Origin of the sequence: Curtobacterium sp. 260, from assembly GCF_030803485.1 — a bacterium.
Lineage (GTDB): Bacteria > Actinomycetota > Actinomycetes > Actinomycetales > Microbacteriaceae > Curtobacterium.
Genome location: NZ_JAURUY010000012.1, coordinates 1 through 96,073, shown reverse-complemented (window position 1 = coordinate 96,073; position 96,073 = coordinate 1). Strand labels below are relative to the sequence as shown.

General features: G+C 72.1%; 90 protein-coding genes and 1 riboswitch. Of the genes, 55 read left to right on the top strand and 35 right to left on the bottom strand.

Annotated elements, in window-relative coordinates; translation table 11 throughout:
• Window positions 1-202 precede the first annotated feature (202 nt).
• Window positions 203-1,147, bottom strand: coding sequence for a type I pantothenate kinase (gene coaA / locus J2X59_RS13235; RefSeq protein ID WP_066656980.1), 945 nt, complete (start codon window positions 1,145-1,147; stop codon window positions 203-205).
• A gap of 123 nt (window positions 1,148-1,270) precedes the next feature.
• Window positions 1,271-1,756 carry a glutathione peroxidase gene (locus tag J2X59_RS13230; RefSeq protein ID WP_209685286.1) on the bottom strand — a complete coding sequence of 162 codons (486 nt, stop codon included), beginning with the start codon at window positions 1,754-1,756 and terminating at the stop codon, window positions 1,271-1,273.
• Window positions 1,757-1,826: 70 nt separating this feature from the next.
• On the opposite strand from J2X59_RS13230, the gene glmS reads away from it, so the two are divergent.
• The 5 genes from glmS to tsaE are packed head-to-tail and all read left to right on the top strand — an operon-like array spanning window position 1,827 to window position 6,824.
• The gene (gene glmS / locus J2X59_RS13225; RefSeq protein ID WP_326496988.1) at window positions 1,827-3,674 is read left to right on the top strand and encodes a glutamine--fructose-6-phosphate transaminase (isomerizing); all 1,848 of its coding nucleotides are present in this window, start codon (window positions 1,827-1,829) and stop codon (window positions 3,672-3,674) included.
• 9 nt (window positions 3,675-3,683) lie between these two features.
• Window positions 3,684-4,058 (top strand): holo-ACP synthase, encoded by a 375-nt coding sequence (locus J2X59_RS13220; protein WP_209685290.1) that lies wholly within the window; start codon window positions 3,684-3,686, stop codon window positions 4,056-4,058.
• Entirely contained in the window at window positions 4,055-5,158 is a 1,104-nt protein-coding gene (gene alr / locus J2X59_RS13215; protein ID WP_326496987.1) for an alanine racemase, read from the top strand. Before J2X59_RS13220 ends, alr (J2X59_RS13215) begins: the two co-directional genes overlap by 4 nt.
• Window positions 5,155-6,315 (top strand): alanine racemase, encoded by a 1,161-nt coding sequence (gene alr / locus J2X59_RS13210; RefSeq protein WP_326496986.1) that lies wholly within the window; start codon window positions 5,155-5,157, stop codon window positions 6,313-6,315. The genes alr (J2X59_RS13215) and alr (J2X59_RS13210) overlap by 4 nt, the downstream gene beginning before the upstream one ends.
• Entirely contained in the window at window positions 6,312-6,824 is a 513-nt protein-coding gene (gene tsaE, locus J2X59_RS13205) for a tRNA (adenosine(37)-N6)-threonylcarbamoyltransferase complex ATPase subunit type 1 TsaE (protein ID WP_326496985.1), read from the top strand. Before alr (J2X59_RS13210) ends, tsaE begins: the two co-directional genes overlap by 4 nt.
• A gap of 12 nt (window positions 6,825-6,836) precedes the next feature.
• On the opposite strand, the gene J2X59_RS13200 is transcribed toward tsaE, so the two are convergent.
• Entirely contained in the window at window positions 6,837-7,016 is a 180-nt protein-coding gene (locus J2X59_RS13200) for a hypothetical protein (protein ID WP_326496984.1), read from the bottom strand.
• Between the two features lie 81 nt (window positions 7,017-7,097).
• Between J2X59_RS13200 and tsaB the strand changes: the two genes are divergently transcribed.
• The 4 genes from tsaB (at window position 7,098) to J2X59_RS13180 (ending at window position 10,153) form a co-directional block, all read left to right on the top strand.
• Entirely contained in the window at window positions 7,098-7,721 is a 624-nt protein-coding gene (tsaB, locus tag J2X59_RS13195) for a tRNA (adenosine(37)-N6)-threonylcarbamoyltransferase complex dimerization subunit type 1 TsaB (RefSeq protein WP_251160913.1), read from the top strand.
• A complete protein-coding gene (gene rimI / locus J2X59_RS13190; RefSeq protein ID WP_326496983.1) occupies window positions 7,718-8,260 on the top strand; it encodes a ribosomal protein S18-alanine N-acetyltransferase in 543 nt (180 codons plus the stop codon). Before tsaB ends, rimI begins: the two co-directional genes overlap by 4 nt.
• Entirely contained in the window at window positions 8,247-9,302 is a 1,056-nt protein-coding gene (gene tsaD / locus J2X59_RS13185; RefSeq protein WP_326496982.1) for a tRNA (adenosine(37)-N6)-threonylcarbamoyltransferase complex transferase subunit TsaD, read from the top strand. The genes rimI and tsaD overlap by 14 nt, the downstream gene beginning before the upstream one ends.
• Window positions 9,303-9,406: 104 nt before the next feature.
• On the top strand, window positions 9,407-10,153 hold the full coding sequence (locus J2X59_RS13180; RefSeq protein ID WP_326496981.1) for a DUF4190 domain-containing protein: 747 nt from the start codon (window positions 9,407-9,409) through the stop codon (window positions 10,151-10,153).
• Window positions 10,154-10,328: 175 nt separating this feature from the next.
• Here the strand turns inward: J2X59_RS13180 and J2X59_RS13175 are convergent, their stop codons facing one another.
• Entirely contained in the window at window positions 10,329-11,546 is a 1,218-nt protein-coding gene (locus J2X59_RS13175) for a class I SAM-dependent methyltransferase (RefSeq protein ID WP_326496980.1), read from the bottom strand.
• A 160-nt stretch (window positions 11,547-11,706) separates the two neighbouring features.
• On the opposite strand from J2X59_RS13175, the gene groES reads away from it, so the two are divergent.
• On the top strand, window positions 11,707-12,003 hold the full coding sequence (gene groES, locus J2X59_RS13170; protein ID WP_056121496.1) for a co-chaperone GroES: 297 nt from the start codon (window positions 11,707-11,709) through the stop codon (window positions 12,001-12,003).
• Window positions 12,004-12,164: 161 nt separating this feature from the next.
• Window positions 12,165-13,127 (top strand): EamA family transporter RarD, encoded by a 963-nt coding sequence (gene rarD / locus J2X59_RS13165; protein WP_326496979.1) that lies wholly within the window; start codon window positions 12,165-12,167, stop codon window positions 13,125-13,127.
• 190 nt (window positions 13,128-13,317) lie between these two features.
• Here the strand turns inward: rarD and J2X59_RS13160 are convergent, their stop codons facing one another.
• On the bottom strand, window positions 13,318-14,652 hold the full coding sequence (locus J2X59_RS13160; RefSeq protein ID WP_066656937.1) for an ABC transporter substrate-binding protein: 1,335 nt from the start codon (window positions 14,650-14,652) through the stop codon (window positions 13,318-13,320).
• A gap of 334 nt (window positions 14,653-14,986) precedes the next feature.
• On the opposite strand from J2X59_RS13160, the gene J2X59_RS13155 reads away from it, so the two are divergent.
• Window positions 14,987-15,805 (top strand): SDR family oxidoreductase, encoded by an 819-nt coding sequence (locus J2X59_RS13155; protein ID WP_326496978.1) that lies wholly within the window; start codon window positions 14,987-14,989, stop codon window positions 15,803-15,805.
• Between the two features lie 107 nt (window positions 15,806-15,912).
• Here J2X59_RS13155 and J2X59_RS13150 read toward each other — a convergent pair whose 3' ends face one another.
• Window positions 15,913-16,785, bottom strand: coding sequence for a hypothetical protein (locus J2X59_RS13150; RefSeq protein WP_326496977.1), 873 nt, complete (start codon window positions 16,783-16,785; stop codon window positions 15,913-15,915).
• A 156-nt stretch (window positions 16,786-16,941) separates the two neighbouring features.
• On the bottom strand, window positions 16,942-18,444 hold the full coding sequence (gene guaB, locus J2X59_RS13145) for an IMP dehydrogenase (protein WP_066656935.1): 1,503 nt from the start codon (window positions 18,442-18,444) through the stop codon (window positions 16,942-16,944).
• A gap of 318 nt (window positions 18,445-18,762) precedes the next feature.
• On the opposite strand from guaB, the gene J2X59_RS13140 reads away from it, so the two are divergent.
• The 7 genes from J2X59_RS13140 (at window position 18,763) to J2X59_RS13110 (ending at window position 26,821) form a co-directional block, all read left to right on the top strand.
• The gene (locus J2X59_RS13140) at window positions 18,763-20,193 is read left to right on the top strand and encodes a branched-chain amino acid ABC transporter permease (protein ID WP_235426391.1); all 1,431 of its coding nucleotides are present in this window, start codon (window positions 18,763-18,765) and stop codon (window positions 20,191-20,193) included.
• 12 nt (window positions 20,194-20,205) lie between these two features.
• The gene (locus tag J2X59_RS13135; RefSeq protein ID WP_066656933.1) at window positions 20,206-21,192 is read left to right on the top strand and encodes a branched-chain amino acid ABC transporter permease; all 987 of its coding nucleotides are present in this window, start codon (window positions 20,206-20,208) and stop codon (window positions 21,190-21,192) included.
• The gene (locus J2X59_RS13130; protein WP_066656931.1) at window positions 21,185-22,114 is read left to right on the top strand and encodes an ABC transporter ATP-binding protein; all 930 of its coding nucleotides are present in this window, start codon (window positions 21,185-21,187) and stop codon (window positions 22,112-22,114) included. Before J2X59_RS13135 ends, J2X59_RS13130 begins: the two co-directional genes overlap by 8 nt.
• Complete coding sequence (locus J2X59_RS13125; RefSeq protein WP_326496976.1) at window positions 22,111-22,944, top strand: ABC transporter ATP-binding protein; 834 nt, start codon at window positions 22,111-22,113, stop codon at window positions 22,942-22,944. Before J2X59_RS13130 ends, J2X59_RS13125 begins: the two co-directional genes overlap by 4 nt.
• Window positions 22,945-23,363: 419 nt before the next feature.
• Window positions 23,364-23,549: a hypothetical protein gene (locus J2X59_RS13120; protein ID WP_144411388.1), complete on the top strand. Its 186-nt coding sequence runs from the start codon at window positions 23,364-23,366 to the stop codon at window positions 23,547-23,549.
• Window positions 23,550-23,680: 131 nt separating this feature from the next.
• On the top strand, window positions 23,681-24,802 hold the full coding sequence (locus J2X59_RS13115; protein ID WP_066656924.1) for a GuaB3 family IMP dehydrogenase-related protein: 1,122 nt from the start codon (window positions 23,681-23,683) through the stop codon (window positions 24,800-24,802).
• Between the two features lie 258 nt (window positions 24,803-25,060).
• Window positions 25,061-26,821: a glycerol-3-phosphate dehydrogenase/oxidase gene (locus J2X59_RS13110; RefSeq protein ID WP_251155282.1), complete on the top strand. Its 1,761-nt coding sequence runs from the start codon at window positions 25,061-25,063 to the stop codon at window positions 26,819-26,821.
• A gap of 98 nt (window positions 26,822-26,919) precedes the next feature.
• On the opposite strand, the gene J2X59_RS13105 is transcribed toward J2X59_RS13110, so the two are convergent.
• Entirely contained in the window at window positions 26,920-27,441 is a 522-nt protein-coding gene (locus J2X59_RS13105) for a hypothetical protein (protein WP_326496975.1), read from the bottom strand.
• A gap of 112 nt (window positions 27,442-27,553) precedes the next feature.
• On the opposite strand from J2X59_RS13105, the gene J2X59_RS13100 reads away from it, so the two are divergent.
• Genes J2X59_RS13100 through guaA form a run of 5 tightly spaced genes read left to right on the top strand, consistent with a single transcriptional unit; the run spans window position 27,554 to window position 32,460 of the window.
• Window positions 27,554-28,084, top strand: a complete 531-nt coding sequence (locus J2X59_RS13100; RefSeq protein WP_058728934.1) for a cation:proton antiporter regulatory subunit — start codon at window positions 27,554-27,556, stop codon at window positions 28,082-28,084.
• Window positions 28,085-28,087: 3 nt separating this feature from the next.
• Window positions 28,088-29,611, top strand: a complete 1,524-nt coding sequence (locus tag J2X59_RS13095; RefSeq protein ID WP_326496974.1) for a cation:proton antiporter — start codon at window positions 28,088-28,090, stop codon at window positions 29,609-29,611.
• Between the two features lie 5 nt (window positions 29,612-29,616).
• Window positions 29,617-30,426 carry an SURF1 family cytochrome oxidase biogenesis protein gene (locus J2X59_RS13090; protein WP_326496973.1) on the top strand — a complete coding sequence of 270 codons (810 nt, stop codon included), beginning with the start codon at window positions 29,617-29,619 and terminating at the stop codon, window positions 30,424-30,426.
• A 10-nt stretch (window positions 30,427-30,436) separates the two neighbouring features.
• Entirely contained in the window at window positions 30,437-30,883 is a 447-nt protein-coding gene (locus J2X59_RS13085; protein WP_066656914.1) for a DUF3817 domain-containing protein, read from the top strand.
• Window positions 30,880-32,460: a glutamine-hydrolyzing GMP synthase gene (gene guaA, locus J2X59_RS13080; RefSeq protein WP_326496972.1), complete on the top strand. Its 1,581-nt coding sequence runs from the start codon at window positions 30,880-30,882 to the stop codon at window positions 32,458-32,460. Before J2X59_RS13085 ends, guaA begins: the two co-directional genes overlap by 4 nt.
• A gap of 220 nt (window positions 32,461-32,680) precedes the next feature.
• On the opposite strand, the gene J2X59_RS13075 is transcribed toward guaA, so the two are convergent.
• Entirely contained in the window at window positions 32,681-33,550 is an 870-nt protein-coding gene (locus tag J2X59_RS13075) for a Bax inhibitor-1/YccA family protein (protein ID WP_209685315.1), read from the bottom strand.
• A gap of 113 nt (window positions 33,551-33,663) precedes the next feature.
• A complete protein-coding gene (locus tag J2X59_RS13070) occupies window positions 33,664-34,650 on the bottom strand; it encodes a DUF817 domain-containing protein (RefSeq protein ID WP_326496971.1) in 987 nt (328 codons plus the stop codon).
• Window positions 34,651-34,763: 113 nt separating this feature from the next.
• Here J2X59_RS13070 and J2X59_RS13065 point away from each other — a divergent pair, with 113 nt between their 5' ends.
• Window positions 34,764-35,777 (top strand): glycerophosphodiester phosphodiesterase family protein, encoded by a 1,014-nt coding sequence (locus J2X59_RS13065; RefSeq protein WP_326496970.1) that lies wholly within the window; start codon window positions 34,764-34,766, stop codon window positions 35,775-35,777.
• Here the strand turns inward: J2X59_RS13065 and J2X59_RS13060 are convergent.
• Complete coding sequence (locus J2X59_RS13060; RefSeq protein ID WP_326496969.1) at window positions 35,751-36,284, bottom strand: hypothetical protein; 534 nt, start codon at window positions 36,282-36,284, stop codon at window positions 35,751-35,753. The genes J2X59_RS13065 and J2X59_RS13060 overlap by 27 nt on opposite strands.
• A 119-nt stretch (window positions 36,285-36,403) precedes the next feature.
• Here J2X59_RS13060 and J2X59_RS13055 point away from each other — a divergent pair, with 119 nt between their 5' ends.
• A complete protein-coding gene (locus J2X59_RS13055) occupies window positions 36,404-38,869 on the top strand; it encodes an ATP-dependent helicase (RefSeq protein ID WP_326496968.1) in 2,466 nt (821 codons plus the stop codon).
• A gap of 21 nt (window positions 38,870-38,890) precedes the next feature.
• Here the strand turns inward: J2X59_RS13055 and J2X59_RS13050 are convergent, their stop codons facing one another.
• The 9 genes from J2X59_RS13050 to J2X59_RS13010 form a co-directional block, all read right to left on the bottom strand.
• Window positions 38,891-39,382 carry a GNAT family N-acetyltransferase gene (locus tag J2X59_RS13050; RefSeq protein ID WP_326496967.1) on the bottom strand — a complete coding sequence of 164 codons (492 nt, stop codon included), beginning with the start codon at window positions 39,380-39,382 and terminating at the stop codon, window positions 38,891-38,893.
• Between the two features lie 256 nt (window positions 39,383-39,638).
• Window positions 39,639-40,274, bottom strand: coding sequence for a pyridoxal 5'-phosphate synthase (locus tag J2X59_RS13045; protein WP_326496966.1), 636 nt, complete (start codon window positions 40,272-40,274; stop codon window positions 39,639-39,641).
• A gap of 18 nt (window positions 40,275-40,292) precedes the next feature.
• Window positions 40,293-40,946 carry an NUDIX hydrolase gene (locus J2X59_RS13040; RefSeq protein ID WP_209685328.1) on the bottom strand — a complete coding sequence of 218 codons (654 nt, stop codon included), beginning with the start codon at window positions 40,944-40,946 and terminating at the stop codon, window positions 40,293-40,295.
• Window positions 40,943-42,496 carry a nicotinate phosphoribosyltransferase gene (locus tag J2X59_RS13035; protein ID WP_326496965.1) on the bottom strand — a complete coding sequence of 518 codons (1,554 nt, stop codon included), beginning with the start codon at window positions 42,494-42,496 and terminating at the stop codon, window positions 40,943-40,945. Before J2X59_RS13035 ends, J2X59_RS13040 begins: the two co-directional genes overlap by 4 nt.
• Entirely contained in the window at window positions 42,493-43,323 is an 831-nt protein-coding gene (locus J2X59_RS13030) for a ribose-phosphate pyrophosphokinase (RefSeq protein ID WP_326496964.1), read from the bottom strand. Before J2X59_RS13030 ends, J2X59_RS13035 begins: the two co-directional genes overlap by 4 nt.
• 49 nt (window positions 43,324-43,372) lie before the next feature.
• Window positions 43,373-44,194, bottom strand: coding sequence for an oxygenase MpaB family protein (locus J2X59_RS13025; protein ID WP_326496963.1), 822 nt, complete (start codon window positions 44,192-44,194; stop codon window positions 43,373-43,375).
• Between the two features lie 56 nt (window positions 44,195-44,250).
• Window positions 44,251-44,613 carry a hypothetical protein gene (locus tag J2X59_RS13020; protein ID WP_326496962.1) on the bottom strand — a complete coding sequence of 121 codons (363 nt, stop codon included), beginning with the start codon at window positions 44,611-44,613 and terminating at the stop codon, window positions 44,251-44,253.
• A 50-nt stretch (window positions 44,614-44,663) separates the two neighbouring features.
• A complete protein-coding gene (locus J2X59_RS13015; RefSeq protein ID WP_066656863.1) occupies window positions 44,664-44,957 on the bottom strand; it encodes a hypothetical protein in 294 nt (97 codons plus the stop codon).
• Between the two features lie 270 nt (window positions 44,958-45,227).
• On the bottom strand, window positions 45,228-46,859 hold the full coding sequence (locus J2X59_RS13010; protein WP_066656860.1) for a RecQ family ATP-dependent DNA helicase: 1,632 nt from the start codon (window positions 46,857-46,859) through the stop codon (window positions 45,228-45,230).
• A gap of 294 nt (window positions 46,860-47,153) precedes the next feature.
• Here J2X59_RS13010 and sucC point away from each other — a divergent pair, with 294 nt between their 5' ends.
• From sucC to J2X59_RS12970, 8 genes are all read left to right on the top strand, one after another.
• Window positions 47,154-48,323, top strand: a complete 1,170-nt coding sequence (gene sucC, locus J2X59_RS13005; RefSeq protein WP_066656857.1) for an ADP-forming succinate--CoA ligase subunit beta — start codon at window positions 47,154-47,156, stop codon at window positions 48,321-48,323.
• A gap of 14 nt (window positions 48,324-48,337) precedes the next feature.
• The gene (sucD, locus tag J2X59_RS13000) at window positions 48,338-49,231 is read left to right on the top strand and encodes a succinate--CoA ligase subunit alpha (protein WP_066656854.1); all 894 of its coding nucleotides are present in this window, start codon (window positions 48,338-48,340) and stop codon (window positions 49,229-49,231) included.
• A 140-nt stretch (window positions 49,232-49,371) separates the two neighbouring features.
• On the top strand, window positions 49,372-51,498 hold the full coding sequence (locus tag J2X59_RS12995) for a cell division protein PerM (protein ID WP_326496961.1): 2,127 nt from the start codon (window positions 49,372-49,374) through the stop codon (window positions 51,496-51,498).
• A gap of 31 nt (window positions 51,499-51,529) precedes the next feature.
• Window positions 51,530-52,123: a phosphoribosylglycinamide formyltransferase gene (gene purN, locus J2X59_RS12990; RefSeq protein ID WP_251155224.1), complete on the top strand. Its 594-nt coding sequence runs from the start codon at window positions 51,530-51,532 to the stop codon at window positions 52,121-52,123.
• Complete coding sequence (gene purH, locus J2X59_RS12985) at window positions 52,120-53,778, top strand: bifunctional phosphoribosylaminoimidazolecarboxamide formyltransferase/IMP cyclohydrolase (RefSeq protein WP_326496960.1); 1,659 nt, start codon at window positions 52,120-52,122, stop codon at window positions 53,776-53,778. Before purN ends, purH begins: the two co-directional genes overlap by 4 nt.
• A gap of 597 nt (window positions 53,779-54,375) precedes the next feature.
• On the top strand, window positions 54,376-56,199 hold the full coding sequence (locus J2X59_RS12980; protein WP_251155226.1) for an ABC transporter ATP-binding protein: 1,824 nt from the start codon (window positions 54,376-54,378) through the stop codon (window positions 56,197-56,199).
• The gene (locus J2X59_RS12975; protein ID WP_245172345.1) at window positions 56,196-58,118 is read left to right on the top strand and encodes an ABC transporter ATP-binding protein; all 1,923 of its coding nucleotides are present in this window, start codon (window positions 56,196-56,198) and stop codon (window positions 58,116-58,118) included. The genes J2X59_RS12980 and J2X59_RS12975 overlap by 4 nt, the downstream gene beginning before the upstream one ends.
• Window positions 58,119-58,149: 31 nt before the next feature.
• On the top strand, window positions 58,150-58,572 hold the full coding sequence (locus tag J2X59_RS12970; protein ID WP_066656841.1) for a DUF805 domain-containing protein: 423 nt from the start codon (window positions 58,150-58,152) through the stop codon (window positions 58,570-58,572).
• A gap of 4 nt (window positions 58,573-58,576) precedes the next feature.
• On the opposite strand, the gene J2X59_RS12965 is transcribed toward J2X59_RS12970, so the two are convergent.
• Both J2X59_RS12965 and J2X59_RS12960 read right to left on the bottom strand, forming a co-directional pair.
• Complete coding sequence (locus J2X59_RS12965) at window positions 58,577-58,957, bottom strand: MGMT family protein (protein ID WP_326496959.1); 381 nt, start codon at window positions 58,955-58,957, stop codon at window positions 58,577-58,579.
• 6 nt (window positions 58,958-58,963) lie between these two features.
• The gene (locus J2X59_RS12960) at window positions 58,964-59,419 is read right to left on the bottom strand and encodes a GNAT family N-acetyltransferase (protein WP_066656837.1); all 456 of its coding nucleotides are present in this window, start codon (window positions 59,417-59,419) and stop codon (window positions 58,964-58,966) included.
• A 98-nt stretch (window positions 59,420-59,517) separates the two neighbouring features.
• Here J2X59_RS12960 and J2X59_RS12955 point away from each other — a divergent pair, with 98 nt between their 5' ends.
• Window positions 59,518-60,768 carry an ROK family transcriptional regulator gene (locus J2X59_RS12955; protein WP_066656834.1) on the top strand — a complete coding sequence of 417 codons (1,251 nt, stop codon included), beginning with the start codon at window positions 59,518-59,520 and terminating at the stop codon, window positions 60,766-60,768.
• Window positions 60,769-60,933: 165 nt separating this feature from the next.
• On the opposite strand, the gene J2X59_RS12950 is transcribed toward J2X59_RS12955, so the two are convergent.
• Window positions 60,934-61,362, bottom strand: a complete 429-nt coding sequence (locus tag J2X59_RS12950; RefSeq protein ID WP_209685343.1) for a hypothetical protein — start codon at window positions 61,360-61,362, stop codon at window positions 60,934-60,936.
• A 160-nt stretch (window positions 61,363-61,522) separates the two neighbouring features.
• Between J2X59_RS12950 and J2X59_RS12945 the strand changes: the two genes are divergently transcribed.
• From J2X59_RS12945 to J2X59_RS12905, 9 genes are all read left to right on the top strand, one after another.
• A complete protein-coding gene (locus tag J2X59_RS12945; RefSeq protein WP_326496958.1) occupies window positions 61,523-64,051 on the top strand; it encodes a lamin tail domain-containing protein in 2,529 nt (842 codons plus the stop codon).
• A gap of 116 nt (window positions 64,052-64,167) precedes the next feature.
• Window positions 64,168-65,010, top strand: coding sequence for a PhzF family phenazine biosynthesis protein (locus J2X59_RS12940; protein ID WP_326496957.1), 843 nt, complete (start codon window positions 64,168-64,170; stop codon window positions 65,008-65,010).
• 249 nt (window positions 65,011-65,259) lie between these two features.
• A complete protein-coding gene (locus J2X59_RS12935) occupies window positions 65,260-66,624 on the top strand; it encodes an extracellular solute-binding protein (protein WP_326496956.1) in 1,365 nt (454 codons plus the stop codon).
• A gap of 103 nt (window positions 66,625-66,727) precedes the next feature.
• Entirely contained in the window at window positions 66,728-67,678 is a 951-nt protein-coding gene (locus J2X59_RS12930) for a carbohydrate ABC transporter permease (RefSeq protein WP_081985112.1), read from the top strand.
• Between the two features lie 2 nt (window positions 67,679-67,680).
• Window positions 67,681-68,577 carry a carbohydrate ABC transporter permease gene (locus J2X59_RS12925; RefSeq protein ID WP_442781436.1) on the top strand — a complete coding sequence of 299 codons (897 nt, stop codon included), beginning with the start codon at window positions 67,681-67,683 and terminating at the stop codon, window positions 68,575-68,577.
• 61 nt (window positions 68,578-68,638) lie between these two features.
• Window positions 68,639-71,767 (top strand): alpha-mannosidase, encoded by a 3,129-nt coding sequence (locus J2X59_RS12920; protein WP_326496955.1) that lies wholly within the window; start codon window positions 68,639-68,641, stop codon window positions 71,765-71,767.
• A 390-nt stretch (window positions 71,768-72,157) separates the two neighbouring features.
• A complete protein-coding gene (locus J2X59_RS12915; RefSeq protein ID WP_326496954.1) occupies window positions 72,158-73,123 on the top strand; it encodes a hypothetical protein in 966 nt (321 codons plus the stop codon).
• 70 nt (window positions 73,124-73,193) lie between these two features.
• Window positions 73,194-73,934 carry a histidine phosphatase family protein gene (locus tag J2X59_RS12910; protein WP_326496953.1) on the top strand — a complete coding sequence of 247 codons (741 nt, stop codon included), beginning with the start codon at window positions 73,194-73,196 and terminating at the stop codon, window positions 73,932-73,934.
• A complete protein-coding gene (locus J2X59_RS12905) occupies window positions 73,924-74,808 on the top strand; it encodes an NAD(P)H-hydrate dehydratase (RefSeq protein ID WP_326496952.1) in 885 nt (294 codons plus the stop codon). Before J2X59_RS12910 ends, J2X59_RS12905 begins: the two co-directional genes overlap by 11 nt.
• 179 nt (window positions 74,809-74,987) lie before the next feature.
• Here J2X59_RS12905 and J2X59_RS12900 read toward each other — a convergent pair whose 3' ends face one another.
• The gene (locus J2X59_RS12900) at window positions 74,988-75,425 is read right to left on the bottom strand and encodes a YdeI/OmpD-associated family protein (RefSeq protein ID WP_271826393.1); all 438 of its coding nucleotides are present in this window, start codon (window positions 75,423-75,425) and stop codon (window positions 74,988-74,990) included.
• Between the two features lie 295 nt (window positions 75,426-75,720).
• Here J2X59_RS12900 and J2X59_RS12895 point away from each other — a divergent pair, with 295 nt between their 5' ends.
• The 4 genes from J2X59_RS12895 to J2X59_RS12880 are packed head-to-tail and all read left to right on the top strand — an operon-like array spanning window position 75,721 to window position 79,884.
• Window positions 75,721-76,860 (top strand): ABC transporter substrate-binding protein, encoded by a 1,140-nt coding sequence (locus J2X59_RS12895; protein WP_326496951.1) that lies wholly within the window; start codon window positions 75,721-75,723, stop codon window positions 76,858-76,860.
• 5 nt (window positions 76,861-76,865) lie between these two features.
• A complete protein-coding gene (locus tag J2X59_RS12890; RefSeq protein WP_326496950.1) occupies window positions 76,866-77,945 on the top strand; it encodes an ABC transporter permease in 1,080 nt (359 codons plus the stop codon).
• 23 nt (window positions 77,946-77,968) lie between these two features.
• The gene (locus tag J2X59_RS12885) at window positions 77,969-78,817 is read left to right on the top strand and encodes an ABC transporter permease (protein ID WP_307810447.1); all 849 of its coding nucleotides are present in this window, start codon (window positions 77,969-77,971) and stop codon (window positions 78,815-78,817) included.
• Window positions 78,814-79,884, top strand: coding sequence for an ABC transporter ATP-binding protein (locus J2X59_RS12880; RefSeq protein ID WP_251155236.1), 1,071 nt, complete (start codon window positions 78,814-78,816; stop codon window positions 79,882-79,884). Before J2X59_RS12885 ends, J2X59_RS12880 begins: the two co-directional genes overlap by 4 nt.
• 169 nt (window positions 79,885-80,053) lie before the next feature.
• On the opposite strand, the gene J2X59_RS12875 is transcribed toward J2X59_RS12880, so the two are convergent.
• Window positions 80,054-80,533 carry an NUDIX hydrolase gene (locus J2X59_RS12875; RefSeq protein ID WP_066656787.1) on the bottom strand — a complete coding sequence of 160 codons (480 nt, stop codon included), beginning with the start codon at window positions 80,531-80,533 and terminating at the stop codon, window positions 80,054-80,056.
• 58 nt (window positions 80,534-80,591) lie between these two features.
• Here J2X59_RS12875 and nagB point away from each other — a divergent pair, with 58 nt between their 5' ends.
• The gene (nagB, locus tag J2X59_RS12870) at window positions 80,592-81,377 is read left to right on the top strand and encodes a glucosamine-6-phosphate deaminase (RefSeq protein ID WP_326496949.1); all 786 of its coding nucleotides are present in this window, start codon (window positions 80,592-80,594) and stop codon (window positions 81,375-81,377) included.
• A 16-nt stretch (window positions 81,378-81,393) separates the two neighbouring features.
• On the opposite strand, the gene J2X59_RS12865 is transcribed toward nagB, so the two are convergent.
• A complete protein-coding gene (locus J2X59_RS12865; protein WP_326496948.1) occupies window positions 81,394-82,563 on the bottom strand; it encodes a MalY/PatB family protein in 1,170 nt (389 codons plus the stop codon).
• Between the two features lie 31 nt (window positions 82,564-82,594).
• Window positions 82,595-83,533, bottom strand: coding sequence for an SDR family oxidoreductase (locus J2X59_RS12860; RefSeq protein ID WP_326496947.1), 939 nt, complete (start codon window positions 83,531-83,533; stop codon window positions 82,595-82,597).
• A 122-nt stretch (window positions 83,534-83,655) separates the two neighbouring features.
• Here J2X59_RS12860 and J2X59_RS12855 point away from each other — a divergent pair, with 122 nt between their 5' ends.
• The 3 genes from J2X59_RS12855 (at window position 83,656) to J2X59_RS12845 (ending at window position 86,667) form a co-directional block, all read left to right on the top strand.
• On the top strand, window positions 83,656-84,483 hold the full coding sequence (locus tag J2X59_RS12855) for a helix-turn-helix transcriptional regulator (RefSeq protein ID WP_209685366.1): 828 nt from the start codon (window positions 83,656-83,658) through the stop codon (window positions 84,481-84,483).
• Window positions 84,484-84,537: 54 nt separating this feature from the next.
• Window positions 84,538-85,038: a hypothetical protein gene (locus J2X59_RS12850; protein ID WP_326496946.1), complete on the top strand. Its 501-nt coding sequence runs from the start codon at window positions 84,538-84,540 to the stop codon at window positions 85,036-85,038.
• An 84-nt stretch (window positions 85,039-85,122) separates the two neighbouring features.
• Window positions 85,123-86,667: an alpha-L-fucosidase gene (locus J2X59_RS12845; protein WP_326496945.1), complete on the top strand. Its 1,545-nt coding sequence runs from the start codon at window positions 85,123-85,125 to the stop codon at window positions 86,665-86,667.
• A 27-nt stretch (window positions 86,668-86,694) separates the two neighbouring features.
• Here J2X59_RS12845 and J2X59_RS12840 read toward each other — a convergent pair whose 3' ends face one another.
• The 8 genes from J2X59_RS12840 to clpS form a co-directional block, all read right to left on the bottom strand.
• On the bottom strand, window positions 86,695-87,096 hold the full coding sequence (locus tag J2X59_RS12840) for a VOC family protein (RefSeq protein ID WP_326496944.1): 402 nt from the start codon (window positions 87,094-87,096) through the stop codon (window positions 86,695-86,697).
• 31 nt (window positions 87,097-87,127) lie between these two features.
• Window positions 87,128-88,288 (bottom strand): N-acetylglucosamine-6-phosphate deacetylase, encoded by a 1,161-nt coding sequence (gene nagA, locus J2X59_RS12835; protein WP_442781437.1) that lies wholly within the window; start codon window positions 88,286-88,288, stop codon window positions 87,128-87,130.
• A gap of 68 nt (window positions 88,289-88,356) precedes the next feature.
• Entirely contained in the window at window positions 88,357-88,770 is a 414-nt protein-coding gene (locus tag J2X59_RS12830; RefSeq protein WP_066656768.1) for a YrdB family protein, read from the bottom strand.
• Between the two features lie 7 nt (window positions 88,771-88,777).
• Window positions 88,778-89,638 carry a formyltetrahydrofolate deformylase gene (gene purU, locus J2X59_RS12825; protein WP_400340691.1) on the bottom strand — a complete coding sequence of 287 codons (861 nt, stop codon included), beginning with the start codon at window positions 89,636-89,638 and terminating at the stop codon, window positions 88,778-88,780.
• A 382-nt stretch (window positions 89,639-90,020) separates the two neighbouring features.
• A complete protein-coding gene (locus tag J2X59_RS12820; RefSeq protein ID WP_326496989.1) occupies window positions 90,021-91,334 on the bottom strand; it encodes an MFS transporter in 1,314 nt (437 codons plus the stop codon).
• Window positions 91,335-91,455: 121 nt separating this feature from the next.
• On the bottom strand, window positions 91,456-91,875 hold the full coding sequence (locus J2X59_RS12815; protein WP_209685378.1) for a MarR family winged helix-turn-helix transcriptional regulator: 420 nt from the start codon (window positions 91,873-91,875) through the stop codon (window positions 91,456-91,458).
• 202 nt (window positions 91,876-92,077) lie between these two features.
• Window positions 92,078-92,551 (bottom strand): DUF2017 family protein, encoded by a 474-nt coding sequence (locus J2X59_RS12810; protein WP_326496942.1) that lies wholly within the window; start codon window positions 92,549-92,551, stop codon window positions 92,078-92,080.
• Window positions 92,548-92,847 carry an ATP-dependent Clp protease adapter ClpS gene (gene clpS, locus J2X59_RS12805; protein WP_066656757.1) on the bottom strand — a complete coding sequence of 100 codons (300 nt, stop codon included), beginning with the start codon at window positions 92,845-92,847 and terminating at the stop codon, window positions 92,548-92,550. The genes J2X59_RS12810 and clpS overlap by 4 nt, the downstream gene beginning before the upstream one ends.
• A gap of 64 nt (window positions 92,848-92,911) precedes the next feature.
• Window positions 92,912-92,997, top strand: a riboswitch (ZMP/ZTP riboswitch).
• A gap of 51 nt (window positions 92,998-93,048) precedes the next feature.
• Here clpS and glyA point away from each other — a divergent pair.
• The 3 genes from glyA to J2X59_RS12790 all read left to right on the top strand — a co-directional run bounded on the left by glyA (window position 93,049) and on the right by J2X59_RS12790 (window position 95,861).
• Window positions 93,049-94,338, top strand: coding sequence for a serine hydroxymethyltransferase (gene glyA / locus J2X59_RS12800; RefSeq protein WP_374109584.1), 1,290 nt, complete (start codon window positions 93,049-93,051; stop codon window positions 94,336-94,338).
• Window positions 94,335-95,258, top strand: a complete 924-nt coding sequence (locus J2X59_RS12795; RefSeq protein WP_326496941.1) for a tetrahydrofolate dehydrogenase/cyclohydrolase catalytic domain-containing protein — start codon at window positions 94,335-94,337, stop codon at window positions 95,256-95,258. Before glyA ends, J2X59_RS12795 begins: the two co-directional genes overlap by 4 nt.
• Before the next feature lie 153 nt (window positions 95,259-95,411).
• Entirely contained in the window at window positions 95,412-95,861 is a 450-nt protein-coding gene (locus J2X59_RS12790; protein WP_066656753.1) for a hypothetical protein, read from the top strand.
• The last annotated feature ends 212 nt before the right edge of the window (window positions 95,862-96,073 follow it).

The following is a 96,073-nucleotide window of genomic DNA, read 5'->3' as shown; positions in this document are numbered from 1 at the left end:
GGTCCGCGGGGCGGGGGGGCGCGCGGCGCGGCCCCCGCCGCGCCCGCGCCCCCCCCCCCCCCCCCCCGCCGCCCCCCCCCCCCCCCCGCGGCGCCCCCCCCCCCCCCCCCCCCCGCCCCCCCCCCCCGCTTCCGGTTGTTCGCGAGCAGGTCGCGCCGCGGAACGACAGAGGCGGCACGGCGGCCTCGCCCACCGCCCCGCGTCAGATCTTGCGGAGCAGCACCGAGTTGACCTTGTGGTTCGCGCCCTTCTTGAGCACGAGCGTCGCCCGGGAGCGCGTGGGCAGCACGTTCTCGAGCAGGTTCGGCTCGTTGATCGCCCGCCAGACCTCGGTCGCGGTCCGGACCGCGTCCTCGCGCGACAGCGAGGCGAAGCGGTGGAAGAACGAGTCCGGGCTCGAGAACGCCTCCTCCTGCAGGGCGAGGAACCGGTCGACGTACCAGGACTCGATGTCCTTGGTCTTGGCGTCGACGTAGATCGTGAAGTCGAACAGGTCGGACAGCGCGAGCCGCCCGTGCACCGGCGGCGCGAGCACGTTGAGGCCCTCGACGATGAGGACGTCCGGCTGCCGCACGACGATCTCGGCGTCGGGGACGATGTCGTAGACGAGGTGCGAGTAGAACGGCGCACGCACCTCGGCCGCCCCGCTCTTCACCTGGCTGACGAACCGCAGCAGCGCGCGACGGTCGTACGACTCCGGGAAGCCCTTGCGGTCCATGATGCCGCGGCGCTCGAGCTCGGCGTTCGGGTACAGGAAGCCGTCGGTGGTCACGAGTTCGACCCGCGGGGTGTCCGGCCAGCGCTTCGTCAGCTCGCGGAGCAGGCGCGCGACGGTCGACTTGCCGACCGCCACCGACCCGGCGACACCGATCACGAAGGGCGTCCGGCCGGCCCGCTCACCGAGGAAGCGGCTCGTCTCGGCGTGCAGGTCCCTGGCGCCAGCCGCGTACAGCGTCAGCAGGCGGGAGAGCGGCAGGTAGACCTCCTGGACCTCCTGCATGTCGAGCCGGTCGCCGAGGCCGCGCAGCTGCACGATCTCGGTCTCGGTGAGCGACAGGTGCTCCTTCGGTGCGAGCTGGGACCACTCGTCGCGCGGGATCTCCACGAACGGGGTCGGGTGCGCGACGGTGGCTTCCGTGATCGGCATGGGCACGAGCGTACAGACGGGAGGTGCGGCGGACGTGCGTGGACCGGCTGCGGTGATCCGCGCCTCCCGTCCGGTACCCGGTGCGTGTCCACGGGACGCGACCCGTCGTGCGGACGGTGACCGTCAGGCGGGCAGGGCCGCCTCGATGGCGGCGACGACCTCGGGGGCGTCCGGCTTCGTGGTCGGACGGAAGCGTGTGACGGAGCCGTCGGGGGCGACGAGGAACTTCTCGAAGTTCCAGCTCACCCGGCCGGCCTTGCCGGAGGCGTCGGGCGTCTCCTTGAGCGCTTGGTAGAGCGGGTGAGCGCCCCTGCCGTTCACCTTCACCTTCTCGGACATCGGGAAGGTCACACCCCAGGTGGTGGAGCAGTACTCGTCGATCGCCTCCGACGAGCCGAGTTCCTGCAGGAACTGGTTGCTCGGGAAACCGAGGACCGTGAAGCCGCGGTCGCCGTAGGTCTTCTGCAGGGCCTCGAGCTGCTCGTACTGCGGGGCGAGTCCGCAGCGCGAGGCCACGTTCACGACGAGGACGGCCCGGTCCGAGAACTGCGCGAAGGTGGTGTGCTCCCCGTGCAGCGTGGTGATCTCGATGTCGTCGAAGCGTCCCATGTCCCGAACGGTATCCCCACTCCTGCCCACTTGCAGGGTTGATCTCCAGCCAGACCGTAGGATCGTGCGCATGTGTGGAATCGTGGGCTACGTCGGCAGCAAGAGCAGCCAGGAGGTCCTCCTCGGTGGTCTCCGTCGTCTCGAGTACCGCGGCTACGACTCGGCGGGCATCGCCGTCGTCGACCGGCCGGGTGACCTCGTCTCGGCGAAGAAGGCCGGCAAGCTGCAGGCCCTGGTCGAGGAGCTCGAGTCGCACCCGATCGCCGACGGTGCCACCGGCATCGGGCACACCCGCTGGGCGACCCACGGCGGCCCGACCGACGGCAACGCCCACCCGCACCTGGCGGACGGCGGCAAGCTCGCGCTCATCCACAACGGCATCATCGAGAACTTCTCCGAGCTGAAGCAGGAGCTCGTCGCCGAGGGCGTGGAGTTCACCAGCGAGACCGACTCCGAGGTCGCCGCGCACCTCGTCGGTCGTGCGTTCCGCGAGACCGGGGACCTGACCGCTGCCGTGCAGCAGGTCGTGCAGCGGCTCGAGGGTGCCTTCACGATCCTCGTCGTGCACGCCGACCAGCCGGGCGTCGTCGTCGGTGCGCGCCGCAACTCGCCGCTCGTCGTGGGCCTCGGTGACGGCGAGAACTTCATGGGCTCCGACGTCGCGGCCTTCGTCGCCTACACGCAGCGTGCCCTCGCGATCGGCCAGGACGAGATCGCGACGATCCGTCCCGACGGCGTCGAGGTCGTGCACTTCGACGGCTCGCCGGCGACCCCCGAGGAGTTCGAGGTCAGCTGGGACGCCTCCGCCGCGGACAAGGGCGGCTGGAGCTCCTTCATGGCCAAGGAGATCAGCGAGGAGCCCGAGGCCGTCGCCAAGACGATCCTCGGTCGCGTGCACGACGGTGCCGTGACGCTGACCGACCTCGACCCGATCGCCGACCGGCTGCAGCAGGTCGACCGTGTCATCGTGATCGCGTGCGGCACGGCGGCGTACGCCGGCATCCTCGGCAAGTACGCCATCGAGCAGTGGGCACGCGTCCCCGTCGAGGTCGAGCTCGCCCACGAGTTCCGCTACCGCGACCCGGTGCTGAGCGACCGCACCCTCGTCGTCTCGATCAGCCAGTCGGGCGAGACCATGGACACGCTCATGGCCGTCAAGTACGCCCGCGAGCAGGGTGCGCAGGTGCTCTCGATCTGCAACACGCAGGGCGCCACCATCCCGCGCGAGTCCGACGCGGTGATCTACACGCACGCCGGCCCCGAGGTCGCCGTCGCGTCGACCAAGGCCTTCATCGCCCAGGGCGTCGCGCTGTACCTGCTCGGGCTGCACCTGGCCACGCTCAAGGGCACGCTCACGGCCGAGCAGATCGCCGAGCAGGTCAGCGAGCTCGAGGGCCTCGCACCGAAGCTCCAGCAGACCATCGACGACGCGTCCGGTGTCGCCGAGCTGGCGAAGTGGATGGCGGACACCCGGAGCGTGCTGTTCCTCGGCCGCCACGTCGGGTACCCGATCGCGCTCGAGGGGGCCCTCAAGCTCAAGGAGCTCGCGTACATCCACGCAGAGGGCTTCGCCGCCGGCGAGCTCAAGCACGGCCCGATCGCACTCATCGAGCCGGGGCAGATCGTCTTCGTGATCGTCCCGTCGCCGCGCGACCCGCGCTCGCTGCACCCGAAGGTGGTCTCGAACATCCAGGAGATCCGCGCCCGCGGTGCCCGGGTGATCGCCATCGCCGAGGAAGGCGACGCCGCCGTGCTGCCCTTCGCGGACGAAGTCCTGCGGATCCCGCTCGCCACGCCGCTGTTCGAGCCGCTGCTGGCCGTCGCGCCGCTGCACATGTTCGGCATGGAGCTCGCCGCCGCCAAGGGGCTCGACGTCGACCAGCCGCGCAACCTGGCGAAGTCGGTCACCGTCGAGTAGGCCCGCGTCGTGATCATCGGCATCGGGGTCGACGTCGTCGACACGGAGCGGTTCCGGGGTGTGCTCGAACGCACCCCGGCGCTCCGGACGCGGCTGTTCACCCCGGCCGAGCAGCTGCGCGACGGGGAGCCCCGACCGGTGTCGTCGCTCGCGGCCCGGTTCGCGGCGAAGGAAGCCCTCATCAAGGCGTTCGGGTCCAGTGCCGGGCTCAGCTGGCAGGACCTCGAGGTCGTGTCGGACGACCAGCGGAACCCGTCGCTCACGCTGCACGAGGGCGCTCGTCGGGTGGCGGCGGACCGGGGTGTGACGGACGTCCACCTGTCGCTGTCGCACGACGGCGGGATCGCGACGGCGTTCGTCGTCATCGAAGGAGGGGGCGCATGAGCGCGTTCACGGGGATCACGGTCGACCGCGAGGCCCTCATCGCGAACTACGCCACGGTGTCCGAGCAGGTGGCGCCGGCGGGTGTCATCGCGGTCGTCAAGGCGAACGCGTACGGGCACGGTGCGGTCGACGCCGCACGGGCGTTCGTCGACGCCGGTGCCGAGTGGCTCGGGGTCGCCGACGTCGAGGAGGGCATCGCGCTCCGCCGCGCCGGCATCGACGAGGGCGTCCGGATCCTGGCGTGGCTGCACGCCCCGGACGAGGACTTCCGGCGCGCCGCGCAGTACGACGTCACCCCGGCGGTGTCGAGCGTGTCCCAGCTCGCGGCCGCGGCCGACTCCGAGGTGCCCGCGGTGCACATCTGCGTCGACACCGGGCTGAGCCGGAACGGCGCGGTCGAGTCCGAGTGGGCCGAGCTCTTCGACACCGCCGGGCGGATCGCCCGGTCCGGCGGGCGCACCCGCGTCGAGGGCCTCATGTCGCACCTGTCGAACGCGTCCCGTGCCGACGACCTCGACCAGGACGCCGCACTCCAGCGGGCGCTCGACGGCCTGGCGGCGAACGGCATCGTGCCGGAGATCGTGCACCTCGCCGCGAGCGCCGCGGGCATCGCGGTGCCGGAGACGCGCCACGACGCCGCACGGGTCGGGCTCGCGCTCTACGGGCTCAGCCCCTTCGCCGACCGCACCTCGGCCGACCTCGGGCTCCGCCCGGCGATGCGCGTGACCGCCGCGGTGCTGCGGACCGTCCCGGTGGCCGCGGGCGACGGCGTCAGCTACGGCTACACCTGGCGTGCAGCGACGGACACCCGGCTCGCGGTGATCGGGCTCGGGTACGCCGACGGCTTCGACCGCGACCTCGGCAACCGGGTGTCGGTGCGCATCGGTGACCGGGAGTTCCCCGTCGTCGGCCGCGTCGCGATGAACGCCATGCACATCGACATCGGCGACGCCGATGTCCGGGTGGGCGACGAGGTCGTGCTCTGGGGCGACCCGGCGGACGGCGACCCCGCGGTCGAGGACTGGGCGGCGGCGATCGACACCATCAACTACGAGGTGGTCGCCAGGGTCGGCCGCAGCGTGGAACGGAGGACGACGTGAACGCCCCCCTTCGTCGGGCCCGGATCGACCTCGACGCCTACCGGTCGAACCTCGACCTCGTGCGCGAGTGGATGCACCCGGTCGAGGTCATGGCGATCATGAAGGCCGACGCCTACGGGCACGGTCTCGAGCCGATCGCGCTCGCGGCCGTCGACGCCGGCATCCGCTGGATCGGCGTGCTGACCGTGCCGGCCGCGCTGCGCCTCCGGGCGATCGGCGTCGGCGAGGACGTGCACCTGTTCACCTGGCAGCACGACCCGGCGCTCGACTTCCGCGACGCCGTCGACTCGGCGATCGACCTCGGCGTCTCGAACGTCGCCGAGCTGCAGCGGGTCGTCGACGCCGTCGACCAGCGCCCGGCACGGGTTCACCTCGGCGTCGACTCCGGCTTGCACCGCGACGGCGCGACCGCGGACGCCTGGCCGGAGCTGGTGGCACTCGCGATCGACGCGCAGCGCGCCGGCCGGATCGAGGTCGTCGCGGCGTACACGCACCTCGCGGAGTCGTCGGACGAGGACGACAGCGCCGCGGTCGCCGTGTTCGACCGGGCCGTCGAGACCGCGGAGGACCTCGGGCTCGACCTGCCGATGGAGCACGTCGCGGCCTCGCTCGCCGGGCTCGAGCGGAAGGAGTTCCGCAAGGACATGGTGCGGATGGGCGCGAACCTGCTCGGCATCCCGGGTGCCGAGGGCGTGTCCGCCGCCGACCTCGGGCTCGAGCCGGTGATGACGCTCACGGCCTCGGTCGCGAAGACGAAGCGGGTCCCGGTCGACACCGGCGTCTCCTACGACTACACGTACCGCACCACGTCGGAGACCACCCTGGCGCTCGTGCCCGTGGGCTACGCGGACGGGGTGCCGCGTCGTGCGCAGGGCCGCGTCGAGGTGACGATCGGCGGGAAGCGGTACCCGGTCGCCGGTCGCGTCGCGATGGACCAGTTCCTGGTCGACGTCGGCGACGACGAGGTCCGCGTCGGCGACGAGGTCGTGCTGTTCGGCACGGGGGAGCACGGCGAGATGACCGTCCTCGAGTGGGGCGAGGCGCTCGGCACCATCGGGGAAGAGGTGACCTGCCGGATCGGGGCCCGCGTCCCGCGCGAGGTCGTCGGGCACCAGGTCGAGGGCCGGGTCGGCGACTACCTGCGGGAGCAGCCGTGACGGACGCCCGGGTGCTGCTCGACACGACGGTGTCGACGACCGACGAGATGGGTGTGCTCGGTGCGCGGCTCGCACGTGTCCTGCGTGCTGGCGACCTCGTCGTGCTGACCGGGCCGCTCGGTGCGGGCAAGACGACGCTCACGCGTGGCCTCGGGGCCGCGCTCGGCGCGCGGGGGCAGGTGTCGAGCCCCACCTTCGTCCTCGCCCGGACCCACCCGACGACGACCGGCCCGGACCTGGTCCACGTCGACGCCTACCGGTTGAGCGACCCCGTGGAGCTCGACGACCTCGACCTCGACTGGGACGCCTCGGTCGTGGTGGTCGAGTGGGGCCGGGGCTTCGTCGACGGCATCGCGGACAGCATCCTCGACGTGGAGATCGTCCGTGCGACGGGAGCGGACGCGCCCGACGGCGACGTCGACGACCTCGATCCCGACGACGTGCCCGACGAACCCCGACGGGTGATCGTCACCGCGACCGGGCCGCGCTGGGCGGACGTCACGCTCTGACGGATCGCCGGGTCAGCGCGGCCGCACGGAGCTGGTCGGGTCGACGAAGAAGTCGGCGTAGGCCGGGTCGTCGACCGGCAACCACCCGAGTCGGGCGTGCACGAGTGCGTCGACGTCAGCGGGCGGCAGCAGGCCCCGACGGCGCCACTGCTCGGGATCGCGGTGCGCTGCCGTGCGCGGTGTCCAGGGCATCGGTGACCTCCCTCGTGCTGGTGGAACATCACCGGACACTACGCCACCGTCCGCCGTCCCGATCGCGCCTACGATGGACGCGTGCTCCTCGCCATCGACACGTCCGCCGGCACCTCGGTCGCCGTCGTCGACCCGGCCAGCGGTCGTGTGCTCGCCGAGCGCAGCACCGACGACTCCCGCCGGCACGCCGAGGTGATCGGCCCGTTCCTCGCCGAGGTGCTCGCCGAGGCCGGCGTCACCGGTGCCGACGTCACCGGGGTGGTCGCCGGCACGGGCCCCGGCCCCTTCACCGGCCTGCGCGTCGGGATCGCCGCCGCGCGCACCTTCGCCGCCGCCCGCGGCGTCCCCCTCCTCCCGCTCGTCAGCCACGACGCGATCGCGGCCGACCTGCAGCGGCACCCCGTCGTCGTCCTGACGGACGCGCGCCGCCGCGAGGTCTACTGGAGCGCCCACGACGAGACCGGCACGCGGGTCGCCGGTCCCGGACTCGCGAAGCCGGCGGACCTGGACGAGGCGATCCGCGCCTCCCGTCCGGAGGCCGTCGACTGGCCCCGCGAGACCGTCACGACCGTCCCGGCCGGGAGGCTCGGGTCGCTGGCAGCTGATCGGCTCGCCTCCGGCGCGCCCTTCGCCGACGACACCCCCCTCTACCTGCGTGACCCCGACGTCACCGTGCCGGGGGCCCCGAAGCGGGTCGTCCGGTGACCGGACTCCCCGCCGGCCTGCGGCTGCGCCGCGCGGTCCCGCAGGACCTCGACGACGTCATGTTCCTCGAGCACACGTCGTTCCCGACGGACGCCTGGACCTCGTCGCAGATGGCGGGGGAGCTGTGGTCCCCGCACGGGTACTACGTCGTGGTCGAGACGACCGAGGACGGCGCCCCGACGGTCGTCGGCTACGCCGGGCTGTCCTCGCTCGCGGGCAACCCCGTCGCCGACGTGCAGACCATCGCGGTCGCTGCCGAGCAGCGGGGCCGGGGCATCGGGAAGGTGCTCTTCACGGAGCTCCTCGACGAGGCCCGACGGCGTGACGTGCACGAGGTGTTCCTCGAGGTGCGCGCCGACAACCCCGTGGCGCAGGCGATGTACACCGCTGCCGGGTTCGAGCGCATCGCCGTGCGGCCCCGCTACTACCAGCCCGACGGTGTCGACGCGTGGGTGATGCGGGCGGAGCTCCCCGTCACCCCCGGTGCGTCCACCGGCGTCGGACCGATCGGACAGGAGACCCTCGGTGAGCGCGACTGACCCCCTGGTGCTCGGCATCGAGACGAGCTGTGACGAGACCGGCGTGGGCATCGTCCGCGGGACCACCCTGCTCGCCAACGTCATCGCGTCGAGCATGGACGAGCACGCCCGCTACGGCGGCGTCGTGCCCGAGGTGGCCGCACGGGCGCACCTCGAGGCCATGACCCCGACCCTGCACGAGGCCCTCGACCGCGCGGGTGTCACGCTCGACGAGCTCGACGCCGTGGCCGTGACCGCCGGTCCGGGGCTCGCCGGTGCCCTGATGGTCGGGGTGGGCGCGGCCAAGGCACTGGCGGTCGCGACGGGCAAGCCGCTGTACGGCGTGAACCACCTGGTCGGGCACGTCGGTGCGGACGTCCTGCGTGCGGACGGCAGCGCGATCGAGCTGCCGACCGTGGCGCTGCTCGTGTCCGGCGGCCACACGTCGCTGCTGCTCGTGCGGGACCTGGTCGGCGACGTCGAACTGCTCGGCGAGACGATCGACGACGCGGCCGGCGAGGCGTTCGACAAGGTCGCACGCCTGCTCGGACTGCCCTACCCGGGCGGGCCGCAGATCGACCGGGCGGCAGCGGAGGGCGACCCGACCGCGATCCGGTTCCCGCGCGGCCTGACGCTGCCGAAGGACATGGCGCAGCACCGGTACGACTTCTCGTTCTCCGGGCTGAAGACCGCCGTCGCGCGGTGGGTCGAGAAGTGCCGGGACGAGGGCCGCGAGGTCCCCGTCGCCGACGTCGCGGCGTCGTTCCGCGAGGCCGTCGTCGACGTGCTCCTCACGAAGGCGCTCGCCGCGTGCCGGGACACCGGTGTCGACCGCCTGCTGCTCGGGGGCGGGGTCGTCGCGAACGCACGGCTGCGTGCCGTCGCCGAGGAACGCTGCGCTGCCGCCGGGGTCGCGCTGCGGATCCCACCGTTCGACCTCTGCACCGACAACGGGGCCATGATCGCCGCGGTCGGTGCGCGCCTGGTGGCAGAGGGGCACGCGCCGAGCGACCTCGGCATCGCGGCGGACTCCACGCTGCCGGTGACGACCGTCCAGGTCTGAGTCGCGCGGCCGGGTGGCGCACGCCGACGCCTGAACCGGCTCCCGGCCCGTGTGGGAGGATGCTCAGCAGGCACCGACCGACCGGGTGCCGGGAGGGGTGGACGGTGTCCGATCAGAACCAGTGGCCGAAGCCGGGCGAGTCGAGCGGGGGAGACGACGGCCGGCAGCAGCAGGACGGGCAGTCGGGCAGCCAGCAGCCCGCGAACCCCTCCGCGCAGCCGGCGCAGGGCACCCCGTACGGCCAGGGCCAGCAGTCGTCGGGCGCCCCGTACGGTCAGGGCCAGCAGCCGTCGGGCAACCCGTACGCACCGCAGTCCCAGCAGGGCAACCCGTACGCGCAGCAGTCGCAGCAGGGCAACCCGTACGCGCAGCAGTCGCAGCAGGGCAACCCGTACGCGCAGCAGTCGCAGCAGGGCAACCCGTACGCGCAGCAGTCGCACCAGGGCAACCCGTACGCGGCCTCGAGCCCCCAGCAGAACCCCTACGCGCCGCAGCAGGGCGGGAACCCCTACGCGTCGCCGTACGCCACGAGCGGGTACCAGCCGTACGCCCAGCGCCCGAAGACGAACACCCTGGCGATCCTGTCGATCGTGTTCGCGTTCGCCGGGGTCGTCATCTGGCCGATCGTGATCCTCACGAGCCCCGCCGGCGCGATCATGGGGCACATCGCCCTCGGGAAGATCAAGCAGACGGGTGAGGGTGGCCGCGGACTGGCCCTCGCCGGGGTCATCGGCGGGTGGGTGCTGACCGGGCTCTACGTGCTCTTCGCGGTGATCTTCATCATCGCGATCGCGTCGAGCCACTCGTCCTCCGACCCGTACGGCTACGACTCGGGCGCCTTCATCCGCTGACCCGCGCCGAGCTGCACGGCTCCGTTCCGCGAGATCGACAGACCCCCGCCGATGTTCGGCGGGGGTCTGTCGCTGCCGCGGACGTGATCACGACAGCGACAGCGACAGCGAAAGCGAGAGCGAGAGCGACAGCGAGAGCGCCTCGCGCCGACCGCCCGCGCAGCCTCGCGCCCCGCTACCGCCCCGCGGCCGAGCCGGCCACGTCGGTGAGGCGCTCGCACAGGAGCGCGGTGTGCCGTCCCTCCAGACGGGTGAGCACGAGCGTCACCGACCGCCGCCCCCGCAGCCGCAACCGCTTCCGGAACTGCGCCGGGTCGACGTCGACGCCGCGCTTCTTGATCTCGACGGTGCCGACGTCCTCCGCCGCCAGGCGTGCCGACAGTTGCTTCACGTCGAGGGGCATCGTGTCCAGCACCCGGAACCCCTGCGCGAACGGCGTCGTCACGGCACGGTCCGACGTGACGTACGCGATGCCCTCGGAGAGCATCCGCCCGTCGATCGACCGCGCCAGGTCACCGATCAACCGCGCACGGATGACGGCGCCGTCCGGCTCGTACAGGTAGGCGCCGACGGGACCGACCTCGACGTCCTCGGCGTCCGCCGGGCCGGTGAGCTCGGCGATGCCGTGACCGCCGATGACGGTGGCCGCGCGCCGGACGCCGTCACGGGCGAGGGGCCCGGACCACAGGACGAGCTCGACGACCTCGCGGTCGACGGACACCCACTGGGCCTCGAGCGTGTCCGGGATCAGGTCGCGGTCGATGCCCGGGCCGAGCTTCACGCCCGTCGGGGTCGTCGTCGCGGCGGCGAACACGGTGTCGAGCGACGGCGACCAGTCGTCCGGGTCGGCCAGGCGCCTCGTGTTCGCGTGCCCGGCCGTGCGTCGCGCGGGGTCCATCCAGACGCCGTCGACCCGGGACAGGTCGAAGGCGGCCGCGTCGCCGAGCTCGACCCGGGCGTTCGGCCAGAGCGCGAGGTTGTGCGTCGCGACCGCCGCGGTCACCTCGTCGCGGTCGACGGCGGTGACGTCGAGGTCGAGCGCGGCCATCGCCATGGCGTCGCCACCGATCCCGCAGCCGAGGTCCGCGACCCGGGTCAGTCCGGCGGCGGCGAAGCGACCGGCGTGCTGCGCGGCGACCTGCAGTCGGGTGGCCTGTTCGAGGCCGGCCTCGGTGAAGAGCATCCGCGCGGCGAAGTCCCCGAACTTCGCGCGGGCCTTCTGGCGGAGCTTCGCCTGGGTCAGCACGGCTGCCACGAGCCCCGGGTCGTGTCCCTCGCCACGGAGCCGGGAGACCACCCGGACGATCTCGCCCCCGTCCGAGACGCCGGGGGTACGGTCGAGCAGGGCCATCCCCTCGGGGGTCAGCAGCTGGGCGAGGTCGGCGGCTTCCACCCGTCGATCCTCCCAGGTCGCCGGGGAGGCCCGACACGTGCTGGCACTCGGATTGACCGAGTGCCAGACTGTCCCTAGAGTTGTGGTTGGCACTCTCCTGTGCGTAGTGCCAACCGGTTCCCATCTGTACCGAGTCAGTACCGAGAAAGAAGAGGTCACCGTGGCCGTCACCATCAAGCCGCTCGAGGATCGCATCGTCATCCGCCAGGTCGAGGCGGAGCAGACCACCGCTTCCGGTCTCGTCATCCCGGACACCGCGAAGGAGAAGCCCCAGGAGGGCGAGGTCGTCGCAGTGGGTCCGGGTCGCATCGACGACAACGGCAACCGCGTGCCGCTCGACGTCGCCGTCGGCGACAAGGTCATCTACTCGAAGTACGGCGGCACCGAGGTCAAGTACTCCGGCGAGGACCTGCTCGTCCTCTCGGCGCGCGACGTCCTCGCGGTCATCGAGCACTGAGACCAGCAGCTCTCGTCACGAACGCCCCGTCCGGCTCGCAGCCGGCGGGGCGTTCGTGCGTCCGGGCGCGTGTCGCTGCGGCGCTCCCGGCCCGTCCCGGTGGTCGGCCTGGAGGCGCGCTGTCCGCCCGCAGCGTCCGCGCCCCTTCCTAGGATGGTTCCGTGAGTGAAGCGACCCCGGCTCGTCCGGCACGCAGCGAGGCATCCGTCGGCGTCGTGCAGGCGATCGTCGCGTACGGACTCTGGGGACTGATGCCCCTGCTCTTCGCCGCGATGGCCCCCGCCGGCGCGTTCGAGATCGTCGCCTGGCGGATCGTCTTCGGCCTGGTCTTCTGCGCGGTGGCGATCGCCGTCACCCGGTCGTGGCTCCGCACCCGCTCCCTGCTCGCCCAGCGCCGGGTGATGCTCGTGATGGGACTCGCGGCCGTGCTCATCCTGGTGAACTGGACCGTGTACGTCGCCGCGACGACGACGGGCCACACGGTCGAGGCGGCGCTCGGGTACTTCATCAACCCGCTCGTCACGATCGCCCTCGGCGTGGTCGTGCTCCGCGAGCGCCTGCGTGCGGCGCAGTGGGTGGCCGTCGGCATCAGCGTCGTCGCGGTCGTCGTCATCGCGGTCGGCTACGGGCAGGTGCCGTGGGTCTCGCTCGCGCTGGCGTTCTCGTTCGGGTGCTACGGCCTGGTGAAGAAGCGGGTCGGAGGCACCGTCGACGCGCTGAGCGGCCTGACGATCGAGACCGTCTGGCTGGTCCCGATCGCCGTGGGGGCGCTCGTCGTGCTCGGCGTCACGGGTCTCGGCGGCGGGGTGACGTTCACGAGCGAGGGGTGGCCGCACGTCCTCGTCACGGTGCTCACCGGGCCCGCGACCGCGGTGCCGCTGCTGCTCTTCGCGTCGTCCGCCCGGCGGGTGTCCCTGTCGACGCTCGGCCTGACGCAGTACCTCGCGCCGGTGATGCAGCTCCTGGTCGGGGTGGTCGTGCAGCACGAGGCGATGCCGCCCGCGCGGTGGATCGGCTTCGGGATCGTCTGGGTCGCGCTCGTGGTCCTGACGGTCGACAGCTTCGTGGCGGCCCGGGCCGCGCGGCGGCGGACGCTCGCCCCTGCGGCGGCCGAGCCGGCCTGACGGGCGCGAGCCGCGCCTCCCGTCCGCCCCCCGGTGCCCGCGCGCGGTTCGGAGCGCTGTGCCGAGGCTCGGCCATGCGGACAGTTCCGCAGCCCCGCGCCCGCGGATCTGTCCGCGGACGCGAGTCTCGCGGGGACGACGTCGGCCCCGGACCTGCATGAGGTCCGGGGCCGACGTCGCGTGCTGCGTGTTACTTCGAGACCGAGCCCTGGATGGCGGTCTGGTACACGGGCTTGTTGTCGCCGTCGAACTTGTAGATGCCGATGTAGGCGCTCGACGGGTCGTTCTTGCTGTCGAACGGACCGATGCCGGACGGGCCGGTGTACTGGATGTCCTCACCCTTGTCGAGCAGGTCCTTGCACGCCTTGAACGTCTCGCACTTCGTGCCGCCGTCCGCACCGGACACCGCGGCCATGTTGGCCTGGATGGTGCCCGAGTCGGTGCCCTTGCCCTTCACCGCGGCCAGCGCAGCGAGGGTCGTGGCGTCGTAGGACTCGGCAGCGTACGAGTAGTCAGCCAGCTCCTTGCCCGAGGACTGCTTGTAGAAGTCCGACAGGCGCTGCTTCAGCTCGTCCTTCGGGCTGGCGCCGGGGATGGTGCCCTGCGCGCCCTCGAGGGTGCCCGGGTCGAAGTCCTTCGAGTAGTCCGCGGTGTTGCCGTCGGACATGTAGATCTTCGACATGTCGGCGTTCTGCGACTTGAGCTCCGGGATGATCGACTTCGTCTCGTCGAAGGCGAGCACCACGATGGCGTCCGGCTTCGCGGCGAGCGCAGCGGTGACCTCGGACGAGAACGTCGTCTGTCCGGGCGGGAACTCCTGACCCTTGCCCTTGCCGCCGTAGACGACCTGGCCGCCCGAGTCCTCGATCGCCTGCTGCACGGTGTCGCGGAGACCCGTGCCGTAGGTGTCGTTGAAGACCAGGAACGCGACCTTGGCGTTGCCGTCACCCGTGACGAGCTGGCCGAGGGCCGAGCCCTGCACCGAGTCCGGCGGCGCGGTCCGGTAGTAGTGCGACGAGTACCCGGACAGGTCGGTCGCGGTGTTCGCCGGCGAGATCTGCACGATGCAGTTGCTCGTCAGCTGGTCGATGACGTTGAGCGTGACGCTCGACGACTCGGCGCCGATGACGACCGGCACCTTGGCGTTGACGAGCTTCGTCGCGGCCGAGCTCGACACGGTCATGTCGTTGCTGTCGCCCGAGTCGGTCGCGGGGTCGATGCTGACGTCCTTGTCGAGCACGCCACCGGCCGAGTTGATGTCCTCGACCGCGAGGCCGACGCCGGACTCGGCGGGCGGGTTGAGGTACGACAGGGTGCCCGTCAGCGGGAGGATCGTGCCGATCTTCAGCGCGTCGGTACCGGGGGTGTCGGGGGCCTTGCAGCTCGCCGCCGGGTCCTTCTTCGCACCGCCGGCGGAGGCGGAGGAAGTGGTCTCGGCGCTGCCGCTGGTGGAACACGCGGCGAGGAGGAGCGCTGCCGCTCCCGCCACTGCCAGTGCCGTGGTGGCACGGGTGGTTCTGGTCATCCGTGGAGCCCTTTCTCTGCGCGGAGGCCCAACCGCATCGGGTCGAGCGCGGTCTCCTCCACGTGGGTTGCCGAGAAAACTAGGGCCGAAGTGTTTCGCGTGTGTGTCCGAGATCATCACCTGGACGTTTCGTTACACACCCGTGACGAAACTGAGGAGGCGCACGGGAACCCCTGATGAGGAGTCCGTCCGGACGGTCTTCGCACTCGCCGAGGCCCGTGCGGACCGTTCGGGATCGGCTGGAGCGCTCCCGCGCGGGGCTCGTCGGCGGCGTTCTGTGCAGGGGGCGCGGACCCGGGGGAGCACTGCGGCGGTCGCGCGTACGGTCCGGCCCATGAGCGACGCAGCTTCCACCACCACCTTCCGTCCCACGCGCGCGATCGTCACCGGCGCCGAGTCCGGCATCGGCAAGGCCACCGCGGTGGCGCTCGCTGCCGCCGGCATGGACGTCGGCATCACCTACCTGTCCGAGCCCGAGCGCGCCGAGGAGACCGCCGCCGAGGTCCGACAGGCGGGACGGCAGGCCTTCGTCGAGCAGATCGACGTGACGCAGCTCGACCAGGCGGGCGCCGTGATCGACCGCCTCGTGGCGCAGCTCGGCGGTGTGGACGTGATCGTCGCCGATGCGGGCACGGGCGACAACGCGCCGTTCCTGGACATCACGCTCGAGCAGTGGCGGCACACCGTCGCCACCGACCTCGACGGGGCGTTCGTCACGATCCAGGCAGCAGCGCGGCACATGGTCGGACAGGGCACCGGCGGGCGGATCATCGGCATCACGAGCGTCCACGAGCACCAGCCCCGGTACGGGTCGAGCGCGTACGACGCAGCGAAGCACGGGCTCGGTGGGCTCCTGAAGACGATCGCGATCGAGCTCGCTCCGTCCGGGATCACGGCCAACGCCGTCGCGCCGGGCGAGATCGCGACCCGGATGACCGGTTCCGAGGACGAGGACCCGCACACGATCTCCCGGCCGGGGGTCCCGCTCGGCCGGCCGGGCAACGCGTGGGAGATCGCAGCCGCGGTGGCGTTCCTGGCCAGCCCCGCGTCGTCGTACATCACGGGGGTGTCCCTGCCCGTCGACGGCGGCATGCTCCAGATGGGCCCCCACGGCGGCAGCCACATCACCTCCGACGACTGGCGGAGCGCGTAGGGCGGCGGGGGCGGCGGCGGCTCTCCGCGAAACGCAACCTCGGCGTCTGCTCGCAGCGCTGTGCCGCTGCGAGCAGCCGTCGAGGTTGCGTCTTGCGGGGACAGCCGTCATGCGCCGGTCGGGAGGCCCGCGGTGCGCAACACGATCTGCAGGCGTCCCGGGGTGCGCACCTCCGACCACCCCCCCCACCGCACGACGCGACGGACCTCCGGTCGGAGCAGGAGTACCTGCTCGCGGGCCTTCTCACGGCGGACGGCGTCCGGGCCGTCGTACTTCTCGAGACCGTCGAACTCGCCGACGATCCCGGCGCGCGGCCACCAGAAGTCGACCCGGAACCGGCCGAACGCCTGCTGCAGGACGGGCGGTGGGAAGCCGTCCTCGTCCAGCCGGACCCGGTTGACCGATTCGCCCGGCGACTCGGCACGGGGATCGGCGAACCGCAGCGCTCGCCGCGCCTTGGTCATGCCCCGCGGCGTCGGCCACGCAGCGAACGCCCGGCGGATCTCGTCGGCCTCGAGCAGGTGTTCACGCAGCACGTGGTCGAGCACCGCGACCCCGTGCTCGTAGGAGGTGCTCCGCACGACGTCGACGACCGTCCGCAGCGGAGTGGTCACGCGGCGCCCGTCCACGTCCGTCACCTCGTCGTCCTCGAGCGCGGCTGCGTGCCGGACGACCCGACGCCCCGAGTGCGTCGTCCCGAGCAGGGGATCGGTGGCGTGGACCCGCCGGTCCGGACGGTCGACGTCGGGGAGCCCCCAGAGCAGCGCTGCCGAGCGGTGCGAGAGCACGCGCCACTCGCCCACCGTCGTGATGACGGCCTCGAGTTCGACCCGCTGCCGTTCGGGCACGGTGGCTGCTCGCCAGCCCCGGGCGTCGACCGCGACGCCGTGGGTGACCCGGACGAGTTCACCGTGCCGGACGGCCTGCTGTGCGGCACGGTCGTCGGACGTCAGGAGGACGAGGGGCAGTGGCTCGTGCATGCGCCCGAGCCTCGACGAGCACAGGCGGGATCGAGCGCCGTCGTCCGGATCTGTGGACAACCCCTCCGCGAAACGCAACGTCGGCGGCCCCTCGCAGCGGTGTAGCGCTGCGACGAACCGCCGACGTTGCGTCTTGCGGAAGGGAGGAGACCGGGGTCAGCCGCGGTAGTTCGGGGCCTCGACGACCATCTTGATGTCGTGCGGGTGGGACTCCTTGAGCCCGGCCGCGGTGATGCGGACGAACTTGCCGCGGGCCTTGAGCTCCGGCACCGTGCGGCCACCGACGTAGAACATCGACTGCCGCAGTCCGCCGACGAGCTGGTAGACGGCGTTCGCCACCGAGCCGCGGTAGGGGACCTGGCCCTCGATGCCCTCGGGGATGAGCTTCTCGTCCGAGGGGACGTCGGCCTGGAAGTAGCGGTCCTTCGAGTACGAGGTCTTCTCGCCGCGGGTCTGCAGTGCGCCGAGGGAGCCCATCCCGCGGTACGCCTTGTACTGCTTGCCGCCGACGAAGACGAGCTCGCCCGGGCTCTCGTCGGTGCCCGCGAGGAGCGACCCGAGCATGACGGTGTCAGCGCCGGCGACCAGGGCCTTCGCGATGTCGCCCGAGTACTGCAGACCGCCGTCGGCGATGACCGGCACGCCGGCCTCACGCGCGGCGAGCGACGCCTCGTACACGGCGGTGACCTGCGGGACGCCGACGCCGGCGACCACGCGGGTGGTGCAGATCGAGCCCGGCCCGACGCCGACCTTGACGGCGTCGACGCCGGCGTCGATGAGCGCCTGCGCGCCCTGTCGGGTCGCCACGTTGCCGCCGATGACGTCGATGCCGGCGAACGACGGGTCGGCCTTCAGGCGGCGGACCATGTCGAGCACGCCCTCGCTCTCGCCGTTGGCGGTGTCGACGACGAGCACGTCCACGCCCGCGTCGCGCAGGGCCTCGGCGCGCTGCCAGGCGTCGCCGAAGAAGCCGATCGCGGCGCCGACGCGCAGGCGGCCCTCGTCGTCCTTCGTGGCGTCCGGGTACTTCTCGCTCTTGTCGAAGTCCTTGACGGTGATGAGGCCGCGGAGCTTGCCGTCGGCGTCGACGAGCGGGAGCTTCTCGATCTTGTGCTGCGCGAAGATCGCGACGGCGTCCTCGGGGTCGATGCCCTCGGGCGCGGTGATGAGGGGCGCCTTGGTCATGACGTCGCGGACGAGGGTGGTCGCCGTCTCGAACGGTGCGACGAAGCGCATGTCACGGTTCGTGATGATGCCGACGAGGGTGCCGTCCGACTCGACGACCGGCAGCCCGGAGACGCGGAACTGCCCGCAGACGGCGTCGACCTCGGCCACGGTCGCGTCCGGGGTCGTCGTCACGGGGTTGGTGATCATGCCGGACTCGGACCGCTTGACCTTGTCGACGTACGCCGCCTGGTCCGCGATGGACATGTTGCGGTGGAGGATTCCGATGCCGCCCTGACGGGCCATCGCGATCGCCATGCGCGCCTCGGTCACGGTGTCCATCGCCGCCGACAGCAGCGGGACGTGCACGTCGATGCGCTTCGTGAGCCGGGACGTCGTGGACGCCTCGCTCGGGATGACGTCGGTGTGCCCGGGCAGGAGCATGACGTCGTCGTACGTGAGTCCGATGAATCCGAACGGATCCGGCTGGTCCATGGTTCCCCTTCGTGGGCGAGGTGAAGTGGTGGCACCGGGGCGCGTCGTCGGGTTCCCGATGGGCCATGGTAACGCGCGCGACACTCCCGCCATTCCGTCGTCCCCCGACCGTCCGGGCTCGGCGGGCGCCGCGCGCGGACCGACAGCGGTCCGACGACCCGTTCCTGAGAGTCCTGTACCGGCTGGACGGGCGGATTTCCGCCGATCGACGGGGTCTCGGTCACGAATGCAGCACGATTTGTGCAGGAGACGTGCTGGAAACACGGGGGACACAAAAAATCCCTATGGTCCTCGACTATCCGAACGAGAGGCTCATCCGTGGGTTCCATCACTCCGCCGGGGTCAGCGCTCATGCGCCGATTCCGCCGTGGGGCACCAGGTCGCAACCGCCTGGTCCTCGCCGCAGTACTCTTCCTCGCTTTCCTCGCCACCTTCGCGGTCGACTGGGCAGTGTCGCCCGCAGCCGACGCGGCGACGAGCAGTCCCTCCGCCAGCAGCAGCCCGAGCACCGGCGCACCGGCGAGCTCCGGCCCCTGCACGGTCAGCCCCACGAACGGCTGCATCCGGGGCACCATCCTCGACTCCGAGCGGAAGCCCGCGACCGGGGTCGACGTCGACGTCGCCGGGGCCGGCGGGTTCGCGCAGACGGCGACCACCGACGACACCGGTCGCTGGTCGGTGTCCGTGACCACGGCGGGGCAGTACACCGTCAGCGTCGACCAGGACTCGCTGCCGAAGGGGCAGTACCTGACGAACGCCGCCGACGCCGAGCGCAAGGTGAACGCCACGCTCAACGCCAACGTCGGCCAGATCTTCCAGCTGTCCGACCAGCAGGGCGCCACCACCAGCGACGACACGAGCAGCGTCAGCGCCGCACGCGCCTGGCAGCAGCTCGCGTCGGGCATCCGGCTCGGGCTCCTCATCGCCCTCGCGTCGGTCGGCCTGTCGCTCATCTACGGCACCACCGGCCTGTCGAGCTTCTCGCACGGTGAGCAGGTGACCCTCGGTGGTCTCCTCGCCTACGTCTTCGCGAACCAGCTCGGCTGGAACATCTGGGTGACCGGCATCGTCGTCACGCTGCTCTGTGCGGCGACCGGGTACCTGCAGGACGCCGCGATCTGGAGGCCACTGCGCCGCCGTCGGATCAGCCTCACCCAGCTCATGATCGTCACGATCGGTCTGTCGATCGCCGCGCAGTACGCCTTCCAGTACTTCTTCGGCGCCTCGACCGTCCGCATCCAGCAGGGCAACCCCGAGACGGTGACCTTCGCCGGCCTCACGCTGACCGTGCAGTCCTACGTCGCGATGGGCATCGCGCTCGTCGTCCTCGTCGGCACCGGCCTGTTCCTGGCCAAGACCCGCTTCGGCCGTGCCACCCGCGCGGTGTCGGACAACCCGGCGCTCGCCGCGGCGTCCGGCATCGACGTCGACCGCGTCATCCGCTTCGTGTGGACGCTCGCAGCCGGCCTCGCGGGCCTGTCCGGCGTGATGCTCGGCCTGGTGCTCAACGGCGTGAACTGGCAGACCGGCCTCCAGCTGCTGCTGCTCATGTTCGCGTCCGTCACGCTCGGCGGTCTCGGCACCGCGTACGGCGCCCTCGTCGGCTCGATGATCATCGGCATCGTCGTCGAGCTCACGAACCTCGTGCTGCCGGGTGACTTCAAGTACGCCACGGCCCTCGTGATCCTCATCCTCATCCTGCTGTTCCGGCCGCAGGGCATCTTCGGTCGCGCCGAGCGCATCGGCTAAGGGAGCACCGACATGGACTACATCCTGAACCTGCTGTCCTCGCTGACGCAGGAGGCCCTCGCCCCCACCACGGCGGCGTTCGCCCTGGCCGCGATCGGCCTCAACGTGCACTTCGGTCTGACCGGACTGATCAACATGGGCCAGGCGGCGTTCCTGCTGCTCGGCGCCTACGGCTTCGCGATCTCGATCACGAACGGCCTGCCCTTCGTCATGGCGGTGCTCGTCGCCCTGGCGGTCGCGATCGTGTTCGCGGTCATCCTCGGCATCCCGACCCTGCGGTTGCGCGGCGACTACCTGGCGATCGTGACGATCTCCGGCGCCGAGATCATCCGCATGGTCGGACGCTCCAGCCTGCTGACGAACACCACCGGCGGCTCGAACGGCATCGCCGGGTCGAGCTACCGCGACCCGTTCAACGCCCTCAGCCCGCTGCCCGACGGCACCACGAGCATCCTGTGGTTCACGTACTCGAACAACGGCGTCAACGGCTGGTGGATCCGCATCGCGGCCTGGGGCCTCGTGGCGCTCTTCACCCTCGTGCTCTTCCTGCTCATGCGCAGCCCGTGGGGTCGCGTCGTGAAGGCCATCCGCGAGGACGAGGACGCCGTGCGGTCCCTCGGCAAGAACGTCTACTCGTACAAGATGCAGGCGCTCGTGTTCGGCGGCGCGCTCGGTGCGCTCGCCGGGGTGATCTACGTGCTGCCGAGTTCCGTGCAGCCGGACGCGATGGGCCGTTCCATGACGTTCTTCATCTGGACCGCGCTGATCCTCGGCGGTGCCGCGACCGTGTTCGGTCCGGTGCTCGGGGCGATCCTGTTCTTCGTCGTGCGGCTCTTCGTCCGCACCCTCGCCGGGGACTTCATCCCCGACTCGATCATGAACGCGCAGCAGGCGGAGCAGTTCTCCTACGTGCTCGTCGGCGTCGCGCTCATGCTCCTCATCGTGTTCCGGCCACAGGGACTCCTGGGCAACAAGAAGGAGCTGTCGTTCAGTGTCTGAGACCTACACCCACACGAAGTCCGACCCGATCCTGACGGTCGACGGCGTCACCCGGCACTTCGGCGGCATGACCGCGGTCGACGTCGACCACCTCGAGGTGCAGCGCGGCACCATCACCGCCCTGATCGGCCCGAACGGTGCCGGCAAGACGACGTTCTTCAACCTGCTGACCGGCTTCGACAAGCCGAGCCCCGGCGCGACGACCCGCTTCAACGGCGACACGCTGCAGAAGACGAGCGCGACGCACATCGCCAACAAGGGCATGGTCCGCACGTTCCAGCTCACGAAGGCGCTGAGTCGCCTCACCGTGATGCAGAACATGCTGCTCGGCGCCCGCGACCAGCCGGGCGAGAACTTCTTCGTCGGCCTCGTCCCGGCGCTGTGGCGGAAGCGCGAGCGCGAGATCACCGCCAAGGCCGAGGACCTGCTCGCCCGCTTCAAGCTCCTCGAGAAGCAGGACGACTACGCCGGTTCCCTGTCGGGCGGGCAGCGGAAGCTCCTCGAGATGGCCCGCGCGCTGATGTCCGACCCGACGATGATCATGCTCGACGAGCCGATGGCGGGCGTGAACCCCGCGCTCACCCAGTCGCTGCTCGGACACATCCAGTCGCTGCGCGACGACGGCATGACCGTGCTCTTCGTGGAGCACGACATGCACATGGTCCGGCACATCTCCGACTGGGTGGTCGTGATGGCCGAGGGCAAGGTCGTCGCCGAGGGGCCGGCCGACACGGTGATGGACGACCGTGCCGTCATCGACGCGTACCTCGGTGCGCACCACGACACCGACCTGGGCGACGACTCGCTCCTCACCGAGGAGACCTACGAGGAGCTGGCCGACGAGGTGGCCGAAGAGGAAGCAGCGGACGACCACCCGAAGGCGGACGACCGCAAGCAGGACGAGCAGGAGGCGACCCGATGACCGACGCAACGAACGCAGCTGACGCGGGCCGCGCCTCCAGTCCGACGACGGGTGCGACGAGCGCGGCGAGCGCAACCGCGACGATCGACCGCGGCGAGCCCGTCCTCACCGCGAAGAACCTCGTCGCGGGGTACCTGCCGGGCGTCAACATCCTCAACGGCTGCGACCTCGACTGCTACCCGGGTGAGCTCATCGGCATCATCGGCCCGAACGGTGCCGGCAAGTCGACGCTCCTCAAGGCACTGTTCGGCCTGGTGTCGATCCGCGAGGGCTCGGTCTCCCTGCAGGGCGAGGACATCACGAACCTCAAGGCGAACAAGCTCGTCCAGGCCGGCGTCGGCTTCGTCCCGCAGACGAACAACGTGTTCCCCTCGCTCTCGATCGAGGAGAACCTGCAGATGGGCCTGTACCTGCGCCCGAAGAAGTTCGCCGAGCGGCTCGAGGTCATCTACGACCTGTTCCCGGTCCTCGGACAGCGGCGGACGCAGCGGGCGGGCTCGCTGTCGGGAGGTGAGCGGCAGTCGGTCGCGATGGCCCGCGCGCTGATGATGGACCCGAAGGTGCTGCTGCTCGACGAGCCCTCCGCGGGCCTGTCGCCGGTGCGCCAGGACGAGACGTTCATCCGCACGCGCCGGATCAACAAGGCCGGGGTGTCGATCATCATGGTCGAGCAGAACGCGCGACGCTGTCTGCAGATCTGCGATCGTGGGTACGTGCTCGACCAGGGGAGGAACGCGTACTCGGGCACCGGGCGTGAGCTCGCCGACGACCCGAAGGTCATCGAGCTCTACCTGGGGACGCTCGCCAAGGACGTCGACTCCGCTCGCTGAGCGGGGTCGACCCGCGGGTACTGCTGTGGGGGTGGTACCCGCACCCCGACGGGGCCGCGCAGGCTGCTGATGCGCCGCGCGGCCCCGTCCTCACGTCCCGGGCGTCGTCAGGCCTGGGGCGGCGTCGCGGTCGTCGCGGACGTGGCGGTCGTCGTGGTCGTCGCGGTCGTCGCGCCGAGACGCCGGCGTGTCAGCGAGACGCCGCGGACACACCGAGACGCCGCCGGATCCGGGTGCGTCTCGCGTCGACCGAGGCGTCTCGCGTCTCGCGTCGGCGCCGGCGTCCGGCGTCTCGCGTCGACGCCGGCGTCTCGCCGCCGCCACCTGCGTCCGGCCCGGCCGGGAGGCGCGACCCACCCCCGCCCCGCCGGCTCGGCCCGAGCACGCCGGCTCCCCGTCCGTCGGCTAGCGTGACGCACGTGCGGACCCCCGGCCCCCTCGTGCTCGACGCCCTCGTCTGGGTCGTCTTCGCCGTGCTCTTCGTCGGCGCCGCACTACTGGTGAAGGTCGCCGCCGCCCTGCTCGCGGTGCTCGTCGTGCTCGCGCTCCTGCTCGGCCTGGTCCTCCGGGCCCTGCGGAAGCGACGGACACGACCGCGACGCTGAGCAGCACCAGCACCAGCACCAGCACCAGCACCAGCGCCAGCACCTGCAGCCGCACCGTGCCCCACCGGTACGGCGTCGCCCTGCACCGTCCACCCGTCCCACTCCGGGACCCCGCCCGCTAGGCTTGCCCGGTGACTGAAGTCGAGATCGGTGCAGGCAAGCGCGGCCGTCGGGCGTACGCGTTCGACGACATCGCGGTGGTCCCCTCGCGGCGCACCCGCGACCCGCACGACGTGAGCGTGCAGTGGTCGATCGACGCGTTCACCTTCGCGTCGCCGATCCTCTCGGCGCCGATGGACTCGGTGTCCTCGCCGGCGACGGTCATCCAGATGGGCGAGCTCGGGATCCTGGGCGTGCTCGACCTCGAGGGCCTGTGGACCCGGTACGAGGACCCGACGCCGTACTACGAGGAGATCAAGACCCTCACGGACGGCAACGTCACGAAGCGCATGCAGGAGATCTACTCCGAGCCGGTCAAGGCCGAGCTGATCACCGCGCGCCTGGCCGAGATCCGTGCCGCCGGGGTGCCGGTCGCCGGTTCGCTCAGCCCGCAGCGCACGCAGGAGTTCTCGCAGACGGTCGTCGACGCCGGTGTCGACCTGTTCGTCATCCGCGGCACGACGGTCTCGGCGGAGCACGTCTCCCAGAACCAGGAGCCGCTCAACCTCAAGAAGTTCATCTACGAGCTCGACGTGCCGGTCATCGTGGGCGGTGCCTCGACGTACACGTCGGCGCTGCACCTCATGCGCACCGGTGCCGCGGGCGTGCTCGTCGGCTTCGGCGGCGGGGCGGCCTCGACGACCCGCGCCGCCCTCGGCATCCACGCACCGATGGCGACCGCGGTGGCCGACGTCGCCGGTGCCCGACGCGACTACATGGACGAGTCCGGCGGCCGCTACGTGCACGTCATCGCGGACGGCGGGCTCGACACCGCCGGCGACATCGTCAAGGCGATCGCCGTCGGCGCCGACGCCGTCATGCTCGGCACCGCACTGGCCCGCGCGACCGAGGCCCCGGGTGGTGGCTTCCACTGGGGTGCCGAGGCACACCACGCCGAGCTGCCCCGCGGTCGTCGGGTCGAGGTCGGGCAGATCGCCCCGCTCGAGAACGTGCTGAACGGGCCGACGCCGTCGTGGGACGGCCGCGCGAACCTGGTCGGTGCGCTGCGTCGGTCGATGGCCACCACCGGATACTCCGACGTCAAGGAGTTCCAGCGAGTAGAAGTGGTCGTGGCGCCGTACCACCAGCAGTGACGGTGGCACCCGTGCTCCCGCACAGGTGACGCCTCGGCGCTCCCGTGCGCGGAGGCCGGCTCCGTGCGCGCAACCCGCACGGAGGCGACGATGGCCAAGCCAGCCAGCAGCACCACGCAGACCAGCACGGACGCGACGAGCGCAGGTGCCGAGAGCACCGTCGAGGACGCCCGGCGTGCCACGGCACCGAGCGCGAGCGTCGGCTTCGACCCGGCGGCCAAGCTCGGTCCGGAGGAGCGCGCCGCCGCGATCGAGGCGATGAAGACCCGGGAGCTCGACGTCCTGGTGGTCGGCGGCGGCATCGTCGGCGGTGGCAGCGCGCTCGACGCCGTCACCCGCGGCCTGAGCGTCGGCATCGTCGAGGCCCGCGACTGGGGCTCGGGGACGTCGAGCCGCTCGTCGAAGCTCGTGCACGGCGGCATCCGCTACCTCGAGCAGCTGAACTTCGCGCTCGTCCGCGAGGCCCTGATCGAACGCGGCCTGCTGCTGCAGCGCATCGCCCCGCACCTGGTGAAGCCCGTGCGGTTCCTCTACCCGCTCAACCACCGCGTGTGGGAGCGCTTCTACATCGGCATCGGCATGGCGATGTACGACGTGTTCAGCTGGTCCGGCGGTCGTCCGCCCGGGGTCCCGCACCACCGGCACCTCAGCCGCAAGCAGGTCCTCAAGAACATGCCCGGCCTGAAGAAGGACGCCTTCGTCGGAGGCATGACCTACTACGACGCCCAGGTCGACGACGCCCGCTACGTCGCGTCGCTCGTGCGCACCGCAGCGTCGTACGGCGCGCACGCTGCGAGCCGGGTCCGCATCGAGGGGTTCATCAAGGTCGGGGAGCGGGTGGTCGGGGCGCACGCGCACGACATCCAGACGGGCGAGAAGTTCGACATCCGGGCGAAGCAGGTCGTGAACGCGACAGGCGTCTGGACCGACGACACCCAGGCGATGGTCGGCACCCGCGGGCAGTTCAAGGTGCGGGCGTCGAAGGGCGTGCACCTCGTGATCCCGCGCGACCGCTTCCAGTCGAACACCGGCATGATCCTCCGCACCGAGAAGAGCGTGCTGTTCGTCATCCCGTGGGGCCGGCACTGGCTCGTCGGCACGACGGACACCGACTGGAACCTCGACAAGGCCCACCCGGCGGCGACCGCGGCGGACATCGACTACATCCTCGAGCACGTGAACAAGGTCCTCGCGGTGCCGCTCACCCGCGAGGACGTCGAGGGCGTCTACGCCGGCCTCCGACCGCTGCTGGCGGGCGAGTCGGACCAGACGTCGCAGCTCAGCCGTGAGCACGTCGTCGCGCACACCGCCCCGGGCCTGGTCGTGGTCGCGGGCGGCAAGTGGACGACCTACCGCGTGATGGGCAAGGACGCCATCGACGAGGCGGTCGCGGCGATGGACGGCAAGATCCCGGCGTCGACGACCGAGGACATCCCGTTGGTCGGTGCCGAGGGCTACCCGGCCGCCTGGAACCGTCGCGGGCGCACCGCGCGGCAGTTCGGCGTGCACAAGGTCCGGATCGAGCACCTGCTCAACCGGTACGGAACCCAGGCCACCGAGGTGCTGCAGCTCGTCGAGCAGGACCCGTCGCTCGCCGAGCCGCTGCCGCAGGCGGACGACTACATCGGCGCCGAGGTCGTCTACGCGGCCTCGCACGAGGGCGCCCTGCACCTGGAGGACGTCCTCGCTCGCCGCACCCGCATCTCGATCGAGGCGTGGGACCGCGGAGAAGAGGCGGCCCCGGTCGCCGCGAAGCTCATGGCCGGCGTGCTCGGGTGGGACCAGGAGACGACCGAGCACGAGGTGTCGAACTACCTGAAGCGCGTCGCCGCCGAGCGCGAGTCGCAGCGGCAGCCCGACGACGAGTCGGCCGACCGGGTGCGCCTCGAGGCGCCGGACATCGCGTTCGGCTTCGACGAGGACGACGTGGTGGTCGGCGGCGGCCGGTCGAGCGGTGCCGACGGCGCGAAGGCGACGGACGAGCAGGTCGAGGGCGAGAAGACGAGCGAACCGCGGTAGGTCACCGACGGGAGGCGCGTGGCGGCCCCGCCATGCGCCTCCCGGCCGTCACGTCCCGCCTCTTCCGCGGGACGCGACCTCGGCGGTTCCGCGCAGCGCTACTCCGCTGCGAGCTGTCGCCGACGTTGCGTGTTGCGGGTGCGGGTCCGGACGGCGGTGCCGACGAGGACGACCGGGATCGCGATGACCGCCGCCGTGCTCGTCAGGTACAGCACGCCGGACCAGATCGTGTGCGCGGCGCCGTCGGTCGGCCACGAGTCCGCGACGTCCATGCCGAGCCAGAAGCCCGACTGGAACGTCGCGAGTGCGCCCGCAGCGAGGACGCCGAGGTGCAGCACCGCGATCGTCGTCGCCGGCAGCCGCGACGCGAGTCCGACGACCGCTGCGGTGAGCGCCAGCCCCACACCGATCCCTGCGACCACGAGCACACCGACGACGTCCTGCGCCACGTCGTTGCCCACGTCCACCCGGGCGTAGATCTGCGCGAGCGAGCGCCCCGGTACCGCGCCGAGCGGATCCAGCACGAGTGCGTTCACAGCCAGTAGCGCCGCGTAGGCCGCGACGACCACCACCCCGACGACGGCGACGACGATGCGGGCACGGCCCCCGGTGTTCCCCATGCGGCGAGGCTAGCGACGGGTCGGACCGGCACGCGTCCACCGACCGGATGACCCGTGGAATGGGCCGCCGCACCCGGTGGTTATCATCGGGGTACTCACCAAGGGAGCCATCATGGTCGACGTCCATCGCGTCAAACTCCCCGGAGTCGGCGTGCTGCACAGCTTCTACACCGACGACGGTGGCAAGTGCGGTGTCATCACGCACCGGTCGGGGCACTCCGACCTCATCTCGTTCGCCGACGTCTCCGACGGCGCGGACAAGTCGGAGAAGGTCTCGCTCCGCCTGAGCGAGGACGAGGCGCACACCCTCGCCGAACTGCTCGGCGGTACCCGGATCACCGAGGGCCTCGACAAGCTCGACGAGATCCCCGGCCTGTCGATCGACTGGTTCAGCGTCGACTACGAGGACGCCATCGCCGGCAAGCCCCTCGGCGACCTGCACGACTCGGGCTTCATCGGCCTGACCGTCGTCGCCGTGGTCCGCGGCGACAGCGCCAACCCCGCTCCCTCGCCGGACTTCGTCGTGTTCCCCGGTGACACCATCGTCGTCGCCGGCGCTCCCGAGAAGGTCGCCAAGGCGTTCTCCTTCTACCGCAGCGGACAGCTGGCGGCGGCTGCCGCCGAGGCGCCGCCCGGGAGCTGACCCGTGCACCTCGGCGGCGAACTGCTCACCATCGGTGTGCTCTTCGTCATCGCCTACGTGCTCGGGCGCCTGGGCAAGACGATCGGTCTGCCCGCCATCCCGATCTACATGGTGGTCGGGCTCATCGCGAGCCCGCACACCCCGTGGATCGGCCTCAACGTCGAGTCGCACACGATCGAGCTCATCGCGACCTTCGGGCTCATCCTCCTGCTCTTCAACCTCGGGCTGGAGTTCGACCAGGAGGAGTTCTACGGCAACGCCGGGAAGCTCCTGGTCTCCGGCGGCACGTACGTCGCCATCAACATGGGCGTCGGGTTCGCCTTCGGGTTCTCGCTCGGCTGGGGCACGCGAGAGGCCCTGATCATCGCGGGCATGACGGCCACGTCGTCGAGCGCGATCGTCACGAAGCTGCTCATCGAGCTGCGGCGCCTGGCGAACGACGAGACCCCGATGATCCTGGGCGTCACCGTCATCGAGGACGTCTTCATCGCCATCTACCTGGCGATCGTCTCCGTGGTGCTCTCCGGCGACACGAACCTCTGGGCCGTGGTCGGCAAGCTCGCGCTCGCGTTCGGCTTCCTCATCGTCATGTTCACGCTCGCCCGGTTCGCCGGCAAGTGGGTGTCGAAGATCTTCGCCACCCGCGACGACGAGCTGTTCACGGTGTTGTTCTTCGGGCTCGCGGTGATGTTCGGCGGCATCGGTGACCTGCTCGGCGTGACCGACGCCATCGGTGCGTTCGTGATCGGCCTGCTCTGCGGTGCGACCCGGTACCGCGACCGCATCGAGCAGCTGGCGCTCCCGATGCGCGACGTGTTCGCGGCGTTCTTCTTCGTGAACTTCGGCCTCGGACTCGACCTGTCGACCTTCGGCGAGGTGCTCTGGCCCGTCCTCGGCGCGATCGGCATGACCATCGTGCTGAACGCCGTCGCCGGACAGCTCGTCGCCCGCATGAACGGCTTCAACGTCCAGCAGGGGATCAACACCGCGGTGATCCTGGTCAACCGCGGCGAGTTCGCGCTGATCCTCGCGACGCTGTCGGCTGCCGCCGGCCTGGAGGCGCGGATCACCGCCTTCGCGGGCCTCTACGTCCTCGTGATGGCCGTCCTGGGTCCGCTGCTCGCCGTCAACTCGGACCGGATCGGCCGCCTCGTGGTGCGTCCCGCCCGGGTGGCGCGGCTGCGCCAGCGCCTGCGCGACCGGCTCGGCCGCGGCGCGGGCCGATCGGGAACGGACGGCGCTGCCGGCGCTGCCGGTGTCGGGATCCCGGCCGGACCGGCCCTCGACGAGGTGATCGACACCGCCGCCGAGGCCGGCGTCGCCGACCAGGACGCGGCGGCCGCCGCGCGTCGTGCCGAGCGGGACCGCCAGTTCGCCGAGGAGTTCGCCCTCGTGGAGGCTGCGGGCAGGGAAGAGCGCGAGAATGGGTCACCGGAGCCGACGACGAGCGAACCCGTGACGTCGCCGGTGGACGTCCCTGCCGAGCGCCCGAAGCGCCCGGTCCGCCAGCGCGATCCGGAGTACTGATACAGATGTGGGCCGTAGCCCGACGACCGAGGTGGATCGCACTGCTCCTGCTGGCGCTCGTGCTCGCCGGGACCTTCGCGGGTCTCGGCAAGTGGCAGCTCGAGCGGAGCATCGCGAACGGCAAGCCCCTGCCGGCGACGACCGAGACCCGCAAGGCCCTCGATGACGTCACCGAGCCCGGCCGTGCGGCGTCGGAGTCCATCGCCGGGCAGCGCGTCTCCGTCACGGGCACGTTCGTCGCGGGTGACACGACGATCCTGACCGGGCGGTCCGGCGGCGGCACCTACCAGGCCATCGGACACCTCGTCGACACCGAGACCGGTGCGAGCCTGCCGGTCGTCATCGGCTGGTCCGACCAACGGCGACAGGCCGAGGCGGGGGGCGAGCGCCTCACCGACGGCCAGGAGCTCACGGTGCAGGGGCGCTACTACCCGGCAGAGTCCCCGGACCAGGACGCCTACAGCAAGGGTGAGTACTCGGCCGTGGCCCCGGCCCGGTTCGTGAACACCTGGAAGGCCTTCGACGACCGGATGTACATCGGGTACGTCGTCGCCGACGGCACCACCGCGAAGGCCGCCGACCTCGGCACCATCGCCGACCGTGCTCCGACGCGCGAGGTCCGCTTCGACTGGCTCAACCTCTTCTACGCGATCGAGTGGGTCGTGTTCGCCGGGTTCGCCGTGTTCCTCTGGTACCGGTTCGTGAAGGACGCCTGGGAGCGCGAGCAGGAGGACGCCCGCGAGGCCGCAGCCGCGGACACCGACGCCGCCGGGAGCCCGGGGGAGCCCGCCGAGCCCGCCCGGTCGCACCGGTAGGATCGACCCCATGGCCCTGACCGTCCGCACGCGTGACATCCCGAAGATCCCGGGCGCGGTGAAGTGGTACCGCGTCTCCGCGTACATCACCGGTGTGCTGCTGCTCGCACTCGTGATCGAGGTCGTCATCAAGTACACGCCGCTGCAGCTCGAGATGCAGCTCGGCAACGGCCCGTTCTTCGTGCCGAACGGCACCGCGGGCGAAGCACCCGGCACGTTCAACCTGTCGATCGCGATCCTCATCGCGCACGGCTGGCTCTACGTGCTGTACCTGTTCACGGACTTCCGCCTGTGGAGCATCATGCGCTGGAGGCCGTCGCGCTTCCTGCTCATCGCCCTCGGCGGCATCATCCCGTTCATGTCCTTCGTGGTGGAGCACCGCATGCAGCAGAAGGCCATGGACACCTACCACGAGCTGACCGCTGCCCAGCAGCGTGAGAAGGAGGCCGCTCGGTGAGCGAGACCGAACAGCGCCCCGTCCTGGTCGTCGACTTCGGCGCGCAGTACGCCCAGCTGATCGCACGGCGCGTGCGTGAGGCGAACGTCTACAGCGAGATCGTCCCGCACTCGATCACGGCGGACGAGGTCCGCGAGAAGGACCCGGCGGCCATCGTGCTCTCCGGTGGTCCGTCGTCCGTGTACGAGGACGGTGCGCCGTCGCTCGACGGCGAGATCCTCGACCTCGGCGTGCCCGTGCTCGGCATCTGCTACGGCTTCCAGGCCATGGCGAAGTCGCTCGGCGGCGAGGTCGCGCACACCGGCCTCCGCGAGTACGGCGCCACCGACGTGACCGTGTCGGGCACCGACAGCGTGCTGCTCGGTGACCAGCCCGAGTCCCAGGTCACGTGGATGTCGCACGGCGACTCCGTGGCGAAGGCCCCAGAGGGCTTCGCGGTCCTCGCGTCGAGCGCCTCGACCCCGGTCGCCGCGTTCGCCTCCGACGAGCGCAAGCTCTACGGCGTGCAGTGGCACCCCGAGGTGAAGCACTCCGCGTACGGCCAGGCCGTGCTCGAGAACTTCCTGCACCGCGCCGCGGGGCTGCCGGGTGACTGGAACTCGGCGAACGTCATCGAGGAGCAGGTCGAGCGGATCCGCGCACAGGTGGGCTCTGCACGGGTCATCGCCGGGCTCTCGGGCGGTGTCGACTCCGCCGTCGCCGCGGCCCTGGTGCACAAGGCCGTCGGCGACCAGCTCACCTGCGTCTTCGTGGACCATGGGCTCCTGCGCGCCGACGAGCGCAAGCAGGTGGAGGAGGACTACGTCGCTTCGACCGGTGTCCGCCTGATCACGGTCGACGCCGAGCAGCAGTTCCTCGACGCCCTCGCCGGCGTCAGCGACCCCGAGCAGAAGCGCAAGATCATCGGGCGCGAGTTCATCCGCACGTTCGAGGCGGCGGCCGAGGCCCTCGTGCTCGAGGCGCGCGGCGACGACGACGCCGGAGAGGTCAAGTTCCTCGTCCAGGGCACGCTCTACCCCGACGTGGTCGAGTCCGGCGGCGGATCCGGTACCGCGAACATCAAGTCGCACCACAACGTCGGGGGCCTGCCCGAGGACATGACGTTCGAGCTCGTCGAGCCGCTGCGCACCCTGTTCAAGGACGAGGTGCGAGCCGTCGGTCGCGAGCTCGGGCTGCCCGAGGTCATCGTCGGCCGCCAGCCGTTCCCCGGCCCCGGGCTCGGCATCCGCATCGTCGGCGAGGTCACGAAGGACCGCCTCGAGCTGCTCCGGGCCGCGGACAAGATCGCGCGCGAGGAGCTCACCGCGGCCGGCCTCGACGAGGAGATCTGGCAGTGCCCGGTCGTCCTGCTCGCCGACGTCCGCTCCGTGGGCGTCCAGGGTGACGGTCGTACCTACGGCCACCCGATCGTGCTCCGTCCGGTCTCGTCGGAGGACGCCATGACCGCCGACTGGACGCGCCTGCCGTACGACACCCTCGCGAAGATCTCGAACCGCATCACGAACGAGGTCCCCGACGTGAACCGCGTCGTGCTCGACGTCACGTCGAAGCCGCCGGGGACGATCGAGTGGGAGTGACTGCTCCCTGACGCCCCGAGGGCCCGGTACGCACTGCGTGCCGGGCCCTCGCCGCGTCTCCGTGCCGCCAGCGGACGTTCCGGTCGCACGACATGCCGCTCGTGCGAGAGGTGAGCGGCATGTCATGCGACGAGAACATGTCGGGACGGGCTCCGACCTCCCGACACACGACGAAGGGCCCCGGCGTGTGCCGGGGCCCCTCGTGTCGATCAGGTGCGAGCTACTCGCGGTTGCTCGCCAGGATCGCGAGGATGCGCAGGATCTCGATGTACAGCCACACCAGGGTGACGATGAGACCGAACGCCGCGGTCCAGGCGTAGATGCGGGGAGCGCCGCGCTGGACGCCGGTCTTGATCTGGTCGAAGTCGAGCACCAGCGAGTACGCCGCCATGAGCACCACGAAGATGCCGATGATGACGCCCAGCGGGATGCCGAAGATCTCGAAGCTCCGGAGACCGAACGCGGAGTTCGTCACGCCGGTCCACATGAGCACGAGGTTCACGAGCGAGAAGACCAGGTAGCCGACCATCGCGACGAGGAAGAACCGGGTCGCCTTCGGCGTCGCACGCACCTTGCCGGACGTGAAGAGCAGCAGCGTGACCGCGAAGACACCGAGGGTGCCGAACACGGCCTGCGTGACGATGCCGTCGAACTGGCTGTTGAACATCGCCGAGATGCCGCCGACGAACAGGCCCTCGAAGAACGCGTACGCCAGGACGAGCCCCGGCGACGGCTTCTTCTTGAACGTGTTGACGAGCGCGAGCACGAACCCGACGATCGCGCCGACGATCCAGACGATCGGCGGCAGGTTCCAGCCGGCGACGGCGCCGACGAGGAGCACGCCGAACGCGAGCAGCGTCTTGACGATGGTGTCCTCGTACGACATGCGGTCGGTGTCGACCGGGCTCGCCGTCGGGCGGTCGTACATGTACTGCAGCTGCTCGGGCGTCATGCCGCCCTGCTGCGGGTACTGTCCCTGCTGTGGGGTGCGTCCCCAGCCCGCCTGCTGCTGACCAGCGCCGGCGCCCCAGGCGCCACGGCCCTGGTCGTTGAAGGCGGGGGACTGGTCGAAACCGGGCTTGAAGGCCATGGTGTCCTCTTCCTCGGAGATTTACGTCCTCTCAGCCTAGGGGCGCCCCGTCGCGGAAGGCTGAGGATTCGCGGCGAGCGGAAGCAGGACCCGGTGGTCCCGACACCGGGAGCCTACGGTCGCGGTCTGCGTGGCTGCCCCGAGCTCGTCGTGAACCGGCCGACCGCCGGACGGGCGCCTGCGGGGCGGTGGCGGGCCGTGCCTCCCGGCCGGTCGGTGCCCGCACGCCGTCGGTCGGCGACCGCCGGAGCCGACCGGACCTGCGGGTACAGCCACGAGACCAGCGCGACCGAGACGACCATGAGCAGCAGCCAGGCGACGACCTTCGTCGGCGCGACCGGCTGCCACGCTCCCGCCTGCGCCGGGTAGGACCAGGCGCCGGCCCAGGTCGCGACGTTCTCGGCCAGCCAGATGAACAGCGCGACGAGGGCCATCGCGAGCAGGACCGGCATCCGCAGCGTCGCGCGGTGCACGCGGACGTGCATCGTGGTGCGTGCGAACAGGGCCACGACCAGGGCGAGCAGCACGTACCGCGCGTCCCACACGAAGTGGTGCCCGAAGAAGTTCGCGTAGATGCCCGCCGCGACGAGCACGAGCGACCACTGCCGCGGGTACCGGTCGAAGCGCAGGTCGAACAGCCGCACGACCCGGACCATGTACGACCCGACCGCGCCGTACATGAACCCGGAGAAGAGCGGCACGCCCGCCACCACGAGCCAGCCGTCGCCCGCGTACTCCCACGAGCCGACGTGGGTCTTGAAGACCTCCATCACCGTGCCGACCACGTGGAAGACCATCATCACCCGGAGCTCCCGGACCGTCTCGAGGCCGAACACGAGCATCGCGACCTGGATCGCCGCCGCGGACATCGTGAGGACGTCGTTCCGGGCCCCGGGCGGCACGGTCAGGTGCACCACGACCATCGTCGCGAGGAGCAGCACCCCGAACGTGCACGCCCACGCCTGCTTCGCGCCGAACACCAGGAACTCGGTCAGGGCGAGACGGCCCGGGCGGTGCGGCTGGTGCCCGGCGTCGAGCAGGCGGCGGGCCGCGCGGTCGATGCGGGCCTCGACGGCGGTGGAGAGGTGTCGGACGGTCACGGAGCGACCCTCCGCGGGCGGCCTGGGAACGAGGGGCGACGGCTGAACGGATGTGTCCACAGGCACACCGTGAGGACACCTGCGGGCAGGGTCGAGCGGCTACGGTTCGGCGCATGACCCGTGTGATCGCCCACCGTGGTGCCTCCGGCCACCGACCGGAGCACTCCCGGAGTGCCTACGAACTGGCCGTCGGCCTCGGTGCCGACGCGATCGAGCCGGACCTCGTGCCGACGAAGGACGGCGTGCTCGTGCTGCGGCACGAGAACGAGGTGTCCGGCACGACGGACGTCGCCGACCACCCCGAGTTCGCACACCTGCGGACGACGAAGACCGTCGACGGCCAGAGCGTGACGGGCTGGTTCACCGAGGACTTCACGTGGGACGAGCTGCGGACGCTCCGGGTCCGGGAGCGCCTTCCCCGGCTGCGTCCGGCCTCGGCCGCGCACGACGGCGAGGACGGCGTCCTGCGACTCGAGGACCTGCTCGCGATCCTCGACGCGGCGCCCCGACCGGTCGGGCTCGTCGCCGAGGTCAAGCACGCGCACTTCTTCGAGCAGGCCCGCTTCCCGATGGCGCAGCTGCTCGACGACACGCTCGGGGACGCCGGGTGGCGCGGCGACGACCGGCTGACGATCGAGTCGTTCGAGAAGACGGTGCTCCGTCAGCTCGGCGCACGGGGGACGGGTGGTCGGCTCGTGTACCTCCAGGAGGCCCGTGGCAGTGCCGCGGACGAGGTCGCCGCCCACGGATCGGCGGCTCCCTCGTGGGCGTCGGAGCGCACGGACGCCGCGCTGGCCGGGTTCGCCGCGGAGTTCCACGGCGTCAGCGTCGACCTGAAGACCCTGATGGCGGGGGTCGACAGCGTCGCGGTCGACGACCCGCGCCCGGTCCGGAGCGTCATCGTCGAGCGCGCGCACGCTGCGGGGCTCGCCGTCTACACGTGGACGCTCCGGCCGGAGAACCGGTTCCTGCCGGCGCCACTGCGGCGCGGGGGCGACGTTGCAGCGCACGGCGACTGGGAGCGGTGGTTCACCTCGGTCGTGCGGACCGGGGTGGACGGGGTGTTCGCGGACCACCCGGACCTGGCGGTGCGGGCGCGGTCACTCGTCGAGAGCGCCACCGACTGACCCGTCAGCTCCCCGCGTCCGCACGCCGCGGAGTCGTCGCCGCCGCACCGCCGCGGTCGCGCGGGCGGTCCGCCAGGTGGCGATCGCCGCAGCGGCCGCAGCCGAGACCGAGATGAGCAGGCGGAAGGCCGGGAGGGGTGCCCACGCGTGGGACCAGTACGTCTCGAGCACCCAGACGCAGAGCGCAGCCAGGCCGCCGGCGAGCAGTGCGTGCGCGACGACGTGCACGCCGCGGTGGGCGGAGATCCGGGCGAGCGCCCACCCGAGTGCGTACGTGCAGGGGAGCGCCACGACGCCGCCCCCGATCGTCACGAGCCCCGCGACGACGGCGAGGAGGACGATCGTGAGGGCGAGAGCGGGCGGGCCCTCGGGTCTCCCGATGCCACCGTCGGCGAGGAAGGACCAGCCGGCCCCGACCGTGATCGTCACGGGGGTCGTGACGAACGACATCCAGACCCAGCTCCGCTCGACGAGCTCGACGGCGTCACCTGCGGTCCACGTCCTCATGCCCGACAGCCTGTCCGCCGTCGGACCCGATCCCGGTCCTGGTGCGTCGCAGTGTGTCCCGCGGCCCACGGACCGCAGCCGCTGCGCCTGTCGGAGGGCGCGCCTAGACTGATCCGGTCATGACGATCGTGCTCGACCCCTTCGACCAGTCCCCCGAGCCGGGCGCGGGCAACCGCCCCGGCGGGTACGACGACCCCTTCACCGCGGGTCTCAACCCCCAGCAGAAGGAAGCCGTCGAGTACCGCGGCGAGTCCCTGCTCATCGTGGCCGGTGCCGGATCGGGCAAGACGAGCGTGCTCACCCGCCGCATCGCCCTGCTGCTGGCGAACCGCGAGGCCTGGCCGTCGCAGATCCTCGCCATCACGTTCACGAACAAGGCCGCCGCCGAGATGCGCGAGCGCGTGCAGGCACTGGTCGGGCAGGCCGCCGAGGGCATGTGGATCTCGACGTTCCACTCGGCGTGCGTACGGATCCTCCGGCGCGAGGCCGAGCGCTTCGGGTTCCCGCAGTCGTTCACGATCTACGACTCCGCGGACTCCCGCGCCCTCCTCAAGCGGATCATCAAGGAGCTCGAGGCGGACTCCCTCGGGCTGACCGTCGGCGCCGCGGCGTCGAAGATCTCGAAGCTCAAGAACGAGCTGCAGGACGTCGACACCTACGCCCGGAACATCAACGTGAACGACCCGCAGGAGGTCATGTTCACCGAGGTGTTCCGGCGCTACACGAACGAGCTCCGCCGGGCGAACGCCTTCGACTTCGACGACCTGATCGGGCAGACCGTCTTCCTGTTCCGCGCGTTCCCCGAGGTCGCCGCGCTCTACCAGCGCCGCTTCCGGTTCGTCCTGGTCGACGAGTACCAGGACACCAACCACGCGCAGTACGCCCTGATCCGCGAGCTCACCCGCCCGGTGCCCGTCGAGCAGGTCGACAAGCTCGAGGACACCGGACAGCACGTCGCCCGGATGCGCGAGGCCGACGGGTCGATCGCCCCGGCATCGCTCACCGTCGTCGGTGACTCGGACCAGTCGATCTACGCCTTCCGCGGAGCAGACATCCGGAACATCGTCGAGTTCGAGCGGGACTTCCCGAACTCGAAGGTGATCCTGCTCGAGCAGAACTACCGGTCGACGCAGACGATCCTCGACGCTGCGAACGCCGTCATCGCGAACAACTTCGACCGCCAGGCGAAGAACCTGTTCACCGACGTCGGGGCCGGCGACAAGATCGTCGGCTTCACCGGGTACACCGGCCACGACGAGGCGCAGTTCGTCGCCGACGAGATCCAGCGCCTGCACGACGAGGGCACGTCGTACCGGGACATGGCCGTGTTCTACCGGACCAACTCGCAGACGCGTGCGCTCGAGGAGATCTTCATCCGCTCGGCGATCCCGTACCGGGTGCTCGGCGGCACGAAGTTCTACGAGCGTGCCGAGATCAAGGACGCCATGGCGTACCTGATCACCGTCGCCAACCCGGCCGATCCGCTGTCGCTCCGGCGCATCCTCAACGTGCCCAAGCGCGGCATCGGTGCCGTGACGGAGACGGCACTGCAGCGCTACGCCGACGAGCACGAGACCTCGATGCGCGACGCCCTGCGGCACGCCGACGAGCTCGGGTTCGGGCCGAAGGTGCGGACCGCGATCACGTCGTTCGCAGCGCTGCTCGACGACGTCGCTTCGCGCGCCGCGACCCAGCCGGTGGTCGACACGCTCACGCAGCTGCTCGACGGCTCCGGGCTGCTCGAGAACCTGCGGAAGTCGCCCGACGCGCAGGACGCGGCGCGTGCGGACAACATCGACGAGCTCGTGGCGGTGACGCGGGAGTTCCAGAAGAACAACCCCGAGGGCACCCTGTCCGACTTCCTGACCGAGGTCTCCCTGGTCGCAGCGGCCGACGAGCTCGACGACTCGTCCGGCACCGTGTCGCTCATGACGCTGCACACGGCGAAGGGCCTGGAGTACGACGCGGTGTTCCTCACCGGCGTCGAGGAGGACCTGCTGCCGCACCGGATGTCCGCGAACGAGCCGGGCGGCCCCGCCGAGGAACGCCGGCTCTTCTACGTCGGCATCACCCGAGCGAAGAAGTCGCTCTTCCTGTCGCTGGCGATGACCCGCGCGCAGTTCGGCGACGTCAACGTGGCGATGCCGTCCCGCTTCCTGCAGGAGATCCCCGAGGGCCTGATCGAGTGGAAGCAGTCGCCCGGCATGGCGAACAGCCGCGGGGGGACCGAGCCCCGCGCGCTGAACGCCCGTCGCGGTGGCGGTCCGGGTGGTTCCGGCGGTGCCGGCGGGGGCGGCGGTGGCTACCGCGGCGGTGGCGGCTTCGGCGGCGGTTCCTACGACCGTGCGGCCGCGGCGGCGAAGACCCGTCCGAAGACCGAGTGGGCGAACCGGGTGTCCGGGCAGGTCCGGGACAACGGTGACATGGAACTCGTCGCCGGCGACCGCATCAAGCACGTCGACTTCGGCGAGGGCACGGTGTCCGCGGTGACCGGGCAGGGCGCGAAGCGCATCGCCGAGATCGCCTTCGACGCCGCGGGTCGCAAGAAGCTGCTCATCAAGATCGCGCCGATCGAGAAGCTCTGACGGCAGCGGGCGCGGCGGTGCTCAGCGCACCATCCGGACCGCATCGAGCCCGTGCGGGCCGATCGGTTCGTGCTTGACGGTGCCGTCCCGCTCGAAGCCGTTCCGCCGGTAGAAGGCTTCGGCACGCTGGTTGCCGTCAGCGACCCAGAGGAACGCGGGCGCGGTGCCGATCGCGGCCTCGAGCAACGCCTGTCCGACGCCCGCTCCGTGCTGCGCGGCGAGGACGTAGATGCCCTCGAGCTCGCGGTCCCGTGGGGCCTCGCCGCGACCGGGTCCCGCGGACGCCCAGCCGACGATCGCGTCGCCGACGGTGGCGACGAGCACGTCGACACCGGGCACGGCGATGATCCCGCGCCACCGTGCCGCGCGGGCATCGACGTCGAGGGCCGCGAGGAACTCCGCCGGCAGGAGGTGGGCGTAGGCCTCGCGCCACGCCTGCACGTGCACGGCGGCGATCGCGTCGGCATCCCGCACCTCGGCCGGTCGGACGGTGAGCGCGTGCGTGGTCCCCATCCGACGACGGTACCGCTGGCCCTGCCGTCGGCGTCGAACCACGTTCCCGACGTCGAACCAGCACCGGCGGCTGGTTCGATGTCGGGATCCTGGTTCGACGTGCCGCTGCACTACGCGGAGCACGTCGCGCCGTGGGGTTCCGTGGCGCGAGGTGCTCCCGGTTGTGCGGGGCGCCGTCGGCCCCGCGGCCCCGCTCGCAGCGGCGACCGCACCGGCGTCGCGCCCGCAGCGTCCCAGCCGCGCCGACCCTCCCGCGCTACGGCTGCAGCCGCGCCACGTCCCAGCCGTCGCCGGCGCGGACGTACTGCAGCCGCCGGTGCATCCGGTCGCGGCTGCCCTGCCAGAACTCCACCACGTCGGGCTCGAGCCGCCATGCCACCCAGCCCTCGGGGCGCGGCACGTCGTCGTCGCTCTCGTCGAGCAGCACGTTCGCGTCGTCGATCAGGTCCTGCAGCGTGCGCGGTTCGAGCACGTCCGACTGGTCGGCGATCGCGGTGGCGGCGCGTGACTTCGGCGAGCGGTCGACGAACAGCGCGTCGGACTCCTCGTCGGACAGCTGCACGGCCCGGCCCTCGAAGCGCAGCTGCTGCATGCTCTCGCGCCAGTACACCTGCAGCGCCGCGTGCGGGTTGTCCGCGAGCTGCCGTCCCTTCGGGCTCAGGGTCGAGGTGCCGAACACCAACCCGCGGTCGTCGAGCCGCTTCACGTCGACGGTGCGGGCGGACACCCGCCCGTCGGCACCGGCGGTCGCGAGGGTCATCGACATCGGCTCGGACACCTCGCGCTCCGCGGCGCCGTCGAGCCAGGCTCGGGCGACGTCGAACGGGGACGCGGGAGGCGCGTCGAACTCGGGCAGGTGCAGGGAGTCGTCACCGGAGAGCGAACTGGACATGCCCCCACCCAACCGTGCTCAGTCGGTCCACGTCCAGGTCGCCGGGGGACGACCGCCCCGGCCGGTGGACGTCGGGGAGGCATCGGCTCGGACGAGCGCGGGGTTCGTCCGGAGTGCACGGTTGAGGTTGCCGGCATCCGGGGCGGTCCCGTGGAGCGCCGCGTGGAGTACTGCCGCCGCACTCGTCGGGAAGACGTCACCGAGCAGGGCGCGTGTCATCGGGACGTCCCGCCAGAGCCGGGTGCGCACCTGGTCGAGGGCGGCCCGCACGATCGTGTCGTGGTCGAACGGGAGGCCCAGGTCGCCCCCGTCGGTCGACCTCCACACCACGGGCCCGCCGTCCACCGCCGGTGCCACGACCGCCGCGAACGCGATGCTGATCGCGGTCTCCCGCGGGTCGCGGGACGGGCCGTCGAACGCACCGACCTGTGCGAGGTGCCGCACCGCCCCGGTGCCGATGGCGGCCTTGGTGCGCAGGGCGCGCCGTGCACCGTCGGCGAGGCGTTCCGCAGCGTCCAGGAGCACGCCGGGCAGTGCCTCCCGACCGGCGTACGGGTCGTACGCCCGGCGCGCGGTGGCGACCCGCAGACCCTCCGTCACCGTGAACGACACCGGGACGACGTCGATCGCGATGAGCGGCTGGTCGCGGGTCGCCGTGTGGGCGTCGGTCACACCGACGCCCGGCGGGCCGCGCGGGCGGCGCGTTCGGTGCGGAGCGTCTCGCGCACGTCGGCGAACGACTGGTGCACCCGGAAGCGGCCGTCGACCCAGACGGGCTGGAGCAGGCTGGTCGCCTCGTCCTCGGCGGTGGCCTCGTCGGTCTGGCGGATCTCGCCGGTGTCGTCGCGGTGCAGGGCGATTCGGCCCTTCGCGCTCTTCTTGCCGCTGCCGGTCTTCGGGTCCTTCTGGATGTCGACCGGCTGCCCGTCGACGAGGGCCCACGTGGCCTTCACGGCGCTGCCGAGGTTGTCGCGCGTCATGTACTGGTACGTGTACGACCCGATGCCGAGCACGACGTTGTCGCTCGCGTAGCCCTTCGCGGCGAGGCGCTCGTAGATGCGACGGGCACGGTCGAGCGTGATGCTGTCGCCGTAGATGACGCCGATGTGCTGGTCGAGCACCTTGAAGCCCCGCTCGTTGACGGTGTGCCCGAACAGCTCGTCGAGGAGCTCGACGACGCCCTTCTCCTCGTGGCTGCGCGACGGGTCGGTCAGCGCTGCCTGGTCGACGCCGTGCACGGTGCCGGTGACGATGTCGACCGGGTCGCCGGAGTCCGGGCGGATGACGAGCTTGCCGTCGCGGGCCGTGATGCGGTCCTTGAGCTGCGGGAGCGTCTCGGTGATCACCTTGAACAGGTCGAAGCCGTCACTCACCGCCGAGACGATGCCGGTCGGGTAGACGTCGAGGATCTGCGCGAACGTCTCGAGCTCGCCGTCGGCGCCGCGGACGCACATCACGCTGTGCTCGGTGGCGGGGACGCTGGCCGCCACCCAGCCGTTGTCGCCCGGGTAGTAGCGGTCGATGAAGTCGAGCGACGGCATCGAGTCGGTACCGAGGAACGACAGCAGGTGTCCGGCACCGCCCGCGGCGGCGGACTCGATGCTCGTCTGCCCGCGGAACGAGAAGTCGTGGGCGGCGAAGTCGATGCTCGCCGGGTCGGCGCCGGTGCGCTCGGCCCACTCCTCCATGAGGTCGCGGTACTCGAGCGCCTTCGTCGCGACGGTCGAGGGGTGCCAGATCGACGCCGACAGGGCGGTCTCGATGTAGTTCGGCAGCCAGAAGAAGTCGTCGAGGGTGTTCTCGACCGTCAGCGTCGCGACGCCGATCGGGGCGAGGGTGCCCTCGGGGAGCGCCCGGATGTCGAGCGGGAGGTACCCGAGGCGGTGCAGGGCGCGGACGTGGTCGACACCGATGTGGTTCGGGCCGAAGTAGCCCTGCAGCGCCTGCTCGAACAACCGCGCGACCTCGTCCTCGTCGGCGGCGAAGAACGGCGCCCACGCCTCGACCAGGTACCGCTGCACGAACGCCTGCAGCCCGAAGACCACCGCGTGGGTCGACTCGGGCATGTGCGCGTTCGAGCGGTTCGTCCAGTTGATCAGGATCCGGGTCGTGCCCTCGGGGTAGACCTGCCGGTGCGAGTGCTTGTACCCGTCGACCGCCAGCAGCGGGGCGATCGGACTCGCGGTGGTGGTGCGGGGCTCGAGGCCCGTCGTGGTCGTCATCGGATCTCCTTCGTGAGGTACGGGCTGAGCGGGACGGTGCGGAGGCCCGGGACGTCCTGCTGTGCGGGGTAGCTGTCGGTGGTGACGATCTCGCCGAAGTGCTCGGCGAGCTGCGGGGCCCGTCCGGAGAAGACGCCGTGCGAGACCCAGAGGCCCAGGCGCTCCGCAGGCAGGCCGGTCGAGCCGGCGAGGCCCGCGAAGGTGCCGCCGCCGTCGCAGATGTCGTCGACGACGAGCAGCCGACCGGTCTCGGGGAGCGGCTCGCACGAGAACCCGTCGAGCTTGCCGGTGTCCGGGTTGCGGTGCTTCTCGGCGCGGAACATGGGGAGTCCGGCTGCCTCGGCGACGAGCGCCGCCCGGGCGACCGCGCCCTTGTCCGGGGCGATGATGCCGCTGTAGTCGGACCCGGCGAGGACGGCGTCGTGCACGACCCGCTCGCTCGGCACCACGGTGAGGCGCTCGACCAGCCCGACGATCACGGGCGAGTGGGGGTCGAAGGCGATCACCCGGTCGATGGCGAAGCCGTTCAGGACGTCCGCGTAGACCTTCGCGCCGAAGGGGAGTCCGCGGTCCTGCCGCGCTCCGGGCAGGTACGGAACGAGCGCCACCGAGCGTGCCCCGCGCTGTCGGACCGCGTCCGCCCACATGCCGAGCATCACCAGGTCGTCGCCGCCGGTGCCGCGCAGGGTCGCGATCTCGGTGGTCGCCCCCGCGTCGGCGTCGTCCCGGACCTTGACGTGTGCCTCGCCCGCGGGGAACCGCATCGTGGAGAACGTCGGTGTCGTCGGTGTGCCCTGGGCGTCCCAGGTGCTGAGTTCGACTGCCATGGTCCGACCGTACCACTGTTCTTGTCGCCATGACAAGAACTTGTCGGGATCAGTGGGCGTACCGCGCGGCGATCCGGTGCATGGCCCGCAGCAGCAGCGGCCCCGGGAGTCGGAGCGCCCACCCCGGCACGAGGCTCCGCACGCGCCGGACGAGCGCGACGGTCCGCCGGAAGCGCCGCTGCTCGCGCGGCCCCCAGGCGAAGCCGTACGCGGTCCGCAGGGCCTCCGGCAGCATGCCGACGGTGACGATCCGGACGAGTGGCATCGCGGTGCGGACCCACAGCGGTGCGAAGCGGGGGTGCAGGAGGTCGCGCACGATCCCACGCGCGTCGTCGGTGACGTGCAGGGCGGGCAGGGCCGCACCCCAGTACACGTCGAAGGAGGCGACCGAGGCGAACCAACCGTCGGCGGGCACGCGCAGGGACGTCGCGATCGGGGCGTAGGCCGCCAGGACACGCTCGGCGTCGTCGGCCGACAGGGGGTCGCCGAACAGCTCGTGTGCCCGTCGTGCGGAGTCGAACAGCGTCGCCGCCACCCACCGCTGCCGGTCGACGTCGTCGGCGCCCTCGACCGGTCGGTGCGCCCGGTCCACGAACGCGGTCGCCACGGCAGCGTCGGTCTCGGTCCCGATCACGACGGCGTAGACGAACATCAGGGTGTGGGCCAACCGCTGCTGCGGTCGACGGGCGAAGTCGGAGTGCCGTCGGACCCCGGCTGCGACGACCGGGTCCGCGATCTGCAGCAGGATGGCGCGGCCACCGGCCGCGACGGGCGTGCTGTCCGCGAGCCACCGACGCAGCTCGCGGTCGGCGACGTGACCGTGTGCCGGACGGGAGGCCCGTGGTCCGCCCGTCGCACCGCGTCCGTCCACCGACCGGTCGCCGTGGCCGGCGGGGCGGGGGTGGGACGAGCCTCCCGGCCGTCGCGTCACGGGCGTGTCCCGCTCCGCCGTGCCCGCGGGAGCGGCGCGGTGTCGAGGAACAGGGCTGCGGCCAGCGCCACCGCGCCGCCGATCAGCGCGCCGACCAGCCACGCGACGCTCACGAGCGTGCCGCCCGCGGCCGCCAGCAGTGTCACGACCAGCCAGATGGCCGGCAGGGGCCACCGGTGCGCCGTCGCGCCGGTGACCAGGGCGAGCACGACACCCGCGACGAGCAGCGGGAGCCAGGCGATCCCGCCGGCGCGGGCGCCCGAGTGCGCCGCCGCGGCGACGAGCAGCAGGGACGCCAGCGAGAGGAGCCGGGCCAGCGCGGGCGTCGCACGGACACGGTCGCGGACGCCACGGAGCACGGCCCGATCGTACTGGGCCGTGCTCCGTGGGGGTCGTGCGGGTGTCGTGCTCAGAGCGGCTTCGTGCCGAGGTCGCCGCCGAGGTCCGGACGCTCGGTGTCGTCGTCGTGCTCCCACAGGTCGGGCGAGCCCTCGCGCGGAGCGCCACCGGTGGGGCCGTCGTCGGTTCCGTCGCCCGGCTGGGGCTCGACGGTCTCGCCGGCGACGGCGTCGTTCGTGACGGTCTCGAGGGACTCCTCGGACTCGTCGACCTCGTACGGACCCACGTGCTCGCGGTCCAGGTCGTCGGTACGGCGCTCCTGGGCGTCGAAGTCGTCGACGGGGCTGATGCCGGGGTCGCTCATGGTGCAGTCCTTCCGTGGGAGGGTCGGGCTCCGGAGCGGGTCGCCGGGGCCGTCGGGCCTTCCTGTGTACGCCGTCCGCCTGACCGGTCGTCCGGTCTGTGGTCGTCCGGTCTGCGCACCCCTCGTCCGGTTTCGCGTCCCGTTCACCTCGGCGTCACCTGCGGTCCACGATCGCGGGTCACACTCGCCGTGCTCGGGGGAGTGGAGCGCGGTCGCCGACGGGTGGTCGAGCGACCGCGCCTTCCCCACCCCGGGTCCGACGCCGGCGCGTCAGACGCGCTCGAGCAGGTGCCGTTCCTCGACGTCGGCCAGCCCGAGGGTCTTGTACCCCGCGGACTCGAAGAACACCGTCAACCGGTCGTCCTCCGTGCTCATCACCGTCCCTCGGCCCCACTGCGCGTGCTCGACGGGCGACTCCGGGGGCCAGGCGTCGTCGTTCGCACCGTCGGCACCGTGGGCGTCCGCGTCCTGGGCGGTCCCGGCCGTGCACGTGTCGCAGTTGCCGCACGGCTCGGCGAGCTCGTCACCGAAGTACCCGAGCAGGAACTGCCGGCGGCAGCCCGAGGTCTCGGCGAACCGGCGCATCATCGCGATGCGCGACTCCTCGATCTCCTCGCGCTCCTTCGCCTGCGCCTTCGCGAGCCCCGCTGCCGCCTCGGCGTCGCGGGGGCCGTCCGGTCGACGGGTGAGACCGTCCTCACCGTCGTCGAGCGCGCCCGCGTCGACGAGGGCGTTGGCGGCGCGGCCCGCGGTGCGAGCGGCGAGCCCGGAGCGTTCGGCGAGCTCGGAACGGGCCACCGAGCCCTCGGCGGGGACGGCGTCGAACACGGCACGGAGGGTGGCCGGGCGCGGCGACCCGGACGCGAAGAAGCGTCGGAGGCCGAGGTCCTCGGCGCGGTAGTGCATCGTGGCGAGGCCGACGTCGCCGTCGCGGCCGGCACGGCCCACCTCCTGGTAGTAGGCGTCGACCGACTCGGGGACGTCGGCGTGCACGACGAAGCGCACGTCCGGCTTGTCGATCCCCATGCCGAACGCGCTGGTGGCGACGACGACGTCGAGCTCGCCGTCGAGGAACTCGTGGTGGACCCGCTCGCGGTCCCGCACGCGGAGGCCCGCGTGGTACGCCTTCGCCCGGCGACCACTCTCCACGAGTTCGTCCGCGTACACCAGGGTCTCGGCGCGGGTGGCGACGTAGACGATGCCGACCCCCTCGAGTCCGACGACCTGCTCCACGACCGCCTCGCGCTTCGACTCGTCGTCGGCGTGCCGGGCGACCTCGAAGCGCAGGTTCGGCCGGTCGAAGCCGGTGGCGACGACCAGCGGGTCCCGCATGCCGAGCCGCTCGACGATCTCGGCGCGGACGGGCGTCGACCCGGTCGCGGTCATCGCGAGCACCGGCGGGCGCCCGAGGCGCTCCACGACCTCGCCGAGCACCAGGTAGTCCGGGCGGAAGTCGTGCCCCCAGCTCGACACGCAGTGCGCCTCGTCGACGGTGACGAGCGCGACGCCGGCGTCGCGCAGCCGCTCGACGACCTCGTCCTTCGCCAGTTGCTCGGGGGCCAGGAACACGTACCGGGCCTCGCCGGACGCCACGGCGTCCCACGCGTCCTCGAGCTGCCGGCTGCCCCTGGTGGCGTTGATCGTGACGGCTCGGGGCGCGTCCGGGTGGTCCTCGATGCCGACGACCTGGTCCTCCTGCAGGGCCACGAGGGGCGAGACGACGACGACCGGGCCGTCCAGGGCGAGCGCGGCGACCTGGTAGATCGCGGACTTCCCCGAGCCGGTGGGCATGAGCGCCAGGGCGTCGCGACCGTCGAGGACGGCGTCGACGACCTGTTCCTGCTCGGGGTGGAGGTCCCAGCCGAAGACGTCGGCGGCGCGGGTACGGAGTTCCTTCTGCACCCGTCGACCGTGCCCCGTACCGCCTGGCCGACCATCCGGCGACTGCGTCCCCCGGCCACCGGGGGGCGCGAGGGAGGTGACGGGGGTGGGGCGTGCCTCCCGACCGGCGTTCCTCGGTGCCGACGCATCCCGCGGCCGAGCGGGCGACCGGTGTCCGGACGGACGTGCTCTCCGTCCATGTGGCGGCGCTAGGGTGGTCGCGGCCGTCGTCTCGACATCGAGCGACCCTCGACGTTGAGTGCGCGACCCGATGACCGATGCCGATCGCACGAACCGTGCGGGAAGAAGAACAGCGTGGATCTTTTCGAGTACCAGGCCAGGGACCTCTTCGAGTCCTACGGCGTCCCTGTGCTGCAGGGCATCACCGCCGACACCCCGGAAGAGGCGAGGGCGGCCGCCGAGCGGATCGGCGGCGTGGTCGTCGTCAAGGCGCAGGTGAAGGTCGGCGGTCGCGGCAAGGCCGGCGGCGTCAAGGTCGCGAAGACCCCGGACGAGGCGTACGAGCACGCCGAGGCGATCCTCGGCCTCGACATCAAGGGCCACACCGTGCAGCGCGTGATGGTCGCCCAGGGTGCGGACATCGCCGAGGAGTTCTACTTCTCGGTGCTGCTCGACCGGGCGAACCGCTCGTACCTGTCGCTCGTCAGCGTCGAGGGCGGCATGGAGATCGAGCAGCTCGCGGTCGAGAAGCCCGAGGCGCTCGCGCGCGTCGAGGTGAACCCGCTCACGGGCATCAACAAGGAAGCCGCGCTCGACATCGCGCGCCAGGCGAACTTCCCGTCCGAGCTCCAGGACCAGGTCGCGGACGTCTTCGTGAAGCTCTACGACGTGTTCGCCGGCGAGGACGCCACCCTCGTCGAGGTGAACCCGCTGGTCCGCACCGGCGACGGGCAGATCCTCGCCCTCGACGGCAAGGTGTCGCTCGACGACAACGCCGACTTCCGCCACGAGGGTCACGCGCAGCTCGAGGACACCGCGAGCGAGGATCCGCTCGAGGCCAAGGCGAAGCAGCACGGCCTGAACTACGTGAAGCTCGACGGCGAGGTCGGCGTCATCGGCAACGGCGCAGGGCTCGTCATGTCGACGCTCGACGTCGTCGCGTACGCCGGTGAGCGCCACGGTGGCGTGAAGCCCGCGAACTTCCTCGACATCGGCGGTGGCGCCTCGGCCGAGGTCATGGCGAACGGCCTCGACGTCATCCTCGGCGACCCGCAGGTGAAGAGCGTGTTCGTGAACGTCTTCGGCGGCATCACCGCCTGCGACGCCGTCGCGAACGGCATCGTCGCCGCACTCGGCATCCTCGGCGACTCGGCGACCAAGCCGCTCGTCGTGCGCCTGGACGGCAACAACGTGGACGAGGGTCGCCGGATCCTGGCGGAGGCGGCGCACCCGCTCGTCACCGTCGCCGAGACCATGGACGATGCGGCCGAGCAGGCCGCCGAGCTCGCCGCGGCCGCGGCGTAAGGAGCACCAGAGCAATGTCGATCTTCCTCAACAAGGACTCGAAGGTCATCGTCCAGGGCATCACCGGCGGCGAGGGCACGAAGCACACCGCGCTCATGCTCAAGGCCGGCACCCAGGTCGTCGGCGGCGTGAACGCCCGCAAGGCCGGCACCACCGTCACGCACGGCGACGTCGAGCTGCCCGTGTTCGGTTCGGTGCGCGAGGCCGTCGACACCACCGGTGCCGACGTCTCGATCGTCTTCGTCCCGCCGGCGTTCGCGAAGGACGCGGTCATGGAGGCCATCGACGCCGAGGTCCCGCTCGTCGTCGTCATCACCGAGGGCATCCCCGTGCAGGACTCCGCGGAGTTCTGGGCGCACGCGAAGGCGCTGGGCGGGAAGACCCGGATCATCGGCCCGAACTGCCCCGGCATCATCACCCCGGGGGAGTCGCTCGTCGGCATCACCCCGGCGACGATCACCGGCAAGGGCCCGATCGGTCTCGTGTCGAAGTCCGGCACCCTGACCTACCAGATGATGTACGAGCTGCGTGACCTGGGCTTCTCGACCGCCATCGGCATCGGCGGCGACCCGGTCATCGGCACGACGCACATCGACGCGCTCGCCGCGTTCGAGGCCGACCCGGAGACGACGGCGATCGTCATGATCGGCGAGATCGGCGGCGACGCCGAGGAGCGCGCGGCCGACTACATCAAGGCGCACGTCACGAAGCCGGTCGTCGGCTACGTCGCGGGCTTCACCGCGCCCGAGGGCAAGACCATGGGCCACGCCGGTGCGATCGTCTCCGGTTCCGCCGGGACCGCCGAGGCGAAGAAGCAGGCGCTCGAGGCCGCCGGCGTCAAGGTCGGCAAGACGCCGTCCGAGACGGCCGCGCTGCTGCGCGAGGTGGTCGCCGCCGCGACGGCGTAGCGGTCCGCACGACCCGACGGACGGGAGGCACGGTGCCGGTGGGCACCGTGCCTCCCGTCCTGCTGTGGACGGTCGGCCAGTCTCCACAGGTGCCGCGCGGCTCGCTCGGTGACCGCGGGACGGCACGTACCCTGACCACGATGAACCGCCTGGGAACCGCACTGCTGGCCGCCGTCGAGGCGATCGTGACGGTCGGCGTCGGCGTCGGGATCGCCCTCGTGCCGCTGACGCTGCTCTGGGGCTTCGAGTACGGGCTGCAGGTCGACTGGGACGTCTTCTGGAAGGCCGCGGGCAGCGTCTGGCTCGTCGGACACGGCGTCGACGTGACCTTCCGGCTCGGCAGCGACGTCGCCGGCGCCTCCGGGGTCGAGGGAGCCGCCGACCCGATCCACGTCACGCTCGCGGCCCTCGGCTTCGCGGTCGTGACCGCCTGGCTCGGTGGGCGCGCCGGACGGCGGTTCGCCGAGACGGAGCACCGCGCGACCGGGCTCCTGGTCGGCACCGCCGCCGTCGCACTGCTCGGGCTCGCGGTCGCGCTGTCGTCCACCTCGGCAGCGACGGACCCCGTGGTCTGGCAGGCCGTCGTGCTGCCCGCGCTCTGGTTCGCGGTGCCCGCCCTGGTGACGAGCGAGGTGTGCCGGGTCCGTCGTGGTCTGCCGGCCGATCCGCTGACACGGCGGGTGCTCGACCAGGTCGACCGGATCCCCGCGCTCTGGCGCACCGTCGCCGGCTTCGCGCTCCGCGCCGGCACCGCGGTGACCGCCGTCGTGGTCGCCGCCGCGGGCGTCGTCGTCGCGTTCCTGCTCGTCACCTCGTTCGCCGAGGTCATCGCGCTGTACGAGCGTTCCCACGCCGGCGTGGTCGGGGGGATCGCGCTCACCGTCGGACAGCTCGCGTTCCTGCCCGACTTCGTGGGGTGGGCGGTCGCGTGGCTGGTCGGACCGGGCTTCGCGATCGGCACCGGGTCGAGCGTCTCGCCCGTCGGCACGTCGCTCGGGCCGATCCCCGGTGTCCCCGTCTTCGGCGCGCTGCCGGCGTCCGGGCACACCTTCGGGCTGCTCGGGGTGCTGGTGTCCGTCGTCGCCGGGTTCGTGGTCGGCGGCCTCATGCGCCCCGCGCTCGTCCGGGCACTGGGCGACGACGACTCCCCGCTCCGTCGGGCGCTCGCCGGTGTCGCCACCGGTGTCGTGGCCGGCGTGCTGACCGGGGTCGCGACGGGCCTGACCGCGGGCTCGCTCGGCCCCGGGCGGCTCGCCGAGGCCGGGCCGGACGGGCTGCTCGTCGGACTGCTGGCGGCGCTCGAGGTCGGGCTCCCCGCCGCGGTCGCGCTGGCCGTCGGGAGCGACCTGGTGCGCCTGCCCGAGCGGCCGTGGGGCCGTGAGCGCTGGGTCGAGGCCGAGGGCGACGCTGCTGCCGACGCCGCTGCCGACGACGCCCGGGCCGGCTCGCTCGTCGCCGCGCTGGACGAGGCCGGAGCGGGGCGTGCGAGTGCGACGCACCGGTTCACGGTGCACGAGGCGCACGAGTCCGCGACGCACGCGGGCCCGTCGTCGGTGACGGGGGCACGCCCCGGGGACGACCAGCCGACCGAGACGATCGCGGACGACGAGCACGCCGCCGCCCCCGCCACCGCCGAGGGCAGATCTGCGCTCTCGTCCGTGCAGGACCACCGTGCCGTGCCGGACCGTGGAGCCGAGCCGGAGCCCGAGCGCCCCGACGGGGGCGACCGTGCGCACGAGCACGAGCACGAGCACGAGCGCGAGCACGCGGCGCCGTCCGCTGTCTCGGGTCGCGCGGTCGTCGAGGAACCCGACGACGTCCCGCTGCCCGACTGGGCCCGCACCGACGCGGTCGCCGCGGAACGGGTCACCCCGAGCCCGGCCACGCCCCCGGCGCGGAGCGGCATCAGCGGCCTGCGCGACCGACTCCGTGGTGCGGCCGGTGACGTCCGCGCCCGTGCCAGCGAGCAGCTCGACCGGGTCGGCGGCGCAGCAGGGCACCACCAGACGCACCACCAGACCGAGCGGTCCGGGCGCGACGAGACGCTGCCGCACGCCCCGGGCACGGAACAGCAGCCGGCGTTCCCGTGGAGCACCGAGGAGTTCGTGGCCGGACGCGACGACGTCGACCAGACCGCGGGCGCCGAGGAGACCCCCGGCACGGGGCGGTCGACCGGCGCCGGGCAGGACCCGCCCCGGTGGGACCAGACCGACCAGATCGCCGAGGACGAGCTGCCCTGGTGGCGCCGTCCGAAGCACGACGCGTAGCGCTCGCCGCGCCGCCGCTAGGCTGGTCCCCGTGCTCGAACTGGTCGTCCTGATCTCCGGTACCGGCTCGAACCTCCGAGCCCTGCTCGAGGCGACGACCGACGCCGAGTACCCCGCCCGCGTGGTCGCGATCGGGGCGGACCGCGATGCCGAGGGCCTGGCGTTGGGCGAGGAGTTCGGGGTCCCGACCTTCTCGGTGCCGTTCTCCCGCTTCGCCTCGCGCGACGAGTGGGGCGCCGAGCTCGCCGCCCAGATCCGGCCGTGGTCGCCGGACCTCCTCGTGCTCTCCGGCCTGATGCGCCTGCTCCCGCACGCCGTCGTGTCCGAGTTCGCCCCCGCGATCATCAACACCCACCCCGCGTACCTGCCCGAGTTCCCCGGCGCACACGGCGTCCGTGACGCCCTGGCGGCCGGCGTCGAGCAGACGGGTGCCAGCGTGATCCAGGTCGACGACGGCGTGGACACCGGCCCGATCCTGGCGCAGGAGCGGATCCCGGTGCTGCCGGACGACTCCGAGTCGACGCTGCACGACCGCATCAAGCCGGTCGAGCGCCGCCTGCTCATCCAGACCATCCTCGACATCGCCAACGGCACCACCGACCTGAAGGGCACCCCGAGCGCATGAGCGTGCACGCCGCCGACCCCAGCCTCTACCGCCACCGCGACGTCGTCCCCGTGCGGCGCGCGCTCATCTCGGTGAGCGACAAGTCCGGCCTGCTCGAACTCGCCGGCGCCCTGGCCGACGCGGGCGTGGAGCTCGTCTCGACGGGCAGCACGGCGCAGACGATCCGCGACGCCGGGTACGCCGTCACCGACGTGTCGAGCGTGACCGGGTTCCCGGAGTCGCTCGACGGCCGCGTCAAGACCCTGCACCCGGCCGTGCACGCGGGGCTCCTCGCCGACCTGCGCCTCGAGTCGCACGAGCAGCAGCTCGCCGAGCTCGGCATCGCGCCGTTCGAGCTCGTCGTCGTCAACCTGTACCCGTTCGTCGAGACCGTCGCCTCGGGTGCCGAGGCCGCGACCGTGGTGGAGAACGTCGACATCGGCGGACCGGCGATGGTCCGCGCCTCGGCGAAGAACCACCCGAACGTCGCGATCGTCGTGTCGCCGTCGTCCTACGCCGAAGTCGTCGAGGCCGTCCGCGCCGGCGGCACCACGCTCGAACTCCGGAAGCGCCTCGCCGCGCAGGCCTTCGCCCACACGGCCTCCTACGACGCCGCCGTCGCCTCGTACTTCGCGACCGACGTCGTCGGGCAGGACGCGGCACACGTCGCCGCCCAGGCCGCCGCGCCCACGGTGACGGGCGACCTCGAGACGCCCGGCTCGTTCGACGAGACGCTCCGGCTCGAGGCCGGGCTGACCGCGACGCTCCGCTACGGCGAGAACGCGCACCAGGCCGCCGCGCTCTACACGACCTCCGGCGGAGCGGGCATCGCCCAGGCGACGCAGCTGCACGGCAAGGAGATGTCGTACAACAACTACGTCGACGCCGACGCCGCCGTCCGGGCCGCGTACGACTTCGACACCCCCGCCGTCGCGATCATCAAGCACGCCAACCCGTGCGGCATCGCCACCGCCCCGGCCGACGCGGTCGACCCGATCGCCTCGGCGCACGCCGCCGCGCACGCCTGCGACCCGCTGTCGGCCTTCGGCGGGGTCATCGCCGCGAACCGCCCGGTCACGAAGCAGATGGCCGAGACCGTGCGCGACATCTTCACCGAGGTCGTCGTGGCCCCGGCCTTCGACCCCGAGGCGCTCGAGATCCTCTCGCAGAAGAAGAACATCCGGCTCCTCACCCTGCCGGCGGACTTCGCGCTCGCGCCCCGTGAGGTCAAGCAGGTCTCCGGCGGCTTCCTCGTGCAGGACGCCGACCGCTTCACCGCCTTCGACCAGTCGACCTGGACCCTGGTGTCCGGGGAGCCGGCCGACGACGCGACCCTCGCCGACCTCGCGTTCGCGTGGAAGGCCAGCCGCGCCGTGAAGTCGAACGCGATCCTGCTCGCCGACCAGGGCGCGAGCGTCGGCGTCGGCATGGGCCAGGTCAACCGGGTGGACTCCTGCCACCTCGCGGTGGACCGCGCCGGGGAGCGTGCCCGTGGCAGCGTCGCGGCGTCGGACGCGTTCTTCCCGTTCGCCGACGGCCTGCAGGTCCTGCTCGACGCCGGCGTCCGTGCCGTCGCGCAGCCGGGCGGCAGCGTCCGTGACGACGAGGTCATCGCGGCGGCGCAGGCGGCCGGCGTGACCATGTACTTCACCGGCGAGCGTCACTTCTTCCACTGAGTCACCGAACACCGAACACCGGTCACCGGACACCGTCACGCGCTCGGATCGACGGCGTCCAACAACGCCGAGACCATTGCGCAACACGTGCGACTGTGAATATTCTGTAAGGCTCCGCACCGCACCGGACGATCGCAACCGGATCGGCCGTGCCCGCGGACACAACGGTGACGAAGACGACGACTGGAGTGACGATGGACGCGACGACCGGAACAGTGGCGACGGCTGCCCGGACGGGTCTCGTGTCCCTCGTGGGGACCACTCCCGCCCCGCGACCCCGGACCCGGACGGCACCGCCGCTCCGGTACCCGGGCGCGGCCGCCGTCTAGCCAGGCCTCCCACGGCCTCGCGCCCGACGACACCGTCGGCGAGCGCGGACCACCTGCTGAGAACCCGGGGACCCGTGTCCCCGGTGCCCTCCGGCCCGGTCGACGTCACGCGAGTGGCGGCGACGGCGCGCGACCACGCGCCCGGCCGACGACCACCGCACTGCCACGCCGCGCCTCCCGGCCGGACCGCCACCCACCGACGCGACCCGTCGGCGGGCCGGACGACCCGACCGAGCGGACGCCGCACGACGCACGAGGACGCAACCGCATGTCCACAACGCCCGACCAGGCGACCCCCTCCACCGACCGCCCCTCGACCCTGCGCGCCATCGGGCGCATCTGGCCCTACGTCAGGCCGTACCGCTGGCGACTGTTCGGCGGCATGGCCGCGGCGATGGGCGCCTCGCTCGTCGCCCTGGTGATCCCGTACGTGCTCCAGTGGCTCGTCGACGGACCGCTGTCCTCGCGCGACGCCGCGCTCATCTGGCCCGCCGGACTCGGCGTGCTCGCACTCGGCGCCCTCGAGGCCTTCTTCATCGCATCCCGCCGACGGCTCGTGATGCGCCCGTCGACGCGCATCGAGACGAGCATGCGCAACGCGCTCTACGCCAAGCTCCAGGACCTGCCGGTGGCCTTCCACGACCGCTGGGAGTCCGGGCAGCTGCTGTCCCGTTCGGTGTCCGACCTGTCGCTCATCCGCCGATGGCTGGCGTTCGGTGTCGTGCTGCTCGTGGTGAACATCGTCACGATCGCCGTCGGCTTCGTCGTGCTGTTCACCTTCGGGTGGCTGCTCGGACTGATCTTCCTCGTGGCGTCGATCCCGCTGTGGATCAACGGCCTGCTGTTCGAGCGGAAGTACTCCGTCGTCGCGCGGCGCAGCCAGGACCAGGTCGGCGACCTCGCCACGAGCGTCGAGCAGTCGGTGCACGGCATCCGCGTGCTCAAGGCGTTCGGCCGCGGTCGCTTCAAGCTCGACGAGTTCAGTGAGCAGGCCGAGGCACTCCGCGGCACCGAGATCGAGAAGGCGAAGGCCATCGCGAGCATCTGGCTGTGGCTGCTGCTCGTGCCGGACGTCGCGTTCGCGCTGTGCCTGCTCGCCGGCATCTGGCTGGCGTCGCAGGGCGAGCTGACGGTCGGACAGCTGTTCGCGTTCTTCGCGACGGCGACCGTGCTGCGGTTCCCGATCGAGTCGATCGGGTTCTTCCTGTCGATGACGTTCGACACCCGGACCGCGGTCGACCGGTTCTTCGAGGTCATGGACTCCGAGAACACGATCCAGGACCCGGCGTCACCGAGGACCATCGACGAGCCGCACGGTGCGCTGTCGTTCAACGCCGTGCACTTCCGGTACCAGGACGCGACGGACGAGTACCCGGACCTGGTGGACGGCGTCGAGCTGCAGCTGCACCCGGGCGAGACCATGGCGCTCGTCGGCCTGACCGGCAGCGGCAAGACGACGCTGCTGTCCCTGGTGCCGCGGCTGTACGACGTGACCGGCGGCTCGATCACGATCGACGGCGTCGACGTCCGCGACCTCACCCGCGCGGACCTCCGTCGGCACGTCGGTGTCGCCTTCGAGGACGCCACGCTGTTCTCGACGAGCGTCCGCGACAACGTGCTGCTCGGCCGGCCCGACCTGTCCGGCGACGAGGCCGAGCGCATCATGCGCGAGGCGCTCGACATCGCGCAGGCGTCCTTCGTCGACGACCTGCCCGAGGGCGTCGACACCCGCGTCGGCGAGGAGGGGCTGTCGCTCTCCGGCGGCCAGCGGCAGCGTCTGGCGCTCGCTCGCGCGATCGCCGCGCGGCCGTCGGTCCTGGTGCTCGACGACCCGCTGTCGGCGCTCGACGTCGACACCGAGGCGCGGGTCGAGGCCGGGCTCCGCCGCGTGCTGGCCGACACCACGTCGCTCATCGTCGCCCACCGCCCCTCGACCGTGACGCTCGCCGACCGGGTGGCGCTCATGGAGGGCGGACGCATCACCGCCGTCGGCACCCACTCGGAGCTGATGGCCACCAACGAGCACTACCGCTACGTCATCTCCTCGCTCGACGAGGACGACGCACCCGCCCGAGAGGAGGCGATGGCATGAGCCAGCAGGACCAGGTACCGCCCGTGGACACGGCAGCCGGGCCGGGAGGCCCCGATCCCGTCCTCGACGACGTCGCGGACACGAAGGCGGCCGGCCCCGTCACCGCCGCGGTCACCACGCTCGGCGTGCGCGGCGAGGAGCGCGAGGACTTCAGCAAGGCGGAGAGCAAGCGCCTGCGGCGTCGCTCCCTCGCCCTGCTCGGGTCGCTCGCGGCTCCGCTGAAGGCACGCCTCGTGCTGCTCGGCGTCGTCGTGGTGGTCTCCACCGCGGGCACCGTCGCGGGTCCCGCGCTCATCGCGTGGGGCATCGACAACGCCCTGCCCCGGGTGATGGACGAGAACGACTGGGTACCGGCGTTCGGCGTCGTGGCGACGTACATCGTCGTCGCGGTGCTCGGCGCGGTCCTCACCGCCTGGTACACCGTGCTCGCGGCGCGGATCAGCCAGGCGATCCTGTTCGACCTGCGGAAGCGCGTGTTCCTGCACACCCAGCGGCTGTCGCTCGAGTTCCACGAGACGTACACGTCCGGGCGGATCATCTCCCGCCAGACGAGCGACCTGGACTCGATCCGCGAGCTGCTCGACTCCGGCCTGAACCAGCTCATCCAGGGCGTGCTCTACATGGTGTTCACGGGCATCGCGCTCGTGCTGCTCGACCCGACCTCCGGGCTCGTGCTCGCGGTGTCGCTCGTGCCGCTGTGGTTCCTGATCCGCTGGTTCCAGACGAACTCGCAGACCCTGTTCCGGGCCACCCGTGTGACCTCGGCGCGCGTCATCGTGCACTTCGTCGAGACCATGACCGGCATCCGGGCGGTGCAGGCGTTCCGGAAGGAGTCCCGCAACCGCGACGAGTACGGCGGCTACGTCGAGGACTACCGGGTGGCGAACACGAAGGTCTTCAACCTGTTCGGCACGTTCGACCCCGTGCTCGTCCTCATCGGCAACGCCACGCTCGCGGCCGTCGTCATCGTCGGCGGCTTCCGGATCGTGGGGGGCTCGCTCGAGGTCGGCGCGCTGCTCGCGGTCGCGCTGTACGCCAAGCGATTCTTCGACCCGGCCCAGGAACTCGCGATGTTCTACAACGGGTACCAGTCGGCCTCGGCGGCGATGGAGAAGATCTCCGGCGTCCTCGAGGAACGCCCGTCGGTGCCCGACCCCGCGAAGCCCGTGCGGCTGCCGGACGCCACCGGTGCGATGGACTTCGACGACGTCGAGTTCGCGTACAACGCGGAGAAGGTCGTGCTCCCCGAGTTCGACCTGCACATCCCGGCGGGGCAGACCATCGCGCTCGTCGGGTCGACCGGTGCCGGGAAGTCGACGCTCGCGAAGCTCATGGCGCGGTTCTACGACCCGTCGAAGGGTTCCGTGCGGCTCGACGGCGTGGACCTGCGGGACATCGACCCGAAGGACATGCGCCGCGCGATCGTCATGGTCACGCAGGAGGCGTACCTGTTCTCCGGCTCCGTCGCGGACAACATCGCGCTCGGCAAGCCCGGGGCGACGCGGGACGAGATCGTGCGCGCGGCGAAGGCGGTCGGGGCGGACGCGTTCATCGAGGCCCTGCCCGACGGGTACGACACCGACGTGAACAAGCGCGGTGGCCGGGTGTCGGCCGGGCAGCGGCAGCTCCTGTCGTTCGCCCGGGCGTTCATCGCCGACCCGAAGGTGCTCATCCTCGACGAGGCCACGGCGTCGCTGGACATCCCGTCCGAGCGGCTCGTGCAGGAGGGCCTCGAGACCCTGCTCGCGGACCGCACCGCCGTGATCATCGCGCACCGCCTGTCGACCGTCGCGATCGCCCACCGGGTGCTCGTGATGGAGTACGGGCGGATCGTCGAGGACGGCACGCCGGACGACCTGATCGCGGGGACCGGGCGGTTCGCCCAGCTGCACGCCGCCTGGCGGGACTCGCTCGTCTGACGGACCGGGCTGCACGTGGTTTGCTGACTCCATGAGCAACGACAGCGTGCAGCCCGGCGGCGTCGCCCTGCGCGACCCCTTCTACGGGGCACCCTTCGCCGAGGCGGTCCGACGGTTCTGGCGGAAGTACACCGTGTTCACCGGACGGGCCTCCCGCTCCGAGGCCTGGTGGTGGTGGCTGACGTCGTTCGTGATCGGGCTCGTGCTCCAGCTCGTCCCGCAGGTGTTCACGCCCGGGACCCCGGTGCTCGAGAACCCGGTCGGCTCGTACCTGTTCGTGCTCTGGGGCCTGGCCACACTGATCGGGTCGCTCGCCCTCGGTGCCCGTCGGCTGCACGACGCGAACCTGTCCGGCTTCTGGCAGTTCCTGCACGTGGTCGTCGGCATCGGCTCGCTCGTGCTGCTGGTGATGTTCCTGCTGCCGCCGAACCCGAAGGGCTCGCGCTTCGACTGAGCGCTCAGAACGGGTCGTCGGCGTCCGTGGCGGGTGACCAGCGCGCCCGACGCACGTCGATCCTCCAGGCCGACGAGCCCGATGCAGCTGACGACCGTTCCACGAGCGGCGTGCCCTCGGCACGGTAGTGCTCGAGGGCACGCGCCTCGTGCCGGACGGGCGGCAGTCCGCCGGCGCGCACCACGCGCCACCACGGCAGGTCGGCGCCCTCGCGGGCCATCACCGTGCCGACGGCGCGAGCGGCCCGCGACCCGAGGACGGCGGCGACGTCGCCGTACGTCATGACGTGTCCCGCCGGGATCAGCCGGACCACCTCGGCGACGGCGGCCCCGAAGTCCGGCTCGGCCCCGGAGTCCGGCTCGGGTCCGGACTCGGCTCTGTCCACGCCCGGTCAGAGCGCGAGAACGGCGTAGTGGTCGCCGTACTGCGTCTCACGCACGACCTCGAACCCGAGGGCGCGGAAGAACGCCTCGGGGCCGCCGTGGCCGCCCGGCTCGTACACGACCGTGAGCCGCTCGAACCCGCGGCTCCGGGCCTCGTCCGCGAGACCGTGCACCGCGAAGCGGCCGACACCGCGGCCCTGCGCGTCGGCGGCGACGTTGACGCGCCAGATCGCGCTGCGGAGCTCTTCCTCGTTGTTGTCCTCGTCGAAGGTGCCGATGATCATCCCGACCACGCGGTCCCCGTCGAGCACCACGCGGGTCCACGCCGAGCTCGGCTTCACGTCGGACTCGGCGACGCCGTACGTCGTCGGCTGGACGAACTGCTCCTGCCCGGGCTTGAGCGTCAGCGAGTTGGCCGCGGCGGCGGTCGACGCGGAGAGGGCTTCGAGGCGGAGGTCCGTCATGCCGCTCAGGGTAGCGGTGCACCCCGTCCGGGTGCCAGGACGACGTGCGAAGCGTTGCAGCACCGTTGCGTGCGCACGGGCGGCGGTAGGGTCGCGGCATGGCGGAGCATCGGCGCGGGGCGAACCTGCCGTCGATCGGCGGCTTCAACCGCACCGTCGTGCTCGACGCCGTCCGCCGCTCGCCCGACGGGCTGAGCCGCGTGGAGCTCGCCGCGAGCACGGGCCTGAGCGCCCAGACGGTGTCGAACGTCACGCGCTTCCTGATCGAGGCCGGCATGATCGTCGAGTCCGGCACCGTGGTCGCCGGCCGTGGGAAGCCCCGGACGATCCTGCGGCTCGAGGCGACGAGTCGGTACGCAGTCGGTGTGCACGTCGACCCCGCGGTCGTCACGTACGTGCTCCTCGACCTCGCCGGCAGCGTGGTCGCCGAGACCACCACGTCGACGCCCTCTGCGGACGACCCCGCCGAGGTCGTCCGGACCATCGCGACCGCCGTCGACGGCCTCGTCGCGGACGCCGGTGTCGCAGCGGAGAGCGTGCTCGGCGTCGGCATCGCGAGCCCCGGGCCGATCGACGTCGACGCCGGCGTCGTGCTCGATCCGCCGTTCCTGCCCCGCTGGCGGGACGTGCCGCTGCGCGACGCGCTCGCCGAGGCGACCGGCTTCCCGGTGCTGCTCGAGAAGGACGTCACCGCGGCGGTCGTCGGCGAGATGTTCCTGGCGGGGGAGTCCTCGGCGCGGAACTTCGCCTTCGTCTACTTCGGGACGGGGTTCGGCGTCGGGCTCGTCGTCGACCACGAACCCGTCCGCGGTACCGGCTCGAACGCGGGCGACGCCGGGCACATCATGGTCGACCAGGGGGCGCTCGCGGGGACCCCCGACGGCTCCGGTCCGCGGGGTGAGGTCGGGGCCGCGGTCGCCCCGGCACGGCTGGTCGAGGTCGCGCGGGACCGCGGGCTCCGGCTGCCCGGCGCTGCTCGGGCGGACGACGTCACCGCCGTGCAGCGGGCCTGGGACTCCCTCGGCGAGGCGATCGCGTCCGGCGACGAGGTCGCCTCGGGACTCGCGGCCGACGCCGGGACCGTCATGGGCCGGGCCGTCGTGGTCATCGTCAACCTGCTCGACGTCGACCGCGTGGTCTTCGGCGGACCGTTCTGGTCGCGCATCGCCCCGGTCGCCCTCCCGGCGGCGCGGGCCGCGATCACGGGGTCGCCGCTGCTCGTCCCGAAGCACCCGATCGCGGTCGTGGACAGCGGGCGGGGTGCGGACGTGGCGGCCGTCGGCGCCGCGTGCCTCGTGCTCGACGCGGCGCTGTCACCGCGCGCGAGCGCGCTGCTCATCCGCCGCTGACCCGTCGACGCGGGTCGACAGGAGCGGCTGGCCGACGACCCGCCGGTGACCGCGTGCCGTACGGGAGGCCCTGGGCGTGCCCGCCCCGCGCCTCCCGTCCGGTCGTCCGTCGACCGGGAGGCACGGTGACGGTCCGCCCCGCGCCTCCCGTCCGACGATGGGCCGTCAGGCCGCGCCGAGCACCCTCCGCCACGCCGCCGTGAGCGTGTCGTACTCCTCGTCCGTCAGGAGGTCGCGGACGCCGGTGGCGAGGACCGCCGAGCGGACCGCTTCCTCGGCCCCGGCGCGGTCGCGGAGGTGTGCACCGCCGTGCTTGACGGCCTTGCCGGCCTCCTGCGCCGCCTCGATCTCGTCGACGCGACCGGCCTCGCCGGCGGCGTCGAGTGCGTGCTTCCACGCGGCCAGCAGGTCGGCGTTCGTCACCATCCGGCCGTCGGCGCCGCCCTGGATCGCGAGCGAGGCGCTCGCCTCCGGCACCACGATCTGCTCGTCGGCCTTCCAGACGACGTCGAGCGCCTCGGCCTCCTCGGCGGTGATCTGCCCGGCACGCTCGATCATCGACTGCAGTGCGGTGTTGCTGGTGTCGTCCGTCACGGTTCCCTCTCCGACCGAACGCGCTCGCGTGGTCGCTCCCATCCTCCTGACGCCTGCTGGGAGGACGCGGCACCGGTCGTTCACCCGGCAGCCACCGGCCGGACGCCGGGATGCTGAACAGTCGTGCAGGTCCCCCTGACCTCCCCGAGAAGGATCCTGCATGCACACCCCCGCCCTGCGGCTCGGTGCCGGCCTCGCGACGGGCATCGCCCTCGCCGCCGGCGTGCTGACCGCGACCCCCGCCGTCGCCGCGGTCGGTGACGACGACCCGTCCGTCGGCGCCCGCGTCACCACCGGTCCCGCCGCCGGGCTCGCGATCAACGAGGTGGAGTCGAACGCCGACGACACCGACTGGGTCGAGCTGGTGAACACCTCGTCCGCCGTGATCGACCTGAGCGGCTGGCGCTTCCTCGACTCCGACTCGTCGCACCCGGCGTACACGCTGCCGCAGGGCTCGACGATCGCCGCCGGCGGATACCTCGTCGTCGACCAGGAGACCACCACCCGGTCGGGCTTCGACTTCGGGCTCGGCGGTGCCGACTCGGTGCGGCTGTACGACGCCTCCGGCACGCTGACGCTGCGGTACGCGTGGACCACGCACGCCGCCGTGACGTACGGCAGCTGCCCGGACGGCTCCGGCGCGCTCGTGGACACGACCGCGTCGACGAAGGGCGGACCGAACGACTGCTCGTCGCCCGTCCGCATCAACGAGGTCGAGTCGCAGGGCGGCACCCCGGGTGACTGGGTGGAGCTGACGAACGTCGGGACGACCACGGTCGACCTCGGCGGGTACGTGCTGCGGGACGGCGAGGACGACCACGTGTGGACGGTCCCCGCCGGCACCACCGTCGCGCCGGGCGGGTTCACCGTGCTCGACGAGGTGCAGGCCGGTGAGGACTCCGGTACCGCTCCGGGGGCCGGGGCCGGGGCCGGGTTCGGCTTCGGGCTCGGGAAGGCCGACGGTGTGCGGCTCTCGGATGCCCGCGGTGTCCTGGTCGACGAGTACTCCTGGACCGCGCACGCCGCGACCACGTACGGCCGGAACCCCGACGGCACCGGCGCGTTCGCCGAGACGGCCGAGCCGACGAAGGGCTCGACGAACCGCTTCGCCGGCGTCGTCACCGCCGAGGCGTGGCCCGGCGGCCCGGACGAGACCGTCCTGGCCGCCGAGGACACCTTCACCGGTGACCTGAGCGGCCTCGACTGGACGTCCTCCGCCTCCTCGCAGGACGGGCAGCTCTGGGCCGTGCAGAACGGGGACGGGCTGCTGTACCACCTCGTCCCGGACGGCCGGGGTGGCTGGGCCCCGACGAACACCGCGGGCGTCGACCTGCGGTACACCGACGGCACCGGGACGCCCGACGCCGAGGGCGTCACCGTCACGGCCGACGACCCCGGCGCGGTGTACGTGTCGACCGAGCGCGACAACGACGTGTCGAAGGTGAGCCGCCCCGCCGTGCTGCGCTTCGCGACCGCGGACGGCTCCGAGTCGGTCCTGCGCGCCACGGACGAGTGGGACCTCGCCGCGGACTTCCCTGGCCTGGGCGCGAACGCCGGGCTCGAGGGCGTGACCTGGGTGCCCGACGCGTGGTTGACGTCCCGCGGGTTCGTCGACCAGCACACCGGTGCGACCTACGCGCCCGCCGCGTACCCGGGGCACGGCGAGGGGCTCTTCCTCGTCGGCGTCGAGGGCACGGCGAGCGTCTACGCCTACGCGCTGATGGACGACGGCTCGTCCCAGCGCGTGGCCACGATCGCGACGCCGTTCTCGCTCGTGGCCGAGGTGCAGTTCGACCCGACGCTCGACGCGCTCTGGGTCGTGTGCGACGAGGCGTGCTCCGGCCGCACCGCGCTGTTCGACGTGCAGGACGGGGCGTTCACGCTCGCGTCGCTGTACGAGGCCCCGGCGAACGCCGACCGGACGCTCGCCAACGAGGGCTTCGCGATCTCGGGGCGCTGCGTGGACGGTGCTCGGGCGACGTTCTACGCCGACGACAACGACACGAACGGCGTTTCGCTGCGCACCGGGACGTACCCGTGCGACGCGGTGGAGGAGCCGGGTGACGGCGACGGCGGGGCGCCTGCGCCGGGTGACGGGGAGACGCCCGCGCCGGGTGACGGCGGCGGCAGCACCCCGGCTCCGGGCACGGGTGGCAGCAGCCCGGCCCCGGTCCCGACGACTCCGGTCCCGACGACCCCGGTCCCGACGACTCCTGGCCCGGCGGCCCCGGTCCCGACGGCTCCGGGTCCGGCGGCGCCCGCGGCTCCGGTCGCGCCGGACGTCTCGGCGCTCGTCGACGGGAACCGTGGTTCGGTCTCCGCGCCGTCGAACGTCCGTGCGGGCAGCTCGCTGACGATCGACGTCGGGACGCGGTACGCCGGGCAGCGCGTCGCGGTCTGGCTGTTCTCCGAGCCACGACTCCTCGGGACGCCGGTCGTCGCCGCGGACGGCACGGTGACGGTGGTCGTCCCCGCCGACGTCCCGGCAGGGCAGCACCGCATCGCCGTGGCCGCGTTCGACGGCACGGTGCTCGGGTGGACCCGGGCCACGATCGACCCCGCGACGGGGTCGCTCGCGTTCACCGGTGCCGAGCTGGGCGGTGGGATCGCCGCGGCGCTCCTGCTCCTGGCAACCGGTGCGGGTGTCCTCGTGACACGCCGTCGTCGGACGGTCGGCTCGCCGGCCTGACGCTGCGCGACCCGACCGACGCCCCCGTCGTCCCACCGGACGGCGGGGGCGTCGGTGTCTCCGCGGGGCGTCTGTGCACCGCGATGGCGTCGGTGTCTCCGCGGTAGCGTCGGGGGATGCGCTCCGAGGTCCTCCGCTACACCGCCTTCGCCGCCGAGCCCGGGGGCGGCAACCCTGCGGGGATCGTGCTCGACGCCGAGGGGATGACCGACGACGAGATGCTCGCGGTCGCGCAGGAGGTGGCGTACCCCGAGACCGCCTTCGTGGTCGCGCGGACGCCGGACGGCGCCCGGGTGCGCTACTTCTCGCCGGCCGCCGAGGTCCCCTTCTGCGGACACGCCACCGTCGCCACCGCCGTCGTGCTCGCCGAGCGCGAGGGGACCGGGGCCCGGGTGTTCTCGACGGCCGCGGGGGACGTCGCGGTCGACGCCACGACCGCACCCGACGGCAGTGTCCAGGTCGCGATGACGAGCGTCGAGCCGTCGACCCGTCCGATCGATCCCGTCCGGTGGGAGCGGCTCGCCGCCGTGCTCGGGCTCGTCGACGGTGACGTCGCCGAGGGGTTCCCCGTGCTCGAGGCCTCCGCCGGCAACCGGCACCCCGTGGTCGTGCTCGCCGACGTGGAGCTCTTCCACCAGTTCCGCTTCGACCCCGCCGCGCTCGCCGCACTCAAGCGGGAGTACGGGTGGGAGGGCACCGTCACCGTCCTGCACCGGACGGGTCCGCTCGAGTTCGAGGCGCGCAACCTCTTCCCCGTCGGCCGGATCACCGAGGACCCGGCGACGGGCTCGGCGGCGGCCTCGACCGGTGCGTACCTGCGTGCGGTCGGCGCGGTGTCGCCCGGGGCACGCGTGGTGATCCGGCAGGGTCGACACGTCGGGCGTCCAAGCGTGCTGCTCGTCGACGTGCCCGAGTCCGGCGGCATCACGGTGACCGGCGGCGCCACCCCCATCGCCTGACCCGGGTTCGCTGCCCGTTCCTTCCCATTGCACGTGCAGTGGGAAGCGCTTCCGCGCATAGGGGGTCGTCCCAGCCGTCCTCCTACGCGCGGTTCGTCCTCCTACGCGCGGTTCGTCCTCCTACGCCCGCGCCCGCGGGACCGTTGCCGACCCGTGACGGAAAGTGCTTGACACGATTAAGTCCATCCGTTGTACTAATCCTGCGCGCGGGTGACGGAGCCCGCGGACATCCCGTGCAAAGGAGCACCGATGAAACGCCGCACCCGAATCATCGCCGGACTCGCAGCCGTGGCAGCCGCCGCGGTCGGGCTGGCGGGTTGTTCCAGCTCGGGCTCTGCCTCGAGCGACACGATCAAGATCGCCTACCAGAAGTTCGGTGCCTTCCAGCAGCTCGACGCCCAGATGAAGGTCGTCAAGCAGGAGTACGAGAAGGCCAACCCCGGCAAGAAGGTCGAGCTCGTCCCGATCCAGGCGCAGGAGGACGACTACGCCACGAAGCTCGCCCTCATGAACCGCGCCCCCGCGACCGCCCCCGACGTCATCTACGAGGACACCTTCCGCATCAAGGCGGACGCCGACGCCGGGTACCTGCTGCCGATCGACCAGTACACGGAGAAGTGGGACGAGTGGGACCAGTTCTACGACAACGCCAAGCAGGCCGGCGAGGGCGAGGACGGCAAGATCTACGGCGTCCCGATGGGCACCGACACCCGCGCGCTCTGGTACAACAAGGACAACTTCGAGAAGGTCGGCCTGCCGGTCCCGTGGGAGCCCAAGACCTGGGACGACGTGCTCGCAGCGGCGAAGACCATCAAGGAGCAGGACCCGGACGTCATCCCGTTCAACATCTACTCCGGCAAGGCACAGGGCGAAGCCTCGACCATGCAGGGCTTCGAGATGCTGCTCTACGGCGCGGACGGTGACGGCAACACGCTCTACCAGGACGGCAAGTGGGTCGTCGGGTCGAAGCAGTTCGAGGACTCGCTGCAGTTCATCGAGGACGTCTACCAGGGCGACCTCGGCCCCACCCCGCAGCAGGCGCTCGACACGAACATCGGCACCACGATCACGCAGACGTGGCTGCCCGAGGGCAAGCTCGCCATCGACCTCGACGGCTCGTGGCAGTCGGGCACGTGGCTCGAGACGGGCACCGCTCCGTGGAAGGAGTGGAACGACGTGATGGGGCAGGCGCCCTTCCCGACCCAGAACGGCCAGGAGCCCGGGTACAACTCGATGTCCGGCGGGTGGACGCTCTCGGTCGGTGCGAAGTCGAAGGACCCGCAGGCCGCGTTCGACTTCATCACGATGTTCCTCGACAAGGACGGCTCCATCAAGTACGACGCCGAGAACAGCCAGATCGCCGTCCGCAAGGACGTCGCCGAGGACCCCGAGTACACCGGCGCCAACCCCACGTTCGAGTTCTTCTCCGGCTTGGTGGAGCACACCAACTTCCGCCCGGCGACGAGCGAGTACGCGCAGGTGTCGAACGCCATCCAGGTCGCGATGGAGTCCGTCATGACCGGCCAGCAGTCGCCGTCCGAGGCCGCAGCCGTCTACGACAAGGCCGTCGAGGGCGTCGTCGGCAAGGACGGCACCGTCGCTGCCGGTCAGTGACGTGACCGTCTGACGGACGGGAGGCGCGGATCACCCCGTGCACCGCGCCTCCCGTCCGACCCACCCCACCTTCGGAACCCCTCCGCACCCGGAAGGCATCCACGTGTCCAGCACCCCTCTCGCGCCGACGCTGTCGGCGCCCGGCGCGCCGAAGCGCACCGAACCACCCGTGCCGCGCAAGCGGCGGCCCCTCCGGAACGCGACGCGGGTCGTCCCGCTCCTGCCCGCCGTGGTCCTCCTCGTCATCTTCCTGCTCGGGCCGGTCATCTCGTCGTTCTACGGATCGTTCACCAACGCGGCCCTGACCGGCGTCGACGCCGCGAACCAGCAGTTCGTCGGGTTCCAGAACTACGTCGAGCTCTTCCAGGACCCGGACTTCCCGAAGTCCGTCGTCCTGACGATCGTGTTCCTGCTCGCGTCCGCCGTCGTCGGGCAGAACGTGCTCGGTCTCGGTCTCGCGCTCCTCATGCGCAGCGCGAACAAGGTCGTCCGCGCGGTCGTCGGCACGTTCGTCGTCGCCGCATGGGTCCTGCCGGAGATCGTCGCCTCGTTCGCCGCGTACGCCTTCTTCCACGACGAGGGCACGCTCAACTCGTTCCTCGCCTCCATCGGGATCAGCGGGCCGAACTGGCTCTACACGTACCCGATGATCGCGGTCATCCTGGCGAACGTCTGGCGCGGTACCGCGTTCTCGATGCTCGTCTACTCGGCGGCCGTACAGGAGGTCCCCGAGGAGATCACCGAGTCCGCCGAGGTCGACGGCGCCACCGGCTGGCAGCGCCTCGTCTACATCACGTTGCCGGTGATCCGTCGGTCCATCTCGACGAACCTCATGCTCACGACACTGCAGACGCTGTCGGTCTTCACCCTCATCTTCGTGATGACGGGCGGCGGGCCCGGCACCAACTCGTCGACCCTGCCGATCCTGGCGTACCAGGAGGCGTTCCAGTTCTCGCAGCTCGGCTTCGGGACCGCGATCGCGACCATCCTGCTCGTGGTGGGGGCGGTCTTCTCGATCATCTACATCAAGGCACTGAAGCCGGAGGTGGACTGACCATGGCCCTCACCGCTGACCGTCCCGTGTCCGACACCCGGTCCGTCACCGCGCCGGGCGCCCTGCACATGACCTCTCCGCGGGGGCGCACCCTCCGCTGGGTGTCGAACATCGTCCTGCTCGTCATCGCCGTGTGCTTCGCGGTGCCGCTGCTCTGGCTCGTGCTCGCCTCCGTCGACGCCCAGGCCTCGCTGTCCGTGAAGATCCCGTCGCAGTTCACGCTCGACAACTTCACCCAGGTGCTCACCCCGGAGCTGTCGTTCATCCCGCTCGCGAACAGCCTGCTGCTCTCCGGCGGCACCGCGGTGGTGACGGTCGTCGCGGCACTCCTCGCCGCGTACCCGCTGTCCCGGTACAAGATGCGGGTGAACAAGCCGTTCCTGTACAGCATCCTGTTCGGCACCGGCCTGCCCATCACCGCGATGATGGTGCCCGTCTACGCGCTGTTCGTGTCGCTCAACCTCATCGACAACATCTACGGCTGCATCTTCTTCCTCGCCGCCACGAGCCTGCCGATGGCGATCTGGATGGCGAAGAACTTCATGGACTCGGTGCCGATCTCGCTGGAGGAAGCGGCGTGGACGGACGGCGCCTCGATGTTCACCACGCTGACGCGCATCGTCGTGCCGCTCATGCGTCCCGGGATCGCCGTCGTGTTCATCTTCGTGTTCATCCAGGCGTGGGGGAACTTCTTCGTCCCCTTCGTCCTGCTGCTCTCGCCCGACAAGGTGCCCGCCGCGGTGAGCATCTTCAACTTCTTCGGGCAGAACGGGGCCGTCGCCTACGGGCAGCTCGCCGCGTTCTCGATCGTGTACTCCGTGCCGGTCATCGCCCTCTACGTGCTCGTGTCCCGCGGCCTCGGTGGGGGCAACGCCCTCGCCGGCGGCATCAAGGGCTGACCGCGCCCCACGCTCGCCGGGCACCACGCCCGACCGTCCCTGCTGGAAAGGAACCACCTCCATGCACCACGACGAACCCCTCGTCGAAGCTCGGATCGCCCGTCTCGTCCGGGACCGCATCGACCCCGCCGTGCACCGTCGCTCGGCTCCGGTCACCGTCGACGCCTGGCAGGTGCCGGACGAACCGGTGCCGTTCGCCGAGGCCGTCGCAGCCGAGTACACGCCGTTCCGCGTCGGTGACGCCTGGGGAGCGCGGCCGTGGGGGACCACCTGGTTCCGCGTCCGCGGCACCGTGCCGGACGACTTCGGCGTCGACCCCGGCACCACCGTCGAGCTCCGGGTGGACCTCGGCTTCTCGAAGCGGCAGCCCGGGTTCCAGGCCGAGGGGCTCGCCTGGCGCACCGACGGCTCCACGATCAAGGGCATCGAACCGCGGAACGACACCGTGCCCGTCGAGGTCGGCCCCGGCGGCACGTTCGAGGTCTACGTCGAGGCCGCCGCGAACCCGGACATCGGTGGCGACGACTTCCAGGGGGCGACCCCGCTCGGTTCGAAGACCACCGCCGGCACGGAGCCGATCTACCGGCTGCGCGCGCTCGAGCTCGTCGAGCGCGACGACACCGTGTGGGAGCTGCAGCAGGACGTCTGGGTGCTCCGCGGACTCATGGCCGAGCTGCCGACCGACGGCACCCGGGGCGCGGACATCCTGCGCGGGCTCGAACGTGCGGCGGACGCCCTCGACCCCGACGACGTCGCCGGCAGCGCTGCCGCGACCCGCGAGGTGCTCGCGCCGCTGCTCGCCGTGGGGGCGGCCGGGTCCGCCGGGCGCGCCGTCGCCGTCGGGCACGCCCACATCGACTCCGCCTGGCTCTGGCCCGTCCGCGAGACGATCCGCAAGTGCGCGCGCACGTTCTCGAACGTGCTCGACCTGATGGACCAGGACCCCGACTTCACCTTCGCCTGCTCGTCGGCGCAGCAGTACGCGTGGATCCGTGACGGCTACCCGTCGATCTGGGCGCGCATCAAGCAGCGCGTCGCCGAGGGGCGGTGGATCCCGGTCGGGGGCATGTGGGTCGAGTCGGACACGAACCTGCCCGGCGGTGAGGCCCTGGCCCGCCAGTTCGTCGCGGGCAAGCGGCTCTTCCTCGAGGAGTTCGGCATCGACACCCCCGAGGCCTGGCTGCCCGACTCGTTCGGCTACACCGGAGCCCTGCCGCAGATCGTCCGCGCCGCCGGGTCGAAGTGGTTCGTCACGCAGAAGCCCTCGTGGAACGAGACGAACGTCATCCCGCACACGTCCTTCCACTGGGAGGGCATCGACGGCTCGCGCGTCCTGACGCACCTGCCCCCGGCGGACACCTACAACTCGGACGTCTCGGCGGCCGACCTGCACCGCGGCGAGCGCGGGAACAAGGAGCGCGGCGTCGCGAACACGTCGATGCTGCTCTACGGGTTCGGCGACGGCGGTGGCGGACCCACCCGCGAGATGGTCGCGGCAGCACGGCGCCAGCACGACCTCGACGGCTCGCCGCGGGTCGACCTCGGCACCCCCGCCCAGGTCTTCGAGGAGCTCGAGCGCGTCCTGCCGGAGCCCGCCGTGTGGTCGGGGGAGATGTACCTCGAGTTCCACCGCGGCACCTACACGTCGCAGATCCGCACGAAGCAGGGCAACCGGCGCTCCGAGCACCTGCTCCGCGAGGCCGAGCTCTGGGCGGCCACCGCTGCCGTGCGACTCGGCGCCGAGTACCCGTACGACGAGCTCGAGTCCGTCTGGCACACCGTGCTCCTGCAGCAGTTCCACGACATCCTGCCGGGGTCGTCGATCGCCTGGGTGTACGAGAACGCCGAGGCCGAGTACGCCCGGGTGGCGGAGGTGCTCGAGGACCTCATCGGTGCCTCGACGACCGCGCTCGCGAGCGGTGGTGCGCCGGCGCTCGCCGGGGTCGGGGCGTCCGCGACCGCGTTCGCCGGGGACGGTGGGGCGCCGCTCGACGCTCCACGTGCTCCGGGTGCCGCCGGGACCGGGGGCAGCGCCGAGGACGGGACGGTCGTGCGCTTCAACGCCTCGCCGGTCGCAGCGGGCGGGGTGACCGCCCTGGGGGGTTCCGCCGTCTCGGCGACGGAGGCCGTGGCTCCCGTCCGGAGCGGTGACCGCTTCGTCCTCGACACCGGTGTCGTCACCGCGACCGTCGACGCGGAGGGCCACGTCGTGTCGTTCGTCGACCACGCGACCGGACGCGACGCGATCGCGCCCGGCGCTGCCGCCGCGCAGTACACGGTGTTCCGCGACACCCCGAACCAGTGGGAGGCGTGGGACATCGATCGCGCCTACCAGCGCAGCGGGACCGTGCTGGCGGCGGCCTCCGTCGAGGTGGTCGGCGATGCGCTCGTCGTGATGCGCCCCTTCGGCTCGTCGTCGGTGACCACCCGGTACTCGGCCGTCGCCGGGCAGCCGGAGCTGCACGTCGAGACCGAGGTCGAGTGGCACGAGCAGCAGAAGCTCCTCAAGCTCGCGTTCCCGCTCGACGTCCGGGCGTCCGTCGCGTCGAGCGAGATCCAGTTCGGGCACATCGACCGGCCGACGCACCAGAACACCTCGTGGGACATGGCGCGCTTCGAGACCGCCGCGCACCGGTGGGTGCACGTCGCCGAGCCCGGCTTCGGGGTCGCGGTGGCGAACGACTCCACGTACGGCCACGACATCACCCGCTCGACCCGGGCCGACGGCGGGACGACGACGCTGGTGCGGGAGTCCCTGCTGCGCGCGCCGACGTTCCCGGACCCGCACGCCGACCAGGGGCACCACCTCTTCCGGACGGTGCTGCGCGTCGGGGAGTCCGTGCTCGACGCGGCGGACTCCGGGTACCGGCTCAACCTGCCGGTGCGGTCCGTGCCGGGGTCGGGGTCGGCCGACGTGTCGCCGCTGGTCGTCGTGTCCTCGCCGCAGGTGCTCGTCGAGGCCGTGAAGCTCGCCGAGGACCGCTCCGGCGACGTCGTCGTGCGGCTCTACGAGGCCTCGGGCGGTCGGGCGTCGGACGTCGGGGTGTCGTTCGGGTTCGACGTCGCTTCGGTGGAGGCCGTGGACCTGCTCGAGCGGCCGCTCGGCTCGGGGACGTGGGCGGCCGGGGAACCCGTCGTGCTCACCCTGCGCCCGTTCGAGATCGTCACGCTGCGGGTGCGGCGGGCCTGAGGCCACGCCGACCCCGTGGCAGCGGGGCGGCGGCGCTGGGCCCGAGGCAGCGGGGCGGCGGCGCTGGGCCCGAGGCAGCGGGGCCGGCAGAGAGACAGCGGCGCCGGGGGAGCACGGGTGCGTTCCCCCGGCGCCGCGTCGCGCTTGGGCCAGGCTGCGCCTCGCTGGGTTGTGCTGGCCTCCCGCTCGTAGAAGGCCGATCCGCGTGTAGGAGACCGAATCGCGCAAAGGGGACCGTTCCTTCCCGCTCCCCATGCGCGATCCTGCCTCGTACTGCGCGTGTGATGGGCTCGAAGGAACGTCCTGCACAGACGCAGCGGTCGGGAGGCTCGTCCACATCGTGCGGGCATGCTGGCCTGTGCAGTCCCGCCCTTTGCCACGGTGGGAGACATGGAAGTGCCCCTCGCCATCTACCGAGCCACCTGCACGAACGACGCCGGACGTTCCGGAGCGACGCTCCGCCGCCGGGCAGCCGACGACGGTCCCGACCGACTCGTGCGCGTCGGACCGAACGCGTTCGTGCGGGGTACGGAGTGGGACGCTGCAGGGCCTCGACGCCGCTACGTGACCCGGGTCTTCGCGAGGCTCGGTCGTCGGAGCGTGGCAGCAGTGGGCTCGCACGTGTCCGCTGCTGCGGTGCACGGGCTGCCGTGGCTCGACGGCTGGCCGGACGACGTGCACCTGACCGTTCCCAAGACCCAGTACCGCAGCGGGACGAAGGGTCTCGTCCTCCACTCCAGACCCGTGCAACCAGGTGACGTGATCGGCCACGCGGGCTTGCGGTTCACGTCCGTCGCGAGGACCGTCGCCGACGTCGCACTGCAGGGAGATGTGCGAACCGTGGTCGTGCTCGCCGACGCGGCACTGCGGCAGGGGCTGCGGAAGGGCGACGTCCACCGCGCTCTGGGCGGGCTCCCCCACCACCGAGGGCGAGCTCTCGCCGCTCGCTCGATCGAGTTCGCCGATCCTCGGTCAGGGTCACCGGCGGAGTCGCTTGCTCGTGTGGTGTTCTGGGAACTCGGGTTGCCGGCCCCGGTCCTGCAGCAACGGTTCGACGTGGACGGGCATCGTCACGAAGTCGACTTCTGGTTCCCGGAGCAAGGGGTGATCGTCGAGGTCGACGGACGGGTGAAGTACTCGCAGGAGCGGTACCGGAACGGAAGGACCGCAGCTCAGGTCATCGTCGACGAGAAACGCCGACACGAGCGGTTGAGTGCCGTGCCGGCCGTCCGCGCGATCGTCCGTCTCGAGTGGCGAGACCTGTGGGACCTCGACGCACTCTCGTTCCGGTTGCGGGCTGCGGGGCTGCCCTGCCGAGCGCGACCGGTCCGCAGCGCGCGCGGTCTGACGATGTGACCAGGACATCCTTCGGCGGGGAGGTCGGGACCGGGAGGCGGTCCAGGGGCCCGCGGTTAGCGTCGCGTCCATGGCTGTCACCGAGATCTGGCTCGTCCGGCACGGCGAGTCGACCGCGAACGTCGCCGCCGCCAGAGCCGAAGCCGAGGGCGCGGACGTCATCAAGGTCGACCACCGCGACGCCGACGTCCCGCTCAGTCCGTTGGGGGAGGAACAGTCCCGAGCGCTCGGGCAGGAGCTCGCCGACCGAGGCGTCGACGACGTCCCGGTCGCCCTCTGGGTCTCGCCGTACCGCCGGGCGCAGCAGACGATCGGCATCGCTCTCGAGGCCGGCGGGCTGACCGAGCCGCCGAAGCGCGTCGACGAGCGGCTGCGCGACCGGGAGCTCGGCGTCCTCGACCTGCTCACCCGTGACGGCGTGCGGAACCGGTACCCGGACGAGGAACGCCGACGACAGTGGCTCGGCAAGTACTACCACCGTCCCGCCGGCGGGGAGTCCTGGGCGGACGTGATGCTCCGCCTCCGCACCGTGCTGATGGACGTCGACCGGCTCGAGGGCACCGAACGACTGCTCGTCGCCGCGCACGAGGCCGTGGTGATGCTCGCCGTCGCCGTCTGCCTCGACCTCGACGAACACGCCCTCATGGAGTTCGCCGAGGACCACACGGTCGCGAACGCCTCCCTGACACGACTGCACCGCGACGGGCCCGGTGCCCCCTGGACGCTCGAGGAGTTCTCCGCGGTGGGGCACCTCGACGACGACGAGGTCACCGAGCACAGCGGCCGGAAGGACGACGCCCGTGTCGACTGACCAGGAGCCTGCAGCACCGCAGCACATCACACCGAACGTCCTCCGCGAGTGGGCGCTGCCCGACCCCGGCGCCGGCAAGTACGGCCGGGGACAGGTCCTCGTCGTCGGCGGCGCTGCCCACACCCCGGGTGCCGCCATGCTGTCGGCGCTCGCCGCACTGCGGGTCGGAGCAGGCCGGCTGTCCCTGGCGGTCGGGTCGAGCGTGGCGAACCAGGTCGCGGTCGCGGTGCCCGAGTCGGGTGTGGTCCCGCTCGCCGAGGACGACGGCGGACACGTCGCCGTCGGTGCGATCGACGCCGTGCTCGACACGGCCGGTGCTGCCGACGCGGTGCTGGTCGGTCCCGGGCTGGACGAACCGGACGGTGCTCGGGACCTCGTCGCGGGCATCGCGGACGCGGTCGGTCCGGACACCTTCGTCGTGCTGGACGCCTTCGCGCTCGGCGTCGCGGTGGACGTCGAGGACCGGCTCAGGCCGTTGCACGGTCGTCTCGTCCTCACGCCGAACAGCGGCGAGGCCGAGCGGCTGCTCGGTCGGGACTGCGGGGACGACGACGTCGCCGACGCCCGGGAGATCGCCGAGCGGTACGGCGCCGTGGTCGCACTGTCCGACGTCATCGCGGCGCCGGACGGCCGTGCCTGGGTGAAGGGCACCGGCTCCGGAGGGCTCGGGACGAGCGGCAGCGGCGACGTGTTGTCGGGTGTGGTGGTCGGATTGCTCGCCCGCGGTGCCGAGCCGGCACAGGCCGTCGCCTGGGCGTCGTACGTGCACGCCGCCGCGGGTGACCGCCTCGCCGTGCAGGTCGGGCCACTGGGCTACCTCGCCAGCGAACTGTTGACCGAGATCCCGCGGGTCCTGGTCGAGCTCGGCGGCTGATCCGTAGCTCGTTCGAGCCCATCGCATCCGACCTGGAAGGCGCAATCGCGCATGGGCAGCGGGAAGTTCCTGCTCCCTACGCGCGGAGCGACCTCCTACGCGCGGAACGACCTCCTACGCGCGGAGCGACCTCCTACGCGCGGAACAGCCTCCTCCGCGCGGAACGGCCGCTCACCCGCCTACCCGCGCAACGCCTCCACGGCCTTGTCGATCCGGCGCTGCCGCGTCTCCGGGGCCTTCGCCGCGAGCACCGGGTCCACGAGTGCCCGCTGCCGTGACGCCGACAGGGTCTCGTACGCCGCACGGACCCCGGCCGCGTCGAACGCCGCCGCCAGGTCGGAGGGCAACTCGACGGTGCGCGGCAGGGTGTCGAGCTCGAGTGTGACCTCGACGGTGTCCCCGGCGCCGATCCCCGCTGCGGTGCGGTGCGCCTCCGACAGCGGCACGAGGAACTGCCCGCCCATCACCCCGACCGTGGACCGGTAGGTGTAGCCGCCGTCGATCGTGACCACCACGGCAGGGCGCTTCCCGGAGCCGAGGGCGTCGATGACCTCCTCGGGGACGGGCAGGCCGGTGGCCGTCTTCCTCGCCTGCAGGACCGTCGTCGTGAACTGCACCCGTGCCTCCCGGCTGTCCGCGGTCGTGACCGCACCCGCGCGGCCGACGCGGCCGACGCGACCGACGCGACCGTGCGTCGTACCGGTCGAGCGCAGGACGCGCGACCGGACGTCGAGCCCGCCGCGATCGACCCTCGCCGGGGACCGTCCCCGGCAGCGAAACCGTACAGCCGTACCCGCTGTTCCGCCACCGTTCACCGCCGCAGCACGACCCCGAAACCGGGCGCGTCCACGATCGTGCCGAAGCCGGACCCCCGGACACCCGAATCCCCACAGCACCCGGAAGGCACACCCCGTGCAGCACACCCGCACCCTGGCCGGCATCGCCCTGGCCGCAGCAGCAGTCGTCACCCTGGCCGGTTGCTCGGCGACGAGCAGCGCGTCGACGTCGAGCGACACCGACTGGAAGACCGCCACGAGCGCCGAGTCGGCCGGCGGAATGGACGCCCTCATCAAGGCCGCGAAGGCCGAGGGGCAGCTCAACGTCATCGCCCTCCCGCCGACCTGGGCGAACTACGGCAAGATCATCGACGGCTTCGAGCAGAAGTACGACATCAAGATCAACTCGGCCAACCCGAACGGCTCCAGCGCCGACGAGGTCGCCGCCGTCAAGTCGCAGCAGGGCCAGTCGACGGCCCCCGACGTGCTCGACCTCGGCAACGCCGTGATGCAGCAGAACCTCGACCTGCTCACCGACTACAAGGTGGCGAACTGGTCGGACATCCCGGACACGCTCAAGGACGCGGACGGCAAGTGGACCCGCGACTACACGGGCCTCATGTCGATCGGGTACGACTCGTCGAAGATCACGGAGGCCCCGAAGGACCTGGACGACCTGCTCGGCAGCGAGTACAAGGGCAAGGTCTCGATCGCGGGCGACCCGACGCAGGCGAACCAGGCGGCGTCCGCGGTGTACCTCGCCGCGCTCGAGAACGGCGGGTCGGCGGACGACATCACGAAGGGCGTCGACTACTTCGGCAAGCTGCAGCAGGCCGGCAACTTCCAGAACGTGCTGCCCACGCAGGCGACGGTCGCCTCGGGGGAGACGCCCGTCGTGATCCAGTGGTCGTACAACAACCTCGCCTGGGGCCCGGCGGCCGGGTCGAGCGGCAACCAGGACTGGAAGACGGTCGTCCCCGAGGGGCAGGCGCTCGGCTCGTACTACTCGCAGGCGATCAACAAGGACGCACCGCACCCCGCGGCGGCACGCCTGTGGCAGGAGTACATCGCGAGCCCCGACGCCCAGAACCTGTACCTGCAGGCCGGCGCCTTCCCGTCGACCCTCGCGGCGATGGAGCAGTCGGGCAAGGTCGACGAGGACGCCCTGCAGGCCGCAGGCGGGATGCCGAAGGACTACGTCGAGCTGACCGACGCGCAGGTCACCGACGCGGCGAAGGTCCTCGCCGCGAAGTGGTCCGCCACGATGGGGTCCTGAGCAGCATGACGACCGCATCGGCGCCGGGCGGCAGCGCGTTCATCCCGGGCGCGAGCACGGGCGTGAGCACGGGCACGGGCGTGGGCGTGGGCGTGGGCGCTGGCGCGGGCACGGGTACGGGTACGGGCGCGGGCACGGCAGTCCCGGTCCCCGCCGCCACCAGCGCGGCAGCGGCCCCCGTCGCGTCGTCCGGCGCCGATGCGGCCACCGCCGCCCGTCGCACCGGGACCCGGGCCCGCCGCCGCCCCGGCCTCGCCTGGCTCGGCCTCACCCCGTTCGCCGCGTACGTCCTGCTCTTCCTGGCCGTCCCCGCCGTGATCGCGGTCGGCAGCGGGTTCTCCACCGGCGACGGGCGGTTCACGCTCGCGAACCTCGCAGCGCTCCGTGACCCGTCCGTCCTCCGCGCGTTCGCCGGTTCGTTCGGCCTGTCCGCGGTCTCGGCCGTGATCGGCGCCGTCGTCGGTGCCCTGGTCTGCTGGGCGCTCGCCGCGCTCCGGCCCGACGGGCTCGTCCGCTCGATGATCGACTCCGCCGCCAGCGTCCTCGCACAGTTCGGCGGCGTGATGCTCGCGTTCGCGTTCATCGCCACGATCGGCGCGCAGGGACTGGTCACCACCTGGCTGGTGTCGGCCTTCGGTCTCGACCTCAACGCGAACGGGACCCTCCTGTACACCGTCCCCGGTCTCGTGATCCCGTACGTCTACTTTCAGGTGCCGCTCATGGTCCTCACGTTCATGCCCGCCCTCGAGGGCGTCAAGCCCCAGTGGGGCGAGGCCGCCGCCACCCTCGGCGCCTCGCGCGCGACCTCCTGGCGGCGCATCGCCCTGCCCGTGCTCGCGCCGGCGTTCTGGGGGTCGCTGCTCCTGCTCTTCGCGAACGCGTTCTCGTCGTTCGCCACCGCGGCGGCACTCATCTCGCAGGGCGGCATCGTGCCGCTGACGATCCGCGCGCAGCTCACCAGCGAGACGATCATCGGTCTGCAGAACGTCGCGGGTGTGCTCGCCCTCGGCATGGTCGTGGTCATGGCGGTCGTGATGGGCGCCTACTCGCTGCTCCAGCGTCGCGCTGCGCGGTGGCAGCGGTGACCGCCGTCCCCTCGGTCCGCCCCGTGGCCGCCGCATCCCGGCCTGGAGGCCCCACCCGCATCGGCCGCTTCGGCGTCGCTCCGTCCCGGGGCACCGCCGTCGCCGTGCTCGCCCTGGTCGGACTCGTCGTCGCCGTGCCGTTGGTCGCCCTGGCACAGTTCACGTTCCGCCAGGGCACCGACGGGGCGCTCACGCTCGACCACTACGCCGCGATCGTCGACCCCGCGAACGCGTCCACCTACCAGCCGGTGTTCGACGGCCTCGCGTCGTCCCTGCTCATCGCGGTGATCACCGTCGCGATCGTGCTGCTCGTGCTCCTGCCCGCCCAGATCGTCACCGCGCTCCGCTACCCCCGCCTGCGCCGCGTGCTCGAGTTCGTCTGCCTGGTGCCGATCACGGTGCCCGTCGTCGTGCTCGTCGTCGGCTTCATCCCCGTGTACCAGGTCGTCGCGCAGGTGTTCGGCTCCGGCGCGTGGACCCTGGCCTTCGCGATCGGCATCGTGTCGCTGCCGTTCGCGTTCCGCCCGATCGCCGCGGCGCTGACCTCGGTCGACGTCACGGTGCTGTCCGAGGCCGCGCGCTCGCTCGGCGCCTCGTGGTGGACCGTGACGTGGCGGATCCTGCTGCCGAACCTCCGCCGCGGCATCACCGCCGCGTGCTTCCTGACCGTCACGGTCGTCCTCGGCGAGTACACCCTCGCTTCGTTCCTGTCCCGCACCACGTTCCAGACCGCGCTCGTGCTCGTGCAGCAGACCGACCCGTACGTGGCCGCGATCTTCTCGCTCGCCGCACTGCTGTTCGGCTTCGTGCTGCTCGTCGTCATCGGCCGGGTCGGCGCGGGCCGCCGGCGCACCCCGAAGGAGTCCACATGACCGTCACCGCTCCCGCCGCCCCGGCGTCGCTGTCCACCGAGGGGGCGACCGTCGAGCTCGAGGCGGTCGAGAAGCACTACGGCTCCCACCGTGCGCTCGCCGGCCTGTCGCTCCGCATCGAGCCCGGCGAGTTCGTCTCGCTGCTCGGACCGTCCGGCTGTGGCAAGACCACCGCGCTGCGTGCGCTCGCCGGTCTCGAGGCGATCGACGCCGGCGCGATCCGCATCGACGGGGTGGACGTCGCCGCGGTGCCGGTCGAGCGGCGCGACATCGGCATGGTGTTCCAGCAGTACTCGCTCTTCCCGCACATGACGGTGCGGCAGAACGTGTCGTTCGGCCTCGAGATGCGGAAGGTCGCCGCCCCAGCACGTCGCGAGCGCGTCATCGAGGCGCTCGACATGGTGCACCTCGCCGGCCTCGCCGACCGGTTCCCGCACCAGCTCTCCGGCGGGCAGCAGCAGCGGGTGGCCCTCGCCCGTGCCCTCGTCACCCGCCCGCGCGTGCTCCTGCTCGACGAGCCGCTGTCCGCGCTCGACGCGAAGGTGCGGGTGTCCCTGCGTGACGAGATCCGCCGCATCCAGAGCGACCTCGGCATCACGACCGTCTTCGTCACCCACGACCAGGAGGAGGCACTCGCCGTCTCCGACCGCATCGCGGTGATGAACGCCGGCGGCATCGAGCAGGTCGGGACGCCCGAGGAGCTCTACCGACACCCCGTCTCGGCGTTCACCGCGGACTTCGTCGGGCAGTCGAACCGCCTGCGTGGCGACCTGCGCAGCGGCGACGTGTTCGTCTACGGCTTCCGCGTCCCGGCGCTCGCAGCGGACACCGCGGACGGTCCGGTGCTCGCCTACGTCCGCCCCGAGGACGTCGCCTTCGCCGCCGAGGGCGTCACCGGCACCGTCGTCACGTCGAGCTTCCTCGGGTCGATCCGGCGCACGACGGTCCGGCTCGATGACGACACGGTCGTGACGGTGCAGCACGAGGTCGGCGACCGCCGCGTGGCCGGTGACGCCGTGGCCCTGCGGCTGCTCGGCGCCCCGGCCGCGGTCGCCCCGCTCGCGTAGCGACCCCGTGCTCGGACCGTCCCGCCGAGACCCGGGCTGAGCGACGGATCGCGGGCCGCGCCGCCCGAGATCCGTCGCTGGACGCGAGACCCGGCCCCGGCCGGGGCGACCAGGTGCCGGTCTGGAGGCGCGGGGCGGGCCCGCACCGTGCCTCCAGACCGGCGGCGGGTCAGCGCTCGAAGCGCGCGGCCGGCTCGTCGGACAGGCCCGCCCGGACCCGCTCCAGCATGTCCGCAGACATCTCCGGCAGTGCGTCGAGCCGCGCCCAGAACGCCTCGGTGTTCTCGCCGTCCGCGGGGGCGGGCGTGCCGGACACGTACCGGCACGCGAAGACCAGGTCGAGGTACTGCGCCCGGTCACCGTTCGGGTAGGTCATCTCGGGCAGGACGTGCACCCAGGTCAGGCGCTCGGCGACCGCGACGACGTCGGCCTCCTCGAGGACCTCGCGCTCTGCGGCGACCGCGGGTTCCTCACCCGGGTCGACGATCCCCGTCACCGGCGTCAGCGCGCCGTTGTCCGCGCGCCGGACGACGAGCAGTTCGCGGTCGGGGCCCTCGCCGCGCGTGACGACGGCGGTGATGCCCGTCATCCACAGCGGATCGTTGCCGACCTTCTCGCGCAGGGACAGGACGAAGTCAGGGGTGGGCATGCCCCCACGCTACCGACCACCCCTGTCGGCGACTGGTCATGACCAGTAGGGTGAGGGCGTGGAGATCATCATCCTGCCGACGCCGGCCGAGGTCGGTCGTGTCGCTGCCGCCAAGATCGCCTCGGTCGTCGCCGAGAAGCCGTCCGCCGTCGTGGGTCTCGCCACCGGGTCGAGCCCGCAGGGCATCTACGCCGACCTGCGTCGTCGGGTCGAGGCGGGCGAGGTGTCCTTCGCCGCGGCCCGCGGGTTCGCCCTCGACGAGTACGTCGGGATCCCGCTCGAGCACCCGGAGTCGTACGCATCGGTCATCGCCCGCGACGTCGTGGAGCCGCTCGGGTTCGACCCCTCGCGGGTGCGGGTTCCGGACGGCCGCGCCGGGGACCTGGCGTTCGCGGCGAAGGAGTACGACGCTGCGATCCGCGCCGCCGGCGGGGTCGACGTGCAGATCCTCGGGATCGGCGCGAACGGGCACATCGGGTTCAACGAGCCGACGTCGTCGTTCGCGTCCCGCACCCGCATCAAGACCCTCGCACCGTCCACGCGCGAGGCCAACGCCCGCTTCTTCGACTCGCTCGATCAGGTGCCGACGCACTGCATGACGCAGGGGCTCGGCACGATCCTCGAGGCGCGTGAGCTCGTCCTCGTCGCGCAGGGCTCGGCGAAGGCCGACGCCGTGGCCGCCGCGGTCGAGGGGCCGCTGTCGTCGTTCGTGCCCGGGTCGGCGTTGCAGCTGCACGAGCACGCGACCGTCGTGGTGGACGAGGAGGCCGCAGCCGGGCTCCGTCTGGCGGACTACTACCGGTACACGTACGCCAACAAGCCGGAGTGGCAACGCTTCGAGTGACGCCTGCCGAGCGGGATCAGCAGGCGGACGCCAGGCGCGCCAGCCCCTCGCGCAGGGTCTCCTCGGAGCAGCCGAAGTTGAGCCGGGCGTGGCCGATGCCCGGCTGCCCGAAGTCGCGACCGTTCGTCAGCGCGACCTTTGCCCGGTCGACCAGTTGCAGGGCGGGATCGTCGCCCCACGGCAGGGCCCGCAGGTCGAGCCAGGCCAGGTAGGACGCCTGCGGCTGCCGGTACCCAGCACCGGGCAGGGCCGAGCCGAGCTCCTCGGCGAGCACACGGCGGTTGCCGGCCAGCTCGGCGAGCAGCGACGCGAGCCACGGCTCCCCGTCACGGAAGGCGGCGACGCTCGCGGTGTACCCGAGGATCCCGGTGCGCTCGACGACCTCGACGGGCAGCCCGTCGAACCAGCCGCGCGCGCGCTCGGACGCCCCGACCATCAGCGCGCACTTCGTCCCGGCCAGGTTCCACGCCTTGCTCGCGCTCGTCAGGGCGACGCCGTGCTCCACCGCCTCGGGTCCGCAGGTGAGGAACGGGGTGAACACCGCGTCCGCGTGCACGAGCGGGGCGTGGATCTCGTCGGAGACGACGACGGCGTCCCACTCCGCGGCGAGCCGGGCGAGTGCCACCAGGTCGTCGCGATCGTGCACGAGCCCGAGGGGGTTGTGCGGGTTGCAGAGCAGCACCGTCCGGGCGCCGCCGGCGAAGGCTCGCTCGACCCCGGCGAGGTCCATCCGCCACCCGGCCGTGGTGTCGAACGGGTCGGGTTCGCCGTCCGGGGCGAGCAGCGGCACCTCGGTCACGGTGCCGCCGGCCTCGCGGACGTACTCCCAGAACGGCGGGTAGACGGGCGGCATGACGACGACCTGGTCGCCGGGGTCGATGACCCGGCGGAGCACCTCGACCGCCGCGACCGACACGTCCGTCGTGGTCCGGACGAGGTCGGGGTCGACGTCCCATCCCCACCGGCGGTCGGCGAAGTCGGCGAAGACCTCGGGCAGCACCCGGGTGTGCCCGACGTACCCGGTGTCCCCGTTCCGGACGGCGCGCTCGAGGGCCTCGCGCACCGGCTCGGCGGGGACCGAGTCCATCTCGGCGACGAACATCGGCAGGACCTCGGGCGGGTACGCGGTGTACTTCTCGCTCGTGCGGGTGCGCTGCGCATCGAACACCGAGATCATGACGCTCATGCGGCCATCCTGACAGCGCCGGTCGCGGACGTCACGCGACCGACGTGCCGAGCAGCTCCTCGGACAGCTCCCACACGCGTCGGGCGTCCTCGGCACTGCGGAGCGGCTTCCACAGCGGCGTCCGTCCGGGCGCTCCGCCGACACCGCCGGCACCCGTCGGACCCACGAACCCGCCGTCCCGCACGGCCGGGTCGGTGGCTGCGACGAGCGCCGGTAACCCGGCGGTCCTCGGGGTCCCGACGAGCAGGCCCCGAGCGGACAACCAGCGGATCACCCGGACCTGCGGGGTGTCCCCGCTCCGGCCGAGCTCCGGGCGCGCGGCGAGCAGGCTCGTCGGCGCGACGCCCGGGTGCGCGAGGTTGCTCGTGATGCCCCATCCGCGGTCGGCGCTCCGTCGGGCGAGCTCGAGCCCGAACAGGCCGAACGCGATCTTCGACTGCCGGTACGCGCGCATCCCGTCGTAGCTCCGCTCCCAGTTCGGGTCCTCCCAGTGCACGGCGCCGCTGCGCGCGACGATGCTGATCTGCGACGTGACGTGGCCGCACGCCGAACGGAGCAGCGGCAGGAGTCCGCGGACGAGTGCGACGTGTCCGAGGTGGTTCGTGCCGAGCTGCAGCTCGAAGCCGTCGGCCGTGGTCTGCCGCTCGGGTGGGGTCATGACCCCGGCGTTGCCCACGAGCAGGCCGACCGGCTGACCGGCAGACCGCATCGACTCCGCGAACGCGTCCACCGAGGCGAGGGACGACAGGTCCATCGCGCCGAGCTGCACGTCGGCGTCCGGGTGCTCGCGGAGCACCCGGATGCGTGCGGCCTCGCCCTTGCTCGGGTTGCGCACGGGGAGCACGACCGTGGCGCCGGCGCCCGCGAGTGCCGTCGCGATGCCCAGGCCGATGCCGTCGCTCGCACCGGTGACGACGGCGCGGGTGCCGTCCAGTCGCGGCAGGGTGATGTCGATGGGTCGTGTCGGCACGGTGGTCTCCTCGGGATCGTCGCCCGTCGTCGGGCTGGTGCCAGCCTGCGTCGGCGGCGGGACCGCAGCCAGGACCTGACGGACCGTGGCTGCGGAGGACGCGGACCGGCGAGGATGGGCCCGTGATCGATCGACCGGCGCTCGGCGCCTTCCTCCGCGGACGCCGGGAGGCCCTGCAACCGTCCGACGTCGGCCTCCCGCCGGGACAGCGGCGCCGGACCTCCGGGCTGCGCCGCGAGGAGGTCGCGGCGGTCTGCCACATGTCCCCGGACTACTACGCCCGGCTCGAACGGGGCACCGGTCCGCAGCCCTCCGAGCAGATGGTCGCCGCGATCGCGCAGGGGCTCCACCTGAGCCGGGCGGAACGCGACCACGTCTTCCGCCTCGCCGGGCACCGACCGCCGGAGTCCGGCGCGGGCTCGGACCACGTGGGCCCGGGCATGATGCGCATCTTCGACCGCCTGGTGGACACCCCGGCCGAGGTCGTCACGGAACTCGGCGAGACGCTCCTGCAGACGCCGCTCGCCGCCGCACTGTTCGGGGACGCGAGCCAGCGGCAGGGGCCGTCGCGCTCGATCGGCTGGCGCTGGTTCACCGAACCGGGTGCGCGGGACCTCTTCCCGCCGGAGGACCGCGACACCACCGCGCGGCTGTACGTGTCGTCACTGCGTGAGGTCGCGACCCGGCGCGGTCCCGGGTCCCGGGCAGCGCGGCTCGCGGACGAGCTCCTGCAACGCTCCGACGAGTTCCGGACGCTGTGGGACCGGCAGGAGGTCGGCCTCGTCCCGGGGACCGTCAAGCGCTACGACCACCCGGAGGTCGGCCGACTCGAGCTGCACTGCCAGGTGCTCCTCGACCCGGAGCAGGCGCACGTGCTGCTCGTCTACACCGCCGTCCCCGGGACCGAGAGCCACGACCGACTCCGGCTGCTGTCCGTCGTCGCGGCCTGACACCGTCGCCGGATCGTGACCTCCCGTCCGCGATCGATCGGTGACGATGGACGCATGCGTCGGGGGACGAGGGAACTCGCCACAGCATCGGCCGTGCTGGTGCTCGTGACGACCGGGTGCGCCGTCATCGGGCCGACGGCGTGCACGGCGATCGGCTGGACCGACACCGTCGCCGTCGAGGTCCTGGGTTCGGCGGACCCGGCGTCCGGCGTCGCGGGCGTCGTCGTCTGCCAGGGCCCGGACTGCACGCCCGGTGTGCCGCCCGAACCAGCCATGCCGACCGCCTCTGGGGAAGCCACACCGGGCGCGCCAGCGGTCGGGACACTGCCGGACGGCACGGCGCCGACGGCAGTGCTCCCCATGGTCGAACGCGACGGCGACGTGTGGTCCGTGCCGACCTCGTCGGACACCGCGGGACGCGGGCGCGTGGCGGTCCTCGGCGCGGACGGCCGGGTGCTCGTCGAGCGCGAGGTCCGCTTCACGTGGGTGCGGCACGGCGGGTCCGAGCAGTGCGGTGGGCCCTCGACCGCCGAGGTCGTCGTCCGGCTGCCCTGACCGTCGGGTATCCGTGACCCACCCGACTCCCGAACTCGACCGGTAGAAGTGGGGGACCGCATCCGACGCACGAAGGAGTGCCCCATGCCGGACCGCCACGGACCGCTCGACCCGGAGTCGCTCCCGGAGCCGGTCGACGTCAGCGACAACACCGAGGCGCTGCGTGCAGTGCACGAGGTCGTCGCCGCCGGACCCTTCGACGCGACGTGGGAGTCCCTGGCGGCCTACGAGCCTCCACGCTGGTACGAGGACGCGAAGTTCGGGGTCTTCCTGCACTGGGGCGTGTACTCCGTCCCGGCGTTCGGCAACGAGTGGTACTCCCGCGAGATGTACCGGCAGGGCACCGAGGCCTTCGACCACCACGTCGCGACCCACGGCGAGCACCGCGACTTCGGGTACAAGGACTTCATCCCGTCGTTCACGATGGAGCACTTCGATCCGGCCGCGTGGGCAGCGCTGTTCCGTCGTGCGGGTGCGCAGTTCGTCGTGCCCGTCGCTGAGCACCACGACGGGTTCGCGATGTACGACACGGACCGGTCCCGCTGGAGTGCCGCACGGATGGGGCCACGGCGCGACGTCTTCGGCGACCTCTCCCGAGCGGTCGACGAGGCCTGGATGGTCCGCGGTGCCTCGTCGCACCGTGCCGAGCACTGGTTCTTCATGAACGGCGGTGCCCGGTTCGACTCCGACGTGCTCGACCCGCGGTGGTCGGACTTCTACGGTCCCGCGCAGCGCGAGGAGACGGCTCCGAACGAGCGGTTCCTCGAGGACTGGCTCCTGCGCACCGTCGAGGTCATCGAGAAGTACCGACCGCAGGTGCTCTGGTTCGACTGGTGGATCGAGCAACCGGCGTTCGCCCCGGTGCTGCAGACCCTCGCCGCGTACTACTACAACCGGGCGGCCGAGTGGGGACGCGAGGTCGTCATCAACTACAAGTGGGGAGCCTTCGCGCCCGGCACCGCGGTGTACGACATCGAGCGCGGAGCCGTGGCGGGCACCGAGTCGACCGTGTGGCAGAACGACACGTCGGTGTCACGGACCTCCTGGTGCTGGGTCGAGGGGCACGAGTACAAGAGCGTGCGCGAACTCGTCGCCGAGCTCGTCGACGTCGTCGCGAAGCGCGGGGTCCTGCTGCTCAACGTCGGCCCGAAGCCGGACGGCACGATCCCGGTCGAGGAGCAGCGCCTGCTCGAGGGCATCGGGCACTGGCTCGGCCTGCACGGCGAGGCGATCTACGGCACCCGGCCCTGGACCGTACCGTCCGAGGGACCGACCGCGGTGACCGCCGGGTCGTTCGTCGACGCTGCCGCTCCGGCGTACACGGCGGAGGACGTCCGGTACACCGTGCGGCACGACGTCACGGGCGACTCCCTCTACGCGGTCCTGCTCGCCCAGCCCGACGACGGCGTCGTACGACTGCGGTCGCTCGGGTCGGCGTCGGCGCTGCTCACCCGCACGATCAGCGACGTCGCGGTGCTCGGCTCCGGGACCGTCACGCGGTGGGACCGGACCCCGGACGCCCTCGAGGTGGAGGTCAGCGGCTCCACGACCGAGGACAGCGGACCCGTGCTGCGGATCCGCTTCGCGCCGGAGACGGAGCAGCCCCGCCAGGACTACCTGCACCAGTGACCGTCCGGCGGGAGCGCGTGGACGAGGTCATGCGCCGGCGGTGTCGGGGTGCATCCAGAACGGCGACCAGTGGTACCCGTCCGGGTCGTCGAACTGCCGCTGGTACATGAACGGGTACTCGTCCGTGTCCCCGATCCGCCCGCCGGCAGCGCGGGCACGCTCGACCAGCTCGTCGACGGCCTGTCGGCTGTCGAGGTCGAACGAGAGCGCGACCTTCGACGGGGTGCCCGGTCCACCCACCAGGTCCTCCGTGCCGCCGACGCTCGCGTAGGCCTCGCGGCTGCTGAGCATCAGGTACTGGTCGGTCCCGAACACGACGCACGCGACGTCGTCCCGCGACATCCGCGGGTCGATGGTCCACCCGAGGGCCCTGTAGAACGCGGTGGCGCGCTCGACGCTCTCGACCGGGCAGGAGACGTAGAGAGCCATGCGGAGATGGTCCCGCCGCGCGCCGCCCGGGTCAAGACCTGGGGGACACCAGATCCCGACCGGCGCCCCACACCCGCTGCACCTCGAGCGCGGGGGAGAACGCCACGAGGTCCGCGGCGTACCCGGGCGCGACCCGGCCCAGCCGGTCCCCGAGCCCGAGCGCCGCTGCCGGCACGCTCGTCAGCGCCGCGACCGCCTCGGGCAGCGACGCTCCGGCGGCCGACACGGCGAGCCGCAGCGCCGCGTCCTGCGTCAGCGTCGAGCCCGCGATCGTGTCCGTCCCGGCGACGCGCGCGACGCCGTCCACCACGTCCACCGTCAGCGACCCGAGCGCGTAGGAGCCGTCGGGCGACCCGGCCGCGGCCATCGCGTCGGTGATCAGTGCGACGCGCCCCGGCGCCGCACGGAGCAGCACGCGGGCGACGGCGGGGTGCACGTGCACACCGTCGAGGATGAGTTCGAGCGTCACGCGGTCGTCCTCGGTCGCCGCGGCGATCGGACCCGGCGCCCGGTGGTGCAACCCCGGCATGGCGTTGCACGCGTGGGTGAGCACGGTGGCACCGGCGTCGAAGGCCGCCCGGGCCTGGTCGTACGAGCAGACGGTGTGTCCGACGGCGACGGTGACCCCGGCGTCGACGAAGCGGCGGACGGCGTCCAGCGCTCCCGGCAGCTCGGGTGCGATCGTGACCTGCCGCAGGACCCCGGCACCCGCGTCGAGCAGGGCGTCCACGGCCGCCGGCGACGGATCGACCAGGTGGGCGGCGTTGTGGGCGCCCTTGTTGTCGGGGGAGAGGAACGGCCCCTCCAGGTGCGCGCCGAGCACGAGCGGGTCCGTCGCGGCGACGGTGCGGATGCGCTCGAGCGACGTCGCGAGCGCTGCCGAGGGGTTCGCGACGAGGGACAGGACCGAACGGGTCGTCCCGTGCGCCCGGTGCACGGCGAGCGCCGCGTCGAAGGTGTCGTCCTCGTAGGCCGCGCCGCCACCACCGTGCCCGTGCAGGTCGATGAACCCGGGCGTCAGGACGGCGTCGCCGAGGTCGACGACCTCGGCGGACGAGGCGGCGGTCGGCAGGTCGGCGCCGGAGCCGACCGCCTCGATCACCGCACCGGCGAGCAGGACCCAGCCGTCGGCCGTGGAACCGGCCTCGTCGACCAGGCGACCGGCTCGGACCAGCGTGCGCCGCGCCTCCAGACCGGAGCCGGAGCCGGAGCCGGAACCGGAGCCGGAGCCGAGGCCGGACACCGACGCGGGCCCGGAGCTCACGCCGTCTCCCGCCGGAACGCGACCACGCCGGAGAGCGCCGCGACCAGCACGAAGACCAACCCGACCACCGGGTGCCCGAGCGACACCCAGGCGCCGCCGGCCGCGATCACCAGCGCGGTCTCGACGACCACCTTGCCCACCACGTCGGTGTCGATCGGCGAGCGCGGCGAACGGAAGAGGAACCAGACGACCGCGGCGAACAGCGGTGCCCCGACCATGAACAGCACCCCCGGGAACGGGAACGGCCACGCGAGGTAGCCCCAGTACGCCAGTGACAGCAGCCCGAACGCGCACACCAGCACGCGCAGCACCGTCCAGCCGGAGACGGAGGCCCGGCGGCGTGCGGGTGCCGGATCGGTGGGCGGCGGGACGTCGCCCCAGTCGACGGGACTCTGCGGTGCGTTCGTCATGCGGTGCCTACCTGAAGATGATCGTGCGGGCGCCGTCGAGGAGGACGCGGTCCTCCGCGATCCAGCGGACCGCCTGCGTCAGCGTCCGGGACTCCTCGTCCTGGCCGATCGAGACCAGCTCGGCGGGCTCCTTCGTGTGGTCGACCCGGACGACGTTCTGCTCGATGATCGGGCCCTCGTCGAGGTCGCTCGTCACGAAGTGCGCCGTCGCACCGATGAGCTTGACGCCGCGCGCGTGCGCCTGCCGGTACGGGTTGGCGCCCTTGAAGCCGGGCAGGAACGAGTGGTGGATGTTGACGGCGCGGCCCTCGAGCGCGGCGCAGAGCTCCGGCGACAGGATCTGCATGTAGCGGGCGAGGACGACGAGTTCGATGTCGTGCTCCTCGACGGCCTCGAGGATCCGCTGCTCCATCGCCCGCTTCGCGTCCGCGTCGGTGACCGGTCGGTGCTCGAACGGCACGGAGTAGAACGCCGCCAGCCCGGACAGGTCGGCGTGGTTCGACAGCACGAGGGGGACCTCGATCGGCAGCTGTCCACCGCGCTGCCGGTAGAGCAGGTCGTTCAGGCAGTGCCCGGCCTTCGACACGAGCACCAGGGTCCGCATCGGACGCCCGACCACGTCGAGCTGGACCCGCATGCCGTAGCGCTCGACGACGGGGGCGAGGGCCTGCTCGAACGTCCCGCGGTCGACCGGCGCCATCACCTGCAGGCGCATGAAGAACGAGTTCGTGTCGGCGCTCGAGAACTGCTGCGACTCGGTGATGTTGCCGTTGGCCGCGACCACGGCTCCGGAGACGGCGTGCACGATCCCGGGCTGGTCGTCGCAGACGAGCGTGAGGGTCCAGTGCGTGGGGTTCGGGGCGGTCACGGAGATCAGGGTACCGGGGCGCTCCGGCGCTCCGGCGCTCCGGCGCTCCGGCGCTCCGGCGGTCCGGCCTTCCGGCCGCCCGGTCCGACGTTCCGGTGCTCCGGCCGGGAGGCCCGTGGTGCGCCCGCCGCGGGACCGCCTGGAGACTCGGCGCGGCTCCCGGCGGGGCAGCGCGGGTCGGTCTGGAGGCCCGGTTCGGCTCCGGCACCGTCGGCACACGGCCCGGCAGGTCGTGTGGTTCAGGTCCGCCCAACGGGGAGCACGTCGCGCCACGCGATCACGTGGCGCGACGTGCTCCCGGTTGTGCGGACGCACGCCGTGCCGCCGTGCCGCGACCCGCGACCCGCGGCCCCCGGCCGCCGCCGCTCCGGCCGCCGCCACGTCAGCGCCGGTCCGCCCGCGCCAGCGCCCGGTCGGCGAGCGTCAGCACGCTGAGCAGCACGCCGACGCCGAGCATCACCCACGCGAGCACGTGCAGGTCCGGGGTGGTCGGGGCCTGGCCGAACACCCCGCCGATCAGCGAGGACGCCGCGATCGCGCCGATGTAGATGCTCGTGCGCGACAGTCCGGCGGCAGTACCGATGTACTCCGAGGGCACCACCGTGTACAGCGCTGCCTGGTTCGACACCGACGCCAGCGCCTGGGGCACCCCGAACAGCGCCGGCACGACGAGCAGCAGCACGAGCGGCGACCCGGCGTGCAGCAGGAGCAGGAGCCCGGCGCCGACCAGGGGGACGAGCGCCGCGACGACGAGCGGCCGGCGGACGGCGGTGCGTCGGGCGACCATGAACGACACCACCCCGGCGACGACGGCTGCCGGGAGCTGCAGGTACCCGGCGATGTCGCTCGGGTAGCCCGCGACGTCCTGCACCCACTGCGAGAACCCGTACGTCATCGTGTAGGCGAGCAGGTAGGTCAGGAACAGCCGCGCGTAGGTGCGGGACAGCGCGCCGTTCCGGACGAGCAGGCGGACGTCGACGAAGGGCTTCGTCGCGCGCAGCTCCCAGAGCACGAGCGCCACGAGCAGCACGACGGCGACCGCGAGCAGCCACCAGAGTCCGGCGCCGAGGTCGAGCAGGAACACCAGGAGCGCCGACACCGTGCCGGTCATGAGCACCATGCCGAGCGGGTCGAGCGCGGTCCGGACCGGCACCTCCTCGGCGTCACGGGGTCGGAGCCGGTCGGACGGCAGCCACATCGCGGCGACGACGAGGCCGAACACGGCGAGCGGGACGTTCACCAGGAAGATCGCGTGCCAGCCGAACGCCGCGATCAGTGCGCCGCCGAGAGGCGGTCCGGCCGCAGCGGAGACCAGCGAGGTGATCGAGAGCGCCCCGAGCACGAGCGGCGGTGTCGGCTTCCCGATCCTGGCGGAGTGCTGCCGCAGGGTGGTGAGGGCGGCCGGGTACGCCGACGACGTCCCGATCCCGATCAGCACCCGTGCGGCGACGGCCCCGCCGAACCCGGTCAGCACCTCGGGCACGACGCCGGCGACGCCGACGATCACGAGTCCGGTGAGGAAGACCTTCTTCGGGCCGAACCGGTCGGCGAGCTTGCCCATCGTCGGCTGCGCGACCGCGCTCGCCAGGTAGAGCGCGGCGACGAGCCAGATCGCCTGCGAGGCACCGATGCCGAGGTCGCGGGAGATCGGCGCGAGGGCGACGGACACCATCGTCGTGTTGATCGGGTTGAGCAGCGGACCGACCAGGACGGGGACGAGGAGCTTCGGGCCGAAGCCGCTGCCACCGGTGGTGCCGGCGTCGGGGACGGTCGGGACGGGGGAGGTCGACGTGGACGTGGTGGGCTTCTTCCTGGGGTCAGTCGTCGGTGAGCGGCGTGAGGATCGCGAGGGCGCGCGCGACCGTCACCCGGTCCTCGTCGGGCAGCGCGGCGAGACGGTCCGCGAGCACCCGGGTCCGGGTGGTCCACGCGTCGGCGCGGGCTCGGGAGCCCGTCTCCGTGGCCCGGACGAGCGTGCGGCGGCCGTCCGTCGGGTCGGGGCGACGCTCGGCGAGCCCGAGGTCGACGAGGGCCTGCACGGTCGCGCCCATCGACTGCGGGCGGACCCCCTCGGCGCGCGCGAGGTCGGCGACGGTGCTCTCGCCGTGGCGCAGGAGCCGACCGAGCGCGGCGGTCTGGGACGCGGTGACCTCGTCGGCCTTCCCGGCGAGCAGCGTGCGGCGGATGCGACCGTGCAGGGTCAGCAGGTCGTCTGCGAGCGTGTCGATCGGTTCCACGGTGGAACAGTACGACTGAACAGGGCGCCTTGCAAGGTTGCCTTCTGATCAGATGGTGCCGACCCCTCATTGCTCGCCCAGATGCGCGGCCACCGCGGCCACCGCGACCATCGCGACCACCGCGACCACCGTGACCACCGCGACCAGCTGACGGGCCGGTACTGACGAGGCGGGACGTGCGCCGCGCCTCCCGGCCGTCCCGTCAGCGGGTGGTGAGGGTCGTGACGAGGTGTTCCTGCACGTACCCGATCCAGTCGTAGACGTCGCGCAGGCCGAGGCCGGCGTCCCCGGAGGACGAGGCCTCCTCCGACGCGGCGTCGGTGATGCCGAGCCGCTCCGCGATCGTCAGCCGCAGGTCGGTGAGGCACCGGAGCCAGGCCTGCTCGTCCGGCGGGGTCATCGCGCCGTCCCGCGCACCGGTCAGCCAGTCGTGCACGACGCCCGCGTTCGCGGTCTTCTGGGTGAGCAGGTCCGCATGCGTCCAACGGCGGAACTCGTCGCTCGCCTCGGTGTCCGACGGGTAGGCGTCCGGGAACATCCGCGCGGCGACGGGGTCGGACGCGAGGTCACCGCCGAGCACCTGCTGCAGCTGTTCGGTGAGCGACGTGAGGACGGCGCGCTCGCCCTCGGACATGGCGAGGTGCACACCGTCCTGGCGCCGGCTGAAGGGGATCACGCGTCCGGTCCCGCCGCGCGGTCGACGGTGGCCTGCAGGCCGTAGCCGTGCATGGCCTCGACGTGGCGCTCCATGGCCTCGCGGGCGCCGGTCGCGACGATCGCCCGGCCGTCGTCGTGCACCTGGCGCATGAGTCGCTCGGCCCGGGCGTGCGAGAAGCCGAAGTAGCTCTGGAAGACGTAGGTGACGTAGGACATCAGGTTCACCGGGTCGTCCCAGACCACGGTGACCCACGGCACGTCGAGGCGCGCGGCGAGGTCGGTGCGCTCCTCGACGTCGGGGCTGATCAGCGTCATGCGTCGACGGGGATGCTCGGGTGCATGTCCCCAAGGGTGACACGAACGTGCGCGCTCGGTACGATCGACGGGTCGCGACTGGCGTTGGATGGGTCACCATCGGGGAGCGACACCTGACACGGAGCGCGGCCGTACGCCTGGGCCGCGCCCACCCGTCCACCTCGTCGCGTCCGCGCGGCGACTCAGACAACGAGGAGTCCCGTGTCCATCACCGATCTGACGCCTGCCACCGCGCAGTCCACGTTCAACGCCCCGCTCGCCGAGGTCGACCCCGAGATCGCCGCCGTGCTGCAGAACGAGCTCGGCCGCCAGCGCGACACCCTCGAGATGATCGCGTCCGAGAACTTCGTCCCGCGCGCCGTCCTCGAGTCACAGGGCTCCGTCCTGACGAACAAGTACGCCGAGGGCTACCCGGGCAAGCGCTACTACGGCGGCTGCGAGTTCGTCGACGTCGCCGAGCAGCTCGCCATCGACCGGGCGAAGGCCCTGTTCGGTGCCGCCTACGCGAACGTGCAGCCGCACTCCGGCGCGAGCGCGAACGCCGCGGTGCTGCACGCCATCGCCTCGGCCGGGGACACGATCCTCGGCCTCGAGCTCGCCCACGGCGGTCACCTGACGCACGGCATGAAGCTCAACTTCTCCGGCCGCATCTACAACGCGGTGTCCTACGGCGTCGACCCGGAGACGTTCGAGGTCGACTACGACGACATCCGTGCGAAGGCCATCGAGCACCAGCCGAAGGTCCTCATCGCCGGCTGGTCGGCGTACCCCCGCCAGCTCGACTTCGCGAAGTTCCGCGAGATCGCGGACGAGGTCGGCGCGACGCTCTGGGTGGACATGGCGCACTTCGCCGGGCTCGTCGCCGCGGGCCTGCACCCGTCGCCCCTGCCGCACGCCCACGTCGTGTCGTCGACGGTGCACAAGACGCTCGCCGGTCCCCGCTCGGGCATCATCCTGTCCAACGAGGAGTCGCTCTTCAAGAAGCTGAACTCCGCGGTGTTCCCGGGCCAGCAGGGCGGTCCGCTCATGCACGTGATCGCCGCGAAGGCCACCGCGTTCCTGCTCGCCGGCCAGCCGGAGTTCAAGGACCGTCAGGAGCGCACGCTGCGCGGTGCTCGTCTGCTGGCGGACCGGCTCACGCAGCCCGACGCGAAGGCCGCCGGCATCGACGTCCTCACCGGTGGCACCGACGTGCACCTGGTGCTCGTCGACCTCCGTGCGTCCGAGGTCGACGGCAAGCAGGCCGAGGACCTGCTGCACGAGGTCGGCATCACCGTGAACCGCAACTCCGTCCCCTTCGACCCGCGCCCGCCGATGGTCACCTCCGGTGTCCGCATCGGCACCCCGGCGCTGGCGACCCGCGGCTTCGGCGACGCCGAGTTCACCGAGGTGGCCGACATCATCGCGCTGACGCTCATGCCGAACCCGGACATCGCAGCGCTCTCGGCACGGGTGAAGGCCCTGACCGACGCGTTCCCCCTGTACGCGTGAGCGCCGCGCTCCCACGTGAGCGCTGGGCGGGGGAGGGCAGTGCCGTCCGCATCGACGGCACCGCCCTCGCCGCGCGCACGCTCGACGACCTGAAGGTCCGCATCGACCGCCTGCACGACCACGGGTTCCGGCCCGGGCTCGGCACGATCATGGTCGGCGCGAACCCGGGGTCGGTGTCGTACGTCGCCGGCAAGCACAAGGACTCGGCACAGATCGGGCTCGACTCGGTCCGCATCGACCTCCCGGAGACCGCTTCGGCTGCCGACATCCGCGCCGCGATCCTGCAGATGAACGACGACCCCCGGGTCACCGCGTTCATCGTGCAGCTCCCGCTGCCGCAGGGCATCGACCCGATCCCGATGCTCGAGCTGATGAACCCGGCGAAGGACGCCGACGGCCTGCACCCGACGAACCTCGGTGAGCTCGTGCTCGCCGTGCCCGGTGGGGCCGGCACGATCGACGCCCCGCTGCCGTGCACCCCGCGGGGCATCGTCGCGATGCTCGAGGCCTACGACGTCCCGATCCGCGGGCAGCACGTGACGATCATCGGGCAGGGCCTGACGGTCGGTCGTCCGCTCGGCCTGCTGCTCACCCGGCTCGAGGCGACCGCCACCCTCACGCACTCGCTGACCGAGGACGTCGCCGCCGAGTGCCGTCGCGCCGACATCATCGTCGCCGCGGCCGGGGTCGCCGGGCTCGTGCAGCCGGACTGGGTCAAGCCGGGTGCTGCGGTCATCGACGTCGGCATCAGCCGCGTCGTCTCCCCGGATACGGGCAAGGCGAAGCTGCGCGGCGACGTCGACCCCGCCGTGGCGTCCGTCGCCGGGTTCCTGTCGCCCACGCCCGGCGGGGTCGGGCCGATGACCCGCGCGATGCTCATGAAGAACGTCGTCGAGGCCGCCGAGCGCCACCTGCGGTAGCGCGAGCCCGGTCGACCGAGACTCGGCCAGGCGGACACTTCCGTCCCCTGTGCAGGACGAAACTGTCCGCTCGGCCGAGTCTCGGTGTGCGGCTTCGGACGGGAGGCGCGGATCACCCCCGCCACGCGCCTCCCGCGGTGCTACGGTCACGCCATGGGGGACGAACGACAGCTGACCGAACCGGTGCTGCGCCCGCGGCCCGAGCCGTCGCAGCTCACGAAGGACGCCCGCTGGCTGGTCCTCATCGTGGTGCTCTGCATCCTGTTCCAGCAGCCCGGCTCGAGCTGGAGCACGACCTTCGTCCACGCCGGGCAGGAGTTCGACTTCCGGTCGTCGCCGGCCCTCGGGACGACGCTCCTGACCGTCGGCATCGCCCTCGTCGGGTTCGCCGTCGCGGTCGCCCGCCGAGGCGCGAGCCGGTTCGACGAGCACACCGTGATGGGACTCACCCTCGCCGGCGTGCTCGGCGTCACCGTGGCGGTGTGGCTGCTCATGCCCGTGCAGACGGCGTGGGTGCAGTGGGCCGTCGAGCACGGTCGGACGCACCCGTTCGTGCTCGGGAACGTCGTCGAGACGACGCGGTACGCCGACTACGGAGGCTGACCGGCGGGCCGCTGACCGCTGACCGCTGACCGCTGACCGGCGGGCCGGTCGCTCGTGGCCGTGCAGCGCTCGCTGCAGACCGTCCTGCTCCCGCACAACGAGAAGCGGGGGGGGGGGGGGGGGGGGGGGGGGGGGCGCCGGGGGGGGGGGGGGGGGGGGGGGGGCGCCGCCGGGGCGGGGGGGGGCGGCGGGGGGGCGGGGCGGTGCGGGGG

Bases quoted from the DNA above. Each gene is read 5' to 3' on its own strand.
- coaA (WP_066656980.1), bottom strand. From the start codon at position 1,147: ATGCCGATCACGGAAGCCACCGTCGCGCACCCGACCCCGTTCGTGGAG.
- J2X59_RS13230 (WP_209685286.1), bottom strand. From the start codon at position 1,756: ATGGGACGCTTCGACGACATCGAGATCACCACGCTGCACGGGGAGCAC.
- glmS (WP_326496988.1), top strand. From the start codon at position 1,827: ATGTGTGGAATCGTGGGCTACGTCGGCAGCAAGAGCAGCCAGGAGGTC.
- alr (WP_326496987.1), top strand. From the start codon at position 4,055: ATGAGCGCGTTCACGGGGATCACGGTCGACCGCGAGGCCCTCATCGCG.
- J2X59_RS13200 (WP_326496984.1), bottom strand. From the start codon at position 7,016: ATGCCCTGGACACCGCGCACGGCAGCGCACCGCGATCCCGAGCAGTGG.
- J2X59_RS13160 (WP_066656937.1), bottom strand. From the start codon at position 14,652: ATGACCAGAACCACCCGTGCCACCACGGCACTGGCAGTGGCGGGAGCG.
- J2X59_RS13155 (WP_326496978.1), top strand. From the start codon at position 14,987: ATGAGCGACGCAGCTTCCACCACCACCTTCCGTCCCACGCGCGCGATC.
- J2X59_RS13150 (WP_326496977.1), bottom strand. From the start codon at position 16,785: ATGCACGAGCCACTGCCCCTCGTCCTCCTGACGTCCGACGACCGTGCC.
- guaB (WP_066656935.1), bottom strand. From the start codon at position 18,444: ATGGACCAGCCGGATCCGTTCGGATTCATCGGACTCACGTACGACGAC.
- J2X59_RS13135 (WP_066656933.1), top strand. From the start codon at position 20,206: ATGGACTACATCCTGAACCTGCTGTCCTCGCTGACGCAGGAGGCCCTC.
- J2X59_RS13125 (WP_326496976.1), top strand. From the start codon at position 22,111: ATGACCGACGCAACGAACGCAGCTGACGCGGGCCGCGCCTCCAGTCCG.
- J2X59_RS13110 (WP_251155282.1), top strand. From the start codon at position 25,061: ATGAAGACCCGGGAGCTCGACGTCCTGGTGGTCGGCGGCGGCATCGTC.
- J2X59_RS13105 (WP_326496975.1), bottom strand. From the start codon at position 27,441: ATGGGGAACACCGGGGGCCGTGCCCGCATCGTCGTCGCCGTCGTCGGG.
- J2X59_RS13100 (WP_058728934.1), top strand. From the start codon at position 27,554: ATGGTCGACGTCCATCGCGTCAAACTCCCCGGAGTCGGCGTGCTGCAC.
- J2X59_RS13090 (WP_326496973.1), top strand. From the start codon at position 29,617: ATGTGGGCCGTAGCCCGACGACCGAGGTGGATCGCACTGCTCCTGCTG.
- J2X59_RS13085 (WP_066656914.1), top strand. From the start codon at position 30,437: ATGGCCCTGACCGTCCGCACGCGTGACATCCCGAAGATCCCGGGCGCG.
- J2X59_RS13075 (WP_209685315.1), bottom strand. From the start codon at position 33,550: ATGGCCTTCAAGCCCGGTTTCGACCAGTCCCCCGCCTTCAACGACCAG.
- J2X59_RS13065 (WP_326496970.1), top strand. From the start codon at position 34,764: ATGACCCGTGTGATCGCCCACCGTGGTGCCTCCGGCCACCGACCGGAG.
- J2X59_RS13060 (WP_326496969.1), bottom strand. From the start codon at position 36,284: ATGAGGACGTGGACCGCAGGTGACGCCGTCGAGCTCGTCGAGCGGAGC.
- J2X59_RS13055 (WP_326496968.1), top strand. From the start codon at position 36,404: ATGACGATCGTGCTCGACCCCTTCGACCAGTCCCCCGAGCCGGGCGCG.
- J2X59_RS13050 (WP_326496967.1), bottom strand. From the start codon at position 39,382: ATGGGGACCACGCACGCGCTCACCGTCCGACCGGCCGAGGTGCGGGAT.
- J2X59_RS13045 (WP_326496966.1), bottom strand. From the start codon at position 40,274: ATGTCCAGTTCGCTCTCCGGTGACGACTCCCTGCACCTGCCCGAGTTC.
- J2X59_RS13035 (WP_326496965.1), bottom strand. From the start codon at position 42,496: ATGACGACCACGACGGGCCTCGAGCCCCGCACCACCACCGCGAGTCCG.
- J2X59_RS13030 (WP_326496964.1), bottom strand. From the start codon at position 43,323: ATGGCAGTCGAACTCAGCACCTGGGACGCCCAGGGCACACCGACGACA.
- J2X59_RS13015 (WP_066656863.1), bottom strand. From the start codon at position 44,957: ATGAGCGACCCCGGCATCAGCCCCGTCGACGACTTCGACGCCCAGGAG.
- sucD (WP_066656854.1), top strand. From the start codon at position 48,338: ATGTCGATCTTCCTCAACAAGGACTCGAAGGTCATCGTCCAGGGCATC.
- J2X59_RS12995 (WP_326496961.1), top strand. From the start codon at position 49,372: ATGAACCGCCTGGGAACCGCACTGCTGGCCGCCGTCGAGGCGATCGTG.
- purH (WP_326496960.1), top strand. From the start codon at position 52,120: ATGAGCGTGCACGCCGCCGACCCCAGCCTCTACCGCCACCGCGACGTC.
- J2X59_RS12980 (WP_251155226.1), top strand. From the start codon at position 54,376: ATGTCCACAACGCCCGACCAGGCGACCCCCTCCACCGACCGCCCCTCG.
- J2X59_RS12975 (WP_245172345.1), top strand. From the start codon at position 56,196: ATGAGCCAGCAGGACCAGGTACCGCCCGTGGACACGGCAGCCGGGCCG.
- J2X59_RS12970 (WP_066656841.1), top strand. From the start codon at position 58,150: ATGAGCAACGACAGCGTGCAGCCCGGCGGCGTCGCCCTGCGCGACCCC.
- J2X59_RS12960 (WP_066656837.1), bottom strand. From the start codon at position 59,419: ATGACGGACCTCCGCCTCGAAGCCCTCTCCGCGTCGACCGCCGCCGCG.
- J2X59_RS12955 (WP_066656834.1), top strand. From the start codon at position 59,518: ATGGCGGAGCATCGGCGCGGGGCGAACCTGCCGTCGATCGGCGGCTTC.
- J2X59_RS12945 (WP_326496958.1), top strand. From the start codon at position 61,523: ATGCACACCCCCGCCCTGCGGCTCGGTGCCGGCCTCGCGACGGGCATC.
- J2X59_RS12940 (WP_326496957.1), top strand. From the start codon at position 64,168: ATGCGCTCCGAGGTCCTCCGCTACACCGCCTTCGCCGCCGAGCCCGGG.
- J2X59_RS12935 (WP_326496956.1), top strand. From the start codon at position 65,260: ATGAAACGCCGCACCCGAATCATCGCCGGACTCGCAGCCGTGGCAGCC.
- J2X59_RS12925 (WP_442781436.1), top strand. From the start codon at position 67,681: ATGGCCCTCACCGCTGACCGTCCCGTGTCCGACACCCGGTCCGTCACC.
- J2X59_RS12920 (WP_326496955.1), top strand. From the start codon at position 68,639: ATGCACCACGACGAACCCCTCGTCGAAGCTCGGATCGCCCGTCTCGTC.
- J2X59_RS12915 (WP_326496954.1), top strand. From the start codon at position 72,158: ATGGAAGTGCCCCTCGCCATCTACCGAGCCACCTGCACGAACGACGCC.
- J2X59_RS12910 (WP_326496953.1), top strand. From the start codon at position 73,194: ATGGCTGTCACCGAGATCTGGCTCGTCCGGCACGGCGAGTCGACCGCG.
- J2X59_RS12890 (WP_326496950.1), top strand. From the start codon at position 76,866: ATGACGACCGCATCGGCGCCGGGCGGCAGCGCGTTCATCCCGGGCGCG.
- J2X59_RS12880 (WP_251155236.1), top strand. From the start codon at position 78,814: ATGACCGTCACCGCTCCCGCCGCCCCGGCGTCGCTGTCCACCGAGGGG.
- J2X59_RS12875 (WP_066656787.1), bottom strand. From the start codon at position 80,533: ATGCCCACCCCTGACTTCGTCCTGTCCCTGCGCGAGAAGGTCGGCAAC.
- J2X59_RS12865 (WP_326496948.1), bottom strand. From the start codon at position 82,563: ATGAGCGTCATGATCTCGGTGTTCGATGCGCAGCGCACCCGCACGAGC.
- J2X59_RS12850 (WP_326496946.1), top strand. From the start codon at position 84,538: ATGCGTCGGGGGACGAGGGAACTCGCCACAGCATCGGCCGTGCTGGTG.
- J2X59_RS12845 (WP_326496945.1), top strand. From the start codon at position 85,123: ATGCCGGACCGCCACGGACCGCTCGACCCGGAGTCGCTCCCGGAGCCG.
- J2X59_RS12840 (WP_326496944.1), bottom strand. From the start codon at position 87,096: ATGGCTCTCTACGTCTCCTGCCCGGTCGAGAGCGTCGAGCGCGCCACC.
- J2X59_RS12830 (WP_066656768.1), bottom strand. From the start codon at position 88,770: ATGACGAACGCACCGCAGAGTCCCGTCGACTGGGGCGACGTCCCGCCG.
- clpS (WP_066656757.1), bottom strand. From the start codon at position 92,847: ATGACGCTGATCAGCCCCGACGTCGAGGAGCGCACCGACCTCGCCGCG.
- J2X59_RS12790 (WP_066656753.1), top strand. From the start codon at position 95,412: ATGGGGGACGAACGACAGCTGACCGAACCGGTGCTGCGCCCGCGGCCC.